The sequence below is a fragment of the Ramlibacter pallidus genome, from assembly GCF_015070875.1.
In the GTDB taxonomy this organism is placed as follows: domain Bacteria; phylum Pseudomonadota; class Gammaproteobacteria; order Burkholderiales; family Burkholderiaceae_C; genus Ramlibacter; species Ramlibacter pallidus.
In genome coordinates, this window is the sequence record NZ_JADDIV010000002.1 from 614,482 (window position 1) to 723,499 (window position 109,018).

The following is a 109,018-nucleotide window of genomic DNA, read 5'->3' on the forward strand; positions in this document are numbered from 1 at the left end:
TCCTGGACGTCTCGCCGCTCGCACTGCGCATGAGCAGCCCGTTCAACGCGGGGTACTGGTTGGCAGCAGCCTGAGGCAAGCCCCGTCCTTCCCGCGCAGGCGGGAATCCAGAGCTTTCGAAGAAATGCCCGCAGCCGCGGGCATTCTTCTTTTGGGGCGCCCTGGATCCCCGCCTGTGCGGGGATGACGGCTAAGGCCGAAGGGACTGGGCGATCGCCAGGTACTCGGCCACCGGCACCTCCTCGGCGCGGCGCTGCACGTCGAAGTCGCCGGCGAAACCCTTCTGCTCCAGCCATGGGCCCAGCGTGTGCCGCAGGATCTTGCGGCGCTGGCTGAAGGCCACCTGCACCAGCTGCGACAGCAGGGCCTCGTCCACCTGCGGCGGGTCGGCGAACGGCACCATGCGCACCACCGCGCTGTCGACCCGGGGCGGCGGATCGAAGGCGTCGGGCGGGACGAACAGCACGTTCTCCATCGCATACCGCCACTGCAGCATCACGGACAAGCGACCGTAGTCGGACGTCGCCGGCCGCGCGACCATCCGGTCGATCACTTCCTTCTGCAGCATGAAGTGCTGGTCGGCCACGCGCCCCACGTGCTGCAGCAGGTGGAACAGGATCGGGCTGGAGATGTTGTAGGGCAGGTTGCCGACGACGCGCAGCTTCGCGGCGCCGAGCCGTTCGGCCAGGGCGCTGAAGTCCACCTTCAGCACATCGGCTTCGACCACCTCCAGCTGCGGATGCTGCCGCAGGCGGGCGGCGAGGTCGCGGTCCAGTTCGACCACGGTCAGCCGGCCGAGGCGCTCCACCAGGGGCTGCGTCAGCGCCGCGAGCCCGGGGCCGATCTCCACCATCGGGTCGCCGGCGCGCGGGGCGATCTCGCGCACGATGGCGTCGATCACGCCGGCGTCGGCCAGGAAGTGCTGGCCGAAGCGCTTGCGCGCGACGTGCTTCATCGCGTCACTGCGGCGGCTCGCGCAGCTCCACGTACGCGCGGCCGCGCACTTCCTGCGCCCACTGCACGTAGGCTTCGTCGAGCTTGCGCTCGCGCACCAGGTTGCGCACCACCTCGCGCTGCTCGCGCGGGCTCATGGTGGACTGGCGGCGCTCCATCAGCTGGATCAGGTGCACGCCGAAACGGCTGACGATGGGGTCGGCGATCTGCCCGGGGGCCAGGCTGTTGAGCGCCTCCTCGAACTCGGGCACGAACATGCCGGGGCTGGCCCAGCCCAGGTCGCCGCCGTTGCGGGCGCTGGCGTCCTGCGAGTTGTCCTTGGCCAGCTGCGCGAAGTCGGCCTGGCCGCCCTGCACGCGCTTCTTGAAGTCGGCCAGGCGCTGCAGCGCCTGGGCTTCGCTCAGCTGCGCGGTCGGCCGCAGCAGGATGTGACGGGCACGGTTCTGCGTCACGGTGACGCCGGCGGCTCCGAGCTGGCGCTTCTCCAGCACCTTGACCACGTGGAAGCCGGCCGCCGAACGCACGATGTTGGCGACGCCGCCCTGCGGCACGTCGCGCACGGCGTCGACGAACAGCGGCGGCAGCCGGTCCGCCGTGCGCGTGCCCACCACGCCGCCGGTCTGGGCGGCGCCGGCCGCGTCGGAGTTCTCACGCGCCAGCTTGGCGAAGTCTTCGCCGGCGCGGGCGCGCTGCAGCAGTTGCTGCGCCTTCGCCTGCAGCGGGGCGACCTGCGCTTCCGTGGCGGTTTCCGGCACGGCCACCAGGATGTGCGCCAGGTTCAGTTCGGTGAGGGCCGGGTCGCCGCCGTTCTGCTGCTGCTCGCGCAGGAAATTGTCGACGTCCAGCTCCGTCACCTTGGCGCGCTGTTCCAGCTCGCGGTCGCGCAGGCGCTGCAGCAGGATCTGGTTGCGCAGGTCGTTGCGGAAGTTGGTCACGTCCACCCCGTCGGCCGTGAGGCGGCGGCGCAGTTCGGGGACCTCGATGCCGTTCTGGCGGGCGATGGTCAGTTCGGCCTGGTCCACCAGCGCGTCGTCGGCGCGGATCCCCGCGTCGCGTGCCAGTTGCAGCTGCGCCTTTTCGGTGATCAGGCGGTCCAGCACTTCACGCGCGAGCTGCGGCCGCGGCGGCATCGGCGATCCCTGCTGCGCCAGCTGCTGCTCGTAGCGCACCATGCGGCTGCGCACCTCGTTGTTGGTGATCGGCTCGGAGTTGACCACCGCGACGATGAAGTCGGCCGGGCGGGGCCCGCTGGGGGCCTGCGCGGGCCGGCTGGCGCCGAACTGCGGCGTCGCGCGCAACTGCGCCGCGGCCGGCAGGGCCAGCGTGGCGCAGGAGAGGCCCAGGACGGCCAGGAGTCGGATGTTCATCGTGCTTGCACTCTAGTCGTAATTGCTGAAGCGGCTGGGCGTGCTGACTTGCTCGCGCAGGTACTGGTAGCGGGGGATATTCTGCTTGAGCGACTGCAGCGCATTGGCGCCCAGGCGGCTGAAGCCGTTGAACTCCAGCTGGAACAGGATCCGCTTGTTGGACGTCGACGAGCCCGTCTGGAAACGCTCGACGACGACCCGGCCGATCCAGCAGCCGGCATCGTATTCCAGTCCCAGCAGCCCTTCCACCAGGCGGCGCTCGCGCAGGCTGACGTTCAGGCGGCCCACGCTGTACCAGCGGCCCTGGCAGCTGCCCCCGGCACCGCTGGAAGGACCGCGCCGGTCTTCCCAGAGGTCGTTGAGGGGCCACTGCCAGCCGATGTCGACCTGCTCGCTGTAGCCGCGCTGCAGCCGGTAGGCCGCGCTCACGACGCGGAACGGCCCGGGGCTGTAGCGCACGCCCACCGTCGAACGCACCGAGCGGCGGGTCTTGGGGTTGAACTGGACCACGCCCTCGCCGCCCCACTCCGGCGTGAAGTTCACGGAAGCCCCGAACAGCAGGTCCGACAGGCGTTCGCTCACGGCCGGCGTGCCGGGCAGCGTGACGAGCTGGTCCTTGAAGCGCAGCCGCTGGGCGACGGCGAACTTCGCCGCTTCGGCGCCGGTGGTCGGATCCAGCAGCCGCGTGGTCGCCCCCAGCGTCAGCAGGTTGTTGTCCGCGATGCGGTCGTGCCCGATGAACGGGTTCTCGATGTAGATCGTCGCGAAGTTGAAGTCCGTCAGCCCCGAGTCGTAGTTCGGCAGCCGGTTCTGGTCGCGGAACGGCGTGTAGACGTAGAACGCGCGCGGCTCGAGCGTCTGCAGGAAGGCGGTTCCGAACAGGTTGGTCTGGCGCTCCAGCACCAGCCCGCTGTCCAGGCTGAACGTCGGGACGACCACGCTGGCGCGGGTCTGGCCCGCCGCGGTCGGGGCGTCGAAGTCGTAGTTGCGCGCGTGCAGCTGCGCCTTCGGGATCACGAACCAGCCGGGCGCCTGCCAGGGCCGGCTGACCTGCCCGTACACGTAGTTGCGGCGCGCGTTCGGCTGCGACGTGAGGGACGGGTCGGACGAGAACCGCGTGGTGTCCGCCTCCCAGTACGTCTCGAGGCCGCCCCACAGGTTGGCCCGCGTCTGCCGCGCCGTCAGCTGCGGCGAGCGGTCGTACGGCGGCACGATGATGCTGGCCGGATCCTGCAAGGTCTGCCATTTCAGCGTGCGGAAGCTGAAGGAGACGTCGGAGATGCCCCACGACAGCCCGGCGTCGTTCGACAGCAGCCGCTGGGTGAGCGAAGCCGAGTTGCGCGAGAAGTCCCGCCAGTAGTCGTCGTCGCTGACGCGGTTCAGGTTGGCATAGAGGCTGGTCGACGACAGCAGCGGCAGCTGCAGCGACGTCTGGTAATGCTGGATCGAGTAGCCCCAGCGGTCGCGGTCGCGCAACTTGTCGTTGGGCAGGAAGTTCGCCCGCCACTCGCCGTTGTAGCTCGGCTCCAGGTAACGGAACTCCGCGCCCATGTCGATGCCTCGCCGCGACATCAGCGTCGGGTACAGCGTGGCGTCGCGGTTGGGCGCGATGTTCCAGTAGTACGGCAGCGTCACTTCGAGGCCGCTGCGGTTGTCCAGCCCGATCGTGGGCGGCAGCACGCCCGACTTGCGCTTGTCGCCCAGCGGGAAGCTGAGGGACGGCACCGGCAGGATCGGCAGCCCCATGAAGCTCAGCACCGCGCCCTTGGCCACGCCGGTCTCGCTGGCCTGGTCGATGGCGATCGAGTCGGCGCGCAGGATCCAGTCCGGCATCCAGCTGGGCCCCGGCTGGCGCTGGCAGGTGGTGTAGGTTGCGTTGCGGATGACCGCGCGGTCCTCGTCGATGAAGTCGACGCGCGACGCCTCCCCATAGGCATCGTTGCGCAGGAAGCGGTAGCGCGGCTCGTTGAAGAAGCCCTGGAAGGCCTCCACCTCCAGCTCCAGCAACGGGCCTTCGAAGATGTTGCCGGCCTTGTTGATGCGCACGTCGCCGGTGGCGCGCGCCAGGTCGTCGGCCTGGTGGTACTCGAGCCGGCGGGCGCGGATGATCGTGTCGCCGCGGCGCAGCTCCGCGTCGCCCTCGACGATGGTTTCCAGCTCCGTGCGGCCCTGGATCCGCTGGCCCTCGACGAAGGTGGGCAGCTGCGGGCGCACGTCGGACGGGATGTCCTCGCGCAGTTGCGGCGTGGCCCGCAGGCGCGGCGAGGGTTCGGCCGACGGTTCCTGGGCCGCCACCGGCTGCAGCAGCGACGCCACGACCAGGGCCACCGGGGTCAGGGCGAAGCGGGCGGAGGACGCCTTGTTTCTTGGGTGATGCATGGAGGCTTGGGGAACCCCGGCAGCCGGCTCGTCCGGCGAGGCCATGTTGGATTTGTAGAATCGATTATCCATGAGCGATCCCAAGCAGCACTCCCCCGGCCCCGCCCCCCAGCAGGCGGAGGTCGCCTGGAGCGACCCGCAGCGCGAGGCCGCCTTCCGGGCCTGGCTCGCGGGCGTGGCGCCCGCGCACGGGCTGCGCGCCGAAACCGTGCGCCCCGCCTCGGCGGATGCCAGCTTCCGGCGCTACCTGCGCGTCGACGGCGCGGACGCCGCCACCTACATCATCATGGACGCCCCGCCGGACCGGGAAGACTGCGCGCCCTTCGTCAAGGTCGCCGGGCTGATGGCCGAGGCCGGGCTTTACGTCCCGCGCGTGCTGGCCTGGGACGCCCCGCAGGGTTTCATGCTGCTCGACGACGTCGGCTCGCAGACCATGATCGAAGTGGTGGATGCCGCCCGGCCCGCGGCCAACCAGGCGCTTTACCAGCGCGCGGTCGATGCGCTCGTCGCCTGGCAGCTGGCGTCCAGGCCCGGCGTGCTGCCACCTTATGACCAGCCCCTGCTGGCGCGCGAGCTGGCGCTGTTCCCCGACTGGTACCTGGCGAAGCATCGCGGCGTGCAGCTGGAAGGCAGTGCCCGCGAGACGCTGGAGTCGCAGTTCCGCCTGATCGTGGAACGCAACCTGGCCGCGCCCAGCGTCTACGTGCACCGCGACTTCATGCCGCGCAACCTGATGATCCCGCGCGATCCCGCGGAGCCGCGCCTGGCCGTGCTGGACTTCCAGGACGCGGTGCACGGCCCCATCACGTACGACATCGCCTGCCTGATGCGCGACGCCTTCCTGAGCTGGGACGAGGAGTTCGTGCTGGACATCACCGTGCGCTACTGGCAGAAGGCCCAGAAGGCCGGGCTGCCGGTGGATGCCGACTTCGGCGAGTTCTACCGCGGCGTCGAGTGGATGGGCCTGCAGCGCCACCTGAAGGTCGCCGGCATCTTCGCGCGGCTGACGCTGCGCGACGGCAAGCCCAAGTACCTGGCCGATGCGCCGCGCTTCATCGCCTACATCCGCGCGACCACCAGCCGCTACCGCGAGCTGGCGCCGCTGGCCCGCCTGATCGACCAGGTGGAGGGCAGCGACGCCGTCACCGGCTTCGCCTTCGGGCGCGTCTAGTGCCGCGCATCCACTGCGCGCTGCCGCTCGCCGCCGGTGCCCGACTGGCGCTGCCGCCGGGCGCGGCCCGCCACGTGCAGGTGCTGCGCCTGCAGCCCGGCGACGGCATCACGCTGTTCGACGGGCGCGGCGGCGAGTACCAGGCCGTGGTCGAGCACATGGGCCGCAGCGAGGTGCGGGTCGAGGTCGGCGCGCACCGGCCGGTCGAATGCGAAGCGGCCGTGGCCGTCCACCTGGCCGTGGGCATGCCCGCCAACGAACGCATGGACTGGCTGGTGGAGAAGGCGACGGAGCTCGGCGTGGCCTCCATCCAGCCGCTGGTGACCGAGCGCAGCGTGCTGCGCCTTTCCGGCGAGCGCGCGCAGAAGAAGCAGGCGCACTGGCAGGGCGTGGCCATCGCCGCGTGCGAGCAGAGCGGACGCAACCGCGTGCCGGCGGTGCACCCGGTGCAAGCCTTCCCCGTCTGGCTGGCCGGCAGCGCCCCGGCCGGGCTCGTGCTGTCGCTGCGCGACGGCAGCCAGCCCGTCGTCCCGGCGGCTGGCGACCGCACCGAGATCACGCTCCTCAGCGGCCCGGAAGGCGGACTGGCGCCGCCGGAAGAAGAGGCCGCCTTCGCGCGCGGCTGGACGCCGGTGCGGCTGGGTCCGCGCGTGCTGCGCGCCGAAACCGCGCCGCTCGCCGCCCTGGCGGTGCTCACCCTGGCCGCCGCATGAACCGCAACCTCTGGCTGCTCGCCCTGCTGCAGGGCCTCTTCCTCACCAACAACGTCACCTTCATCGCCATCAACGGCCTGGTGGGGCTGGCGCTGGCGCCGTACGGCTGGATGGCCACGGTGCCCGTCATGGGCTACGTGGTCGGCAGCGCCCTGTTCACCGGCCTGGTCGCGCGCTCGCAGGCCCGCTTCGGCCGCCAGCGCGCCTTCCAGCTCGGGCTGCTGGTGGCGGCAGGTTCCGCGCTGCTGTGCGCCTATGCGATCACCACCGCCAACTTCTGGCTCGTCTGCGCCGGCACGGTCCTGGCCGGCTACTACAGCGCCAATGGCGGGCTGTACCGCTTCGCCTCGGCCGAACTCGCCGAACCCGCCATGCGCGAGAAGGCGGTGTCGCTGGTGATGGCGGGCGGACTGCTCGGCGCGGTCATCGGACCCAACCTCGCCTCCAGCACGCGCGACTGGGCGACGGTGCCCTTCGCCGGCGCCTACCTGGCACTCGCCGGCGTGGCCGTGCTGGCGATGGTCGTGCTGGCGTTCATGCGATTCCCGCCGGCGCCGCCCCGCGGCACGGCGCGCAGCGGCCGTTCGGTCGCGCAGCTGATGCGGCAGCCAGCCTTCCTCGTCGCGGCCCTGGCGGGCGCGCTCGGCTACGGCGTGATGAACCTGCTGATGGCCGCGACGCCGCTGGCCATGCAGCAGTGCGGGCTGCCCTTCGGCGACGCGGCCTTCGTGCTGCAGTGGCACGTGATCGGGATGTTCGCGCCCGGCTTCTTCACCGGCCACCTGATCAAGCGCTTCGGCACGCTGCCGGTGATGACCGTCGGCGCGGCGCTCAACCTCGGCTGCATCGCGATCGCGCTGGCCGGCGTGGAGCTGCACAACTTCACCATCGCGCTGTTCCTGCTGGGCGTGGGCTGGAACTTCCTCTTCACCGGCAGCACCACGCTGGCGCTGACCACCTATGCACCGGAGGAGAAGGACAGGGCGCAGGCGGCGCTGAACTTCTTCATCTTCGCCACGCTGGCGTTCACCTCGTTCGCCTCCGGCGTGCTGGTCACCACGCAGGGCTGGACGCTGCTGAACGTCGGTTCGCTCGTGCCGCTGGCGCTGGTGATGGGCGGGCTGGGCTGGCTGGCGTTCAGAAACGCGCGTCCAGCCACTGCCTGAGCGCCTCGAACACCGGGTCGGCGTCGCGCTCGTTGAAGATCTCGTGCCACAGCGTGGGGAAGCAGCGCGTGGTGACGACCTCGCGCGGCGCGTGCTCCGCGAACATCACGCTGCCGTCCGGGTCGACGATGCGGTCGTCGCCGGCATAGAGCAGCAGCGTCGGCAGCTCCCACCGGGGGGCGCTGGCGCGGACGCGCTCGCCCTCGTCCTGGATGAACCGTGCCAGCCGGCCGGTCACGCGGTCGTGCACCCGCGGGTCCTTGCGGTAGGCCTCGACCACGGCGGGATCGTGCGACAGGCACTGCGGATCGAGCCCGTTGGACACGGCCAGGTTCGGCGCGATCCGCGGCACGATCGCCATCAGCAGCTTCTGGACCGCGTTCAGGCGCGTGGCCAGCGCCGGCGACGACAGCACCAGCGCATCCACCGGCGCCACGGCGCGCGCGACGAAGCCCGCCGCGACCACGCCGCCCATGCTGTGCCCGAGCAGCACCAGCGGCACGCCCGGCATGCGGGCGCGCGTGCTTTCGACCAGGTCGCCCAGATCGTCGATCAGCCGGCCGGACTGCGGCAGGCCGCCGCGCGGGCCGCCGGATTCGCCGTGGCCGTGCTGGTCGTAGCCGCGCACCGCGAAGCCCCAGGCGTTGAGGCGGCGCGCGAAGGCGTCGTAGCGGCCCGCGTGTTCGCCCAGGCCGTGCACCACCAGCACCAGCGCGCGCGGCTGCGCCTCCTCGGGCAGGGGCCAGTCCTGCACGGCGAGGTTGTCACCGTCGCTGGCGGTGTACGTGGTCAGGGTGGAATCGGAACCGGGCGTTCTCATCGGTGCGGAATGATGGCCGCACCGATGCCCGTGTCAATGGCCCGTTTGGGTGGTCCCGCTCAGGGCATCTGCGCCATCACCTCCGCCACCGCCGCCGTCAGGCGCTTGGCGTAGGGAACGTGCAGGAACTCGTTCGGGCCGTGGGCGTTGCTGCGCGGGCCGAGCACGCCGCAGACCATCATCTGCGCCGTCGGGAAGCCCTGGCTGAGCATGTTCATCAGCGGGATCGTGCCGCCTTGCCCGATGTAGCCGACCGGCGCACCAAAATGGGCCAGGGAAGCGGCGTTCAGGGCCCGTTCGAACCACGGCGTGGTGGCCGGCGCGTTCCAGCCGGAGGCCGCGCCGTTGGTCTCGAAGGTGACTTTGGCCTGGTAGGGCGCGTTGTCTTCCAGCAGCGTCTTGAGCTCCTGCACGGCCGCGGCCGCGTCGATCAGCGGCGGCAGGCGCAGCGACAGCTTGAAGGCGGTGTAGGGCCGAAGCACGTTGCCGGCGTCCTGCATCGCCGGGAAGCCTTCCGCCCCGGTGACCGACAGCGTCGGCGTCCAGGTGCGGTTGATCAGCGCCTGCACCGGGTCGGTGGTGGTCGGGAGCGCCGTCTGCACCGCGCCGCCGCAATCGGCATGCGCCCAGGGGAAACGCTTGTACACCTCCTCGCCCAGGATCGCGGCCGTGGCCTTCGCCTGCGCCAGCCGGTCGGCGGGCACCTCGCAATGGAAGCTGGCCGGCAACAGGCGGCCCGTCTTGCTGTCCTCCAGCCGGTCCAGCACCTGCCGCATGATGCGGAAGCTGGAGGGCACCAGGCCCGAGGCGTCGCCCGAGTGCACGCCTTCGGTCAGGATCTGCACCTTCAGCGTCCCGCCGGCCAGGCCGCGCAGCGAGGTCGTGAGCCACAGCTGGTCGTAGTTGCCGGCGCCCGAGTCGAGGCAGATCACCAGCCCGACGTCGCCCAGCCGCGGCCGCAGCGCGTCGACGTAGGGCAGCAGGTCGTGCGAGCCGGATTCCTCGCAGGTCTCCACGAGGCCGACGATGCGCGGATGCGGCTTGCCCTGCGCCTTCAGCGCCTGCACCGCGGCGATGCTGGCGTAGACCGCATAGCCGTCGTCGGCGCCACCGCGCCCGAACAGCTTGCCGTCCTCGTACTTCGGCGTCCACGGCCCGAGGTCGGCGCGCCAGCCGGTGAACTCGGGCTGCTTGTCCAGGTGGCCATACATCAGCACGGTCTGCCGGGCGTCGGCCTTGGTCCCCTCGACCTCGAAGAACAGCACCGGCGTGCGGCCCGGCAGGCGCACGATCTCCAGCTTCAATCCGTCGACCTTCTGCGCCTCCACCCAGGCCGCGGCGTTGCGCAGCACCGTCTCGATGTAGCCGTGCTGCGCCCAGTCCGGATCGAAGTTCGGCGACTTGGCCGGGATGGCGATGTAGTCGGTCAGCTGGCGGACGATGTCGCCGTCCCACTGGCGCGTGACCTGGTCCAGGACGGCGGCGCTGTCGAGCAGGGTGGAGGGAATGTCGCGGGGAGCATTCATGGCAGGGCTTTTCGGTGAAGAATGCGGATGCCCCACTGTACGCGCCCCCATGAAACCCCGCATCCACGTCGGCGTCGGCGGCTGGACCTTCGAGCCCTGGCGGAACAATTTCTATCCCGCGGGGCTGCCGCACAGCCGCGAGCTGCACTACGCGAGCCGGCAGCTCACCGCCATCGAGGTCAACGGCACCTTCTACAGCACCTTCAAGCCCGCCACGTTCGCCAAGTGGCGCGACGAGACGCCGGACGGGTTCGTGTTCTCGCTCAAGGCGCACCGCTTCACCACGCACCGGCGCGAGCTCGCCGGCGCGCAGGAAGGCGTCGAGCGCTTCATCGGCAGCGGCATCGCGGAGCTGGGCGACAAGCTCGGACCGATCCTGTGGCAGCTGATGCCCACGACGCCGTTCCGCCCCGACGACCTCGAGGACTTCCTGCGCCTGTTGCCGCGCGAGGTGGCAGGCCGGCCGCTGCGCCACGTGCTGGACGTGCGCCACCCGAGCTTCGCGACCGAAGCCTTCCTGGACCTGCTGGCACGCCACGACTGCACCACGGTCTACACGGATTCGGACAAGTTCCCCTCCATCCCGCACGCGCGCAGCCCGCTGGCCTACCTGCGCCTGATGCGCAGCGAAGCGGACCGGCCCACCGGCTACGCGCCGGAGGAGATCACGACCTGGGTGAAAGGCGCGCGCGAGTGGACGCGGCTCGCCGAGGCGAACGAAGCCTTCGTCTTCTTCATCAACGGGGCGAAGGAGCGCGCGCCGGCCGCCGCGCAGGAATTCCTGAAGCAGCTCGCCGCCTGACTCAGGCCGCGTCCAGCCAGCGCAGGCTGCCCTGGCTGGCGTCTTCCAGGCGGGCTCGCAGCGCGGCCGCCGCATCCTCGTCGACGCTGAAGCTCACTTCGACCGCATCGCCGTGCAGCACCGGCCCGAGCACCGCGCCGGCGGCCTGCACCTCGCGCCGCACCATGCCTTCCAGGGCGTAGGCCACCGCGCAGCGGAAGGTGAGCGTGCGCCGCAGCGGCTTCTTCTCGGCATGCAGCAAGGCCTGGGCGACGGCGTCGGTGTACGCGCGCACCAGGCCGCCGGCCCCGAGCTTGATGCCGCCGAAGTAGCGCACCACGGTCGCCAGCACGCCCTCGAGCTGCTGGTGGCGCAGGACCTCCAGCATCGGCCGCCCGGCCGTGCCGCCGGGTTCGCCGTCGTCGTTCGCGGCCGACTGGCCCCCTGCCAGCAAGGCCCAGCAGACATGCGCGGCCCCGGGATGCTGCACGCGCAGGGCGTCCACCACGACGAGCGCCTCGGCACGCCCGGCCACCGGCTGCACGCAGCCGATGAAGCGGCTCTTCTTCACGACGAGTTCGCTGTGCACGGCGGTGGCGAGCGTCAGGGCCATGGCGCGAGGATGCCAGAGCGCCGACAAGCCCACGCGCGGCACTCCCACACGTTCATGGCGCGTCTGCTGGTCCACTCACTGCAGAGTCATCCACCCAGAACAAAGGAAGAGCCATGTTCGACATGCAAGCCCCCTGGTGGGAATTCGTCGTGCGCGCCAGCGTCGTCTACCTGGTCCTGCTGGTGATGGTGCGCATCACGGGCAAGCGGACCGTGGGCCAGTTCACCCCCTTCGACCTGATCGTGGTGATGCTGCTGGCCGAGGGCGTCACCGGGTCGCTGGGCGGCGGCGACGAATCGCTGCCCGGCGGATTGATCGTCGCGGCGACGCTCGTTCTGCTCGACGTCGTGATCGCCTTCCTCACCGCGCGCAGCCAGAAGGCCGACGCGGTGCTGCAGGGCAAACCGGTGCTGATCGGCCGCGACGGCGTGATCTACGACGACGTGCTGCTGCACCAGCGCGTGCCGCGCTCGGACGTCGAGAAGGCGCTGCGCGGGGCCGACTGCCAGATCGAGGACATGCGCATGGCGATCCTCGAGGCCGACGGCAACATCAACATCATGAAGAAGCAGTGAGGCCGCGCATCCAGCCCAGCCCCGCGCTGGTGCCGCCGGGTTCGGCGCCGCGCGCCGGCCGGTACTCGCAACCCACCCAGCCGTCCCAGCCGCAGGCCGCCGAGACCTCGTCGATCACCGAGAACAGGTACGGGTAGTTCAGCTCGCCAACGTCGGGCTCGTGCCGCTGCGGCACGCCGGCGATCTGGAAGTGGCCGACCTTCCCCGTGGGGAGGTACTGGCGGATCTTCATCGCCACGTCGCCTTCGACGATCTGGCAGTGGTACAGGTCCATCTGCACCTGCACGTTCAGGGCGCCGATCTCCGCGACCAGCTCGTGCGCGTGGTCCTGCCGGTTGAGGAAGAAGCGCGGGATGTCGCGCGTGTTGATCGGCTCCAGCAGCAGGTTCACGCCCTGCCGGGCCGCCTCGCGCGCCGCGTGGCGGATGTTGCCGACATAGGTGGCGCGCACTTCGCTGCGCTCCATGCCCTCCGGCACCAGGCCGCCCATGACGTGGATGCGCGGGCAGGACAAGGCTTCGGCATAGCGCAGCGCCTGCACGATGCTCTCCTGGAACTCCTGCTCCCGCCCGGGCAGGCACGCCATGCCGCGCTCGCCGCTGGCCCACTGGCCCGGCGCGCCATTGAACAACACCTGATGCAGCCCGTGGTCCTTCAGCCGCGCCGCCAGTTCGCGCGCCTCGTACTCGTACGGGAACAGGTACTCGACCGCGCGGAAGCCGTCGCGCGCGGCGGCCTCGAAGCGCTCCAGGAAGGGCAGCTCCGGGTAGAGCATGGACAGGTTGGCGGCGAACTTGGGCACGGCGTCCTCAACCCACCGAAAGGCGCACGGCGGAGCGGTTCTCCGCCACGTAGTCGCGCACGATGGACGCGAAGTCGGGATCGGCCTGCAGCCCGAGGCCGCGCGCACGGTCCCACGCCACGCTGCCGGGCCAGCTGCGCACCAGCTTCTCGATGGCGGGGTCGTTCTCCCAGTCCAGCAGCGATGTGGCTTCCTTGCCGGCGACGCGTTCCAGCGCTGCGGCCATGTCGCCGACGGTGGTCGAGAGCGAAGGCAGGTTGATCGCGGTGCGCGGGCCCCATTCCGCGTCGGATGCGGTCGCCGCGCGCACGAAGCCTTCGATGGTGCGCGAGGGCGAGGCCAGCGCCACCGGTGTTTCCGGCGGCACCGGCACGCGCGCGCGTTCGCCGGCCAGGGGCTCGCGGATCATGCCGCTGAAAAAGCCGGAAGCCGCGCCGTTCGGGCGCCCGGGTCGCACCACCACCGTCATCGGCCGCACGCTGCGGCCGGCGACGAAACCCTTGCGCGTGTAGTCGGCCACCAGTTGTTCGCAGATGAACTTCTGGATGCCGTAGCTGCCCTGCGGCGTCGGCAGCGTGTCGTCGTGCATCGTGCCCAGCGGCGGCTGGCCCGGCGCCTGGCCGAACACGGCCAGGGAGCTGGCGAACACGAACACCGGCGAGGTGCCTAGCGCGCGGCAGGCTTCCAGCAACGCGCGCGTGGTGTCGAGGTTGCTGCGCATGCCCAGCTCGAAATCGGCTTCGCATTCGCCGCTGACGGCGGCCGCCAGGTGGAAGACGGCGTCGGTGCCGGCAGCCGGCAGCGCGCGCTGCTGCACCAGCTCGATCAGGTCGCCTTGCACGCTGCGCACGCGCGGGTCGGCCAGCAGGTCGGCCGGCGCGGGCCCGCGGTCGGCCAGCACGACCTGTTCGATGCGGCGCGGGGCGGCGCCGCGCAGGGTGAAGCTGCCCGCGGCGAGCAGCGCGCGCGCCAGCCGGGCGCCGAGGAAGCCGGCACCGCCGGTGATCAGGATGTTCATGGCCGCAGGATAGCGGAGGCGGCCGGCCCTGCGAATGCGGGAATGACCGCTATTCCGGCGGCGCTCAGGCCAGGCCCGCCAGCCGCAGCGCCATGCCCACCAGCGCGCACCCGGCGATCACCGGGATCACCCCGAGCTTGAAGCGGAACAGTGCGACCGCCGCCGCCGCGGTGAGCGCCAGCGACACCAGGTCGACCGGCCAGCCCGGCGTCGGCGCCGCGCGCGCGATGTGGTCCAGGAAGAAGAGCGCCAGCGTCGCGATCACGCCGACCACGGCGGCGGTGATCGCCGTCAGCGGCGCCGTGAAGCGCAGCTGCCCGTGCGTGGATTCCACCAGCGGCCCGCCGGCCAGGATGAACAGGAACGAGGGGAGGAAGGTGAACCAGGTCACCACGGTGGCCGCGAGCGCGCCGGCCAGGAACAGCGCGTCCGGCCCGAGCACCTGCCGTGTCCAGCCGCCGACGAAACCGACGAAAGCGACGACCATGATGAGGGGCCCGGGCGTCGTTTCGCCGAGCGCCAGGCCGTCGATCATCTGCGGCCCGGTCAGCCACTGGTGGTGCTCCACCGCACCCTGGTACACGTACGGCAGCACGGCATAGGCGCCGCCGAACGTGAGCAGGGCCGCCTTGGTGAAGAACCAACCCATCTGCGCCAGCGTGCCCTGCCAGCCGTGCACCGCGACCAGCATGCCCATCGGCAACAGCCACAGCAACGCACCGACGGCGGCGATGGCCAGCAGGTGCGACCGGCTGAAGCGTGCGTGCGCAGGCGTCGGCGTGTCGTCGTCGATCAGCGCCGGGCCCCAGCTGCGGCCGCCGCCGGCATGCCCGCCGCCGCCGGCGAACTGCCCCGGCGCGAAGCGCGATCCGAAGAACCCGATCAAGCCGGCGGCCAGCACGATCCAGGGGAACGGCACCTTGAGCCAGGCGATCGCCACGAAGCTGCCGAGCGCGATCGCCCACAGCAGCGGCACCTGCCGCGGACTGCGCAGCGTGCGGCTGCCGATGCGCCACACCGCATGCAGCACGATCGCGGCGACGGCGGGCTTGATGCCGTAGAACAGGCCCGCGACCCAGTTCACGTCGCCAAAGGCGAGGTACACCCAGCCGAGCCCGACCAGGATGAACAGCGAGGGCAGCACGAACAGCCCGCCGGCGACGATGCCGCCCCAGGTGCGGTGCATCAGCCAGCCGATGTAGGTGGCGAGCTGCTGGGCCTCGGGACCGGGCAGCAGCATGCAGTAGTTCAGCGCGTGCAGGAAGCGCCGCTCGCTGATCCAGCGCCTCTGCTCCACCAGTTCGCGGTGCATGATCGCGATCTGCCCGGCCGGACCGCCGAAGCTGATGAACCCCAGCTTCAGCCAGAAGCGGAAAGCCTCCGCGAAACTCACCGCGGCCGGCGCAAGCGCCGCCCCGGGCGTTTCCACGATCACCGCGCTCATGCCGCGGCCGCCGCGTGCGCCGTCCAGCTGTGCGTCTCGCCCCGGCCTTCACGGCACCAGGCGTACAAGGCGTCGTACAGCGGCAGCGCCGCCTGCAGCATGGCGTGGTCGTCGGCGTGCAGGCGCGACAGGCCCAGCGACAGCGCGAGCAGCCCGCCGCTTTGCGCGGTGAGGTCCAGCCGGCTGGTGTCGGCGCCGCGCACGATCGCCGCCAGCGCATCGAGCGCCGGCAGCCGCAGATCGAAGGCCTGCAGCAGCGCATCGAAGCTGCAGCGCTCCCAGACGTGCGAGATCGGCGCGTTCTCGATGTCGAACGGGATCGCGTCCAGCTTCTTCGCCTGCGCGAACACTTCGTCCGCCGGCGCATAGAAGAACTGCGCACGCGGGTCGATGAAACGCAGGATCAGCCAGGGGCAGGCGATGCGGTCGATCTTGGGCCGCGCGCGCGTGATCCAGCGCGAAGGGCGCTCGCCCGTGACGCCGAGGTCCGGCCGCTTGGCCATGCGCGGCAGCGGCGTGCCGCGCCAGCGGCCGATGTCCTCCAGCCGGTCGACGCCGGCCTCTCCGCCCTCGATGCCGCCCTGCAGGTAACGGGCGTTCCAGCCGGCGTCGCGCAGGAGCTGCGTCGCCCCGTGGCTCACCTCGTGGCCGTACACGCAGTACACGACGACCTCGCGCGGTGCCTCGCGGCGGGCGAAGGCGGCGACGTCTTCCGGCGCGCAGTAGCGGGCGCCGGGGAGGAGGGAGGTGGCGGGGTCGAAACGGGCGCGCCGGCGCACGTCGAGCAGCAAGGGCGCGTCGGCGCGGCCGAGTCGCGGGATGAGTTCTGCGGGGGAAATGGAAGGCAATGCGGTGTCCATGGTCAGTCCAACGGAGGGTTGCCAGCGCTTGGACGGGACACCGTCTGGGAAACCGGGAGGCTGTGTTCCCGATGCACGCATCCTAAATCATCCGCGCTCGAATTTGAAGACCGCGGTGCCGGCGGTGAGATTCGGCAGGAAGCGCCGCTCCTCGCCGTCCTGCAGGCCGAAGGAATCCAGCACCACCAGGCGGTTCTTGGTGGCGAGCACCTCGAAGTCCTTGAAGGTGCCGACGCGGATGTTGGGCGTGTCGTACCACTGGTAGGGCAGGCGCTTGGTGACGGGCATGCGGCCGCGCACGATCGAGAGCCGGTTCGGCCAGTGCGCGAAGTTGGGGAAGGCCACGATGCCCAGCTTGCCGACCCGCGCGGTCTCGCGCAGCATGGTCTCGGCGTTGCGCAGGTGCTGCAGCGTGTCGATCTGCAGCACCACGTCGAAGGTGTCGTCGTCGAACAGCGACAGGCCCTGGTCCAGGTTCAGCTGGATCACGTTGACGCCCCGCTTCACGCAGGCCAGCACGTTCTCGTCGGCGAGTTCGATGCCGTAGCCGCTGCAGCCGCGCTCTCGCTGCAGGTGGTCCAGCAGCGCGCCGTCGCCGCAGCCGAGGTCGAGAACGCGCGAACCGACGGGAACGAGCCGCGCGATCGAATGCAAGGTGGCCTTGTCCGTCACAGCACGGCTCCCGCGGGCAGCTCGCGCACGTTCGCCGGCGATTCGGCCGCGATGCGCTCGAAGTAGGACCGCACGACCGCCAGGTAGCGCGCGTCCTCCAGCAGGAAGGCGTCGTGCCCGTGCGGCGCATCGATCTCGGCGTAGCTGACGTCGCGCCGGTTGTCCAGCAGCGCCTTGACGATCTCGCGGCTGCGCGCCGGCGAGAAGCGCCAGTCGGTGCTGAAGCTCACCAGCAGGAACTTGGCGGTGGCCACCGCCAGCGCCTTGGCCAGGTGGCCGTTGGTGCGCTTGGCCGGGTCGAAGTAGTCGAGCGCCCGCGTGATCAGCAGGTAGGTGTTGGCGTCGAAGTACTCGCTGAACTTGTCGCCCTGGTGGCGCAGGTAGCTCTCGATCTGGAACTCGATGTCCTGCGTGGTGTAGCGCAGGTCGAGGCCTTCCCGGAGCTGGCGCCCGAACTTCTCGTTCATGACGTCGTCGGACAGGTAGGTGATGTGGCCGATCATCCGCGCGATGCGCAGCCCGCGCTTGGGGATCACGTTGTGCCGGTAGAAGTGGCCGCCGTGGAAGTCCGGGTCGGTGACGATCGCACGGCGGGCGACTTCGTTGAACGCGATGTTCTCGGCGTTGAGGTTGGGCGCGCTCGCCACCACCACCGCATGCCGCACGCGCTGCGGATACTGCAGCGTCCACGACAAGGCCTGCATGCCGCCGAGGCTGCCTCCCATGACGGCCGCCAGCGACTGGATGCCCAGCGCATCGAGCAGCCGCGCCTGCGCATTCACCCAGTCCTCGACCGTCACCACCGGGAAGTCGGCGCCGTAGACGCGGCCGGTGTCCGGATTGACGTGCATCGGCCCGGTGGAGCCGAAGCAGGAGCCCAGGTTGTTCACGCCGATGACGAAGAAGCGGTCGGTGTCCACCGGCTTGCCGGGGCCGATCATGGTGTCCCACCAGCCCTCGGATTTCTCCTGTCCCTCGTAGACGCCGGCCACGTGGTGCGAGGCGTTGAGGGCATGGCAGATCAGGACGGCATTGCTGCGCTCGGCGTTGAGGGTGCCATAGGTCTCGTAGGCGAGCGAGTAGCCGCGGATCGAGGCGCCGCTCTGCAGCGCGAGCGGCGCGTCGAACGACATGGACCGGGGCGTGGCGACGAAGGTCATGGTGGAAACGAAAAACCCGGCCGCGAAAGCGGGCCGGGTTCGGCTCCATCTTTAGCGGTATTTATTGAGCGCCCGCAAGCGAGGCAAATCGGCGCTGGGCCCGAGTATAGCCAGCCTCAGGACACGAGGGCCAGCACCCCGAGGACCGCGAAGACGAGGGCGCCGACGACGTGCACCGCCCGGATCGGCACGCGGCGCGTGATGCGCTCGCCGAACCACACCACGGGGGCGTTCGCCAGCATCATTCCCAGCGTCGTGCCCGCCACGACCGCCGCCCAGGCGTCGAAGCGCGCGGCCAGCACCACGGTGGCCACCTGCGTCTTGTCGCCCATCTCCGCGAGGAAGAAGGCGACCAGCGTGGTGCCGAACACGCCGAAGCGCGGCACCTTCGCCGTGTCGTCCTCGTCCAGCTTGTCGGGGATGAGCATCCAGCCGGCCATGGCGATGAAGGACACGCCCAGCACCCAGCGCAGCGCCTGCGGGCCGAGCCACTGCGTGACCCAGGCGCCGACCGCGCCAGCGAGGGCGTGGTTCACCAGGGTGGCGACGAGGATGCCCAGGACGATCGGCCAGGGCTTGCGGAACCGGGCGGCCAGGACCAGCGAGAGCAGCTGCGTCTTGTCGCCCATCTCCGCCAGGGCGACGATGCCCGTCGAGACGAGAAATGCTTCCAAGAGACCCGGGATTCTAGGGCGCGCCGGTGCACGCACGATCCCGGCGCACTTTTTGCTTAGTTTTGGTGCGGCCCCGCGAATGGCCGCCAGAACGCACCACAACCAAGCATTTCATCCAAAGGGGTCACCATGGAAGCACTAAAACAGGGCTCGGACGTCCTGTTCATCCTGCTGGGCGCCATCATGGTCCTGGCCATGCATTCGGGATTCGCCTTCCTGGAGCTGGGCACGGTCCGCAAGAAGAACCAGGTCAACGCGCTCGTCAAGATCCTGGTCGACTTCTCGGTGTCCACGGTCGCCTATTTCCTGGTCGGCTACGCCGTCGCCTACGGCACGTCCTTCCTGGTCGGCGCCGAGCAGCTGGTGGCCCGCAACGGCTACGACCTGGTGAAGTTCTTCTTCCTGCTCACGTTCGCCGCGGCCATCCCGGCCATCATCTCCGGCGGCATCGCCGAACGCGCCCGCTTCGGCCCGCAGCTGATCGCGACCGCCGTCATCGTGGGCCTGGTCTACCCGCTGTTCGAAGGCGTCGCCTGGAACCAGCGCTTCGGCATCCAGGCCTGGATCAAGGGGCTGACCGGCGACGAGTTCCACGATTTCGCCGGCTCGATCGTCGTCCATGCGGTGGGCGGCTGGCTGGGGCTCACCGCCGTGGTCCTGCTCGGTGCGCGCAGCAACCGTTACCGCAAGGACGGCGCGATCTCCGCGCACCCGCCCTCCAACATCCCCTTCCTGGCGCTCGGCGCGTGGATCCTCACCGTCGGCTGGTTCGGCTTCAACGTGATGAGCGCCCAGACGATCGACAAGGTGTCCGGCCTGGTGGCCGTGAACTCGCTGATGGCGATGGTGGGCGGCACGCTGGCGGCCACCCTGATCGGCCGCAACGACCCCGGCTTCGTGCACAACGGGCCGCTGGCGGGCCTGGTCGCGGTCTGCGCGGGCAGCGACCTGATGCACCCGGGCGGCGCCTTCGTGGTGGGCGGCGTGGCCGGCGCGATCTTCGTCGTGCTGTTCACCCTGACGCAGAACCGCTGGAAGATCGACGACGTCCTGGGCGTGTGGCCGCTGCACGGCCTGTGCGGCCTGTGGGGCGGCATCGCCGCCGGCATCTTCGGCACGGGGGCCTTCGGCGGGCTGGGCGGCGTCAACTTCATGGCCCAGCTGATCGGCAGCCTGATCGGCGTCGGCTGGGCGCTCCTCGCCGGCTTCGCGCTGTACGGCGTGCTGCGGAAAGTGATGGGCCTGCGCCTGTCCGCCGAGGAAGAGCAGACCGGCGCCGACCTCGCGATCCACAAGATCGGCTCGACGCCGGAACGCGAGGCCAACTGGTAGCGGGTGTCGCGCGCATGCCGAAAATGGCGCGGCGGCACGGGTTCCGCGGCCTTCCCATGTTGCTTTTCCAAATCCATGCGCATAATGCGCCCGTGGGCCACGGGGTCCACAGGTTTGCGGTGTTTGTCGGTCTCGCGTGGTTTTGATTGCGTTTGCGGACTCTCCATCGCGTTTTTGCGTTTTTTCTCAGGAGTCCGTAATGGGCAACAAGCTTTACGTGGGGAACCTTCCCTACTCTTTCCGCGACAGCGACATGGAACAGGCGTTCGCGCAGTTCGGCACTGTCACCAGCGCCAAGGTCATGATGGAACGTGACACCGGCCGCTCCAAGGGTTTCGGCTTCGTCGAAATGGGCAGCCCGGCCGAGGCGCAAGCCGCGATCGAAGGCATGAACGGCCAGCAGATCGGCGGCCGTGGTCTGGTGGTCAACGAAGCCCGTCCGATGGAACCGCGTAGCGGTGGCGGCGGCGGCTTTGGCGGCGGCGGCGGTGGTGGCCGCGGCTTCGGCGGCGGCGGTGGTGGTGGCGGCGGCTTCGGCGGCGGCCGTCGCGAAGGCGGCGGTGGCGGCGGCTACGGCGGCGGCGGCGGTGGCCGCGACCGTTACTGAGCAGCAGCTGCGCGGCCAGTCCGCAATGCAACGAAAGGGCCTCCGGGCCCTTTTTTCATGCCTGCTTAGGGCAGCCACCCCCTTGCCATGCCCCCGATGATCTGCTCCATAATGGAATCGCGTGGTCAAGCAGTTTCACGCGGGTTGCGGTGAACAGGTGCCTTTCGCGTCGCTTTTGCGTTGAATGCGTTTTCGGGACTCCATCGCTTCGTTCGTCATGTTTTTTCCAGGAGTCCCTTCGATGGGCAACAAACTGTACGTGGGCAACCTTCCCTACCAGGTGCGCGACAGCGACCTCGAGCAGGCGTTCAGCCAGTTCGGCCAGGTCACCAGCGCCAAGGTCATGATGGAGCGCGAGACCGGACGCTCCAAGGGCTTCGGTTTCGTCGAAATGGGCAGCGATGCCGAGGCGCAGGCCGCCATCGAAGGCATGAACGGCCAGTCCATGGGCGGCCGCAGCGTGGTCGTCAACGAAGCCCGCCCGATGGAGAACCGCCCGCGCAGCGGCGGCTTCGGCGGCGGCGGGGGTGGCGGCGGCTACGGTGGTGGTGGCGGCCGCTCGGGCGGCGGCGGCTATGGTGGCGGCCGGCGCGAAGGCGGCGGTGGTGGCTACGGCGGTGGTGGCGGCCAGGACGGCGGCTTCCGCAGCCCCTATGGCGCGGGTCCCCGGGGCGGCGGCCGCTCCGGCGGCGGTGGTGGCGGCTACGGTGGCGGCGGCAACAGCTACTGACCGGCGCGTTTCCGGATGAAAGAAGGGCTCCCGCGGGAGCCTTTTTCGTTTCGGATCAGAGGCCGTCGCCGCGGTGCTTGCGCGCGCGGCCGACCAGCACGGCGTCGAACAGCGGATTCGGCAACAGGCGCAGCACCTTGGCCACGACGCCCATCTGCCACGGGATCACGCGGTAGCTGCGGCCGGCGGCGATGGTGCGGAAGGCGGCGTCGGCAAAAGCGTCCGGCGTCATCAGGAAAGGCATGGCGTAGCGGTTCCCGCGCGTGAGCGGCGTGTCCACGTAGCCCGGCGAGATCGTCACCACCTTCACGCCGCTGCCCCGCAGCTCCCCGCGCAGGCTCTCGCAATAGCTGATGACCGCTGCCTTGCTGGAGCAGTAGCCGGCGTGTCCCGGCAGCCCCCGGATGCCGGCGACGCTGGCGATGCCCACCAGCGTGCCGCTGCCGCGCGCCCGCATGGCTTCGATGAAGGGGTGGAAGGTCGCCGCGAGCCCGATGTTGTTGATCGCGTAGATGCGGGCCATCACGTCGATGTCCTCGCGGTGCGCGGTGTCCATGCCGACGCTGATGCCCGCGTTGGCGATGACGATGTCGGGCACCCCCTGCTGCGCCAGGCACTCGCGGCCCGCGGCGACGATGCTGTCCGTCACCGCGACGTCCGCGCCGTACACGCGCCAGTCGGCGGGCGGCAGGCCGCGCGACGCCGCCCAGCGCACGATCTCGTCGGTGCGGCGCGCCACCAGGGCCAGCCGGTAGCCCGCCTGGTGGTAGCGCCAGGCCAGTGCCTGGCCGATGCCGCTCGAGGCCCCGGTGATGAACGCCAGCGGTGCCATCACGGGGCGGTGCCGCGGTTCGGCTGCAGGGTGCCGCGCACCCGGCCCTTGAGTTCCAGCACCCGCTCCAGGTTGTCGAACGCGAGGCTGTCGCCTTCGAAGACGTCGTTGCCGCGCTTGAGCACCACCGGCTGGTGCGATCGCACCCGTTCTTCCTCGACGAACACGTGGAGGAAGTCGCCCCGGATCTCCAGCCGCGGCGCCGGGTTGTCGGCCGGCGCCTCGCGCGTGACCACCGCATTGCCGATCAGCTGCACCTGCGAGGCGTCCCCGTTGCTGATCGCCTTCTTCGCGGTGGCGACGATCAGCGCGCCGCGCGCGTTGACCGAGCGGATGCGCGGCTCGTCCACCTCCATCGTGTCGGTGTCGGGGTAGTGGCGCGCCTCGACGCCGCGGATCTCGCTCTTCATGCGGCCGGCCGGGTCGAAGGCCTTCACCGAGAAGCCGCGCAGGAAGTAGTCCGGCTCGTGCACCGGCGCGCGCTGCGCCGCGGCGGGCGCGAACGTGGGCGTGTTGCGCGCCAGCCAGTAGGTGCCCAGCGCCAGCAGGCCCATCAGGATGACGGGCAGGTAGAGGCTGACGCGGTCCCACGCGCGGCCGAAGCCGCGCACGGTCCTCACCGGTAAGCCTCCAGCAACTCCGCGTACCGGCCCGACGCCACCAGGAGCAGGTCGCAGAGTTCGCGCGCCGCGCCGTGGCCGCCGGCCGCCTGCGTGACGTAATCGGCCTGCGCCCGCACCTCGGCATGGGCGTTCGCCGGCGCCGCCGCGAAGGCGCTGCGCCGCAGCACGGGGAGGTCCGGCCAGTCGTCGCCGATGGCGGCCGCCTGCGCCCAGGTGAACCCGAGCTGGTCGAGCGAGGCCTGCGCCGCCGGCAGCTTGTCCTCGGTGCCGTAGTGCACGTGCGTCACGCCCAGCGCCTCGAGCCGCCGGCGCAGCGGCCTGGAATCGCGGCCGGTGATCACGACCGGCACGATGCCGCCGCGCTGCAGCAGCTTCAGGCCCAGCCCGTCGAGGATGTGGAAGCGCTTGAGCGTCTCGCCCTCCTCGGAGAACAGCAGCCCGCCATCGGTCATGACGCCGTCGATGTCGAAGAAGCAGGCGCGGATGCCCTGCGCGGCGAGCAGGGTCTCGGGCGGGAAGGTGAGGGTCGCCTGCACGCTCAGATGACTTTCGCGCGCATCAGGTCGTTGGTGTTCACGGCGCCGACGAGGCGGTTCTCCGCATCGACCACCAGCACGTTCGTGATGCGGTGCTGCTCCATCAGCTGGGCGGCCTCGGCGGCCAGCGCGTCCTGCCGGATCGTCCTGGGGTTCGCGTGCATCAGGTCGCGCGCGTTCATGCTGCGCAGGTCGGCGCCCCTCTCGATCAGTCGCCGCAGGTCGCCGTCGGTGAAGATGCCGAGCACTGTCCCCTGCGCGTCGACCACGGCGGACGAGCCGAGCCCCTTGGCGCTCATCTCGCGCATCAGCTCGGAGAAGCTGGCCTCGGGCAACACCTTCGGCACGCTGTCGCCCTTGCGCATGATGTCCGCCAGGTGCGTCAGCAGCTTGCGGCCCAGCGCGCCGCCCGGGTGGGACCGGGCGAAGTCCTCGGCCAGGAAGCCGCGGGCGTCCAGCAGCGCCACGGCAAGGGCATCGCCCAGCGCGAGCTGCGCGGTGGTGCTGGCCGTGGGTGCGAGCTGCAGCGGACAGGCCTCGCGCTCCACGCCGCTGTCCAGCACGATGTCGGCGTGCTGCGCGAGGGTGGAACGCGGGTTGCCGGTCATGGCGACCAGCGTGGCGCCGAGGCGCTTGATCACCGGCAGCAGCGAGGTCAGCTCGTCGACTTCGCCGCTGTTGGAGACCGCCAGCACGAGGTCGATCGCCTTGATCATGCCGAGGTCGCCGTGGCTCGCCTCGGCCGGATGCACGAACATCGCCGGCGTGCCGGTGGATGCCAGCGTCGCGGCGATCTTGCGGCTGACGTGCCCGCTCTTGCCGATGCCCATCACCACGATGCGGCCGCGCACCTCGAGCATCTTCTCCACCGCCAGCGTGAAGGACTCGCCGGTCCGCGCCTTCAGGCCGGACACCGCCGCGGCCTCGATCTCGAAAGTCTCCTGCGCCAGGCGTAGCGCGCGCGTGCGGTCGAAGCTCATGGCGCGATTCTAAGAGGGGCCGGCTTCTCGGCAGTAGCATAGGGCCATGTCTTCGCTGGAGCTCACGCTGCTTTACCTGCTGGCCGCCGTGCTGGGGGTGGTGGCCTGCCGCTCCCTGCGGCTGCCGCCGATGCTGGGCTACCTGGCCGTGGGGGTGGTGATCGGCCCCAACGCCCTGGCCCTGGCACAGGACTCCGACAGCGTGCGCCACCTCGGCGAGTTCGGCGTGGTGTTCCTGATGTTCGTGATCGGGCTGGAGTTCAACCTGGCCAAGCTGCGCGCCATGCGCAAGCACGTGTTCGGCCTGGGCATGTCGCAGGTGCTGCTGACGATCGTGCCGGCCAGCATCGGCGCCGTGGTGCTGACCGCACTGGCGCCGACCATCGCGCCGCTGTCGTGGCAAAGCGCCCTGGCCCTGGCGGGCGCGCTGGCCATGAGCAGCACCGCGATCGTGGTGAAGATGATGGCCGACCGGCTGGAGCTGGAGTCGGAGCACGGCCAGCGCGTGATGGGCGTGCTGCTGTTCCAGGACCTGGCCGTGGTGCCGCTGCTGGTGATGATCCCGGCGCTGGGCAGCCCGCCGGAGGTGCTGCTGCGCGAACTGGCCCTGGCCGCCGTCAAGGCCGCCGCGCTGATCGCCCTGCTGCTGTCCGGCGGCCAGCGCCTCATGCGCTGGTGGCTCACCCTGGTGGCGCGGCGCAAGAGCGAGGAACTGTTCGTCCTCAACATGCTGCTGGTCACGCTGGGGCTCGCGTGGCTGACCGAGCTGGCGGGGCTGTCGCTGGCGCTGGGCGCCTTCATCGCCGGCATCCTGATCTCCGAGACCGAGTTCAAGCACCAGGTGGAGGCCGACATCCGGCCGTTCCACGACGTGCTGCTGGGGCTGTTCTTCATCACCATCGGCATGCTGCTGGACTGGCGGCCGGTCGCCGCCCACTGGGGGCTGGTGCTCGTGCTGGTGACGCTGCCGGTGCTTTTCAAGCTGCTGCTGGTGACCGCGCTGGCGCGGTTCTTCGGCGCCACCACGGGGGTCGCGCTGCGCACCGGCCTCTACCTCGCGCAGGCCGGCGAGTTCGGCTTCGTGCTGCTGACGCTGGCACGCGCCCACGACCTCGTCCCGCCGGCATTGCTGAACCCCATCCTGGCGAGCATGGTGCTGTCGATGCTGGCGACGCCCTTCATCATCCAGTGGAGCAACCGCATCGTGATGAAGCTGGTGGCCAGCGAGTGGATGATGCAGTCGCTGCAGATGACCACCATCGCGCGCAAGTCCATCAACGCGCACCAGCACGTGATCATCTGCGGCTACGGGCGCTGCGGCCAGAACCTCGCCCGCATGCTGGAGCAGGAGAACATCCCCTACATGGCGCTGGACCTCGATCCGGACCGCGTGCGCCAAGCCGCGGCCGCCGGCGACTCGGTGGTGTTCGGCGACGCCGCGCGGCTGCAGGCGCTGATCGCCGCCGGCCTGGGCCGGGCCAGCGCCGTCGTGATCACCTATCTCGACGTGCCGAACGCGACCAAGGTGCTGGGCAGCGTGCGCTCGCACGCGCCGCAGGTGCCGGTGATCGTGCGCACGCACGACGACCACGACCTCGAGCGACTGCAGGCCGCCGGTGCCACCGAGGTGGTGCCGGAGACGCTGGAGAGCTCGCTGATGCTGGCCAGCCACGCGCTGGCCCTGGTCGGCGTGCCGATGCGGCGCGTGATCCGGATCGTGCAGGAGCAGCGCGACGCGCGCTACAACCTCCTGCGCGGGTACTTCCACGGCGCCGACGACAGCAGCATGGCGGAGATGGAGCAGGAGCGCCTGTCCACCATCACGCTCCCGCTGGGCGCGCGGGCGCTGGGCCACGCGCTGAGCACCCTGCGCCTGGCCGGCCAGGGCGTGCGGGTGGTCAGCCTGCGGCGCGGCAACGGGCGCATCATCGACCCTGCGACCGACCCTGCACTGGAGGACGGCGACACGCTGGTGCTCTCGGGCCGGCCCGAACCGCTGGCGATGGCCGAGGAGATCCTGCTCAAGGGATGAAGATGGAAGAACTGAACGTCAGCGACTACCTGCGCAGCCACATCCGCACCGTGCCCGACTGGCCGGCTCCGGGCGTGCAGTTCCGCGACATCACGCCGCTGCTGCAGAACCCGCGCGTGTTCCGCGTGCTGATCGACGCCTTCGTGCACCGCTACATGGACCGGCGCCCGGACGTCGTCGCGGGCCTCGACGCCCGCGGCTTCATTCTGGGGTCCGTCGTCGCCTACGAGCTGGGCCTGGGCTTCGTGCCGATCCGCAAGAAGGGCAAGCTGCCCTTCACCACGGTGGAAGAAACCTACGAGCTGGAATACGGCAGCGCCACGGTCGAACTGCACACCGACGCGGTCAAGCCGGGCCAGCGCGTGTTGCTGGTCGACGACCTGATCGCCACCGGCGGCACCATGATGGCCGGCAAGAGGCTGCTGGAAAAGCTGGGCGGCACCGTCATCGAGGGGGCCGCGATCGTCGACCTGCCGGAGCTCGGCGGCTCGGAGCGCCTGCGCGAAGGCGGACTGGACGTCTTCACCTTCGTGCGCTTCGAGGGGCACTGACTAGCGCAGCGACCCGTACTGCGTCGTGCTCAGGTGGTCGCCCGGCGCGTCGCCGTCGGTCATCTCGGTGTCCTCGAAGCCGGTCAGCAGCGTGTAGCTGCCCGGATGGGCGTGGGCATGCTGCGCCTGCGGCTGCGCCTTGCCGGCGTTGGCCGCGGCGAGCGCCTGCTCGCCACGCACGCCGGCCGCGACGCCGGCGGCCAGCGCCTTCTTGAACGCTTCCACTTCGTCCTGCTGCAGCGGGTCGACGCGCGCGGCGGGCGGCTGCGGCGGCTGCTTCGGTTCGGCGGGCTTGGGAATGTCCATGAGCGGCGCCGGACGGGAGATCGGCGGCCGGTGCACCATCTCGCCGACGGCCACGTGCTCGTTGGCGCGCCAGTACACGGCGGAAACGAGGATGTCGTGCCGCGACTTGGCCGACTGCGCCACCATCGCCTCGATCTCGGCGAGGCGGTTGGTGTCGGCGCCGCCGCCGTACGCCAGGTCCACCATCACCATGAACTGGCGGCCGCGCGGGTCGAGCGACAGCACCTTGAACTTGTAGCTGGAGGACAGCACGCCGGAGCGCACCATGCATTCGCGCACCACGGCATAAAGCAGCTCGCGGCGCTCCATGCGCTCCTGCTTGCGGTTGGCGGGCTGCGCCGTGCCGTGCAGGCCGCGGGCGGCCGCGTGGTACGGCTTGGTGGAGTCGATGCGCGACAGCCCGGAGCTGGGCATCAGGCTGGCGGAGGCGTCGTGCTTCTTCTTCGCGGAGAACCAGCTGAGCAAGGACATGACGGACTACTTTCTCGGCGTGTTGTTGTCTGTCCGTCCAGTGTGTCCGCTAGTTGTTACCACGCTGTAAGCCATCCGGTCGCCCGGACAGGCGTCGCGGGCGGGAGGATGGGCGGCAAGCCCGCGCGTCAGGTCACCGCCACGCGCTTCGGGCGGTTGGAGAGGCGGCGCGACACCAGCGAACCGAGCGCCATCGCGACCTCCACGGCCAGCGCGGGCTGGCGGTTGGTGAGTTCGGTGAAGCGGATCGGGCTGAGCGACCACAGCTTGCACGCCGCGGCGGCCTGCACGGTCGCCGCGCGCGGCTGGCGCGTGAAGAACGCGCCTTCGCCGACGGCCGAGCCGGGCTCGACGGTGGCCAGGCGCAGGCGGCCCTTGTCGTCCTCGTAGTGCACCGTGAGCTGCCCCGTCTCGACGAAGTACACGGTGCGGTCGCTCGCGTTCTGCTCGATCAGCACCTGACCCTGGCGCACCGCGAACGGCTGCAGGTAGGTGCCGAGCAGCTCCCACTGTTTCGCATTGAGCTGCGGGTGGAAGGCATCGCGCGACTGGTTGTGGGCGACGGCGTGGATGAGCCCCTGCACGTCGAAGTGGATGGAGGTGGGGAGGGGGGCGTTCATGGTGGCGCGACGGTAGCCGCGCCACGGGGGCGTTTACAAGGTTTGTTAAAGATCGATTACAGGAGATACGCCGTTTCCCTAAGCTGTAACGCAACCGCAGGTTCTGGCCGGACGAGCGGCCGGCGCGGCCGGTCGGGCGGCGTTGCTTCAGTCCGTCTCGGACGGGTCGAAATCGAGTTCCACTTTCGCGCCGTTCGGGTCGGTGCAGAACAGCTGCCAGGTGCCTGCACCTTTCTGCCGCCGCAGGTCGTACTTCACGCCCTGCGCATCGAAGCGCGCCTTCACCGTCTTGAGGTCCCGCGCGGAGAAGGCCATGTGGTCGATGACCCCTGCGCGCTGCGGCGGGACGGGCCGGTCCGAGTACACGTGCAGGATCGCGCAACCTTCCGCATACAGCCAGGCGCCGGGAAACCCCAGGTCCGGCCGCGGCCCTTGCTCCAGCCCGAGCAGGCCGGTGTAGAAGGCCAGCGTGCGGTCCAGGTCCTCCGCGATCACCGTGAAGTGGTTCATGCCGTGGATCATGCGAGTCTCCGTCGGGGTCGTTCAGGTCACCAGCACCAGCGAGCCGGTGCTCGCCCGCGATTCGAGCCGCCGGTGCGCCTGACCGGCGGCGGACAGCGCAAAACGCTCGATCTCCGGTGGCGGCAGAACGCCTGCGGCGAGCGCCCGCCACACGCGGTCGGCACGCTCCTGCAGTTCGCGCGGCGTGGCGACGTAGTCGAACACCACCGGGCGCGAGAAGGTCAGCGACTTCGCCACCAGGCGGTCGGCGTCCAGCGGCGGCAGCGGCCCGCTGGCCTGGCCGAGGCTGATCCAGTGGCAGCGCCGGTCGGCGGCAGCCAAGTTCTCTTCGACGCCCGCCGCGCCGAGCCCGTCGACGATCACGTCGGCCCCGCCGCAATGCGCCTGCACCGCCTGCGCGAAGCGGTAGTCCGGTGCGACGATCACATGCGCGCAGCCGTGCGACCGAGCGATGCGCGCCTTGGCTTCGCTGGACACGGTGCCCACCACGGTCGCCTGCAACCGGCTGGCCCACGCGCACAGCAGAGAACCCACGCCGCCCGCGGCCGCGTGCACCAGCAGGCGCGTGCCCGGGCGCACGCGCCCGAGGTCGCGCAACAGGTAGTCGGCCGTCACGCCCTTGAGCAGCAACGCGGCCGCGGCCTCTTCGTCCACGTCCTGGGGCAGGCGCACGACGTGCTGCGCCGGCACGTTGCGCAGCGTGCGATAGGCGCCGGGCTGCGGGCACAGGTAGGCGACGCGATCGCCGGGGAAGAAGTTGCCCACGCCGGCACCGACGTCCACGACGGTGCCGGCGGCCTCCATCCCCAGCACGCCGGGCAGGGGCAGCAGGCCGGGCATCCAGCCGCGCCGCAGGTAGATGTCGAAGAAGTTGACGCCGACGGCACGCTGCGCGATGCGCACCTCGCCGGGACCGGGCGGCGGCACCTGCATGTCCACCGCTTCCAGTTCCTCCGGGCCGCCGTAGCGCGCCAGCCGGACTTCACGCCCCGTCGCCGTCGCGTGCGCACCCGCGCGCGCCACCGGCGTAGCGTGCGTCGCGGGCGCGGCGAGGTATTTCCTGAGGTTCGCGAACCCGGCCTCGTAGACCCCTTGCGCCACCATGTCGTGCAGCTCGCGCTCGCGCCCCGGCGGCGCCTCGAAGGTGGACTCCCAGTGCCAGAAGGTGCGGTCGCCATCGGTGACCGGCTTCAAGGTGACGGTTGCCACGTAGCGCTTCAGCGGCACCGTGGCTTCGAGGATGCAATAGGTCGACTTGTACTCCGTGTCGGACAGTCCCAGCAGCTGCTCGCGGATCCGGTTGCCATCCTTCAGCGTGAAGCTGCGCACGCAGCCCACGCGCGACGAAGGCTCGCCGTGCTCGATGCGGCTGGCCTCCACCACGTCGTGCCACTGGTCGTGGCTGTTGAAATCGCGCAGGACCTGCCAGACGCGCGCGATCGGCGCGTCGATGACGGCGGAGCGGACGACCTTCTGCAGCATGGGACGCTCAGCGCGCGCCGCGGAAGTGCTTCTTCAGCGCGTCGAACCCGCCCTGGAACACCTGGCCGCCGATCAGGTCCGACAGCTCCTGTTCGCGGCGCGGTTCGCAGTCGAATTCCGCGCTCCACTCCGCGAAGGTGCGCCCGCCGTCGGTGACCGGCGTCAGCTTGAGCGTGGCGGTGTAGTTCTCCACGCCCATCGGGCTTTCGAGGATGGCGTAGGTGCAGCTGTAGTCGAAGTCGGAGAGCGCCAGCAGCCGCTCGCGGATGCGGCCGCCGTCGCGCGTGTGGAAATTCCGCACGCAGCCGACCTTGTCGGGCGGCTCGCCGTTCTCGATGCGGCTGTCGGCGATGCCGGGGTGCCACTGCGGCAGCCCGTTGAAGTCGCGCACGCGCTGCCACACCGCGTCGGCGCCGGCCTCGATCACGCTGGAGACGTAGATGCGCAGCATGGGCTCAGGCCTTCTTGCCCGGGTCGGCCACGGGGATGCCCGGCACGGCGGCGGCCGGCGGGATCGCCCCGGCCGCGGCCATCGTGCCGGCGACGAGGCCGTTGATGTCCGCGCCCTGGATGCCGATCTCCTTGAGCAGCTGGTCGACCACCGGCGCCTGCGCGCGGAAGCGCAGCGCGGAGTTCACCACGCCGTCGGCGAAGTTGTTCGGCTGGGTCCCGATCGGCCCGACACCGCCGCCCCCGCCGATCAGGCCGTCGACCTGCAGGATCTTGATGCCCTCGATGCGCTCCATCGGCTTGACCGACTCGCGGATGATGCCCTCGGCCTTGTCCACGACGCGCAGGCGCAGCGCGGAGGCGCGGGCTTCCGGCGAAAGAACGTTCTGCGCTTCGTTCATCAGGCGCAGGCCTTCGGCTTCCACCTCCGAACGCACCTTGATGCCCATCGCGCGGATCTTCTCGGCGTCCGCATCCGCCTCGGCCTGCAGGCGCACGGCGGCGCCGCGGTCGGCACTGGCCTGCTTCTCGGCGCCCGCCGCGCTGGTGAGCCGCAGCGCATCGCGCTCGGCGGCCTCCGCGGCCTTGATCAGCTCGATGACCTTGCGCCGCTCGGCGACTTCCTTCTCGCGCACGGTGAACACCTTTTCCTCGGCCGCGACGGCCGCAGCGCGCGCCAGTTCGGCGGCGGCCTGCGCCTCGCTCTGGTTCTTGCTCTCCCGCGCGACCGCGATGGCGCGCTGCTGCTCGGCGAGGTCCAGCGACTGGCGCCGCAGGATCTCGGCGGCCTGCAGCGCCTTCTCCTTGGCGATGCGGTCTTCCTCCAGCTGCTGCTCGGAGCGGATGCGCGCCGCCTCGATCGCCTGGCGTGCGGCGATCTGCACCGTCTCGGCGTCCTGCTCGCGGCCGGCGCGCTCGGTGGCCAGCTCGGCGCGCTGGCGGGCGCGGGCGATCTCCACCTCGCGCTGCTGCGACAGGCGCGCGTACTCGCTCTCGCGGTCGATCTCCAGCGACAGCTTCTCCGCCTCGAGGTTCTTGTTGCGGATGGCGACCAGCGTGTCCTGCTCGACGTCGTTGCGCTGCTTCTTGCGGTGCTCGATCTGCTCGGTCAGGCGGGTCAGGCCCTCGGCGTCGAAGGCGTTGCTGGGATTGAAGAACTCCATGCTGGTCTGGTCCAGCTGGGTCAGCGAGGCCGACTCCAGCTCCAGGCCGTTCTTGGTCAGGTCTTCCGCCACCGATTCGCGCACCCGCCGCACGTAGGTGCCGCGCTTCTCGTGCAGTTCCTCCATGGTCATCTCCGCCGCGGCGGTGCGCAGCGCGTCGACGAACTTGCCTTCCACCAGTTCCTTCAGCTGCTCGGGTGCCAGCGTGCGCAGGCCCAGCGTCTGGGCGGCGGCGGCCACGGCCTGCGGTTCGGCGGCGACGCGCACGTAGAACTCCGCCATCACGTCGACCCGCATGCGGTCCTTGGTGATGAGGGCCTTGTCGCGGCCGCGCGCCACCTCCAGCCGCAGCGTGTTCATGTTGACGGGGATCACCTCGTGCAGGATCGGCAGCACGAAGGCGCCGCCATCGAGCACGACGCGCTGGCCCCCGAGGCCGGTGCGCACGAACGCGCGCTCCTTGCTGCTGCGCAGGTACAGCCAGTGCAGCAGCCAGACCGCGATGGCGACGACGATCCCCGCCACGATCAGGCCGAGGAGGAAGGTGCCGAATTGGGCGCCGGTCATAGGTGTCTCCTTTGTCTCTGTCTTGAACTGCTCAGCGGGTGATCTGCACGAAGCGGCGCGCCGTTTCGGTGAGCGCCACCTCCGTCGGCAGGCGCTCCATGGAACTGGCGCCGTAGAAGCCGTCGCAGCCGGGGCACCGGGACAGGATCCATTGCGCGTCTTCCGGTTCGGCGATGGGGCCGCCGTGGCACAGCACCATCACGTCGCGCTTCACCGACCGCGCGGCGGCCGCCCAGGCGTTGATCGGTTCCACGCAGTCCTTCAGCTGGAGCGCCGTGCCGGCCCCGATCGCGCCGCCGGTGGTCAGGCCCAGGTGGCACACGACGATGTCGGCGCCGGCGCGGGCCATGTCGCGCGCTTCCTGTTCGTTGAAGACGTAGGGCGTGGTGAGCAGGTCCAGCGCGTGCGCGCGGGCGATCATCTCGACCTCCAGGCCGTAGCCCATGCCGGTTTCTTCCAGGTTGGCGCGGAAGGTGCCGTCGATCAGGCCGACGGTGGGGAAGTTCTGCACCCCCGAGAACCCCAGCGTAATCAGGCGCTGCAGGAACTCGTCGGTGATCATGAAGGGGTCGGTGCCGTTCACGCCCGCGAGCACCGGCGTGCGCTGCACGACCGGCAGCACCTCGCGCGCCATCTCGCACACGATCTCGTTGGCGTTGCCGTAGGCCAGCACGCCGGCCAGCGAACCGCGCCCGGCCATCCGGTAGCGGCCGGAGTTGTAGATGACGATCAGGTCGACGCCGCCGGCCTCCTCGCACTTGGCCGACAGGCCGGTGCCGGCGCCGCCGCCGACGATGGGGCGGCCGGCGGCCACCTTGGTCCGCAGGCTGTCGAGGATGGCTTCCCGGGGGATGCGTGCCATGGGGTTCTCCGGTTCAGGCGAGCGCGGCCGCGCGCGTGCCGGTGCGCGGCGCGGCGACGTCGTCCCAGGCGGCAATCAGCGCCTGCGCAAACGCCTCGTCGTTGATGTGGTGCGGCAGCCGCTGCAGCTTGCGGTCGGCGCCGGGGCGGAAGTTCGATTCGATCGCGGCGAACAGCGCGCGGTCGGCCTCGGGGTCGTGGAAGGGCTGGCCCGGCTTGTCGATGGCCGAGACGCCGCCTTCCGGGATCAGGAAGCGCACCGGCCCTTGCATCGCATTGAGCTTGCGGGCGATGAACTCGCCGATCGCCTTGCACTCTTCCGCCGTCGTGCGCATCAGCGTCACGCTGGGGTTGTGGCGGTACAGGCGCCGGCCCCGGAAGCGCTCGGGCACGGTGTCCCAGGCGCCGAAGTTGGCCATGTCGAGCGCACCGCAGGAGCCGACGTAGGGCAGCGCGTGGCGCGCGAAGACGTCCAGCCGTGCGGGACCCGCGGACAGCACGCCGCCCACGATCTCGTCGGCGACCTCGGTGGTGGAGACGTCGATCACGCCTTCGAGCAGCCCCGAGTCCGCCAGCTTCTCCATCGACTGGCCGCCGACGCCGGTGGCGTGGAACACCAGGCAGTCGTAGCGGTCCGACAGCTGCCGGGTCACGGCCTGCACGCAGGGTGTGGTCACGCCGAACATCGACAGGCCGATCGCGGGCTTGCTGTTGCTGGCCTGCGCGCTGGCGGCGTGCGACAGCATGCCCGCCAGGGCGTTGGCGGCGTTGGCGAGCACGCGTTCGCTGATGCGGTTGAGGCCCGACACGTCGGTGACCGAGTACATCATGCAGATGTCGCTGGGGCCGACGTAGGGCCGCGTGTCGCCCGAGGCCATCGTGGACACCATGACCTTGGGCAGGCCGACGGGCAGGGCGCGCATGCCCTGCGTGACCAGCGCCGTGCCGCCGGAGCCGCCGGCCCCGAGCACCCCGCCCAGATCGCGGCGCGACAGCAGGAAGCGTTCGAAGGCCAGCGCCATACCGGTGACCGCGCTGCCGCGGTCGTCGGTGAACACCGCTTTCTCTCCCTGTGGATGGTGGCGAGCCACTTCGCGGGGATGGACGTTGGCGGCCGACGGCTTGCCGGAGGTGGCGAGGTCCACCGTGACCACGCGCAGGCCACGCTTCTCCAGGCACTGCTTGAGATACTGCAGCTCGCGGCCCTTGGTGTCGAAGGTGCCCGCGACGTACGCGGCGCGGCCGGTGGTGGCGGCGACGGGGAAGGTGAAGACTTCGGCGCCGGAACCGCCCTCGTTGGAAACACCGTCGTCCCCGCGCAGGCGGGGACCCAGGGCTTCCTTTTCCGCGCCGCTGCGCGGCGCTGCGTCGTCCCATGCCCTGGATTCCCGCCTGCGCGGGAATGACGGGGTGGTGGTGCCAGCGTTCCACTGGTTGATCCCCGCGATGGTCCGCTCCACCAGCAGCTGCGTCGCATCCGCCCCGGCATGCTCGCGCCGCACCGTGAACACCCGTGCCACGCCCGTGTCCGGCGGGAGAATCTCGGGCTCCGCCTCTTCCTCCTCCCCGTTCGAGCGCACCCCCAGCAGCTTCTCCTGCAGCGCGCTGTCGGCGGCGAGTGCGTGCGCCGCCATCTCGTGGGCGATGCGGCCGTTGACCATCACGCCGATGCGGTCGGCCACCTCCAGTGCGACGCCGAGGTTCTGTTCGATCAGCAGGATGCCGATGCCGCTGTCGGAGGCCAGGTGGCGCAGCGCCTGCGCGACCTGCTCCACGATCACCGGCGCCAGGCCTTCGGTGGGCTCGTCCATCACCAGCAGCTTCGGCTCCAGCAGCAGCGCCCGGCCGATCGCCAGCATCTGCTGCTCGCCGCCCGAGAGTTGCGCGCCGCCGTTGGACTTGCGCTCCGCCAGTCGCGGGAACATCGCATAGACCCGCTCGATCTCGCGCTTGTGCTTCGCCACCAGGCGCAGGGTCTCGTCGACGGTCAGCGACGGCCACATGCGCCGGCCCTGCGGCACGTAGGCGATGCCGCGCCTGGTGATCTCGTTGGGCGTGAGGCCCAGAATCTCCTCGCCGGCGAGCCTGACGCTGCCGGTCGCCGGCACCAGCCCGGTGATCGCGTTGCACAGCGTGGTCTTGCCCATGCCGTTGCGGCCGACCAGCCCCAGCACCCCCTGGGGGAGCGTGAACGAGACAGCCTGCAGCGCGTGCGCGCGGCCGTAGTAGACGTCGAGGTCGCGCACCTCGAGCAGCGGGCCCGTGGGGGCCGCCGGCTTGTCGCGTCCGAACAGCGCCATCAGTGCTTGCCCCCCATGTAGATCGCCTGCACCTGCGCGTCGTTCTCGATCTGGTGGGGCGTGCCTTCGCGCAGCACGCGTCCGTTGTGCATGACGGTGACACGCTCCACCACCTTCAGCGCGATGTCGAGGTCGTGCTCGATCAGCACGAAGGCCATGTGCGAAGGCAGCGAAGTGAGCAGCGCCACCAGTTCGCGGCGCTCCGCCGGCGACAGCCCGGCGGCGGGCTCGTCGAACAGGATCAGGCGCGGCGCGCCCGCCAGCGCCATGCCGATCTCCAGCTGGCGCTGCTCGCCGTGCGCCAGGTTGGCCACGCGCTCGTCGGCGATGTGCGCCAGGCGCGCGCGCTCCAGAAGTTCCTCCGTGGCGGCGCGCGAGGCATGGCCGGCGCCGGCGCGCACGAAGCTGTAGCGGCCGCGGCCCATGCCGCGCACCGCGAGGAAGAGGTTGTCCCGCACCGTGAGCTCGCGGAACAGCAGCGAGGACTGGTAGGTGCGCCGCAGCCCCTTGCGGATCCGCTCGTAGGGCGGCAGCGCCGTGATGTCCTCGCCGAAGAAGCGGATGCTGCCCGCCGTGGGCGGGAAGTCGCCGGTGATCGCGTTGAACAGCGTGGTCTTGCCCGCGCCGTTCGCGCCCAGGATCGCGCGCTTCTCGCCCGCGGCCACCGTCAGCGTCACGTCGTCCACGGCGCGCAGCGCGCCGAAGCTGCGCGTCACGCCGTCGAGCACCAAGGCGTCGTTGGACGCCAGCGGCTTGGCGGCGGGCGGCAGGACGGCGCGCGAAGCACCGGCGGGACGCAGTGTCGTGATGGAAGCCACGGGCGCCCTTCCGTTTACGGGCAGGCCGGCACGTCGCGCGAGCCGATCTTGAACTGCGCCGGCGGCACGCCCAGCGTCTGGTTCACGTTGTCGACTTTCGCCAGCACCTTGTTGTACAGGTTGCCCTGCGCGTCCTTCACCACCTCGGTGATGAAGGTGGTGCCGATCGCCTGCCGGTTGGAGTCCAGCCGCACGTCGCCGGTCGGCGTCTTCAGCACCATCTTCTGCAGCGCATCGCGGTACTTGGCATGGTTGCCGGACAGGTCGCCGTTGACGGCGGCCAGGCCGTCCAGCGCCGCCTTGGTGTTCACGTAGTAGACGTACGCGAACAGGGACGGGCTGGGATAGCCGCCGGCGGAAGCCGGGTAGTTGGTCTTGTACGCCTCGACGAACTTGCGCCATTCGGCACCGTCGTAGGCGTCGGCCAGCGGGCCGGCGGACAGCGTGCCGACCAGCGAGTCGCGCTTCTTGCCGCGGTAGTTCAGCACGTCCTGCGACACCGTGATGGAGCCGCCCAGCAGCGGCTTGTCGCCGCCCGCCGCTTCGTACTGGTTCAGGAAGTTCACCGCGTCGGCGCCGCCCAGCACCAGCAGCAGCGCGTCGACGTCCTTCGGGATGCGCGCGATGACCGACGAATAGTCCTTGCCGCCCAGCGGCACCCAGGCTTTGACCGGCACCTTACCGCCCGCGCCGCAGAACTCCGTCATGAAGCCCTGCACCTGCGAGTAGGGGAAGGAGTAGTCCTCGGCGATCACCATCACGCGCTTGTAGCCCTTGGCCATCGCCGCCTTGCCCAGGCCCACCATCCACTGGCCGCCTTCGGTGTTGAAGCGGAAGAAGTTGGGGCTGGGGTTCTCCAGCGTGGTCGCCTGCGCGCCCGAGCCGCCGTTGATGAAGGTCACCTGGGGCTGGGTCTTGGAATAGTCCTTGACCGCGATGCCCTCGCCGCCCGACAGCGGGCCGACCAGGATGTCGACCTTGTCCTGCTCCACCAGCTTGCGCGCGGAGTTGACGGCGACGTCCGGCTTGGCGTCCGACGAGGCCTTGATCATCTCGATCTTGCGGCCGGCGACGACGCCGCCGCGCTCCTTGATCGCCAGTTCGGCACCGCGCATGCCGTCGGCACCGCCGGCCGCGAACGGGCCTTCGAGGGTGGCGAGCACCCCGAGCTTGACCGGCGCACCCTGTGCCCAGGCGCCCGTGAATGTGGCGGCGAACGCGGCCGCCGCTATGCCGCTGAGAAGGAATCTCTTGTTGACCACGCTTGTCTCCTGGAAGGTTGTGCGCACTAGCGCATCGGTGAAGTGACGGACGCCCGGCGCCGCAGGCGGGCCCGCAGGCTCGCCCACAGGCCCAGCAGCCCGTCGGGGGAAAACAGCACGATGGCGAGGAACACGCCGCCGATGAGGAGGTTGAAGCGCTCGCGGTCGACCACGTCGACGGCGAAGGTCTGGAGCAGCACGAAGACGAGTGCGCCGAGGAACGGGCCGATGGGGTGGCGCATGCCGCCCAGCACCGCGATCACCAGGATGTTGATCAGCCACGAGGTGCCGACCGAGCCGGGGGTGATCAATCCGTTGTACCAGACCAGCAGGATGCCGGCGACCGCCGCGATGAAGCCGGCCACGGCGTAGGCGGCGACGCGATGGGCGGTGACGTTGTAGCCCAGCGCGTTCATGCGGCGCGCGTTGTCGCGGATGCCCTGCAGCGCGATGCCGAAGGGCGCGCGCGCGATGTACTTCACGGCGAAGTATCCGGCCAGCGCGAAGGCGAGGCAGAGGAAATAGAAGGGCAGCGGCGAGCGCCAGTCCACGCCGAACAGCATGGGCGGGTGCACCTTCTGGAAACCCTGGAAGCCGTTGAAGATGGTGTAGTTCTGCAGCGCCAGGTAGTAGAAGGCGACGCCCATCGCCAGCGTGATCATGATCGTGTAGATGCCTTCGGTGCGCACCGAGAGCCAGCCGATCAGCACGGAGACGGCGGTCGCGATCGCCAGCGCGAACACGATGGCCACCGGCCAGGGCCAGCCCAGGCTGATCGCGGTGCTGCTGGTGCCGAGGATGGCGACGGTGTAGCCGGCCACGCCCGCCACCGTCATCTGCGCCAGCGAGGTGATGCCGCCGTAGCCGGAGAGGAACATCAGCGACAGCGCGATCAGTCCCAGCACCAGGCTCTGCGCGCCCACCTGGAAGGTGAGGAAGGGCGAGGTGGCGAAGGGGAAGACGAGCAGCGCGATCGCCACCAACCAGTGGCGCGGCGCCACGTTGCGCCAGAGGAACTTGAGCCAGCGCGGCGCGTCCTGGTCGGCGTAGGGATCGGGCTCGGTGGGCACGACGCGCAAGGTCGGCGGCGGTTCGGACACCGTGCGCGGCAGCCGCGCGACGCCCGCCTGCGCCGTGTTCATGGCTTTCCGCCACTTCGCGGCGCTCATGCCGCTTTCCCCAGGATGCCGCGCGGCCGGAAGGCCAGCACCAGCACCAGGATCAGGAAGGTGAAGACCACGCTGTAGGTCGGCGCGTAGGCCAGGCCGTAGGTTTCGGCCAGGCCCAGGATCACCGCACCGACGGCCGCGCCCACCACGCTGCCCATGCCGCCGACGATCACGACGATCAGCGACGCGAGCAGCAGCCGCGTGTCCTCGCCCGGCACCATCGACAGTTCCACCGCGCCGATCACGCCGCCCAGGCCGGCCAGGCCGGCGCCGAGCGCGAAGGTGATGGCGAACACCAGGTTCACGTTGACGCCGGCCGCCGCCAGCATGGCGCGGTCGTCGACACCGGCGCGGATCATCATGCCCACGCGCGTGCGATTGAGCAGCAGCCAGAGGCCGACGCCGATGACGATGCCCATGCCGAGCAGGCTCAGGCGGTAGGCCGAGTAGGCGTTGATGACCGGGATGCCGCGGATCGGCCCCTGCAGCCATACGGGCGCTTCCATCTGGTGGACCTGCGCCGTGAAGACCCAGATCAGCAGGTCGGCCATCACCACCGACAGGCCGATGGTCACCATGGTCTGCCGCAGGTCCTGCCCTTGCATGTGACGCAGCACCAGCACCTGCAGCAGCACGCCGGCCAGGGCCGCGGCGGCGAAACCGGCGGCGATGGCCAGGACCCACATGCCGGTGCGTTCGGCGACGAAAAAGCCGATGTAGCCGCCCAGCAGGTAGAGCGAGCCGTGCGCCAGGTTGACGTTGCGCATCAGCCCGAACACCAGTGTGAAGCCGCTGGCGACGATGAAGTAAAGCGAGGCGAGCGTGAGGCCGTTGAGGAAGGTGACCAGAAACAGGCGGGCATTGTCGAAGAGGGCCCAGAGGGCGAAGACGAGGATGGGGCCGCCGATGAGGACCCAGGGCAGGGCCTTGCGCACCGACCAGCGGCTACGCGGCAGCGCGCCGGAAGCGGGAAGCACCGCGCTCATGCCGCCCACCGCATCTCGCGCTCGGCCTCGATGGCCGGGCTCTTGACGAACTTGCCGTCCTTCATCACGGCCAGGATCCGCTTGGGGTCGCGCAGGATGGCGATGTTGGCGAGCGGGTCGCCGTCCACCAGCAGCAGGTCCGCCAGGTAGCCTTCCTTCACCTGGCCCAGCTCGTGGCCGCGCATCATGATCTCGCCGCCGTAGACCGTGGCGCAACGCACCGCTTCGGCCGGCGTGAAGCCCAGGTACTTGACGAAGAACTCCAGGTCGCGCGCGTTCTGGCAATGCGGCGTCATCGCGAAGCCGTAGTCACCGCCGAACAGGATGCGGATGCCCCGCTTGTGCATGGCGCGCAGGGATTCGACGGCCGCATCCCACTCGACCTGGTACCCCATCTGCACGGCCTTCTGGTGCGTGATGCCGTAGGGCTCCGCCTCGTGCAGCATCGCGTAGAGGATCGCGATGCCGGGGGCGACGAAGACACGCGACTTCGCGGCCTCCAGCATGTCGAGCGTCTCCTCGTCGCTGAAGCTGGCGTGGTAGATCACGTCGATGCCGTGGCGCAGCGCCTGCTTCACGGACGCGGCGGAACGCGCATGCGCCGATCCGCGCTTGCCGCGCACCCGCACTTCGTCCATCGCGGCGGCCACCTCGGCGTCGCTCATCCAGGTGGTGTCGGCGGGCGAGTCGGGCGTGAAGTTGTCGCCGGAGAGGTTCAGCTTGATCGAGTCGACGCCGTACTTGAGGAACATGCGCACCGCCTTGCGCATCTCGTCGGCCGAGTTCACGTTCACGCCGAAGCTGAACTCGGGGAAGGGCAGGTGCGGCAGCGTCTCGTCGCCCAGGCCCCCGGGCACCGTGATCTCCTGGCTGGCCGCGAGGTAGCGCGGCCCCGGGATCTGCCCGCTGGCGATCGCATTGCGGATGACGACATCGAGCCGCGGCTTGGCGCAGGCCGCGCCGACGCAGGAGGTGAAGCCGGCTTCCAGGTAACGCTTGGCCACCTTGGCGCACCACAGCACGTGCTCTTCCAGCGGCATCGTCTGGATGCCGGCGAGCGTCGCCGCGTCGTTCCAGGAGAAGTGCGTGTGGGCCTCGCACAGGCCGGGCATGAGCGTGGCGCCGGCGGCATCGATCACCGTCGCGGCGCCGCCGCTGCTGACGGAGCCGCCGGAGCGCGTGACGCGCTTGATGCGGTTGCCCTCCACCAGCACGCTGCCCAGGTAGGGCGGTGCGTGGACGGGACCTTCGAGGACGCGGACGTTGGTGAACAGCGTGCTTTCCACGTGCATTCCTCCTCAGGCGGCCCAGCGGGTCATTTCGCTGCGCGCATCGCTGCGCAGCGGCGGGGCGCGGTGGAAGGCGCCGTCCTTCATCACCGCCAGGATGCGGCGCTTGTCCTGCAGCACGGCGATGTCCTCCAGCGGGTCGCCGTCGACCAGCAGGATGTCCGCCAGGCAGCCCTCGCGGATCTCGCCGACCTGGCCCTTCAGCTTCATCATCGGCGCGCCCCAGGCCGTGGCCGAGAGCAGCGCTTCGGTGGTCGACATGCCGACGTGCCGCACGAAGTACTCGAGGTCCTTGGCGTTGGTGCCGTGCGGCGTCCAGGCGAAGCCGTAGTCGCCGCCGGGGAGAATGCGCACGTCGCGCCGCCGCAGCGCCTTCATGGTCTCGATCGCCGCTTCCAGCTCGCGGAAGTAGCCCATGCCGCGCGCCACCTGCGGCGTGATGCCGTACTCGCTCGCGTTGTGGCAGGTGTTGACCAGCCAGGCCAGGCCGGGCGCGATGAAGTGCTGCTTCTTGTTCTCTTCCAGCAGGTCCAGCGCCTCCTCGTCGGCGAAGCTGGCGTGGTAGATCACCTCGATGCCGTGCTTCACGCAGCGCTTGATCGACTTGGTGGACCGGGCGTGCGCCGCCACGCGCTTGCCCCAGTTCTTCGCCTCGTCCACGCAGGTGGCGATCTCTTCCTCGGTGAACTGCGAGCCTTCGCTGGGGAAGCCGGTGATCGATTCGCCGGAGAGGTTGATCTTGAGGGAGTCGACGCCGTACTTGGCGAACATGCGCACGCAGCGCCGCATCTCGTCGCAGCCGCTGACGATGGCGCCGAAGGCGAACTCGTGCTGCGGCAGGTGCGGCGCGGTGGTGTCGCCCAGGCCGCCGGGCACGGTGATCTCCTGGCTGGCCGCCAGGTAGCGCGGCCCGACGATGGTGCCGTCGTTGATGGCGTTGCGGATCACCACGTCCAGCCGCGGCTTGGCGGTGGCCGCCCCGACGCAAGAGGTCCATCCCATGTCGAGATAGGTCTTCGCGACCTCGGCGCACCAGAGGATGTGCTCCTCCGGCGGCATGCGCTGGATCGAATCGAGGCTCGGCTGGTTGTTCCAGGCGAAGTGCGTGTGCGCCTCCACCATGCCCGGCATGAGGAAGGCGCCCGCGGCATCGACCATGGTGACCCCGCCGACCGGCGCGGAGCGGACGCCGGTCCCGCTGCGCGTGACACGGCTGATGCGGTTGCCCTGCACCAGGACCTCGCCGCGGTAAGGCGCCTCGCCGGAGCCGTCGAAGATGCGCGCGTTGGTGAACAGCACGTCGGCCATCGTGATTCCTTGGTGATCAGCGTTGCGCGGGGAGGAACTGGCGCAGCTCGCGCACGCAGTCCTCGGCGCGTTCGACCGGCGTCCAGTGGCCGCAGCGCTGGAGGACGATGGTGCGCACGCCCTTGGCGGCCGCCAGGCGTTCGGCCATGGCGCGCACCGCCTGCGGCGGCGCCACCCCGTCTTCGTCGCCGGTGACGAGCAGCGTCGGCGCCTCGATCCGTTCGACCTGCGCGGCAACGGTGGCGGCGAGGGCGGCGCAGCTGCGCGCATACCCCTGCGGGTCCTGCCGCATCAGGCTTTCGCGCACGAAGGCGGTCGCCACCGGCTGCCGCTCGCGCGTGTCGGCCGAGAGGGAGGCGTTGACGAGGGCCAACGCGATGTCGTGCATGCCGCGCGTGCCTTCGGCCTGCGCCTTCTCGCCGCGCGCACGGATGTTGGCGCGCGCGGTGTCCGGCGGCGCGACGAGCGGGCCGAACAGCGCGAGGCTGCGCACCAGGCGGGGCTGCGCCACGGCGAGGTGCTGCGCGACGATCGTCCCCATGGAGTGGCCGAGCACGTGGGCGCGCGAGACGCCCAGGCGCTGGCAGATCGTGGTGACACACTCGGTGAGCTTCTCGATCGTGAGCTCGCCACCGGCGGCGCCGCTGCGGCCGCTGCCCGGCAGGTCGGGCCGGATCACGCGGTAGCCGCCCAGCGCCGGCATCAGCGGCGTCCAGGTGTTGGAAGTGCCGCCCAGACCGTGCAGGCAGACGACGGCGTCGCCTTCGCCCTCGTCCTCGACGGCGACATTCGCAATGGTGTGCAGCGGCAAAGGAGAGGTCCTCAGGCGTGGTCGAACAGGTTGTCGATGGCACCGATGCCCTCGACCTCGATGCGGAAGCGGTCGCCCGCCTGCAGCCACTTCGGCGGCTGGAAGCCCATGCCCACGCCGGCCGGCGTGCCGGTGGCGATGATGTCGCCGGGCAGCAGCGTGATGCCGCGCGAGCAGGTCTCGATGAGCGCGGGGATGTCGAAGATCAGGTCGCGCGTGCGGCCGTCCTGGCGCAGTTCGGCGCTGCCGCCGCGCGGCGTGCACCAGCCGCGCACGCGCACGTCGCGCCCATCCACTTCGTCGGCGGTGACGATGCTCGGCCCCATGGGGCAGAAGGTGTCGAAGCTCTTGCCCAGCACCCACTGCTGGTGCCGCACCTGCACGTCGCGCGCGCTCACGTCGTTGAGGATCGTGTAGCCGAAGACGTGGTCCATGGCGCGCGAGCGGCCGATGTTGCGGCCGCGCCGGCCGATGACGATGGCAAGCTCGGATTCGTAGTCCACGTGGCGCGTGATCGCCGGGTCGGGCAGGCGCACGGTGTCGTGCGGGCCGATCACCGTCTCGGGGAACTTGGTGAAGAGGATCGGCCAGGCGTCCTTCTCCGGCAGGCTGCCGGCGAACACCGAAGTGGAGAGTTCGGCGGCGTGCGAGTGGTAGTTGCGGCCGGCGCAGAACAGGTTGCGCCGCGGCTGCGGGATGGGCGCGGCCAGGCGCACGGCCTGCACCGGCAGGCGCGGCCCGGCCTCGCGCGGCAAACCTTCGCCGCGGGCGAGGCGCTCGATGATCTCGAGCGCGCCGGTGCCGCCGTCGGCCACGGCCAGGGGCGTCAGCTCCTGGCCGTCCGCCGACAGGGTGCCTGCCTGGAGGCGGCCACCCCAATGCCACGATGCGATGCGCATGGACTTGTCTCCTCCATCGCTCCCACTTCCTCGGCTTGCGCTTGCGGCGATGGTGAGACACCATGACCAGAATGAGACTCGCGTCTCAAAAGCACCGGCGCATGATACGCACGACCGCGCCGCAACAGCAACAAGGAAAATGCGGACGCGATCTCCGGAGTTACCCTTGCCCCGCTTCAAGTACAAGCCCACCGAACCCCCGCCACCGCCGAGCAGCGGCGTCCGTGCATCCACTTTCAAGTTGTTGCTGGACACCGCGATGGAATTGATCCAGAAGGACGGCCACATCCCGTCGATCGCCGAAGTCGCCGTGCGCTCCAACGTTTCGCGCGCGACGGCCTACCGCTACTTCCCGAGCCGCAGCGCGCTGATCACCAGCGTCGTTGATGCGTCGCTCGGGCCGGTGCGGCACGTGGAGGAGGACGACCGCAGCGGGCGCGAGCGCGTGCACACGGTGTTCAAGACGACCTTCCCGCGCTTCACGCAGTTCGAGCCGCAGCTGCGCGCGGCGGCGCAGCTGGCGCTGGAGCAGTGGGCGCTGCAGCGCGCCGGCCTGCTGGAGGAGGAGCCTTACCGGCGCGGCCACCGCGTGCGCATCCTGGACCACGCGCTGGCGCCGCTGAAGAAGGACCTGCCGGCCGCATCGCGCGACCGGCTGCACAAGGCGCTGTCGGTGCTCTATGGCATCGAGGCCTACGCCATCCTCAAGGACATGTGGGGCATGGGCGACCGCGAGATCGAGAAGACGGTGCTGTGGATGGCCGATGCGCTGATCGATGCGAGCGTGCAGGAAGCGAAGAAGACCCGATAACCGTCATTCCCGCGAAGGCGGGAATGACGTCACTTCCCGATGCAGAACCGGCTGAAGATCACGCCCAGCAGGTCGTCCGCGCTGAACTCGCCCGTGATCTCCGACAGCGCGTTCTGCGCCAGGCGCAGTTCTTCGGCGAGGAGGTCGAGCGACTGCGCCTGCAGCGAGAGCAGGCCTGCGGCTTCCATCAGGTGCGCGTCGACGCGCCGCAAGGCATGCAAGTGGCGCTCGCGTGCGATGAAGACGCCTTCCGGGGCGGCTTGCCAGCCGGCGATCTCGAGGAGCTTCTGGCGCAGGGCGTCGAGGCCCTGGCCGGTCTTGGCGGAGAGGGTGAGGCCGGGGTGCCCCCACCCCAGCCCTCCCCCAAGCGGGGAGGGAGTCTCCCCATCTTCCTCCCTCCCCCTCTGGGGGAGGGCCGGGGTGGGGGCGCCCCCCGCATCGACCTTGTTCCACACCTCGACGACCGGCACATCCCCCGGCAACTTCGCCGCGATCGCCGCATCCGCCTCGCGATAGCCTGCATCCCCCGCCCGCGTCAGGTCGTGCAGGAACACCACCGCATCCGCTTTCGCGATCTGCCCCCAGGCACGCTCGATGCCAATCTGCTCGACTTCCTCCGCGCCTTCGCGCAGCCCTGCCGTGTCGACCACGTGCAGCGGCACGCCCTCGATCTGGATCGTCTGGCGCACGATGTCGCGCGTCGTCCCAGCGATCGGCGTCACGATCGCGAGCTCCGCGCCCGCCAGCGCGTTCAGCAGGGAGCTCTTGCCTGCGTTCGGCTGGCCCGCGATCACCACGTGGATGCCTTCGCGCAGCAGCGCGCCCTGGTGCGCGCGCTGCATCACGCGCGCCAGGTTCGCCTGCAGGCGCTCCAGCTGGCCGTGCGCGTCGGCCTTCTGCAGGAAATCGATCTCTTCCTCGGGGAAGTCGAGCGTGGCTTCGACCAGCATGCGCAGGTGCACCAGCGCATCGCGCAGCGCATGCACCTCGCGCGAGAACTCGCCGGCCATGGACCGCGTGGCGCTGCGGGCCGCGGCTTCGGTGCTGGCATCGATCAGGTCGGCGACGGCCTCGGCCTGCGCCAGGTCCAGCTTGCCGTTGAGGAACGCGCGTTGGGTGAACTCGCCGGGCTCGGCGACGCGCAAAGCCATCGAAGCACCCGCCTCCAGGCAACGCGCCAGCAGCAGCTGCAGCACCACCGGCCCGCCGTGCGCCTGCAGCTCCAGCACGTCTTCACCGGTATAGGAATGCGGCGCGGGAAAGTGGATCGCCAGCCCCTGGTCCAGCGTGCTGCCGTCGGCGGCGCGGAAGGGAAGGTAGGTCGCTTCGCGCGGCTTCAGCGTGCGGCCGCAGACGGCCTGGACGATCGCATCGATGTTCTTCGCCGAGACCCGCACGATGCCCACGGCGCCGCGGCCCGGGGCGGTGGCGATGGCGGCGATGGGCTGGTCGAGGCGGGCGAGCATGCCTCGATTGTCGCGCGCCGCGAAGCGAGCGCCGCGTGCCCTCACCCCTGCCCTCTCCCGGAGGGAGAGGGAGAAAGACAAGGCCGGACTAGCCGATCTCCTTCACCTGCACCAGGTACACCCAGCCCTTGATCACGCGGTACAGGAACCACACCCAGATCAGGCCGAGCACGCCCCAGAAGGCGATGCCCGTCACCAACGCGGCGACGACGCCGCCGACCGACTGCATGCCGGTGACCGCGAAGCCGCCCATGGCGGCGATCCCGGCGCCGACCATCACCACGGTGAGGGCCAGCGACAGCCAGAAGGTGCGGATCTGCCAGCGGAAGTGCGTCTGCAGGAAGCTGCCCTGCGCCTTGCCCTTGAGGACGTGCGCCAGGATCAGCCCGATGATGGCCGTCAGGCCGACCGGCAGCACGTACATGCCGTAGACGACGTGCGCCATGATGTTCAGGTTTTCCTGCTGCATGCGGTCGCGGATGGCGCTGCCGTCCGGTTGCCGGCCCACCGGCAGCTCGGGCCGTTGGCGTTGGTTCACCGCGTGCGTGTCCGCCCAGGCGCGCTCGAGCGCGTCCTTCCGGGCCTGTTCCCCAGCTTCCATGGTTCCCTCGGATCGTTGTAGTACGACCCATTCTCCGGGGGACCCCCCAAAAGAAAAAGCGGCCTAGTGCCGCTTTTCCCGTTTTCCAACGCGCGAGGCGTCAGGTTTTCCCGAACTTCGGCAGGTTGAACTCCGGCGGCACGCCCATGCGGGTATTGATCAACCACTGCTGCGCGATCGACAGCACGTTGTTGGTGATCCAGTACAGCACCAGGCCGGCCGGGAAGAAGAAGAACATCACGCTGAAGATCAGCGGCATGAACCACATCATCTTGGCCTGCATCGGGTCCGGCGGCACCGGGTTCAGCGCCGTCTGCAGCAGCGTCGTCAGCGTCATGATCGCCGGCAGGATGAAGTACGGGTCGGGCGTCGACAGGTCGCGGATCCAGAGGATCCAGGGCGCGTTGCGCATTTCCACCGACGACAGCAGCACCCAGTACAGCGCGATGAACACGGGGATCTGCACCATGATCGGCAGGCAGCCGCCCAGCGGATTGACCTTCTCCTCGCGGTAGATGCGCATCATCTCCTGCTGCATCTGCTGCGGGTTGTCCTTGTAGCGCTCGCGCAGGGCCACGACCTTGGGGTTGATGGCCTTCATCTTGGCCATGCTCTCGTAGCCCTTGGCCTGCAGCCAGTAGAACGCGATCTTGATCAGCAGCACCAGCGCCATGATCGAGAAGCCCCAGTTGCCGATGAAGCCGTGCAGCTTGTCCAGCAGCCAGTACAGCGGCTTGGCCAGGATGGTGAAGATGCCGTAGTCCTTGACCAGGTCGAGGCCCGGCGCCACGCGCTCGAGCATCTTCTCTTCCTGCGGGCCTGCGAAGAAGGTCGCGGGCACGGCCTGCGTCGCGCCGGGCGCCACCGGCTGCAGCGGCGCGATCATGCCCACGGCGTACAGGTTGTTGTCGACCTTGCGCACGAAGTTGTCGCGCTTGAGGCCCTCGGGCAGCACCCAAGCGGTGGCGAAGTAGTGCTGCACCATCGCGATCCAGCCGCTCGTGGACGACTTCTCGTATTCGGCCTTGTTCTTGTCGATGTCGGTGAATTCGACCTTCTGGTACTTCTGCGCTTCGGTGTAGACCGCCGGGCCGGTGAAGGTGCCGGTGGGGTTGGTCAGCCAGGAGCCGCCGGAGGTGCCGGCGCCGCGCACCAGCTGCATGTACAGCTGCGGTGCCACCGGCGCGCTGCCGCTGTTGATCACCTCATGCCGCACGGCGACGTCGTAGGCGCCGCGCTTGAGCGTGTACGTCTTCACCAGCTTCACGCCGCCCACCACCGGCGATTCGAACTTCACCGTCAGTTCGTTGGCGCCGTCGCGCAGCGCGCGGTCGCCGCTGAAGGTCATCGGCGTCTTGTGGTTGGGGAACTCGCCGCCGATCAGGCCGCTCTGCGCCACGTAGACGCGTTCGGCGTTCTGGTCCATCAGCACCAGCGTGCTGGACTTGTTGTCGGCCGTGGAGTCGGAGGCGTGCTTCAGCAGCTCGGTGCGGACCACGTTGCCGCCTTCGGTGTCGAAGGTGACGCGGAACACGTCGGTGGTGACGGTGATGGCCTCGCGCGGCACGGCGGGTGCGCTCGGCGGCACGGCGCCGGCGGCCGGCGCCGCGGCACCCGGCGCGCCCGGCGTGGCGGACGGGGTCGGCAGGGTGCTGGCGGTGGTCCCCGTTCCGTTCGCCGCGGGTGCGGTGGCCGTCGCCGGCGGCTTGCCGGACGGGAAGAAGGTCGCCTGCCGGCCGTTGAAGACCTGCCACTGGTCCCACAGCATCACCAGGGAAAAGCCGAAGATCACCCAGAGGATGGTGCGGCGGATGTCGGTCATGGATGTTTCTTCTGTTGTTGGAGCCCGCCCCACCGGAACAGGCGGGGCTTGTCGGCGGGCACGGGGTCGTGGCCCCCGTCGCACCAGGGATGGCAGCGTGCGATGCGCGCGAGCGTGAGGTAGCTGCCCGCCGCCGCGCCGTGCTCTTGCAGCGCCTGCAGCGAATATTGGGAGCAGGTGGGCGTGAAGCGGCAGGCCGAGCCGATCCAGGGCGACAGCAGCAGCCGGTAGCCCTTGACCAGGCCGATGAGGAGCGCCTGCAACGGGTTCATCGGCGGGCCGTTTCGAACAGCTGCTGCAGTTCCGCGCGCACGGCGGCCTTCAGCGCGTCGGACCAGGCGCTGGTGAACTGCTTGCGCGCGAACTCCGACCGCAGCCGCACCACGTGGGCGGCCGCCGGCAGGCGCGGGGCGAAGGACTGGCTCACGTTGTAGACCTGGCGCTTGATGCCGTTGCGGGTGACCGCGCGTTTCGCCCAGCGCTTGGGCAGCACCGCGCCGATCCAGGGCTCGTCCCGAACAGCAAACAGGGCCTGGCGTCCATCGGACTCAGGCCCTGCGGGGGACGTTGCATCGAACGGGGCTCGATGCAGCACGAAATGCGGCGTCCGGGAGACGGTGCCGCCTGCCATGACTGCCTCGAACTGTGCCCGGGTCTTGATCCGCTGCACGTGGGCAGGCGCAGGCTGCGGCTGGCGCAGGCGGCGCTTAGGCGGCCAGGCGCTTGCGGCCCTTGGCGCGGCGAGCGTTGATGACGGCGCGCCCGCCTCGGGTCTTCATGCGGACCAGGAAGCCGTGGGTGCGTGCGCGGCGCACTTTGGAGGGTTGGTAGGTGCGTTTCATGATGCTTCTCGGGAAAACCCGGCATTATCGTCAAAAGCGGTACACCGGGCAACCTTGGGGCTTGTCAAGGCGCTTCGTATTACCCGCGTTGCGAACCTCAGCCGCGTTGTGGACAAGGTGTTGAGCGCCTAGAATCCGCCGTTTCGCGCAAGAACACAAATCCACAGGAGCGGCGGGGCACATGGGCGAGGGGCAACACAACAGGCTGGCGGCAACGGCCAGCCTCGGCGGAGCGGGCGACAGCCTCTGGCAGGCGTGCGTCGACCAGCTTGCGCAAGAGCTCCCGGAGCAGCAGTTCAACACCTGGATCAAGCCGATGACGGCCCAGGTCTCCGACGATTTTTCCCGGGTGACGTTGTTCGTCGCCAACCGCTTCAAGCTCGACTGGGTGCGGGCCCAGTTCGCCGGCCGCATCTCGGCCATGCTGGAGAAGATCTACGGCCAGCCGGTGCAGCTTGAGTTGGCCATCACTCCGCGTGAAAGCGGCGCCAAGCCTTACTCCGCACCCGCCGTGGCCGCCAACGCCCCCGTGGTGGAACCCGAGGCGGAAGATGCCGCACCGGACGGCTTCAAGACCCGCCTGAACACCGCGCTGACCTTCGACACCCTGGTGGAAGGCACCGCCAACCGCATGGCGCGGGCGGCGGCGATGCACGTCTCCGGCACCCCCGGCCAGCTTTACAACCCGCTCTTCATCTATGGCGGCGTCGGCCTGGGCAAGACCCACCTGGTGCACGCCGTGGGCAACAAGTTGCTGGCCGACCGGCCCAACGCCAAGGTGCTTTACATCCACGCCGAGCAGTTCGTTTCGGACGTGGTCAAGGCCTACCAGCGCAAGACCTTCGACGAATTCAAGGACAAGTACCACTCGCTGGACCTCCTGTTGATAGATGACGTGCAGTTCTTCGCCAACAAGGACCGCACCCAGGAGGAGTTCTTCAACGCCTTCGAGGCGCTGCTAGCCAAGAAGAGCCACATCGTGATGACGTCGGACACGTACCCGAAAGGCCTCACCGACATCCACGAGCGCCTGGTCTCGCGCTTCGACTCCGGCCTGACGGTGGCCATCGAGCCACCCGAGCTGGAAATGCGCGTGGCCATCCTGATCAACAAGGCCCGGGCCGAAGGCACCGAGATGCCCGAGGAAGTCGCCTTCTTCGTGGCCAAGAACGTGCGCTCCAACGTGCGTGAACTCGAAGGGGCCCTGCGCAAGATCCTGGCGTACTCCCGCTTCAACCAGAAGGAGATTTCCATCCAGCTGGCCCGGGAGGCGCTGCGCGACCTGCTGTCCATCCAGAACCGGCAGATCAGCGTGGAGAACATCCAGAAGACGGTGGCCGACTACTACAAGATCAAGGTCGCCGACATGTACAGCAAGAAGCGGCCGGCCTCCATCGCCCGCCCGCGCCAGATCGCCATGTATTTGGCCAAGGAACTCACCCAGAAAAGCCTGCCGGAGATCGGCGAGCTGTTCGGCGGCCGCGACCACACCACGGTGCTCCACGCCGTGCGCAAGATCGGCGCCGAACGCCAGCAGCTGACCGAGTTGAACCAGCAGCTGCACGTGCTGGAACAGACCCTGAAGGGGTGACCCCGCGGGCCCCGGCGCACCCCTGCCCGGCCGGGGGAAATGCCCGTGAAATAAGCGAAAATGCTGGTTTCCGTCCGTAGCGACCGACCAGCCGAAAAGAGAGAAGAGGAAGACATGATTGTCCTGAAGGCCACGCAAGAAAAACTGCTCTCGGTCCTCCAGTCGGTAGCGGGCATCGTTGAAAAGCGCCACACCCTGCCCATCCTGGCCAACGTGCTGCTGCGCAAGACGGGCAACAACGTCCAGTTCACCACCAGCGACCTGGAAATCCAGATCCGCACCACGTCGGACATGGACGGCGACACCGGCAACTTCACGACGACGGTCGGCGCCCGCAAGATGATCGACATCCTGCGCACCATGCCCGGCGACCAGACGGTGAGCCTGGAGTCCAGCCAGAACAAGTTGATCCTGAAAGGCGGCAAGTCGCGCTTTACGCTGCAGACGCTGCCGGCCGAAGACTTCCCGCTGGTGCAGGAAGCCCCGAGCTTCGGCCCCAAGTTCAACGTGCCGCAGAAGGCGCTGAAGGACCTGCTGAACCAGGTGTCCTTCGCCATGGCGGTGCACGACATCCGCTACTACTTGAACGGCATCCTGTTCGTGGCTGAGGGCAAGCAGCTGTCGCTGGTGGCCACCGACGGCCACCGCCTGGCCTATGCCAGCGCGATGCTCGACGTCGAAGTGCCGCGCCAGGAGGTGATCCTGCCGCGCAAGACGGTGCTGGAGCTGCAGCGCCTGCTGTCCGATGCCGAAGGCGCCATCGAGATGCAGTTCGCCAACAACCAGGCCAAGTTCGCGTTCGGCGGCATGGAGTTCGTGACCAAGCTGGTCGAGGGCAAGTTCCCCGACTACAACCGCGTCATCCCCAAGAACCACAAGAACACCGTCACGCTGGGCCGCGCGCCGCTGCTGGCCAGCCTGCAGCGCACCGCCATCCTGACTTCCGAGAAGTTCAAGGGCGTGCGCCTGAACCTCGATGGCGGCACGCTGCGCGTGGCCAGCAACAACGCCGAACAGGAAGAAGCCGTCGACGAGCTCGACATCGACTACGGCGGTGACGCCATCGAGATCGGCTTCAACGTCACGTACCTGATCGACGCGCTGGCCAACATGGACCAGGACATGGTGAAGATCGAACTGGCCGATGCCAACAGCAGCGCGCTGCTGACGATCCCCGAGAACGCGAGCTTCAAGTACGTCGTGATGCCGATGCGCATCTGAGTGCCGGCACAGGCACGAGAACAACAGCCAACCCGCCCCGCAGGCGGGTTTGGTCATTCAAAGAGTCAGTGAAAAGCAGGTTATGGCCCAAGATCACAGCAATCCCGTCCCGCCCGAAGAGACCAACGGCCAGCCGGCCATTCCTCCCGCGGGGCTGAACGACTACGGGGCCAGCTCCATCCAGATCCTGGAAGGCCTGGAGGCCGTGCGCAAGCGCCCGGGCATGTACATCGGCGACACGTCCGACGGCACCGGCCTGCACCACCTGGTCTTCGAGGTCGTCGACAACTCCATCGACGAAGCGCTGGCGGGGCACTGCGACGACATCGTCGTCACCATCCACACCGACAACTCGATCTCCGTCACCGACAACGGCCGCGGCATCCCCACCGGTATCAAGTGGGACGACAAGCACGAGCCCAAGCGCTCGGCCACCGAGATCGCGCTGACCGAGCTGCACGCCGGCGGCAAGTTCAACCAGAACAGCTACAAGGTCTCCGGCGGCCTGCACGGCGTGGGCGTCAGCTGCGTGAACGCGCTGTCCTCCATGCTGCGCGTGGTGGTGCGGCGCGACGGCAAGGTGCACGAGCTGGAGTTCAGCAAGGGCTTCGTCAAGAAAAGCGGCGAAGTCACCGAGCAGGTGGGCCCCAACGGCGAGAAGGCGTTGGTGCGCCCGATGCACATCCTCGACGACACCGACAAGCGCGGCACCGAGGTGCACTTCCTGCCGGACACCGAGATCTTCCGCGAGAACAACGACTTCCACTACGAGATCCTGGCCAAGCGCCTGCGCGAGCTGAGCTTCCTGAACAACGGCGTGCGCATCCGGCTGCTGGACGAGCGCACCGGCAAGGAAGACGACTTCGCCGGCGCCGGCGGCGTGAAGGGCTTCGTCGAGTTCGTCAACAAGGGCAAGCAGGTGCTGCACCCCAACGCCTTCACGGCGATCGGCGAAAGCAAGAGCGACCAGAACACCATGATCGGTGTCGAGGTCGCGATGCAGTGGAACAGCGGCTACAACGAGCAGGTCCTCTGCTTCACCAACAACATCCCGCAGCGCGATGGCGGCACCCACCTGACCGGCCTGCGCGCCGCGATGACGCGCGTCATCAACAAGTACATCGAAGACAACGAGCTGGCCAAGAAGGCCAAGGTGGAGATCTCCGGCGAAGACATGCGCGAGGGCCTGACCTGCGTGCTGAGCGTGAAGGTGCCCGAGCCCAAGTTCTCCAGCCAGACCAAGGACAAGCTGGTCTCCAGCGAAGTGCGCGGCCCGGTCGAGGATGTGGTGGCCAACAAGCTCAACGACTTCCTGCAGGAGCGGCCCAACGACGCCAAGATCATCGTCGGCAAGATCATCGAAGCCGCGCGTGCGCGCGAGGCGGCCCGCAAGGCCCGCGAGATGACGCGCCGCAAGGGGGTGCTGGACGGCATGGGCCTGCCCGGAAAACTCGCAGACTGCCAAGAGAAGGATCCCGCCCTGTGCGAGATCTACATCGTGGAGGGCGACTCCGCCGGCGGCTCGGCCAAGCAGGGCCGCGACCGGAAGTTCCAGGCCATCCTGCCGCTGCGCGGCAAGATCCTGAACGTGGAGAAGGCGCGCTACGAGAAGCTGTTGACGTCGAACGAGATCGTCACGCTGATCACCGCGCTGGGCACCGGCATCGGCAAGGCGGCCGTGGAAAGCGGCAAGAGCGGCGTCGACGACTTCGACGTGGCCAAGCTGCGCTACCACCGCATCATCATCATGACCGACGCCGACGTGGACGGCGCGCACATCCGCACGCTGCTGCTGACGTTCTTCTACCGCCAGATGCCCGAGCTGGTGGAGCGCGGCCACATCTACATCGCGCAGCCGCCGCTGTACAAAGTGAAGGCCGGCAAGGAGGAGCTGTACCTGAAGGACGGCCACGAGCTCGACGGCTTCCTGCTGCGCATCGCCATGAACGGCGCGCGCGTGGAAACCGGGGGCACCGACAACCGCACCATCGACGGCGAGACGCTGAATGAACTGGCGCGCAAGCACCAGGTGGCGGAGCAGGTGATCAACCGCCTGAGCGGCTTCATGGATGCGGAGGCGCTGCGCGCGATCGCGGATGGCGTGCGGTTGAACCTGGACACGGTGCAGGATGCGGAGGCGAGCGCGGTGGCGCTGCAGTCGAAGCTGCATGAACTCGATCGCCTGACGAATGCCGCGCCGGCGGAAGTGGCGGGCGAGTTCGATGCGCGGACGGACAAGCCGATCCTGCGGATCTCACGGAGGCATCACGGGAACATCAAGTCGTCGGTCATCACCCAGGACTTCGTCCATGGCGCCGACTACAAGGCGCTGGCCGAGGCGGCGGATACGTTCCGCGGATTGCTGGGTGAGGGCGCGAAGGTGATTCGCGGCGAGGGCGAGAAGGCGCGCGAGGAGAAGGTGGGCGACTTCCGGACGGCGATGAGCTGGCTGATTTCGGAGGCGGAGCGGACGACGTCACGCCAGCGCTACAAGGGGCTCGGGGAGATGAATCCGGAGCAGCTTTGGGAGACGACGATGGATCCGAACGTGCGGCGCCTGCTGCGGGTGCAGATCGATGATGCGATCGAGGCGGATCGGGTGTTCACGATGCTGATGGGGGATGAGGTGGAGCCGCGCAGGGACTTTATTGAGTCGAATGCGTTGAGGGCGGCGAATATTGACGTGTGAGTCGCGAAAACACGGCACGGAAAGGTTTGTGCAGAGCAAGCCGGCCCCTCTTCGGCGACCGGCATGTTCAGAGTTGGCCCGACTCGTCCGCGTGGGATGAGCTGACGACCTATCCAAGCGCCTTAAAGAGCCCGAATCGTTGCTCCAACCGATCGCGATCTGGCCGATCCGCTGCTCTCGGAGGCAGCCGGAGCAATGCTCCGTCTAGGTCCTTTAAAGCTTCCAGAATAGGGCCATCCTTTTGAAGCAACAGCCTCTTCGCCACATGAATCCGAAAGTCCGGATCGATTCCTAGGAGGTGTGCGTCAAATGCCGCGTGATGAATCTTCGACAACGGAATGCCGTTCTGCACCACTGGTTGCCCGAGCTTCTCATTCTTGTCTTCGATAATGTGAGCAGCATCCAGCAGAATTGGTTCCGGCACGCCCGACAAGGCGCAGCGAGACTTGTATGCGTCAATAACGGCTTCTCTGAAAGTGGACTGGTGCAGGCGCTGCTTGACAAGGCGCAACGCGTAGCGCCGCTCCAGTGACTCTGTCGGCGCAGAGGCGCTTGTCGGGGGGCCATCACTAAAGGCAACCTTTGCGCGGGCGTGCTGAGCGTCCCAATCAACGATGAACGCTGGCTGGAGCGCCTCGTACCTTCCAGGAGCTGTCCCCAGAAAGTAGATGATGGGTGTACGTTGCTCCATTGCCGCTTTGAGCCACCGGTTTTCAGCAGCTCTTGGGTCAGTCCCCATGAAGGCATAGTCGACTGTCTCTTCGCCGTTATAGATCTGCCGATGCACTTGCCGCTGATCGTCGTACCAGACCCGATTGCCGGCACGCGGAAAAACGGTGCGAATGGAAAGAAGCGCCTCCATCTGCTGGGGCTTGAAGATTCCTCGTTGCGGGTTGATCAGGGGGTACCGCGTTCCGTTGTGGAAGAAGCCGACCTTCAGATCGTCCGCCGTTATTTGGTCGCGCGTAACTTGGAGGCGACGAACCTGCTCGAAGGCTGCCGCTCTAAGTTCAGAATCGCTCGGGACACTAGGCATGTGCAAGGATCCTGCTAGAACGCTGCCTGATGCTCGCGGCAGTACTGGTATCCGCCGAACCGCTGCTCCTGATTCCAGCAGAACTTTCCTTCGGCGAAGGAGATCTTCGTTCCGCACGTCGCGCAGAGAAGCTTCCGCTTTTCTGCAGCGGGGGCAAGAACGTTTAGCCCTGGTGACACGGACACTGTGGTCTCCAAATTCTTCGGTGCGGCAGGCTTGCTCGCGCGTGGCTGCATGAAATCAGGCAGATCCAACTGCGATGCCGGCCGGTGCTGGCGGGCCAACGTCTCGCCCCACTCCTTGAGTGTGTCCAGTGAGCGCAGGTTTGCCGCTGCGTGAAGGAGTTTGGTCATGCCGAACTCCTTCTCCACGAATTGCTGGTGCCACGAAGGAAACTGGTCCGCCTTGATGACGTTCGAGGTGTCAAGGTCTGTTTTCCTGGGCCGAGTGATGACCGCTTTTGGATGGACATCACCACGTGATAGCACTCGAGCGGCCCCCCCGTGCGATTCTTGATCTCGAGTCGCTCAAGCAGGCGCTTCAGGATGCGGGCATGCCGCTGACTCTGCTCAATCGGGGACGGCACGCCAAAGCGTTCGTCCCCATAGTCGACCGTGAACTCGCCGTGCTCATTGATGATCACGTTGCCCGAATAGTTCTTCGTCTCGATCAGATACGCACCGATGCCGCGGTTGAAGATCAGATGATCGATTTGCGCCACGTCGCCTTCGAACGAGATGCGAAGGTCGTGTAGCAGAACGTGGTTCTCACCGCCCTTGAAGTACTGGTCGAGGAAGTAGGCAGATTCCTTCTCGCCTTTGACGCCCTCCCGCAGGCGCACGAGCTCTTCTCGAAGCCATCGCTTCTGCCTCTGATCAAGAACGGGTGAGTTCTGCAGCTCGTGCAGTAGCGCAAGTCGTTTCGACTTGTCGTCGGCTTGTTTGAGAATTAAGAAATCTCCCGTTCCTGTTCTCAAAACTGTAAGGCAGGAGCACAGATGTAGTCACCAAGATTGCCATCTTCGTCGCTTCACCTGTGACGCCGAAGCCTCGCGTGGGTGGCATTCACCCCAATCCGTGCAATGCGGGACGGCTACGCCTATGCACCAGGAAGCCGATGCGAGCCGACCGCCCACCATTGCGGCAGCAGCCCTTGGACTGCCATCCGTCCGAAGCGATCGTCTATAAGGTGCACCACGCCTCGATCCTCCGTCGTGCGAATCACGCGCCCTGCCGCCTGCACCACCTTCTGCATCCCAGGGAACAGATACGCATAGTCGTACCCCGACCCGAACGCCTCTTCGAGTCGCTCCCTCAGCAACTCGTTGCGCGCATTCACTTGCGGCAGCCCCAGCGTCGCGACGAACGCACCCACCAGCCGGTCGCCCTTGAGGTCGATGCCCTCTCCGAAGGCTCCTCCCAGCACGGCGAAGCCTACGCCTGCACTCCCCGGCACGAACCGCGCAAGGAAGTTGTTGCGCTCGGCCTCCGCCATCCCGCGCGCCTGCACCCACGCGGGCACTTGCGGATATTCACGCTGGAACTCGCCGGCGACGAGATCCAGGTACTCGAAGCTGCTGAAGAACGCCAGGTAGTTCCCGCGCTGCGCCGCGAACTGCTCGGCGATCAGCCGTCCGATCGGCGCTGCGGAGCGCTGGCGATCCCCGTACCGCGTCGAGATGCGGTCGACGATCCGCACATGCAGCTGCTCCGCACTGAAGGGCGACTCCACATCGATCCAGGCCGTCTCGGCCGGGAGCCCAAGCATGTCGATCTGGTACTGCGGCGGGGTCAGCGTCGCAGAGAAGAGCGTGACCGTGCGCGCCGCGGCGAAGCGGGGCTTGAGGAACGGCGCCGGAATGAGGTTCTGGATGCGCAAGGCGATCGCGGGCGCGCTCGCCCCGGCCTGCTCCGTCAACTCCAGCACCGAATGGCTGCCGAATTCTTCGGCCAGGCGCACGAACCCGAGCACGTCGAAATAGAACTGCTGCAACGCCGCGTCGGCGGCGCCCGGCGCCGATTCGGCGAAGTGCGTTTCCATCACTACGCACGCCTGCTTCAGCGTGTTGATGAAGTTTGGCGACAACTCCTCAGGCGCGTCTTCTCCCGGGTGCTCCTCGCCCACAGCGCTCAAGGCCCGATCCACCTTGTCCAGCGCGCGTCGCACTATTCCGGGCGCCTTTGACCTCGCAGCGCGCAACGCGCCTTGCTGCAGTGTCCCCGAATACATGACTCGGCCCCGCTCCACGAGGTTGTGCGCCTCGTCCGCCAGCACCCCCACCTTCCACTCGTTCGCAAGCGTCGCCCCATACAGCATCGCGCTACCGTCGAACCAGTAGTTGTAGTCGCCCACGATCACGTCGGCCCAGCGTGCGAGTTCCTGGGCCAGGTAGTACGGGCAGACCTGGTGCTGCCGAGCAATCGAGCGCAGCGCACCGGCATGCCCACATCCCGCCTGCACCGCCTCGCTCCGCGCCGACGGCAATCGGTCATAGAAGCCGCGCGCCAGCGGACAGGAGTCCCCGTGGCAAGCCTTGTCCGGATGCTCGCAGGCCTTGTCCCGCGCCGTGAGCTCCAGCACCCGCAGACGCAAGTCCGGCGCGCTCTCCGTGATCTGCCGCGCCGCATCCAGCGCCAGCTGACGTCCCGTGGTCTTGGCCGTGAGATAGAAGACCTTGTCCAGCTTGTGCGGGGCAGCCGCCTTCAGCATGGAGAACAGCGTGCCGATCGTTTTGCCGATCCCCGTCGGCGCCTGCGCCAGCACGCAGCGCCCGCTCGCCGCCCCCTTGTACACGGCCTCGGCCAGCTGTCGCTGCCCCTTCCGGAACTCCGCATGCGGAAACGTCAGCGCCGTGAGCTGTTCATCGCGGCTGCGGCGGTGCTCCATTTCCTGTTCCGCCCAAGCCAGGAACTCACCGCATCTCTCCTCGAAGAACACCCGAAGCGATTCCGCCGAGTGCCTCTCCATGAACTCGGTTTCCTCTTGGCTGGCAATGTCGAAGTAGACAAGCGCCACCTCGATCTCTTCCAGCCCACGCTCCCGGCAAAGCAGGTGCCCGTAGACCTTCGCCTGCGTCCAATGCAGGTGTCGGTGGTTCCCCGGCTGTTTCGCCAGGTCCCCGCGATGCGTCTTGATCTCCTCCAGCCGATTCGCCACCGGGTCGTACCCATCGGCGCGCCCGCGGACCACCAGCGGCCCGAACTCCCCACGCAGCGTGATCTCAGTCTCGTACTCCGGCCCGCGCCGCGAAGTGACCAGCTGGTGCCCCGCGATCCCTTCCTGCGCGCTCGGCGTCGGCGTGAACCGCAGGTCCAGGTCGCCACGCCGCGCAGTAAAGTCGCAGAGGGCGCGGACGGAGACGGTGTACTGCATGTCGAGCTGAAGAAGCCTCTGCATTGTCGCCGCCCTCTCGCGAACCCCCTGCGGCAAAATCCCTGAGGCATGACCGCCCCCCTCGACCTCCTCACCCTGCGCGTCATCCTCTCCGTCGCCGAATCCGGCTCGATCAGCGCCGGCAGCGAGAAGCTGCAGCTCGCCGTCGCCGCCGCCAGCGCCCGCATCTCCGCGCTCGAAACCGCCCTCGGCATCCGCATCTTCGAACGCTCCCCCCGCGGCGTGGAGCTCACCACCGCCGGCCGCATGCTGGTGCAGCGCGGGGGCGAACTCCTCGGCGCGGCCGACCAGCTGGTGGCCGACCTGCAGGACTGGGGCGCGGGCCTGGCCGGCCACGTGCGCATGCTGGCCAATGCCTCGGCTCTCCTGCAGGTCCTGCCCGAACGCCTCGAAGCCTTCATGCGCACGCACCCGCGCATCCGCGTCGAGGTCGAGGAGCGCATCAGTCCCGAGATCCCGGTGGCACTGCTGGAAGGCCGCGCCGACGTCGGCGTGGTCGACGTCGCCACACCGTCCGCCGGCCTCAGCTTCCTGCCCTTCTTCCAGGATGCCGTCTCCCTCGTCATCCCGGCGAACCACGCACTGGCCAACCAGACGGAAATCCGCCTCTCCCAGCTCGTCGCCGAGAACTTCATCGTCCTCACCGGCGCCAACGCCCTGCGCACGCGCCTCTTCAACGCCGCCTCCGCGCTGGGCCAGCCACTGAAGGTCCGCATGCAGATGCGCAGCTTCGACGCCGCCTGCCGCATGGTGGCCGCCGGCCTGGGCGTGGCGGTGCTGCCGGCCACGGCCATCCTGCCGCAGCTGGCGCACCTGCCGCTGAAGGCCCTGCCCATCGCCGAGGACTGGGCCCGGCGCACCCACTACCTGGTGCTGCGCACCGGCGACGAGGCCACTGCCGCGGCACGCACGCTGGTGCAGGCGCTGCGGCAGCCGTCCGCGCCGCCCGTCTCAGGGTAAGCCCGGACTTCGCCGATCGCGAAAGCCGCCGTCGCCGCGGCCGGATTGCCCCAGCGAAAGGCCACCCGCAGACTCCCCGCGATGAAGATCGCCTCCGTCCGCGCCACGCCGCTCAACCTGCCCGTCACCATGGGGCAGGGCGCCCGCGCCAAGTCCACGTCCCTCTCCCTGTGCATCGTCGACGTCACGCTGGACGACGGCCGCGTGGGGACCGGCATGACCGCCATCACCGAGGAAGAGGTGGTGGCCTCCATCGTCAACGACATCGCCAGCCACGCGCTGGTCGGGCTCGACCCGCTGCGGCACGAGCAGGTCTGGGACAAGCTGTACTGGCTGCTCACGCCGCGCGGCCAGTCGGGCTACGCCAGCCACGCCATCGCCGCCATCGACCTGGCGCTGTGGGATCTCAAGGGCCAGATCCTCGGCCAGCCCGTGTGGCGCCTCCTGGGCGGCGCGCGGCCGCAGGTGCCGGTGTATGCCACCTTCGGCTTCGCCTTCTACGACCGCGACGAGCTCGCCGCCGCCGCCAAGTCCTGGGTGGAGCGCGGCTTCCAGCGCCTGAAGATGACGGTGGGCCACCACGGCCTGCAGCGGCGCGACGAGCCGCGGCCGCTGGCCGAGGTGATCCGCGAGGACGTCAAGCGCATCGAGGCTGTGCGCGCCGCCGTCGGGCCCGACGTGCAGATCTACATCGACGCCAACTGCAGCCTGGACTATTTCCACGCCCGGGCGCTGGCGCAGCGCATCGAGGAGTTCGACATCGCGTTCTTCGAGGAGCCCGTTTCCCAGAACGACATTCCCAACATGGTGAAGCTGCGCGCGCAGACCCGCATCCCGCTGGCCGCCGGCCAGAACGAAGGCCTCGCTTCCCGCTTCCGCGACATGCTGGTGGCGCAGGCCGTCGACGTGGTGCAGCCCAACGCCTGCATCAGCGGCGGCTATACGCAATGCCTGCGCATCGCCGGCATGGCGGCCGCCTTCAACACGCAGTACGCCAACGGCGGCGCCTGGCCGCACCACAACATGCACCTGCATGCGGGCCTGGCCAACGGCTCGCTGGTGGAATACCACTCGGTGGCGGTCGAGGTCTGCAAGCAGGTCTTCGACGGGCTGCCGGAACCCACCCAGGGCATGCTGGCGCTGCCCGAGGAACCCGGCCTGGGCTTCAAGCCCAACCGCGACCGCGTCGCCGAACTGGCCAAGCGGCCCGGCTCGCGCGGCGTCGGCAAGGCCTGATGCAGTACTTAAAAATCATCCAAGGAGACATGCTTTGAAGACGAACACCACCCGCCGCCTCGTCCTGGCCGCCGCCCTCGCCGCCGCCTTGCCCCTGGCCCACGCGCAGGGCGACTACCCGAGCCGGCCGATCCGCCTGTTCGTCGGCTACAGCGCCGGCGGCGGCGTCGACGCGCTCGCCCGCATGCTGTCCGCACGCCTGCCCGCCGTGCTCGGCCAGCAGGTGGTGGTGGAGAATCGCCCCGGCGCCACCGGCATGATCGCCGCCGACGCCGTGGCCAAGTCACCGGCCGACGGCTACACGCTGCTGCTGGGCGAGACCGGCCTGATGATCGCGCCGCACCTGCAGGCCAAGAGCGTGGTCGACCCGCTGAAAGACCTGATGCCGGTGGCCAGCACCTTCGTGCTGCCGCTGATGGTGGTGGCCAACAACAACGTACCGGCCGCCAACCCCAGGCAGATGGTGGAGCTGCTGAAGAAGAGCCCGGGCAAGTACTCGTACGCCACCTCCGGCGTGGGCACGGTGCACCACCTGGGCATGGAGATGCTCAAGGCCGGCACCGGCAGTTTCATCGTGCACGTGCCGTACCGCGGCGCCTCGCAGATCGTGCCGGACGTGATCAGCGGGCAGGTGCCCTTCGGCGTGGTGAGCGCGGCCGCCGGCATGGCGCAGGCCAAGGCGGGCAAGCTGCGCGCCGTCGGCCTGATGTCGCTGAACAAGCTGCCCGGCGCCGAGGACGTACCGGCCATCGCCGATGCGGTGCCCGGCTTCAACGTGGCGCCGCGCATCATGGTGCTGGCGCCCAACGGCACGCCGGCGCCCGTCGTCGACAAGCTCAATGCCGCCCTGCGCACCGTGCTGGAGAGCGCGGACCTGAAGCAGGCCGCCACGCTGCAGGGCGCCATCCCTTCCTATATGGCGCCAGCGCAGCTGGCCACGACCATGCAGCGCGAGTACACCGCCTGGGGCAAGGTGATCAAGTCGCAGGACATCAAGGCGGAGTGAGCACCGCGCGTGCCGCAAAGCTTCCTCTGCCTGCACGACTTCGAGGCGGCCGCGCGGGCGCGGCTGCCCGGCGGCCTGTACGGCTTCGCGGCCGGCGGTTCGGCCGACGGCTGGTCGGCGCGCAACAACCGGGCGGCGTTCGATCGCTGGGCCTTCGTGCCGCGCACGCTGGCGACGCTGCCGCAGCGTCGGCAGGACGTCACGCTGTTCGGCCAGCCTTTCCGTTCGCCCTGCGGCATCGCGCCGCTGGGTGTCAGCGCCATGTTCCAGTTCGATGCGGACGTGGCAATGGCCCGCGCGGCCGCCGACGCCGGCGTGCCCTTCGTCCTGAGCGGCGCGTCGCTCACGCCGCTGGAGCGCGTGTTCGCCGCCAACCCGCAAGCCTGGTTCCAGGCCTACGTGGACGGTGACCGCGAGCGCACCGCGCGGCTGCTGGCGCGCCTGCAGCGCACCACCTGCCAGGTGCTGGTGGTGACGGTGGACACGCCGGTGGCGCCCAGCCGCGAGCTGAGCCTGCGGCATGGCTTCTCCATCCCCGTGCGGCCCAGCTTGCGCCTGGCACTCAACGCCGCACTGCATCCGCGCTGGCTGTTCGGCACCGCGGCGCGCACGCTGCTGGCCGGCGGCATCCCGCGCATGGAGAACCAGGACGCCGGGCCGCTGCACCGCGTGACCGAGGCGCCCACCGGCGTCGTGCATCCGCCGATCACGTGGGACGACCTGGCGTTCATCCGCAGCCGATGGGACCGCACGCTGGTGGTCAAGGGCGTGGTGCATCCGGAGGACGCCGTGCGCTATCGCGCGCTCGGTGCCGACGGTCTGGTCGTGTCGAACCACGGCGGCCGCCAGCTCGATGGCACGATCGCGCCGCTGGATGCGCTGCCCGCGATCCGCGCGGCGTTGCCGGACGTGCCGGTGCTGCTGGATGGCGGCATCCGGCGCGGCACCGACGTGGCCAAGGCGCTGGCACTGGGCGCGGCCTGCGTGTTCACCGGGCGGCCGATGCTGTTCGCGGTGGCCGCCGCCGGTGAGGCCGGTGTGGCCAGCGCGCTCGCACTCCTGCGCGCCGAGGTGGACCGCACCCAGGCCCTGCTCGGCGCCGGAACGATCGGCGAGCTTGGTCCGAGCCACGTCGTGCGCGCCGATGGCGCGGTGCCGAAATAGCGATGGCGTCGGGCCACGGCATGCCGCCGCGCATGTCGTGCCAAAGTGCACGGTGGCGCACGCGGGGCGCTCCTATCATTCGCGCCTTTCCACTGCACCCACCGGCACCCCGCGCATGAAGACTCCTTTCGCCCTGCTCGCGATCTCCCTCTCGGCCACGCTCGTCGCCTGTGGCAAGGCCGACGCGCCCGACACCGCGGAGGCGGACGCGAAGGAGCAGGCCGCGCCCGCCGCGCAACAAGCCGCGGCGCCGGCCGCACCCACGCCGCCGGCCGCGCCCGTGCGCAAGGAACCCACCGTGGAAGACATCGAACGCTGGCAGCGCGGCATGGCCGCCGAGAAGAAGGCGGTGCAGGAGGCGGCCGCGAAGCTGGCCGCCACCGCCAAGGACGACCAGGCAGCCAGGCTCGAGGCCCTCTCCGCCTCGCTCGAGATGAACACCCTCGATGCCGGCGCCGCCGCTGCCGGCGTGGACCGCGACGCCTACCGCCGCATCCGCTCCACCTTCTCCGAGGCGGTGTCCACTCTGAGCCCCCTCGAGATGGAGATGGACGTCTCGAAGATGCCCGCCAACATGGTGGAGCAGATGAAGCAGGGCCGCGAACAGTCCGCGGCGCAGCTGGCCGGACGCCTGTCGCCGGACCTGTTCGCCGCGCTCAAGACGCGCGCCGCGGAACTGCGGCAGCAGGACAAGGAGCTGGTGGGCGAGCGGCTGAAGGTGGCGAGCGCGGCGCGCTGAGCCCGCGGCGCGGCGCTCAGCCGCCCGACCCCGGCACCTCCTCGATCAGCGCCATGATGTTGCCCTCGCTGTCCTTGAACCAGGCGGCCTTGGCGCCGCCGGCCGTGATGGCGACTTCCGGGCTTTTCTCGCCCGGCATGTCGTAGTCCTCGAACACGACGCCTTTCGCCTTCAGCTTGCGGATCAAGCCGTCGACGTCCGTCACCGACCAGAAGGCCTGGCTGGCCTGCGAGGTGCCGGCGTTCGGCGTCGGGTAGAGGAAGGCGGCGGTGCCCTTGGCGAACTCGTACACGACCCCGCCGTTGGTTTCCATCTTCGGCGTCAGGCCGACCTTCTCCTCGTAGAACCGCCGGGCCCGGGGGAGGTCCCGGGCCGGGATGTACGCGTACATCGCGAATGCATGGAGCATTTCGTTCTCCTTTGGCTGGATGAAGCCCCAGTGTGCGCGGATGGACCGGCACGCGGGACGGGAAACACCTTGTCACCAGACCTGGGGACAGACACGCCGCCAGCCCGTTCCTAGCATCCGCGCCGTCACGCTGAAAAGGAACGCGACCATGAACTTCGCAGTGCGTATCGCCCTCGTGGGCACCCTGGCCTTGCTGGCTGCCTGTGGCGGCGGTGGAGGTGGTGAAGCGCCGCCCGGTGGCGGTGTCGCGCCGCCGCCGGCACCGGGGCCGGGGCCGGGGCCATCGGATCCGCCGCCGGTGGCGGGCGTGCTCGTGACGGGCGTGGTCGCCGTGGGCGCACCCTGGGCCGGCGCCGCCGTCGACACCCTCTGCGCCAACGGCGAGGCGGGGGCGACCGCCACCACCGACGCCGAGGGCGCCTACCAGATGCGCATGCCCGAATCGTGCACGACGCCCTGGCTGGTGCGGGCCCAGAAGGATGGGAGCGAGCTCTTCTCCATGGGCTGGTGGCCGGACCGCGATCCGGACGACAAGTTCCAGATGGCACCGATCATGGTCACGCCGCTCACCGACCTGCTGGTCGACCGCATCACGTTCGAGCGGGTGATGCTGCGCGGCAGAGGCAGCCTGGGCGCCCTTCGCGACGCGTGGAGCAACATGGACCCCGAGCGCATGCGCGCGGGGCTGCTGCAGATGCTGGAGCTGCTGAACAAGTGGCGCCCCGCGCAGCTGCCGCGCCTCTCGCTCGACGAAATCCTGAACAGCACCTTCGTGCCGAAGCCGGGCGACCCCATGGACGACTTCCTCGAACAGCTGAAGATCCAGCGCGGGACGGTACAGGCCGCCGCCCTGGTGGAACAGGCGGCCAAACACGGCGGCAGCCTCGCGGAGGGCAACCCGTGGAAGACCCTCTTCGGCACGCGCACCAGCCTGGCGCTCGCCGGCACGGGCTGCCAGCGCTTCGGGAATCCGCGGGCGGACGTCGCCGTCACGCTGCGCATGGACGGCAAGAACCTGAGTGTCGACCTCGCCTGGGCCGACTACGACGGCCCCCGGACATTCACGATGGGCCCCGGCACGCGGTCCGACTTCATGCTGCGCCTGAAGGGCAGCTCCGAGTTCGTGGACGCCTCCGTCGGGCTCTCGCAAGCGGGCCACCGGGTCGAACTGTTCTCGCAGGCGGGCGTGCCCATGGTTTCCTTCAGCTACGCGAACGTCGGCGCCACGTGCACGCTGGCCAGCGGCGTCAAGCGCGCGGACCTGGCCTCGTTCCACCCGGCGGCCCGCGTGCTGAGCGTGGTGCCGGTGGCGGGGACCAGCGGAAACTGCCCCGCGGCGGGGGCCCGGGCCGCGTACGACTATGCGGTCAGCGGGCTCGGCGACGTGCGGTTCAACGGCACCAGCCTCGCCCCGGACTGGCTGGCCGCGCCGCACGCCGTCTACACCGAGTGGCTGCAGTACGGCATGGGCGACCCGGGGCCGTCCTACCAGCTCCTCATCGGCCCGCTGGCGACGGGGCAGGCGATCCAGCCCTACGTCTTCCGCGGCGCGCCGGCGATGTTCTGCACGGCCGCAACCTGAGCGCATGGCTTCGGCGGCTCAGGCGTTCACCAGCACCTGGAAGCCGCCGAAGATCATGCGCTGGCCGTCGAAGGGCATGGCGCTCATGTCCTTCATCATGCGCGGGTCCTCCATCGCCTTCTTCATGCCGGCGTCGCGCACGGCCTTGGAGGGCCAGGTGATCCACGAGAACACGACCGTCTCGTCGTCCTTGCGCTTCACGGCCATCGGGAAGGACGTGACCTTGCCCTCCGGGACGTCGTCGCCCCAGCATTCCACCACCGTCAAGGCCCCGTGGTCCTTGAAGATGGTGGCGGCCGTCTGGGCGACGCGGCGGTAGTCTTCCTTCCTGGCGGTGGGCACGGCGAGCAGGTAGCCGTCGGCGTAGTTCATGGAGTTCTCCTTGTGAAGGTGCAGGGGCGGGATGCCGGCCTGTTCCTGGACGACGAAGGACGATGACCAGGATCGACAGGGCCGGCCGTAACAATCTGCACCGACGGTGCCGCCTGGGCTGGGGCGCCAGCTCGACGTAGGCGGTGGCTGACACGACGGGAACGGCCCGAAGTCCAGAATGGCCCCCGTGAAACGCCCGTCCCGCCAGCCCCTGCCTCAGCGCCCGATCGACCTGGTCGCGTGCGTGGAAGGCATGCGCGAACCGCTGGAACGCACCCTGGGCGAGGAGACGCGCGTGGTGAGCCACTACGGGGCAGGGCTGTGGCCGGTGCTGGCCGATCCGGCCGGGCTGGAGGCGGTGCTGCTGAACCTGTGCATGAACGCGCGCGAGGCGATGCCGGCGGGCGGCACGGTGTCGATCACCGCCGAGAACGCCATCGATCCGCCCGGCCTGCTGCGCGGGGAATACGTCCGGCTCACGGTGGGCGACACCGGCGCCGGCATGGCGGCGGACGTGCGCGAGCGTGCCTTCGATCCGTCCTTCAGCACCAAGGGCCAGGGCGAAGGCGGCGGCCTGGCGCAGGTCCACGCCTTCGCCGAGGCGTGCGGCGGCAGTGCGGACATTGAGAGCGCCCCGGGCCGCGGCACCACCGTCACGCTGCTGCTGCCCCGTTCGCAGGAACCGGTGGCGGCGCCCCCGGGCCCGTCCGCCGGCGTCGACAGCCCCCGGCGGGTGCTGGTGGTGGAGGACGACCGCGAGGTGGCGGACCTGGTGGCCGAGATGCTGGACTACCTGGGCTACCAGCTGGTGCGCGCCACCACGGCGGCCGAAGCGCTGTTCACGCTGGAGCACGACCGCCGCATCGACCTGGTGTTCTCGGACATCATGATGCCGGGCAAGCTGACCGGCGTGGACCTGGCGCGCCGCGTGCGCCGCGACCATCCGGACGTGCCGGTGGTGCTGACCTCCGGCTACGCGGAGTCGTTCAAGCAGGAGGTGGCCAGCGAAGGCCTGCTGCTGCTGCCCAAGCCGTACGCGATGGACGAACTCGGCGCGATGGTGGAGCGGGCCTTGCAGGCCAAGGTGCACTAGCCTTCAGCGCAGCGCATCGAAGAAGGCGGCGATCGCTTTCGGCAGCGCCTTGCGCTGCGTGCGTTGCAGCTTCACCAGCAGTTCGTGCGGCGTCGCTTCCACGCGGTACTCGCGGCGGATGTCCTGCTGGATGCGCGCCAGCAGCGCCGCGGCGACTTCGGCATCGGCCAGCGCGCGGTGGGCGCGTCCCGCCGGCGCCAGCGCGTGGAACGAGGCCAGCGACTGCAGGCGGTAGCTGCCGGCCTGCGGATACAGCCGCCGCGACAGCAGCATCGTGCACGCGAAGGGATGATCGACATCGGTGTCCGGGCCGATGCGGCGCAGCTCCGCAGACCAGAAGCGCTGGTCGAACGAGGCGTTGTGCGCCACCAGCGGCACGCCGCGCACGAAGCGCGCTGCCTGCGCCATCACGTCCGCCGCCGGCGGTGCCGAACGGACCATCGCGTTGCTGATGCCGGTGTACTGCTCGATGAAGGCCGGGATCCGCACGCCGGCGTTCATCAGCGACTGGAAGCGGTCGACCACCTGGCCGTCCTCCAGCAGCACGATCGCCACCTCGGTCGCACGGTCGCCCATCGCGGGCGAAAGCCCCGTGGTCTCGAAGTCGATGACGCCGACGCGGCTCATGTCGCGCCGTCTTCGGGCGGCCGCACCTGCACCTGCACGCCGTACGACGCGAGCAGTCCCAGCACGTGCCCGATCGCCACGCCGGGTTCGCCGGCCTCGATGCGGCCGATGGTCTGCACGTGCACGCCCAGCCGCGCGGCCGCCGCCGCCTGGCCTTCGCCGGTGCGGGTGCGTGCGAGACGCGCGGCCGCGCCCAGGTCCTGGATCGACTGCAGGACGGCGGCGGGGATGTCGGTGGAGATGCGCTTGCCCTGGGCCATGGCGCTATGCGTCCTTCCCGTGCTTGCCGGGCGACCACGTACCGTCCGGCGCCGCCTTGCGCGCCACCGCCAGCGGCACCGCTTCCAGCGGTGTGCCCATGCTGTCGTTCCAGCGGTTCAGGAAGCCGAACATCGCGACCACGCCGAGGATCTCGACGATCTCGCCGTCGCTCCAGTGCGCCCGCATGCGTTCGAAGACGTCGTCTGTGACCGCGTTCGGCTGCGACGCGGCAGCCAGGGCGAAGTCGAGCGCGGCGCGTTCGCGCTCCGTGTAGAGCGGACTCGTCGCGTAGCTCCACACCGCCGCCAGCTTCTCGTCGCTGACCCCGAAGTTGTGCGCGCCCAGCAGCGTGTGCGCCTGGCAATAGAGGCAGCCGCCCGCCTTGCTGGCCACGTGGCCGACCAGGCGGCGGAAGCCCAGGTCCACCTCGCCGGCGGGGTCCATCACCGCCGCGTTCAGGTCGGCGAAGGCCTTCACCAGCTTCGGCTTGCGTTGCATGGTCAGCACGCTGTTGGGCGTGAAGCCGAGCGTGGAAAGGAAGAAGTCGAAGTGCCCCTTCAGTTCGGGCGTGGTCTCGGGCGGCAGGGGTGGCAGGCGCGGCATGCGGGCTCCGTTCGGGAGCCCGAGTATGCATGCCGCGCGCCGCGGGTCAGGCCATGAAACCGAGGTTGCGCGTCGAGAAGTTCGACAGGTTCGGCATCAGCGCCAGTTGGTCGGTCGCCGAGACCCCGAGCCAGGTCGCCAGCGTTCCGGCCAGCTGCTCCACCGCCATGGTCGGCAGCAGGCGGCCCTGGCCGACGTCGTCGGGCCCGCCGCTCGCCACCACGGGCGGCGTTCCGACGAAACGGCGGCCCTGCACCGCGCCGCCCAGCACGAAATGCATGCTGCCCCAGCCGTGGTCCGAGCCGTCGTTGTTGGACACCAGCGTGCGGCCGAAGTCCGACGCGGTGAAGGTCGTGACCTGGTCGGCCACGCCCAGGTCCACGGTCGCCTGGTAGAACGCGCCGAGCGCATTGCCCACGGCCGCCATCAGGTTCGGGTGGTTGACCGCCAGCGCGTCGTGCGTGTCGAAGCCGCCGAGCGAGACGAAGAACACCTGGCGCCGCGAGCCCAGCGTGTTGCGCTCGGCGATCAGGCGCGCCACCGTCTGCAGCTGCGACGCCAGCCCGTTGCCGGTGGGGAAGGTCGTGGGCAGCGTGACGCCGGCGAGCGCGCTGGACAGCTGCTCGTGCGATTCCACCGAACGCCGCGTGACGGTCGCGTACTCGTTCTCCAGCAGGTGCGTGCGCGGCTGCGTGATCAGCGTGCGCATGGCCGTCGAACAGGCCGCCGACCCGAACAGCGGGCTGCGCACGCCGTTCACGGGAACGGCGCCGCCGCTGCCCACCTGGTACTGCACCGCCGACTGGCCGGTGAGGTAGACCGCGTTGCCGCTGACGCTGATGCAGGTGAAGGTGGCGTTGCCGTTGCCCGACGCGAACAGGTCGCCCAGGCGGCCGCCCCAGCCGGTGCGCGCGCCTTCCGGCAGCGAGGACTGCCAGTACGACTGCTGGTCGTTGTGCGAGAACAGCTTGGGCGGCAGGGGCACCGAGCGCGCGCTGTACTGCGCCTTCGTCGTGGGTTGCACCAGCGGGCCGACGTTCAGAAGCACCGCCATGCGGCTGGCGTCGAACACCGGCACCAGCGGCGCGAGCCCCGGCGCCAGCGCGTACTGCAGCCCGCCGGCCAGCGGCGTGGCGGGATTCAGCGCGGTGGCGGCCAGCGCGGCGCGGTCCAGCGCGAGGTTGGGCCGCAGCAGGCGATAGGCCTCGTGGCTGGCGGCGTCGTAGGGCACCAGCGTGTTGGCCTGGTCGTTGCCGCCATAGAGGAACACGCACACCAGCGCCTTGTAGTCTCCGGCGGCCTGGGCCGCCGCTTCGCCCATGGCCGCCAGGCTCATGGCCCATGGCGCGGCACCGGCGGCGATCGAGAGGGCGGCACTGCGGCGCAGGAAGGCGCGGCGCGATGCGTTGTCGGGAGGAATGTCGTCAAAGTGCATCGTGGTCCTCACTTCTGCGCGATGAATTCGGGAGCCGCCAGGACCAGCACCAGTGCCGCCTGCACGCGGTTGCGGCGTCCGGTCTCGGTGCCGGCATTGATGGTGTCCAGCGCGGCCTGCAGCGTCGCGATCGTCGCTGGCGCGAGCTGTCCCGCCGCGAGCACCAGGTTGATCTCGTCCAGCAGCGCGCGCGAGTTGGTCGCCAGCGCCATCAGCGGCGCGTGGTCGCCGCGCACGTCGCCGATGCCGCTGCCCGCCACCGCGCGCTGCATGTAGTTCAGGTAGCCCGCCACCGAGGTCTCGTTGGCGATCTGCAGCTCCGGCGCCGTCAGGCCGGCGGCGGCCAGCGCGCCGCCCGGCGGCACGTAGCCCGGGCGGTAGAAGTTGAACACCGAAGGCGCGCGCATCGGGCTCTGGCCCAGGCGGCTGCCCGCGTCGGACAGGTCACCGATCGCCCACAGGCCGGAGGGCGAGCTCGCCCGGAAGCCGCGCGCCCAGTTCAGGAAGCGGACCACCGGCTCGCGGACCTTGCCGAAGGCCGGGTTGCGGGCCGCGGCAGCGGTATCGCGCGCTTCGGGGTCGAGCAGGATCGCGCGCAGCACCGCCTTCAGGTCGCCCCGCACGCCCTGGCCGTTGTCGACGAAGGCCGCGGCCACGCGGCCCACGTACGCCGCGCTCGGGTTGCTGCTCACCAGCCGCTGGATCAGCTGGCGGCAGACGAAGGGCGGCACGTTGGGATGCCGGAACAGCACGTCGAGCGCCGTGCGCAAGGCGGCGATCGCGCTGGTGCCGGAGGGGATGGTGGTGCCCAGGAAGCTCTTGGCCCCGGTTTCGTAGCGGTTGGCCACCTGCGCCAGCGGGCGCTGGTGGATGCCGGGAGGGTAGGGCGACGTCAGGCCGGCGGTGTCGCGGTCCCAGCCGGTGAACACGCGGGCCAGGCCGCTGACGTCCTCCGGCTCGTAGGTCTCCCCGCGGGCGCCGTCGACCGTGCCGTCCGGCCGCAGGTGCAGCAGGCCGATGGTGAACAGCTGCATCAGCTCGCGCGCGTAGTTCTCGTCCGGCTGGCTGCCGCGCCCGTTGGCCTTGGCGTTGCCGCGGTAGGTGAGGTAGTAGCCCATCGCGGTGGAGAGGCTCACGTCTTCCAGCAGCTGGCGATAGTTGCCGAAAGCGTTGCGCTCCAGGATGTCGAGGTAGTGGCCGACGCAGAACTGGCGCCAGTCGGTGTCGATGCCGGAGACGGACACGGTGAGGATCTGCGACAGCGCGAACACCATCCGCTGGCGCAGGGCGTCGGGACTGGCGATGAACTTGCGCCAGATGCTGTTGTCCAGGCCCGCGGTGTTGTTGCGGTTCGCCTCCACGCCGAACCCGTTGGCCATCATCCAGTCGAAGTGGCCCTGCGTGGGCTCGATCTGGAACTGCTCCTCGATCCAGCGGCGGGCGCCGCCGCCGGCCGCCTGCGTGATGTCGGCGCGGCTGGCCCCCAGCGTGCCCTGCGCCAGCAGGCGCGCGGCATCGTTGGTGCCCATGGGCTCCTCGGGCGGCAGCGGCGCATCGCCGAACCCCGGCAGGCCGCCGGTACCGCCGCCGTCGTCACCCCCACCTCCGCCGCAGGCCGCCAGCGCCGCGGACGCGATCAACGCGGCGGCGAACGGTGCCGTGCCGTGCGGCGGCGGTGTTTCCTCCCGCACTTCCAGGATGTTGGCTTCTCCCACTCCGTCCTCCACTGATGAGTTCGGGGGGATTCCATCGCGCGGCGTGCAAAGCGTCCGCGCGTTTCGGTAAGGAGCGGTAAGAAGCTCATCCGTTGCGCAAGCGTCCGCGTCGAAATGCGCGTCTGCGTCACCGAAAGCGAGCAGGCCGTGGGCGGCGCGCGACGGTCGTCCTTGTAGGTGTGCGCCTGCTTGCGAGTCCGCCCCAGGCTGTGCCGCCGGCAGGACGCGAGGGTCTACCGTGGGCGCTCTGCCAACCAAGGAGCAACAAGCATGAACGATCACAAGCGCGATTCCCTCGACAAGAAGGACCACCCGGCCGCCAAGGGCGTGGGTGCGGTGGTGGGCGGCGTCGGTGGCGGCGTCGCGGGCGGTGCAGCCGCGGGCGCGGCGGCCGGCGGCATGACCGGCCCGGTGGGTGCGGTGGTGGGTGCCGCGGTCGGCGCCGTGGTGGGCGCGGTCGCCGGCAAGGGCATCGCCAAGGCCGCCGACCCCGCCGTGGAAGACGCGTACTGGCGCGAGAACTACTCGACCCGCCCGTACGTCGACCAGAGCGCCAAGTACGACGACTACTCGCCGGCCTACCGCTATGGCGTGGAGTCGTACTCCAAGTACCCGAACCGCTCGTTCGACGACGTCGAGCCGGAACTGAGCCGCGACTGGGGCACCGCCCGCGGCAAATCCTCGCTGGAATGGGAGCGCGCCAAGCACGCTTCGCGCGACGCCTGGCACCGCGTGAGCAACACGGTGGAACGTGCGGTTCCGGGGGATTCGGACCGCGACGGGCGTTGAGCGTTCCGCTGGAATGAAAAAGAGGCGCCCTCGGCGCCTCTTTTTTTTTCGCTGGCCCGCCTTCAGGGCGACTGCAGCACGAGGACGCGGTTATTGAAGCGGTCATTCACCAGCAGCTTGTCACCGACGAACTTCACGCCGTGCGGAAGGTTCACGCGGTCGGCCGCGGTGCCGGCAGCGTTGGTGGTGAAGTTCGCCTGCCCCAGCACGGCATCGGCGGGCTGGAAGCTGGTGGTGGGGAAGGTGTTCCACACCAGCACCCGATGGTTGCTGGTGTCGGCGATCGCCAGCTGCATCCCGTTGGAGTCGACACCGTTGTACGGCGCGTTCAGGGTCCGCGCGGTCGGTGCATCCGTCACGCCGTCCTGGTTGTCGTCGTTCGGCGCCACACGGGTGAAGCTGCCTTGCCCGAGCACGAGGTCGGCCCGCTGGAAGTTCGCAGTGGGGAAGGTGTTCCACACCAGCGCCCGGTGGTTGGAGGAATCCAGCACCACCAGCCGCTGGCCATCGCTCCACAGGCCGGACGGGCGCCACATCGTGCGATCCGAGGGCGTCGCGTCGGCCGTGCCGTCCTGGTTGTCGTCGTTGCGGCGGCAGTGGGTGAAGTCGCCCTGGCCCAGCACGAGGTCCGGCGGGGTGGTGTTCGCGGTGGGCACGGTGTTCCACAGCAGCACGCGCTGGTTGTTGGTGTCGGCCACCACCAGCTTGCCGTCGGGCGTGATCACCACGGATTCGGGGAAGCCGATGCGCGTCGCCGTGCAGCCGAAGGTCACCGCGGCATTGAAGTCGACCTGCCCCAGCACCACGTCGGGCAGCGCGCCGCTGGCCGAGGGCACCGTGGACCAGACCAGGACGCGGCTGTTGTTCAAGTCGGCGACGGCCATCTTGCCGGCGGCGATCGAAACCTGCATCGGGCCGTTGAGCGAATCACGTGCCGTCGCACGCGGCGCGCCAGTCACGAAGTCCGGCTGCCCGAGCACGATGTCGGCGGCCGCGTTGCTGGTGGCCGGCACCGCCGGGAAGCCGAGGATGCGGTGGTTGTTCCAGTCGCTCACGAACAGGCGCCCGTCGGCGACGGCGACGTTGCCCTGCGGGCTGCGCACCGTGCTGGCGGAGACGGGCTGCGCGGTGCCCGTCGCGAGGTCGGCCTGTCCGATCGCCGCGAACGCGGCCTGACCGCTGGCGAATTGCGTGGGAACGAAGAAGCTGGCGGTGGCGGCCGCGGCCATTGCACCGCCGGCCGCTCCCGTCGCCAGCACGCTCAGGGTGCCACCCTGGCCCCGGGGCCAGCCACCCGCCGGCGGCGCCAGCGTCAGCGTGGTGTTGTCGGCCGACCAGCTCGTCACCGGATTCAGCGCGGTGAAACTTCCCGCGAGTTGCAGGCTGGCTGTGGCGACCGGCGCGCTGAACTGCACCACGATCGACGTGTTCGCCGCCAGCGTCGGCTGGCCGGGGGGCGTGATGCTCGCGGTCAGCGCTTCGGGCGTTCCCGCCGGCGGAGGGTTGGTGGCCGGCGGCGGCGTGGTGCCGCCGGGCGTCACCAGGTCGGAGCCCCCGCCGCACGCGGCGAGGAACAGGGCGGCGAAACACACCAGGGGAAGCAGGCGACGCATTCGGGGATCCTCGTTTTTCGAAGCGCCCGAATGTAGGGGAATCGCGCAGCGGACGCTACCTTCCGATGGACCCTCCGCACCGGAATGAACGCTTTCGTATTTAGGAGGATGGCGTATCAGGCGATCCGCACCGGCGTTCCCGCGGGGACGCGATCGAACAGCGCCACGAGGTCGTCGCCGCGCATGCGGATGCAGCCGTGCGACGCGGGCTGCCCGATCAGGTGTTCGTCCGCGGTGCCGTGGATGTAGACGTAGCGGCGCAAGCTGTCGACGCTGCCGCCACGGTTGTGGCCCGGCTCCAGCCCCTCGAGCCAGAGGATGCGCGTGAGGATCCAGTCACGCGCGGGGAAGCGCTGCGCGAGCTCCGGCCCGAACACTTCGCCGGTCGCGCGCCGGCCGTGGAACACCGTGCCCGGCACGCAGCCTTCGCCGATCTTCAGGCGCACGCGGTGCCGTCCGGTGGGCGTGCAGTAGCTGCCCTGTCTGCAGCCGGTGCCGTTGGCGGCGGTGGAGACCGGATAGCGGAGCACCGTTCCATCGGGCAGCGCCAGCCGCAGTTGCTGCGCACGCACGTCCACGTCGATGCGCGGCAGCGTCGCGGGCAGGGGCAGGGTCTGCAGTCGCATGGCGGGCAAGGGCTTGCCGCGCAGTCTAGTGCGTCCGTCCCGCGGCGCGGTACCCTCGGCACGAAACCCGCTTCCCGACCCCGCATGACCGCTTCTTCGTCCGCCGGCCCCGCCGTTTCCGATTCGCTCTGGTCCGCTTTCCTCCCGCTGCTGCCCTTCATGGTGATCGTGTTCGCCGGCCTCACGGCCACGGGCATGGCGCTGCCGGTGGTGCCGCGCCATGTGCACGACACCCTAGGCCAGGGCACCGTGATGGTCGGTTTCGTGATGGGCGTGCAGTACCTGTCCTCGGTGTTCGCGCGCATGTGGGCCGGCGGGACCGCCGACACGCGCGGGCCGCGGCTGGCGGTGCTGTGCGGCTTCGGTGCGAGCTGCGGGGTCGGCCTCTTGTACCTGGCCTCCGTGCACGCCACCGACTCGCAGCGCGGCGCGCTCGGGCTCGTGCTGGCGGCACGCATGCTGACCGGCGTGGCGGAGAGCTTCATCGTGACCGGCTCCATGGCCTGGGCGTCGGCGCGGCTGGGCCCGGCGCACACCGGCAAGGTGATCGGCTGGATTGGCATGGCGGTGTTCGCCGGGCTCGGCGCCTCGGCGCCACTGGGCACGGCGATCTACGCCGCGCTCGGATTCGGCGGCGTCGCGGTGGCCGTCCTGGCGACGGCGCTGGCCGGGCTCGCGTTCGCGTCCTTCGTCGCCGGCGTCACGCCGAGCCCGCTGCCGAAACTGTCGCCACTGCGCGTGCTGGGCGTGGTGAAGCTGCCTGGCTTCGGCCTCACCTTGTGTTCCCTGGGCTTCGCGATGATCACCGCCTTCGCCGTGCTGCTGTTCGCGCAGCGCGGATGGGGCGGTGGCGCACTGGCCGTGACCAGCATGGGCGTGGGCTTCATCATCGGCCGGCTGCTGTTCGGGCACCTGCCGGACCGCGTGGGTGGCGCGCGCGTGTCGTTCGCGTGCGTGCTGGTCGAAGCGGTGGGGCTCGCGATGATCTGGCTGGCGCCGCATCCCGCCCTTGCGTGGGCGGGTGCCGCCCTGGTCGGGGGCGGATACGGCCTTGCTTTCCAGGGGCTCGGCGTGGAGGCGGTACGGCGCGCGCCGCCGCAAAGCCGCGGGTCCGCGATGGGCGCTTACATCGTGTTCCAGGACGTCGCGATGGGCCTGGCCCCGCCGCTGGGTGGCCTGCTGGCCGCCGGCGCCGGGCTCGAGGCCGTCTATCTCGCCGCCGCGCTCGGCGCCGTGGGATCGGCGGCGGTCGCGTGGACGCTGATGCGCCGCAGCTGAAGCCGCGGCCCGCGATGCTGCCTCACGCGCGGCTCATTGCACAAGGACTTCCTGGTTTTTTCGGCAGGCGTCGCGCGCGGGCGACGCGATGTCGCGCCGACGGATTTTTTTTCGGCCTGACAAGGCTGTGGATGGATCCGGCACAACCCTTCGCTTATCCACACCGCAGGGCCTGTAGGAGAAGTTGTCCCTGTTCGTAGGACACCACCGACACCCACCTGCACACAGTCGCCCGGCACACGCAAGTGCTTGAGCGCAAAGACGGAAAAGCGGGTTGTCCACAGAACCGGGCGATCCTTAGCTACTACGACTACCCTTGAATAAGGAATCCTAAGAAGACATCCGCGGACAAGCCGAAGGCGGCGGCAGGGGGCTGTCCAGGCCCTGGCGCAATGGCGCAGAATCCGCCGCTCGGGTCGATGGAGGGTTTTCGGACATGGCTGCACTCGTGCTGGGGCTGGTGCTTTTCCTGGGCATGCATTCGACGCGGATCGTCGCGGACGGCTGGCGCACGTCCACGATGGAGCGCTTCGGCGAGCGCGAGTACAAGCTGCTGTACTCGCTGCTGTCCATCGCCGGCTTCGCGCTGATCGTGTGGGGCTACGGCCTGGCGCGGCAGAACCCGGTGGTGCTGTGGAATCCGCCGCCCGTGGGCGTGCGGCATGCGGTCTCGCTGCTGACGCTGGTGGCCTTCGTGCTGGTCGTCGCGGCCTACGTGCCGGGCAACCACCTCAAGGCGAAGCTGCGCCACCCGATGATCCTCGGCGTGAAGCTGTGGGCCTTCTCGCATCTGGTGGTCAACAACACGCTCGCCGACCTGCTGCTGTTCGGCAGCTTCCTGGTGTGGGCCGTGCTGGACTTCCGGTCCTCGCGCAAGCGCGATCGCACGCTGGCCACGGTGCTCGATGCTTCGACGTCGCGCACGGTGCTCACCGTGGTGATCGGCGCGGCGGCCTGGGCGGTGTTCGCGTTCTGGCTGCACCGCCTGTGGATCGGCGTCAGCCCGATGGGCGTGTGATCAGCAGCCGAGCCGCTGCTGTTCCCTGCGGGCGTCGTGGTGGCGATCGAGCAGCCACAAGCGCTCGGCTTCCGAAGGCGCGCTGCCGGCCTTGAGGGCGATGCGAAGGACTTCGCGCCCGACCTCCGCGCACAACTGGGCGACGGCGGCGGTCGGTGCGGAGGGTGCCGGGTCCGGGGTGACGATCAGCGGCGTGCTCGTGGCGCCGCCGGCGCAATCGCCATCGGTGTAGCGGGTGGCCCCGTCTTCCTCGCATCGTGTCACCCATTGCAGGCGAGACGCCGGCAGCGGTGCCGCGGACACCGTGCCGGTCACCGAACGCAGGGCGATGCCCGGTGCAACGCGCGCCGCGTGCTGCAGCAGGCCGGGGAGGCCGTCGAAGGCGGTATAGACGCTGTAGGCCGCCAGCAGGCCGGCCAGCAGGGCCCAGGGACGGACGATGCGGGTGAGGTCGCGGGACGCGGGCGGCGGGACCGGCGCGAACGCCGGCGGTGGCAAGGCAAGCTGCATGAGTCCTCTCTCTTGTCGAGCAGACTCTACGGAGAGGCCTTGCTACTGTCCCGTAAGAAGTGTGTGGAGACCGCGCGCGCTTCAGTGGTCCACGCCGCGTCCCGTCTTCTCCTGCAGCGCGTCGATCTTCTTCGACGCCTCGGCCTTGGTCATGCCGTCGTCGATCTCCTCCCCGGCCTCTTCCGCGAGGGTGTGCAGGTAGGAGCGCTGGGCGCCCGTCATCGGCTCGTCACCGGTGACCCAGCGGTCGGGGTCCTTCTGCATGTTGGACTGCTCGGCCGTGGCTTGCGTTTGCTTGTCGGTCATGTGCTCTCCTTGGCTGTGGATATGCACAGTGTGGGGAGCCGGCGGCAACGCGGCTGTCGGACAGCGGCGCGTTCCCTTGCGCGACGACCCTCAGCGCGGCCAGGCGAGCGTCACGACGTCGAAGGGCAGCAGAGGCGGCGGATCCTTCATCTTGTCCAGTTGCGCGTTCACGACCATCAGCCCGCGCTCGGTGGCCGCCGCTGTCGTCGGGTACTTCAGCCGGGGATCGTTGATGCGTTCCGTCACACGTGCGCTGGCCCAGTCGCCGGCGAGCTGCAGGCGCACGACTTCGTCGGCCTCGTTGCGCACCACATAGAGGTCGTTCCCCCGCAGCAGCAGGCCGTCGCCATGGCGCAGGTCGCCGCCCTCCACGCGCACCGGCGTCACCGCCTTGCTGGCCGTGTCGATGCGCCAGAGTTCCCCGGTGACCATCTGGATGGCGAGCAGCATGCGGCCGTCGGGGCTCGCCACGATGCCGTTCAGGTTGATCTGGTTCGGCACGTAGCGGATCGGCGTCGACGCCAGGTCCAGCCAGGGTTCGAGTGCCAGCGGCGCCCCCGGTGCGTAGCGCGCGCGGTACAGCACGGGGCGGAAGGAGTCCGTCACGTAGACGTGGCCGTCGGCGGCGGGCACCAGGTCGTTGAGGAAGGTGTGCGTGTCGCGCGGCCCCTTCAGAATGGCCAGCGTGGCGCCGCTGGCGAGGTCGATGACGGACACCGTCCCCTGGGCGCCGCCCGCCACCCACAGGCGGTTCTGCGCATCGACCTTCATCCCCAGCGCCGCGGCGCGCCCGAACGCCCCGCCTTCCTGGAACATCTCCGCCTTCTGGGCGCCGGGCGCGATGCGCCAGATGTGTCCTTCGCTGGCCGAGCCGACATAGGCGGTCCCGCGGGCGTCGACGGCGATGCCCTCGGGGAAAGCATTCGGATGGTCGACGGTCGCGCGTCCGGCCACGGGCCCCGGCTGTGCCGGCTCGATCAGGCCGCACAGGACGCGGCCACCCGAGTTGCCGGAAGGATCGGTCTGGTAGTCGTCGGTTTCGGCGTGCACGACCAGCGTGCGGCCCATGATCGACGTGTCGCCCGGCGCCAGCGTGACATGGGCATTCACGTAGCGCAGCGTGCCGCGGCCGTCCGGGCCGATCGGGATGTTGGGCAGTTCGCCCGCATGCACCTCGGTCATCGGCCGCCCGGGCTGCCCGTGGTTGTGCGTGACGCCCGGGTCGAAGTGGCCGCCCGCCGCACCGAAGGGAACGATCCGGTTGGTGGCGGCGTCCGGTCCCGGTGCGCAGGCGCCGTTCTTGTGGACGTGGAAGCCCTTGGGGCCGGGACGTTGTCCCTGAACCTCGATCGTGATCTGCACGCCTTGGGGCGTGTCGACCAGTTCGGCCTGGCCGGCGGGCTGTCCGTCGGCGGTGAGCATCCGCGCGATCGCCGGGCTGCGGGGCGTCGCCGCCGCCATCGTCGCGGAGGGCGCGGGGCGCGGCGTCGACAGCGCGGCGCCGGGTGTCACCTGGACCTGCGGGGCGGCAGCCGCGGCGCTGCTGCGCTCCTGCGGTGCGGAGCAGGCGGCCACCAGGCCGGCGGAAAGAACGGTCAGGGCGAGGAGTCTGGCGTGCATGGGGATCTCCTCAGCGGCCGGAATAGGTGATGCGGTAGATCACGCCGTTCTGGTCTTCGGCGACCAGCAGCGAGCCGTCGGCATGCACGGCCAGGCCGGCGAGCCGGCCGAACTGCGCGGGACGGGTGGCCTTGGCCTGCTCGGGCCCGGGCGGCGCGCTGCCGGGTTGCTGCAGGTTCGCGGGTGGCGACATCAGCCACCCGGTGACGAAGTCCTCCACCGTGGTGGGCCGGCCGTTCGCGTCGAAGCGCACGCGGGCCACGCGGTAGCCACTGGGCTGCGCGCGGTTCCACGAGCCGCGGAAGGCGACGAAGGCGTCGTTGCGGTATTCGGCGGGGAACTGGTTGCCGGTGTAGAAGGCCATGCCGATCGGCGCCGCGTGTGCCGTGTACGTCAGGGCCGGCGGCTCGGTGGTGGGGCAGAAGTCGCCCTTGGTGCTGTTCGGCGGGTCGTTGAAGACCTGTCGGTCGACCTGGCGGTCGGCGTAGCAGAACGGCCAGCCGTAGTGCTTGTTCGGCAGGATGGCGTTGAGTTCCTCCGGGGGCGTGTCGTCGCCGTGGTAATCGGAGCCATGGTCGAAGCCATAGAGCTGGCGGCTGCCCGGGTGCCAGCCGAAGCCGATGGTGTTGCGCAGGCCGCGCGCATACACATGGCGGCCGCTGCCATCGGGCTGCGCACGCACGATGGTCGCGTTCTCCGGGTTGGCGTCGCGGCAGTCGTTGCAGGTGGAGCCGACGGTGACGTACATCAGGCCGTCCGGCCCGAAGCCGATGGTGCGGTTGGGGTGCTGGCCGGCGTCCGGCAGGTCGTCGATCAGCACCCGCGGCAACGCGAGGTTGCCATCGGGCAGGATCTGCGCGGCCAGCACCTTCTTGTCGGCGGCGACGTACAGCTGGTCGCCGCGCAGTGCCAGGCCGTGCGCGTACTTGAGGTTCTGCGCCACGACGCGCTGCTCGTCCACCGTGCCATCCCGGTTGGTATCCCGCAGCAGCAGGATGTCGCCCTGGTCGCGGCGGCTCACGTAGACGTCGCCATTGGCCATCGGCTGCAGCCAGCGCACGTTGGCCATGTCCTTCGCATACACGCTGATGCGAAAGCCCGGTGGCACGCGCAGCTGCGACAGCAGCCGGTCCTCGAATTTCACGGGGGACGGTTCGACGACGTTGACGGTGACGCTGAAGGGCCCGTCGCCGGGCGGCAGCTGGGCTTGCGCCGCAGTGGCGAGGAGGGCCAGCGGCAGCAGCCAGCCTGCGTTGTTCTTGTGCATGACGGGTCTCTCGGGGATGGGAGAGCCACTGTCGGCGATGCGCGCGGTCCCGCGCGGGAACAAAGGCGTGTGCCCGCGTAGGACGTTGCTGTCGGTTGGCCCTGTGCCGCGCAGCTTTGTCCGGCAGCACATTTCCCCCTGTCCGACAGGCAGCCGCGTGCGACCTTCGCAGAATGGTCCGAACGCATGGAGGTCACGCATGGATGAACTGAAAGCACCGCGGCCGCTGGCCGTGGTGACTGGTGCCTCGTCGGGCATCGGCTACCACCTGGCGCGCAGCGCCGCCGAACACGGCTTCGACCTGATCGTCGCCGCCGACACCCCGCTGGCCGATGCCGTGCGGGACTTCACCGCGCTGGGCGCCCAGGTGCAGGCGGTGCAGTGCGACCTGGCCAGCACCGAGGGCGTGCAGCACCTGCTGCAGGCCATCGGCGACCGCGAGGTCGATGCGCTGATGGCCAATGCCGGCCATGGGCTGGCCGGCTCCTTCCTGTCGCAGGATTTCAGCGCCGTGCTGCACGTGATCAACACCAACATCACCGGCACCATTCACCTGATCCAGCAGGTGGGACGCGGGATGGTGGCGCGGGCGCGCGGCCGCATCCTGATCACGGGCTCGATCGCCGGCTTCCAGCCCGGCAGCTTCCACGCCGTCTACAACGGCACCAAGGCCTTCATCGATTCGTTCTCCGCCGCGCTGCGCAACGAGCTGAAGGGCACCGAGGTGACGGTGAGCTGCCTGATGCCGGGGCCGACCGACACCGAATTCTTCGAGCGCGCAGGCATGGAGACCACCAAGGTCGCCAACGACCCCAAGATGATGATGCAGCCGGACGACGTCGCCAGGATGGGCTTCCAGGCCATGCTCAAGGGCGAGGCGGACGTGGTCGCCGGCTGGAGGAACAAGCTGCAGGTCGCCATGAGCAAGGTCATGCCTTCCCAGGCCACCGCGCAGATGCACCGCAAGCTGGCCGAGCCCGGAAAGGCCGAGCCGACGCTGCAGGACGAGCACCACCACAAGGATTGACCGGAGAACCCCATGACCCATCGCTACAAGAACCATCCGCAGGACGAACAGGCCGGCCAGAGCGGCAAGAACGCCAACGACACCAACAAGCTGGGGAACCAGGCGCCGACGCAGAAGAACGAGGGCCGCCGCACGCCGGAGAGCCGGCACGACCGCGAGGATCACATCGGCGGCAAGGCCAACCAGAAGCTGGTGCGCACCGGCATGGCCGGCCAGGGCGACAAGGGCGGCCCGAACAGCCGCACGGGGCGCAAGCCCTAACGCTGGACCGGTTCCAGCAGGTCGCTGAACTGGAAGCAGCAGGACAGGCCCAGCTGGCAGCCCTGGGGGCGCCAGCGGCCGTCCGACAGCTTCACGAAGAACTGCTGGCCCTTCAGCAGGCGGCGCAGCACGGGGTCGAAACCGTCCACGGCCTGCGGCGCCAGCGAGGCGGCCACCACGCTGCCGGTGACGTATTGATCGAGGGCCAGGGTCATGTTGGGCGCGATTGTGCGCCCGCGGCCCCCGTCACGCCAGTGTCACGGGCGACATTGGTGCAAGGGAGCAACGTCTAGAACTGCAGGCGCTAGAGCTGCACGCCCACCCGGCGGGGGAACAGCTCGCGCTCCAGCAGCGCCAGCATGTTGACCCAGCCGCGCTTGCTGGGCTCCTCCATGCTGCGCGCCATCTCGGTGTGCCCCAGTTCATGGGTCAGCACCAGCTCGCAGGCCATCGGGCCGAGCGGGACGAGGTCCACGGTGACGCGGGTCGGGTCGTCGGAGCCGAAGGTCAGCACGCTGAAGTCGAACACCAGGCGGCGTGGCCGGTCGATCTCGAGATACTTGCCCATGTGCACGACGTCGAACACGCTTTCCTCGCCGTCGGCCGCGGGGCGGCGGTCCGTCACCGTGAAACCGCCCCCGACTTCCGGCGTGATCTCGCAGCGCATGACGTTGCCGGTGCGGGTGCGGAACAGGAAACGCGAAGCCTGACCCGGGGTGAGCCACGCGTCGAAGACGCGCTCCGCCGGCGCGCTGTACCGGTGCGTGACGCGAATGACGACGGAACTGCTCATCCGTGATTTATCTCTTGACAGGCCTTTCCCTGTCAAGCCTGTCATTGTTGACAGGTGTTAGCGTGCCACCTCGGGAAGCTCGATCTTGACTTCGATCACTTCCATGTTGTCCTGGCGCTCCACGTTGACCTTCAGGTGGGACGGATCGATCTTCACGTACTTGCTGATCACGGCCACCAGGTCGCGCTGCAGGGCCGGCAGGTAGTCGGGCGAGCCGCCCGGGTTGCGGCCGCTGCGCTCGTGGGCCAGGATGATCTGCAGCCGCTCCTTGGCCACCGAGGCCGTCTTCTTCTTTTCCCCGAGGAGGAAGGAAAGCAGGCTCATCCTTTCCTCCCGAACAGGCGCTTGAGCAGGCCGGCCTTCTGCGGGTCGACGAAGCGCAGCGGCCTTTCCTCGCCGAGGAACCGGGCCACCACGTCCTGGTAGGCCTCGCTCACGTCCGTGCCCTTCATGTGCACGGCGGGGGTGCCCTGGTTGCTCGCCTGCAACACCGCCTCGCTTTCCGGGATCACGCCGATCAGCGGGATGCGCAGGATGTCCTGGATGTCCTCCAGCGACAGCATGTGGCCGGCGTCGACCCGGTTCGGGTTGTAGCGGGTGATCAGCAGGTGTTCCTTGACCGGCTCCTTGCCGTCGATGGCCCGCTTCGTCTTGCTGCTGAGCATGCCCAGGATGCGGTCGGAGTCGCGCACCGAGGACACCTCGGGGTTGGTCACGACCAGCGCCTCGTCGGCGAAGTGCATGGCCATGAGCGCGCCGGTCTCGATGCCCGCCGGCGAGTCGCAGACGATGTACTCGAAGCCCATGCCGGCGATGTCGGCGAGCACCTTTTCCACGCCTTCCTTGGTGAGGGCGTCCTTGTCGCGCGTCTGGCTCGCGGCCAGCACGTGCAGGTGCTCGTTGTGCTTGTCCTTGATCAGGGCCTGGTTCAGGGTGGCCTCGCCCTGGATCACGTTGACGAAGTCGTAGACCACGCGGCGCTCGCAACCCATGATCAGGTCCAGGTTGCGCAGGCCCACGTCGAAGTCGATGACGGCGGTCTTGTGCCCGCGCAGGGCGAGGCCGCTGGCGAAGCTGGCGCTGGTGGTGGTCTTGCCGACCCCGCCCTTGCCGGAGGTGACGACGATGATCTTGGCCAAGTGGTGTTCCTTCAGGGGTTCAGGGGCGCCATCACCAGCTTGTTGTCCTGCAGCCGGATCTGCGCCGGCTTGCCGAGGAGCTGGGGAGGCAGCGGGTTCTCGCTGGTGCGGTAGACGCCGGCGATGGAGACCAGTTCGGGCTCCAGGCACAACGTGAGGATGCGGGCCTGCGCGTCGCCCCGCGCGCCGGCGATCGCCTTGCCGCGCAGGGGTGCATAGACGTGGATGTGGCCGTCGGCGATGACTTCCGCGCCGGGGTTGACCATGGAGAGCACCACCAGGTCGCGGCCGCGGGCGTAGACCTGCTGGCCGGAGCGCAGCGGCTTGTCGATGACGAGGGCGGAGGCAGGTGGCGGCGGCACGCCCTCGGCCGGCGCGTTTTCCGCGGCCTTCTTCGGCTGTTTCTCCCTCTCCCTCTGGGAAAGGGCCGGGGTGAGGGCGGCCTCCGGCGTCGCAGCCAGCCCGGCCTGCACCGCCGCCGCCGCCAGCGCCTCGCTGCCGCCGCGCACGGCCACCGGCACCAGCTTGTACGGCCGCAGCATCGCCAGCAGCTCCGGAAAGTCCAGCGCGCCCTCCGGCACGCCAGCGAGGTCGATCACCAGCGGGTCGTTGTCGAAGAAGTCGGGGATGTCGCCGAAGCGGTCGCGCAGTTCCTGGCCGAGCCGCGCGAGGTCGTTCGACTTGAGCAGCAGCGCCACCAGCGGCAGGTTGGCGCTCTTGATCTCGAAGGTGGCAGGGGCGCGTCCTGCGAGGGCAACGGTCATCGGTACTGCGGGTGCAAAGCGGGGCGCAGTTTAGCAGCGGGGGTGTAACGCTGAGGTACGACACGTGTCCCTTCGTTCGCTGGCACGCGCTGCCATCGCCCTCCTACGAAGGAACGGGGCATGGCGACGACCCCGGCCCCGCGCGCGCCGCCCACACTGCTCCGATGCAGGAGTTCTCCATGAAACACCATCACCCGCACCACCTCACCCACTGGATCGGCGTGGCGGCCGTCGCGGCACTGGCGCTGCTGGCGTTCGAAGCCGCCGGCCAGAACGTGCGTCCCAGCACCAATGCGCAGGCCGTGTTCGAGGGCCGGCCCGCCATGGCGGGGGCCCAGGCTGGGCTGGGCGCGATGTCCGGTCCGGCGCAGGGCGGCATCGGCCTGCAGGGCTCGGACGGCGCCGGCCTCAACCTGCGCCGCCCGCACGTGATCGAGCAGCAGATGAATCCGCTGCCGCCCGTGGCTTGCGCCGACATCCCGCGCGTGTCATCGGCGGAACAGCCGCTGTGCCTGCCGCAGGTCCGCGACGAACGCTTCGAACGCCGCCTCGCGAACCTCGGGATCGACGCGCAGCAGCGCGGACGGATGTAAGGTCACCAGCACTTCGAGGCCGTCCGGCCGCGGCAGCCATTGGCCGCGGTTCGCCATGACCGGCACGGCGCGCCCCAGCAGCGAACGCGCGGCGGTCGCGCCCAGCGCCACCAGAGCGGCCGGCTTCACGAGCGCGATCTCGTCCTCCAGCCAGTGATGGCAGGCGGCGATCTCGCGCACCGCCGGGCTCTTGTGGATGCGGCGCTTGCCACGCAGTTCGAACTTGAAATGCTTGACCGCGTTGGAGACGAAGGTCTGCGGGCGCGGGATCTCCGCGGCCTCGAGCGCGCGGGCGAGCAGCTTGCCGGCGGGGCCGACGAAGGGCCGGCCCTGGAGGTCTTCCTGGTCGCCCGGTTGCTCGCCCACCAGCATCAGTTTCGGCTTGAGCTTGCCCTCGCCGATGACCGACTGCGTGGCGATCTCGCCGATCGGGCACTCGCGGCACGCCATGGTGGCGGCCTTGAGCTGGTCGAGTGAAAGGATCCTGGGATCGGGCCGGTCAGGCATGGGGGACGGGCGTGCTGTCGTGCGCGCCGAAGACGCGCTCGTAGCAGGCCAGCCAATCCACATCCGTGCCTTCGGGCCCCGGCAGCTCCGACGGGGCCACGCCCGGGCCGTACAGCAACCGGCCGTCCTCGCAGCGCATGCTGCGCTCCGGCGTGAAGATCGCCCAGCGCGTGGCCGGCAGGCGCTTGGCGAACCAGGGCGCCACCGCCTCCACGACGTGGTGCGCCGGTTCGTAGCAGCCGACGTGCACTTCGCGGCCGAGGGCGTCCTGCACCGCGCGCAGGCGCAGGTTGGCCTTCATCTTGTGGATGTCCCGCCGCACCGCATGCGCCATGTGCTGCGCCTGCTGCATGTCGGCGTCGATCGGGTCGTTGCGCAGCCCCGGCTCGTGCACCAGGCGCCACAGCAGGCGGTACAGCAGCGAGAAGCGGGCGGGGTCGCGGTGCAGCACCACGAACTCGCACAGGCGCGTGAAGGAGGCGGGCACGATCGCGTTGGCGGCGCGTGCGACGTTCTTCGGCCGGCTGGCCTGCGGCGATTGCGGGTCCATGAACGGGTCGCCCGCCGGCTGCAACTGCCACTGCACTTCGTCGGGCGGCACCTGGTGCGCCAGCAACTGGCGGGCTTCGGAACGAAAGCCCGCCAGATCGGTTTGCCCAGCCAGTTTGACTTCCATGTCCGAGCCCCGATCCTGCATGGTCAGTCCCGCCAGCGGTCGGTGCCGGCGCGGTGCGCGGGGCGTTTCGGGCCGCAGCCGGCCAGGCGGGCGAGCGGGTGGTGGGAAGGGGCGATGCGCGTGTCCATTGCTTAGGGATTTTGCGCAACTTCGCACCCACCGTGGGGCGCGAAGTATGGAATTGCTTCACGCAATCGGCGCATGCCTACGCGCCTTTACTTCGACGGCGAGGTACAGCAGCGCAGCGGCGAGCAAAGGACCGATGTAGTACAGCGCACGGTAGCCCAGCAGTGCGCCGAGCAGCTGGCCTTCCGGCACCTTGTGCGACAGCAGCGCGACGAACACCGCTTCGAGCACGCCGAGTCCTGCGGGCACATGGGTGATAACGCCGGCCACGGCGGCGATCAGCAGCACGCTGAGCACCTGCGGGTACGCGATCTTGCCCTGCAGCAGGATGTAGACCGCGGCGGCCATGATCATCCAGTTCGCCGAGGAGATGGCGAGCTGCAGCAGCGCCATGCGGGGCCGCGGCAGGATCAGCTCGTGGCCGCGGATCGTCCAGCTGCGCTTCTTCGACCAGCCGCACAGCAGCAGGTAGGCCAGTGCCGCGGCCAGCAGGGCGATGCCGAGCAGCTGCAGGCCGTGGCTGTCCATCTTCCAGTTCGGCGGCAGTTCCAGCGGCGCCACGGTGAACACGATCCCCGCGAGCAGCAGGTAGCCGAGCCAGTTGGTCAGCATGCTGAGGGTGAGCACGCGCGTGATGGTGGCGTAGTCGAGCCCGAGCCGCGAGTACAGCCGGTAGCGGAAGGCGACGCCCCCCACCAGCGAGCCGAAGTTCAGGTTGAACGCATAGCTGATGAAGTTGACCGACATCACCTGCGGGACGGGCAAGCCGTGGCGGGTGTAGCGCCGGCCCACGAGGTCGAAGCAGCTGTAGAGCAGGTGGCTGGCGGCGCACAGCAGGCCGGCCTGGAACAGCACGCTGCGCGGCAGTTCCTGCACGCTCTGCCGCACCTCCTGCCAGTCCACGGTGCGCGCGTACTTCACGAGCAGCGCGACCACCAGCACCATGAAGGCGATGCCGACGGCCCGTTTCGCCCATGGCCACCATGGGCGCTCGGTCAGCTTCATGCCTTGTCCTTGATGCCTGCGAACGCGGGGGACAGCGGCTTGCCGGCGTTCGGCGCCGGCGGGATGAGGCGCGGCACGTGGCGCGGCAGCCAGCCGGCCCAGCCCGGGTAGCGGCGGGTGAAGTGGTAGGCGAGGAAGCTGCGCACCAGCGGCCAGCCCTTGAGTTCGCCCAGCGCGTCCAGCGTGATCTGGTTGCAGCTGTCGCACATCAGCTTGTCGAGGTTCTGCGACAGCGTGGCGTTGAATTCGCGGTCGCGGATGATCACGTTGGCCTCGAGGTTGAACACCAGGCTCATCGGGTCGAGGTTGCTGGAACCCACCGTGCTCCACTCGTCGTCCATCACGGCGACCTTGCCGTGCAGCGGCCGGTCGCAGTATTCGTAGATGCGCACGCCGGCGCGCAGCAGGTGGTGGTACAGCATCTCCGCCGCCGTCTTGACGAAGGCCATGTCGGGCTGGCCCTGCAGGATCAGCCGCACGTCGACGCCGCGCCGTGCCGCGCGCTTGAGCTCCTTGATGAAGCGGTAGCCGGGGAAGAAGTAGGCATTGGCGATGACGATGCGCTTCTTCGCCGCGCGGATGGCGATGCGGTAGTGGCGCTCGATGTCGTCCATGTGGCGGCGGTTGTCGCGCACCACGAACAGCGCGTCGGCGCCGCCGGCGGCCGGCGTTTCCTCCGGCGTCGTGCGCATGCGCTTGCGCCGGCGCCACCACTGGCGCTTCTCGCGCTGGTGGCGCAGGCCCTCGGCCAGCGCCGTGTGGCAGAAGCGGTGGATCTCGGCCACCAGCGGCCCGTGGATCTCCACCGAGTAGTCCTGCTTGGCCTCGGGCCCGAAGTCGCCCAGGTGGTCGGCCGAATAATTGATGCCGCCGACGAAGGCCACCTCGCGGTCGATCACCGCGATCTTGCGGTGCATGCGGCGCAGCAGGTGCGGCCGCAGGCCGAAGGGGCGGGGGCCGGGGTTGAACGCGTGGATGCGGACGCCGGCTTCCTTGAGCGCGCCCAGGAAATGCTCGGAGAACTCGGGCGAGCCCCAGTCGTCGACGGTGATGTCCACCTGCGCGCCGCGGCGGGCGGCGGCGATCAGCGCCTCCTGCAGCTGCAGGCCGACCTTGTCCTCGAACAGGATGAAGGTCTCGACGATCACCTCGCGCCTGGCATTGGCGATCGCCGCGAACACGCGCGGGAAGAACTCCTCGCCGTTCTCGAGCAGCGTGAAGGCATTGCCGGGGATCCAGCGCCGTTCCATGAGGGGCCTCACAGGTGGATCTCGGCCACCAGGGGGGCGTGGTCCGAGAGGTGCGACCAGGGCCGGCGCGGCAGCACCACCGGCAGGTGCACGGAGCAGTTGCGCACGTAGATGCGGTCCAGCGACAGCACCGGGAAGATCGCGGGGAAGGTCTTGGCCGGCTCGCCGTAGGCCGTCACGAAGATCTCGCGCAGCCCGGCCTCCTTCCACAGCTTGTCGTTGGCGCGGCGGCGCCAGTCGTTGAAGTCGCCGGCGACGATCAGGGGCGCGTCGGCCGGCACCTCGCTGTGCGAGATCTTGCACAGCAGGTCCAGCTGCTGCTGGCGGTGGCTCTCGGCCAGCCCCAGGTGCACGCAGATGGCGTGGACCTGCATGGGGCAGCCGGGGATGTCCAGGACGCAGTGCAACAGTCCGCGCTTTTCCGGCCCGGCGATCGAGACGTCGTGGTTCTGGTGTTCGACGATGGGGAACTTGGACATCACGGCGTTGCCGTGGTGCCCCTTGGGATAGACCATGTTCCGGCCGTAGGCGTACTGCGGCCAGATGCTGTCGGCGAGGAATTCGTACATCGGCGCTTCCGGCCAGCTGTCGATCTTCTTGCCGTGTTCCTCGTGGGTGCCCAGCACCTCTTGCATGAAGACCACGTCGGCCCCCACCTTGCGCACCGCATCCCGCAGCTCCGGCAGGATGAATTTGCGGTTGAAGGTGGTGAAGCCCTTGTGGATGTTGACGGTCATGACCGTCAGCTGCGCGGCCGTCGTGGACTCCCGCACGGGCGTCTGGAGGTTGTGGGCGTCGTTGTACATGGGGCCATCATTTGTAAAGGCCCAGCTGTGCGGCCGGAGTAGGACGGCAGGCCATGTTCCCGTAGCGCGCGACGGCGTCCGTCGTCACCTGAAATCGCGTTTTTTCGGCACACTGCGCGAAAAGACGAGGCAGCCCTCCGCTGCCCACAACGAAGCCAGGGAAGCCCATGAGATCCACCATCGCCCGCCTGTTCGCCGCCGGCCTGCTGGCCGCCACCGCCTGCTCCAGCCAGGCCTTCAACCTGCGCCCCGACGGGGTCACCGTGCGCGCGGGCGCCGGCGGCCACGGTACCGCCATGGCCGGTGTCGGCATCGTCTGGGATTGGGACTTCCAGCGCATGCGCCGCAAGGCCGAGCTGACGGCGCACACGGAATTGATGGTGAACCACTGGCGCTACGACGCGATCGGCGGCGGTTCCGGCCAGCTGACCCAGCTGGTGCTGCTGCCGTCGTTGCGCATGCGCCTCGAGCGGGGACAGTCGCCCTGGTTCATCGAGCTGGGCATTGGCGCGAGCTGGATGGACCAGCTGCTGGAGACGCCGCGCAAGCGCTTCAGCACGCAATGGAACTTCTACGACATGCTGGGCATCGGGTACAGCTTCGGCGAGGAACACGACCACGAGCTGGCGCTGCGCTGGGTGCACGTGTCGAATGGGGGCATCAAGAAGCCCAACCCCGGCCAGGATTTCGTCCAGCTGCGCTACGTGCGGCGGTTCTGAGCCACTGCCCTACGGTGGGCGATCCGATTCCTACGGGCGGCGGCCCCCGCGTCCGATAGGCCCTGGACGGGAGGGCTCCAAACTGTGGGACATGCACCCGGCCACGCCGGGTTTCCACAACAGATCCGTACGGAGTCCCTCATGAACAAGACCTCTCTTTCCCTCGTCCTCGCCGGTGTGTTCGCCGTGGCCGGCGCCGCTCAGGCCCAGGCCACCTTCGACACGCCGACGCGCGCCGGCGAAGCCAGCACCATGTCGATGGGCGCGCCCAACCTCGAGACGAACGTCGAAACGCACGTGCATACGCATGTGATGGGCGCGGGCCCGTCCAGCATCTACACGCCCGACACCGTGGTGTCCGTGCCGGCCAACCCGATGGTGGTGGACCGTGACGCCGCCGCGGCGACCTTCAACGTCCCGTCGCGCGCCGGCGAGGCCAGCACGATGACCGGTGGCGCCCCCAACGTGGCGACCGACAACGGCCGGGTGATCGTGCAGCAGCACCACCTGTACTCGGCGCCGGGCTACATCCGCTACTAAAGGCGCAGCGCATGGAATGAAAAAGCCCGGGGCGACCCGGGCTTTTTCGTTGCGAGGCCTCGCGGCGATCAGCGCTGGCCGTGGTGGCCATGGTGGCCGCCACCGTGCCCGCCGCCGAAGCCGCGCTTGCCCTGGCGGAAGGCCTGCATGCCGACGGCGTCGAACACCGCCTTCTGCTCCGCGTTCAGCGTGCCGTAGAAGGTCTTCGTGGCGTCCAGCCGGCGGTCCATCTCCGCATGGCGGGCGGCACGGCGGGCCTTCATCTGGTCGATGCGTTCCGGGGTGGTCATGCGCGCCATGGCGGCACGGTCGAGCCGCTGCGGGCGGTTCGCGCTGGGCTGCAGGGCCGTGGTCCAGGCCGTCCAGGCGCCTTCCTGCGCGGGGGTGATCTTCAGCTGAGCCTTCAGCACGCCCAGCCGCTGGGCCATGCGTTCCTGCATGCGGGCGCGCATGCGCTCGGCGCGGGCGGGATCCTGCGCGCCCTGGCCGCGCTGGCCCTGCATCATGTGCGGGGCGCCGGAGCCGGGCTGCTGCGGGGTGGGTTGGGCCTGGGCGATGGCGCCGAGGCCGAGGCCGGCGACGAGGCCGGCGGTGATCAGGTGGCGGTGCAGGGATTTCATGCTGGCGGTCCTTTCGGTTGACGGGGCGGGCGCTGCGGCCCGATGCATCGCAGTGTCAGCCTCGTCTGTTTCGGCCCCATCGCCCCCGCGTTGCGGGAACGTAAAGAAAAGGCGGCCGCTGGCGTCTACAGGCTGGGTCGATACGGTCCTACGGCAAGCCAGCGCCGCCAACGACGCCGGCAACGGCAGGGCAGGACCACAGTCTGGTCAACGCTTTTTTCGAAGGAGGTCACCATGAGGTACCCGGCTTTCGTGCGAGCGGCAGCCACGGTGCTGTCGACCGCCCTGGTGGCAGGCACTGCATTCGCGCAGGCCACGCCACGCACCATGACCGACACGGCGCCCTTGCCGGCGACGGACCGCTCCAGCGTGGGCGCCGTGATCCTGATGGACGAACCCGTCCTGGCCCAGCGCGAGGCCATGCTGCAGGCGCAGGAGCGCAGCAGCGTGGACACGCGTTCCATGGGCGCGGGCCCGGCGCGCCTGCTGCGCGGCACGGCCGCGAAGGAAGACATGAAGCAGAAACGCGCGGAAGACGCGGCGAAGCAGCGCACCGTCACGCCGAAGTAAGGCGCTATCCCGCCAGCGCTTCCAAGATCGGGCACTCGGGCCGGTCGTCGCCGTGGCAGCAGTGGATCAGGTGCTGCAGCGTGCGCTGCATCTCCTGCATGGCCTGGATGCGCTGGGCAAGGTCGTCCGAGTGCTTCTGGGCCACCTTGCGCACGCTGGCGCTGGCGCGCCGGCGGTTCTGCCACAGGCCCACCAGTTCGCCGATCTCTTCCATCGAGAAGCCGAGGTCGCGTCCCCGCTTGATGAAACGCAGCGTGTGCACGTCGGCTTCGCTGTACTGCCGGTAGCCGCTGTCGGTGCGTGCCACGCGCGGCAGCAGGCCCAGGCTCTCGTAGTGCCGCACCATCTTGGCCGACACGCCCGACTGGCGCGCCGCCTCGCCGATGTTGACCGGCCAGGCGGCGCTGGAGGCCGCTGCGCTCACGCGGCCACCTTGTAGCCTTCCTCCTCGATGGCACGGGCGATCGCCGCCGGGTCGCCGGCGCTCTGCACTTCGACCTTGCCGCTGGCGAGGTCCACCTTGACGTCCGCCTGCGGGTCGACGGACTTGACCGCCTGGGTGACGGCGCCCACGCAGTGGCCGCAGCTCATGCCCTGGACCTGGAAAACCTGCTGGCTCATGTTCGTTCCTTTCGTGACCTTGAAGCCGCCATCCTGAACCTTGCCACCATGGTAGGGTCAAACGCACCACCGGATTGACCCCGCGTGCACCGAGGTTGATCCAGCGCAAGCCTTGACCTTGCCATCATGGCAGGGTCGAGGATCACGCCATGGACCACGCAACCTCCCCCATTTCCACCCTCGATCTCGGCGTCGGCGGCATGACTTGCGCCTCTTGCGTCAGCCGTGTCGAACGCGCGCTGCGCAAGGTGCCGGGCGTGACCGAAGCCACCGTGAACCTGGCGACCGAGTCCGCGCGGGTGACCTATGCGGCGACGCCGGAGGCCGAAGGGCAGATCCGGCGCGCGGTGCGCAACGCGGGTTACGAGCCGCGGTCCGTCGAGGCGGCCGCGGCCGAAGACCTGTCGCCCTGGGCCGGCTTCGCGCCGGTGGCGATCGGCCTCGCGCTGTCCCTTCCGCTGGTGCTGCCGATGGTGGGCGACCTGCTGGGCCGGCACTGGATGCTGTCGCCCCTGCTGCAGTTCCTGCTGGCGACGCCGGTGCAGTTCGTCCTGGGTGCGCGCTTCTACCGCGCCGGCTGGCACGCGCTGAAGGCAGGCACCGGCAACATGGACCTGCTGGTGGCACTGGGCACGTCGGCCGGCTGGGGATTGTCGATGTGGCTCTGGCTGGCGCGCGACGAGAGCCACCTGTATTTCGAGGCCTCGGCGGTGGTGGTGACGCTGGTCCTGCTGGGCAAGTGGCTGGAGGCGCGCGCCAAGCGGCAGACCACCACGGCGATCCGCGCGCTGCAGGCCCTGCGGCCGGAGACGGCGCACGTGATCCTGCGCTCGGGCGGCGAGGTGGACCTGCCGCTGGCCGAGGTGATGGCGGGCGACCAGCTCGTGGTGCGGCCGGGCGAGCGCCTGCCGGCCGACGGGGTGGTGGAGCAGGGCGAGACGCACGTCGACGAATCCATGCTCACGGGCGAGCCGCTCCCAGTGGCCAAGGCGGCGGGCGCGCGCGTCACCGGCGGAAGCATCAACGGCGAAGGCCGCATCGTGCTGCGTGCCACCGCGGTCGGCAACGAAAGCGTGCTCTCGCAGATCATCCGCCTCGTCGAGGACGCGCAGGCCGCCAAGGCGCCGATCCAGCGCATCGTCGACCGGGTCTCCGCGATCTTCGTGCCGGTGGTGCTGGTCATCGCGGCGCTCACTCTGTCCGGGTGGATGCTAGCCGGTGCCGGGGTCGAGGAGGCCCTGATCCATGCCGTCGCGGTGCTGGTGATCGCCTGTCCCTGCGCGCTGGGACTCGCCACGCCCGCGGCGATCATGGCGGGCACCGGTGTCGCCGCGCGGCACGGGATCCTGATCAAGGACGCGCAGGCGCTCGAGCTCGCGCACCGCGTCGACACGGTCGCCTTCGACAAGACCGGCACGCTCACGGTGGGGCAGCCGCGCCTGGTGGCCTTCATCGCCGTGCCGGGCGCCGACGAAGCCGCGCAGCTCGCTGCCGCCGCCAGCCTGCAAAGCGGCAGCGAACACCCGCTCGCGCGCGCCGTGGTGGCCGCCGCCCGCGAGCGCGGCATCGCGGTCGCGGCACCCGATGCGGTGCGCGCCGTCGCCGGCCGCGGGAGCGAAGGCGAGGTCGGCGCGCGCAGCTATCTGATCGGCAGCCTGCGCTGGCTCGCGGAACTGGGCGTGGACGGGTCGCCGCTCGACGCCGACGTGCAGCGCCTGCAGGGCGAGGGCGCGACCCTGTCCGCGCTGGTGGAGCGCGTCACCGGAGGCCTGGCGCTGCGCGCGCTGATGGCCTTTGCCGACGAGCCCAAGCCCGGCGCGGACACGGCGCTGTCGCTGCTGCGGGCCCGTGGCCTGCAGCTGGTGATGATCTCCGGCGACAACCGCGCGGCCGCCCACGCGATGGCGCGGCGCCTCGGGCTGCAGCCGGGCGAGGTGCAGGCGGAGGTGCTGCCCGCCGACAAGGCGGCGCGCGTCGCGGCGCTGCGCGAGGGCGGCCGGGTGGTCGCGATGGTGGGCGACGGCGTCAACGATGCGCCGGCCCTGGCCGCCGCCGACGTCGGCATCGCGATGGGCACCGGCACCGACGTGGCGATGCACGCCGCGGGCATCACGCTGATGCGCGGCGACGTCGGCCTGGTCGCGGGCGCGCTCGACATCTCGCGCCGCACGGTCGGCAAGATCCGGCAGAACCTGTTCTGGGCATTCGCGTACAACGTGGCCGGCATCCCGCTGGCCGCGCTGGGTTACCTCAGCCCGGTGGTGGCCGGCGCGGCGATGGCCCTGTCCAGCGTCAGCGTGCTCACCAACGCGCTGCTCCTCAAGCGCTGGCGCCTGCCCGGGCGTTGACGCACGTCAACCGGGGCGGCCGGCGCCCGTGCCAATCTTCGGGCAGGAGACCAACGCCATGCCCCGACCCGCCCTCCAAGTGATCCGCGACGAGCATTCCGCCGTCGCCGCCGTGCTGCGCTCGCTGCTCAAGATGATGGAGCGCGACCCGGACGAACAGCCCGAACGCTTCTTCGACGTGCTGCGCGCCATGCTGTTCTACATCGACGAGTTCCCGGAGCGGCTGCACCACCCGAAGGAATCGGACCTGCTGTTCCCGAAGATCGCGCGGCTCGCGCCGGAGCTGATGCCGGTGATCCAGCGGCTGGAGGACGACCACATGCAGGGCGAGCACCGCGTGCGCGAGCTGCAGCACCTGCTGCTGGCCTGGGAGCTACTGGGCGACGGCCGCCGCGCCGACTTCCAGGAGGCCGCGCGCCGCTACGTCGAGTTCTACCTCGCGCACATGCGCACCGAGGAGACGGAGTTGCTGCCGGTGGCGCAGCAGCGCCTGTCGGAAGCGGACTGGGCGCAGCTGGACGCCGCTTTCCAGTCGCACCGCGATCCGCTGGCGACGGCGGACCGCGACCCGCAGTACGACCGGCTCTTCACGCGCATCGTGATGCGCACGCCGGCGCCGATCGGCGTCGGGCCGGCCTGAAGCCGTCAGAGCGCGGGGTAGTCCGTGTAGCCCTGCGCGCCGCCGCCGTAGAAGGTCTTGCGGTCCGGCACGTTCAGCGGTGCGCCCTGGCGCAGCCGCTCCACCAGGTCCGGGTTCGCGATGTACAGCCGGCCGAAGGCGACCAGGTCGGCCCCTTCCGCCAGCGCCTGGTCGGCCAGCGGCCTGTCGTAGGCGTTGTTGACCATCCAGGCGCCCTTCGCGCCCGCGGCACGCCAGGCCTTGCGCAGCGCCTCGTATTCGAAGGGCCGGCCCTCCACCTCGCGCGGGCCGCCGGTGGAGCCCTCGATCACGTGCAGGTACGCGAGCTGCAGCGGTGCGAGCTGGCGCACCACGTATTCGAACAGCGGCTGCGGATCCGCATCGACGATGTCGTTGGCGGGCGTGACCGGCGAGATGCGCAGCCCCACGCGGTCGGCGCCGATCTCTTCCACGATGGCGCGCATCGTCTCGAGCAGCAGCCGCGCCCGGTTCGGGATGGATCCGCCGTAGTCGTCCCTGCGCTGGTTGGTCCCGGTCTTGAGGAACTGGTCGAACAGGTAGCCGTTGGCGCCGTGGACTTCCACGCCGTCGAAGCCGGCACTGGTGACCGCATGCCGCGCCGCATGGCGGAAGTCCTGCACGATGCCGGGCAGCTCGGAGGCATCGAGCGCGCGAGGTTCGGACGTGGGGACGAAGCCGCCGGCCCCGTCCTTCACCAGCCAGGTCTTGGTCTTCGCGGTGATGGGGGAGGGCGCCACCGGCTGCTGGTGCTCCGGCTGCAGCTCCACGTGCGAGACGCGGCCCACGTGCCACAGCTGGCAGTAGATGCGGCCGCCGCGCGCATGCACGGCGTCGGTCACGCGCTTCCAGCCATCGAGCTGTTCGGTGCCGTAGAGGCCGGGCACGTCCGCGTAGCCCTGGCCCTGGTGGCTGACGGCGGTGCCTTCGCTGACCAGCAGGCCGGCCGAGGCGCGCTGCGCGTAGTACTCCGCCATCAGCGGCGTGGGAATGGCGTCGGGCGCGCGGTTGCGCGTGAGCGGCGCCATGACGATGCGGTTGGGCAGGCGCAGCGCGCCGACCTGAAGGGGGTCGAAGAGGGAAGCCATGGAGTGGACTGCGGGGCGGCCGTGGCTTACGCCAGCTTCTCGTGCTTCATCGCTTCCTGCACGGCCGGCCGGGCGCCGACGCGCGCGTGGTGCGCCGCCAGGTTCGGGAAGCCGGAAAGGTCGATGGCCATGGGCTTGGTCCAGCGCGTCACGGTGAAGAGGTAGGCATCGGCGACGCTGAAGGTGTCGCCCATCAGGTAGTCCTTTCCGGCGAGTTCCCTGTCGACGTAGGCCAGCCGGTTGGCGATGCGCTCGCGGTAGATCTTCTTGCCTTCCTCGGGCATCGCCGGGTTGAACAGCGGCGAGAAGCTCTTGTGCAGCTCCGTGCCGATGAAGGTGAGCCATTCCTGCAGGCGGTAGCGGGCCAGCGTGCCGTTGGCCGGCGCGAGGTTCTTCGTCGGCACCTGGTCGGCGAGGTACTGCACGATCGCCGGGCCTTCGCGCAGGCGCGTGCCGTCGTCGAGTTCCAGCATCGGAACGTAGCCGAGCGGATTGATCGTGTAGTAGTCGGTGCCGTCCTCGAGCTTGTGCGTCTTGGTGGGCGCCAGGACCGGTTCGAACGCGAGCCCGGCTTCGCGCAGCACGATGTGCGGCGACAGGGAGCACACGCCGGGTGAGTAGTAAAGCTTCATGTTGTTTCCTTTTTCCTGTGCGTTCGGGCGTGAAGAAATCGATGCTAGCCAGAACCCGTTGTCCTTGCACGACGCGGCCTGCGGAAGAGCTTCAGCACAATGGGTGCATGGCGAAGTTCCTCAAATGGGCCGCGATCGCGGCCGGCGTGTTCCTCCTGGTGCTGGTGGCGGTGGCCGTGGCGCTGCAGTCCTGGCTGCGCACGGATGATTTCCGCACGCGGGTGGAGCGCGAGGCGGGCAACGCGCTGGGCGTGCCGATGAAGCTGGGCAAGCTGTCGATCGACCTGTGGCCGCTGCCGGCGGTGGCCGCCGACGACGTGCAACTGCAGACGCGGCCGGCGCTGACCCTCGGGCGGATCGAGGCGCGCCCCGTGTGGGCCGGCCTGCTGGCGGGGCGGCTGGAGATCTCCACGCTGATCGTGCGCAAGGCGGTGCTGCCGCAGGCGGCCATCGCCGCCCTGACCGCGGGCATGCAGAAGCGCTCCGCCGGCAAGAAGCCGACGCCGAAGAGTGACGCGCCCCTGCTGCTGCCGAAGCGGGCGCTGTTCGACGACATCACCTGGATCGACGAGAAGGGCCAGCGGCTGACGGCGGACGCCGAGGCGAAGCTGGGCGGCGATGGACTGCTGGACGAGGCCTCCTTCAAGATCGTGGCGGGACGCTTCGCGGGCACGCAGGGCAAGGTGCACCGCGAGAGCGACCATTGGCCGGTGCGGGTGGACATCGGCGGCGGCCGCATCGCCGGCAAGGTGCAGCTGCAACCCGGCAAGGCGGGCGCGCAGGTGCTGTCTGGCCAGCTCACGACCGAGAACGTGGAGGTGTCCGCGCTCACCGCGCCGAGCAAGCCGCTCACCGGCAAGCTGCAGGCGAGCACCACGCTGCGCTCCGAATTCCGCGAGGCCGGCGACGTGGTCGACCAGCTGGCGACGCAGACCCGGTTCTCCGTGCGCGATGCGCTCGTGCAGGGAATCGACCTGAAGAAGGCCGTCGAGACCGTGGGCCTCAACCGCGGCGGCAGCACGCGCCTGGACACGCTGGCCGGCAACGTCAACACGCAGGGCAAGACGGTGCACGTGACCAACCTCGTCGCCACTTCGGGCACGCTGGCCGCGACGGGCAACGTGACCATCCTGCCCAGCAAGGCCCTCAACGGCCGCGTGAACGTCGACGTCTCCACCAACCGCGGCGCGCTCGGCGTGCCGCTGGTGGTCGGCGGCACCCTGGACGACCCGAGCGTGACGCTCACGCGGGGAGCGATGGTGGGCGCCGCGGTGGGTACGCTGCTGGCACCGGGCGCGGGGACCGCCGCCGGCGCGTCGACGGGTGACCGCATCGGCAACAGCCTCAAGGGCCTGTTCGGCCGCTGAGCCGGGCCCGCGCGGGGCGTCCTACAAACGGCTGGGCTGCGGGATGATTCCGGGCCGGCGGTGTGGTCCTTAGCATCAAGGTTCCAACGCTTTGCCGGAGAACCGGATGCACCTGTCCACGGTCGAAACGGTCCTCGAGTACCAGGTCCTTTCGCCCACCCACTTCTGCTTCAACATCGAGGCGGCGCACTGGCCGACGCAGGAGATCCATGGGGAGCAGCTCTCCATCTCCTCCGGCGTCACGCCCCACAGCTGGGCCGATCCGCGCAGCGGCAACCGCTTCATCCGTTTCGACGCCCAGCCCGGTCCGCTGCGCGTGGCCTACAAGGCCGAAGTGGAAGTGCACACCCCGCCGCCCGACACCTCGCTGCGCGAGCAGCCGGTGGGGGAGGTGCCGGACGAGATCTTCCCGTACCTGCTGGCCACGCGTTACTGCGAGTCCGACGTGCTGTGCGGCGACGTGCTGCGCCTGTTCGGCAACCTGCCGCCGGGGTTCGCGCGCGTGCGGGCCATCGAGGAATGGATCCGCGGCGAGATCCGCTACCAGCCGGGCAGCACCAATTCCAACAGCACGGCGCAGGAGGTGTTCGAGCAGCGCGCCGGCGTCTGCCGCGACTTCGCGCACCTGGGCATCACCTTCTGCCGTGCGCTCAACATCCCGGCGCGCATCGTGGTGGGCTATGTCTGGTTCGACGAGCCGCCGCAGGACTTCCATGCGGTGTTCGAGGCCTGGCTCGATGGCCAGTGGGTCCTGTTCGACCCGACCGGCATGGCGCCGGTGGACCGGCTGGTGCGCATCGGCACCGGCCGCGATGCCAAGGACGTGGCGTTCGCGACCATGTTCGGCCAGCTGCAGATGACGCGCAAGGAAGTGACGGTGCTGGAGCACGACGCCCGGCCGACCGGCGCGCCCCGGCCGGTGGCGGCACCGGCGCTGGCACGCGTGGCCGCGCCCGCCTAGTCCTTGTACGAAGGGTCGAGCTTGTCCAGCTTGCGCAGCAGCGCGGGCCAGGCGATGTTCGCGCCCTGTCCGGCGGTGACGGTCTTCATCACCTGCGCCATGCCTTCCAGGATCTTCGGGTTGACGTAGACCAGTTCGCCGCCGGCCTGCGCATCGATCTGGATGCGGCAGGTGTTCTCGAAGGTGTACATCGAGAGGAAGGCATCGGGCACCGTGCGCCCGATCGTGAGCAGGCCGTGGTTGCGCAGCATCAGGAAGTTCTTGCGGCCCAGGGCGGCCTGTAGCCGCGGCTTCTCGTCGTCGCGCAGCGCCACGCCCTCGTACTCGTGGTACGCCAGCGAGGCCAGCACGAAGGTGCTCTGCTGCGAGATGGGCAGGATGCCGGCCTTCTGCGCGCTGACCGCCACACCGGCGCGGCTGTGCGTGTGCAGCACGCAGCCGGCGTCGTCGCGCACCTGGTGGATGCAGCTGTGGATGGTGAAGCCGGCCGGGTTCACCGGGAAGGGCGAGGCTATCAGCTTGTTGCAGGCCTGGTCGACCTTCACCAACGAGGACGCGGTGATCTCGTCGAACATCAGGCCGTAGGGGTTGATCAGGAAGTGGTGCTCGGGCCCGGGAATGCGCGCGCTGATGTGCGTGAACACCAGGTCGCTCCAGCCGTACAACGCCACCAGCCGGTAGCAGGCGGCGAGGTCCACGCGCAGCTGCCATTCCTCGGCGCTGACGACTTCGCGCACAGACGCGATGTTCATTTCGCTTCCTCCTTCAGGTAGATCGATTGCTTCGGCTGCGCCATCACGCGTTGCAACAGGGGCAGGAATTCCTCGATCGGCAGCGTCTCCGCCTGCGGATCGAAGGCCGGGTTGTCGTAGAGCGCGCAGAACTCCTCGGTGCGGGCGTAGTGCGGATGGTCGCGGAAGCGGTCGCGCATGTTGCGGTCGAGCCCGAGGTGGTGGAAGAAGTAGTGGCCCTGGAAGATGCCGTGGTTCTGCACCATCCAGTGGTTGGCCTCGCTCACGAAGGGCTTGACGATCGCCGCGGCGATGTCGGGGTGGTTGAAGGAGCCGAGCGTGTCGCCGATGTCGTGCAGCAGCGCGCAGACGACGTACTCTTCGTCACGGCCGTCGCGCAGGGCGCGCGTGGCGGTCTGCAGCGAGTGGGTGTAGCGGTCGACCGGGAAGCCGCCGTAGTCGCCCTGCAGGATCTGCAGGTGCTTGACGATGCGTTCGGGCAGCGCCTGCGCGAACGGCATGAATTCGCCGGCGATGAGCTGCCAGTCGGCGGCGGTGCTGTCCTGCATGCGGACGAACTGGGCGCGCGCGTTCATGGGTCGTGTCTCCTCGGGTGGATGCGCCACTGTGCGGGAACCCGCCTTCGTGCGTTGTCGCCGCCGTGTCAGCTGCCGCGGAATTCGCTCGGGCTCTTGCCCGTGTGGTCGCGGAACACGCGGCTGAAGTGCGACGGGTTGCCGAAGCCCCAGGACAGGGCGATGTCGGTGATCGGCCGGGCGTGCGGGCCGCCCTGCTGCAGGTCGCGGATGCAGGCCTGCAGGCGCAGCCGCTGGATGTAGCCGGCGATGGATTCGCCCTCGCCCCCGAACGCGTTGTAGAGGTGGCGCCGGCTGCAGTTCAGCGCCCGCGCGATGGCGTCGACGGACAGGCTCGGATCGCGCAGGTGCTGCTGCACATAGGCGCGGATGCGGTCGCGCAGGGCTTCGCGCTGCGACACGCCGGTGTCCTGGCCGGCCAGCTCCATCAGCGAGAGCTTTACCAGCTGCTTGATCAGCTCGCCGGCGCCCTGCGCCGCCGCGGCGCTCATGTTCGGCAGCTCGAGATAGGTGTTGCGCATGGTCTCCAGCGCCACGCGCGAGATGCCGCTGGCGCCCAGGCGCGTGGCCATGGCGCCGTCGAAGCGCAGGCCGCGTTCGGCGACGCCTTCCTTGGGCACCATCACGATCAGGTGGTCGACGCGCTCCGGGTTGCCGACCTGGTAGGTGCCCGTGGTGTCGTAGATGACCCAGGCGCCGTCGCGCGCGCAGGCTTCGCGGCCCTGCTGCTGCACCAGCGCGCTGCCCTGCCAGGGCGCGACGATCTTCAGGTACGCGACGTCGCTGGTGCGCACCATGGAAGCGGTGCGCACGACGCGGTGCCGGTTGGCTTCCAGCCGCGTGAGGATCACGTCGCCGGCCTGCGACGAGGCCATGTGGCCGTCGAACTCGGTGTCGCCGTACAAGTCGGACTGCAGGCCGCCGAAATGGCTGGACACCCACTCGCACCACTGCGGCGCGCGGTCGCGCGGCGTCACGATGTCGGTGCTGAGGAGGGTGGACGCGGCCATGGCCGGGCCATTATGGGCCGCCGTTCGGCGCGCGCCCTTGGGCCCAGCCCTTGCGGGAAAACCCTAGGCCGCTTGCACGCGCGGAGTAGTGCTTTCTGCCCGCACAGCAAAGCGGCGGCGCGCGGCCGTTCCTACCATCCCCAGCGTCTGCAACCCGCTGAGGAGACATCCATGGTCCACCGCCTTTCCGGCACCAACCGCCGGCAGTTCATCCAGGGCGCCGCCGCCGTCGGCGCCGCCGCGATCGCACCGCAGCTGGCGGCGCAGAACGCCCCCGTGCGCGTGGGCTATGCCATCGCCCGCACGGGCCCGTGGACCGGCGGCGCCCAGGTGAGCCAGGAGCCGAACTTCCTGCTGTGGGCCGACCAGCAGAACGCGCAGGGCGGGCTGGACGTCAAGGGCGTCAAGCGCCGCGTGGAGCTGATCAGCTCCGATGACCGCAGCGACGTCGAGACGGTGGTGCGCACCTACGAGAAGCTGATGGGCAGCGACAAGGTGGACCTGGTGCTGCCGCCGTGGGGCAGCAACGCCAACTTCGCGGTGGCGCCGCTCGCCAACCGCTTCGGCTATCCCTTCCTTGCGCCCACCGCGCTGTCGCGCCGGCTGGTCGAGATGAAGCTGCCGTACTTCTTCCTGCTGCTGCAGCAGCCCAAGCCGATGTGCGACGCGCTGGTCGACATGCTCAAGGCCAACGGCGTGAAGACGGTGGCGGTGGTCTACGTGGACGACCTGTTCGGCCTGGAGAACTATGCGGCGCTGAAGGTGGCCCTGGCGGGCAGCGGCATCACCATGGTGCAGGACACCAGCTATCCGGGTGGCGTGAAGGACCTGTCGCCGACGCTGCGCTCCATCAAGGACAAGAACCCCGATGCCTTCGTCGGCTTCACCTACCCGCCCGACACCATCCTGGCCAGCAAGCAGGCCAAGGAGATCGGCTTCAACCCGAAGTTCTTCTACGCGTCGGTCGGCACCGCCTTCCAGCTCTATCGCAACGTGATGACGCCGGCCGGCGCGGAGGGCGTGCTGGGCATGGGCTCGTGGAACGCCAAGACCAGCCCGGGCGCCAAGGCCTACTTCGACGCGCACACGAAGAAGTTCGGCGGCAAGGAGCCGGACCGCTGGGCGAGCGGCCATGCCTGGGCGGGGATGGAGATCCTGACCGCCGGCGTGAACAAGGTGGGCCTGGACCGCAAGGCCCTGCGCGACTACATCGCCAACACCACGCACAAGACCATCATCGGCGACGTGAAGTTCACCGGCAGCGAGAACACGGCCACCCCGGGCACCGTGGGCCAGTGGCAGAACGGCGAGTTCGAGGTCGTCTGGCCGCCGAAGGTGGCGACGGCGAAGCTGGTGACGAACAAGCCGGCGTGGAAGTAACCCGCACCGACCCCCAACCCACCGACACGTCATTCCCGCCTCCGCGGAATGACGGAACACAGCATGTCCCTCGGCGCCTGGACCGAACTCATCGCCTCCGGACTCATCACCGGAGGCATCTACGCGCTCGTCGCGCTCGGCCTGAACCTGCAGTACGGGCTGATGCGCATCCTGAACATCGCGCACGGCGAGTTCCTGATGGTGGGTGCGTACCTCACGTGGATGGTGCAGACCTCCTTCGGCATCTCGCCGCTGGCGATGGTGCCGCTGTCCTTCCTCATCCTGATGGCGGCCGGCCTCGCCATCCACTGGCTCTGCTTCCGGCGGCTGACCGCCACCTCGCCCAACCTCGACATCTTCGAGGCGCGCGGCCTGATGGTGGCCTTCGGCCTGATGTTCCTGGTGCAGAACCTGGTTTCGTGGGCCTGGGGCGGTGACCTGCGCGGCTACGACTACCTGACCGAGCCGGTGAAGTTCGGCGGTGCGCAGTTCGCGGCCAACAAGCTGCTGGTGTTCGCGCTCGCGCTGCTGTTCGCCGGCGCGATGATCGTGCTGCTGCGCCAGACCCTGCTGGGCAAGGGCGTGCGCGCGCTGATGCAGTCGCCCACCGGCGCGCAGCTGGTGGGGATCAACACCCGCGTGCTGCACCCGCTGATGTTTGGCATCGGCCTCGGACTCTCGGGCGTGGCCGGCGCGCTGCTGTCCATGGCCTACACGATCTCGCCTTCCATGGGCGAGCCCTACACCGTCACGGCGCTCATCGTCATCACGCTGGGGGGCTTCGGCAGCATGAGCGGCGCGCTGGCCGGCGGGCTGCTGCTGGGCGTGGTGGAAGCGATCGGCATGCACTTCACCAATCCCTCGCTCAAGGCGCTGCTGTCGTACAGCGTGTTCATCGCCGTGCTGCTGCTGCGGCCGGAAGGGCTGTTCGCACGCAAGGGGCGCAAGGCATGACGTCACGTCAACTGCTCGTTCGCGACCTGCTGGTCCTGTTCGGCTTCACGGGCTGGGCGCTCGCGCTGCCGTACTGGGGCAGCGAGTTCATCGTCTCGCTGGCGCTCACCTGCCTGATGTACGTCGCGCTGTCCTCCAGCTGGGCGCTGTTCTGCGGCACCACGCGCTACCTGTCGCTGGCCACGTCCGCCTTCTTCGGCATCGGCGCGTACACCTGCGCGCTGGGACTGGAGAAGTTCGGCTGGATCCAGTCCGTTGCCCTGGGGGCCGGCATCGCCGTCGCCGTCGCGGTCGTGATGGGCGCCGCGGTGCTGCACCTGCGCGGCACCTATTTCGCCGTGCTCACCTTCGGCATGACGGAACTGATCCGGCATGCGATCACCTACTGGGAGAAGAGCGTGACCGGCACCGTCGGCCGCGTGCTCGCCGTGGTGCCGGAGCGCGACACGATCTACGGCACGGTGCTGGGGCTCGCCGTACTGGCGGTCGCCGTGTCGATCGTCGTGCGCCGCACGCGCTTCGGCCTGGCGCTGGCCGGCATCGGTGCCGACGAACAGCGGGCGCAGACGCTGGGCGTGAACACGAAGTGGGTCAAGCTGGCGGGTTTCGCGATGACCGCGGCGTTCGCCGGCGCCATGGGCGCGGCGATGTCGGTGCGCTGGACCTACATCGATCCGCACACCGTCTTCAATCCCTTCATCGGCTTCCAGACCGTGCTGATCGCCCTGATCGGCGGCGCGCTCACCCTGTGGGGTCCTCTGATCGCGGCGATCGTCTTCAGCCTGCTGGCCGAGACGCTGCGGCTGCAGGCGCCGCAGGTCTACATGATGTCGCTGGGCCTGCTGCTGATCCTGTCGGTGCTGTACCTTCCGGGCGGGCTGGCTTCGCTGCGCTGGGAGACCTTCCGCGGCTGGCGCGACGACGTGAAGGGCTGGTGGAAGGAACGCCGCCACGAGTGGAGCGGCGACAAGGAACGCGCCAAGCGCCGTGCACGGGAGGCCCGCCTTGCCTGACACCCTGCTCCTCGAAGCGCGCGACGTGACGGTGCGCTTCGGCGGCCTGGTCGCCGTCGACAACGTCAGCGCCAGCCTGCGCGCCGGCGAGCTGGTGGGCATCATCGGCCCGAACGGCGCCGGCAAGACCACCTTCTTCAACGCCGTGTCCGGCGTGCTGCAGCCGACCTCGGGCCAGCTGCTGCTGGAAGGCGACGACCTCACCGGCAGGGGCCCGCACCAGTTCGCGAAGCACGGCCTGGCGCGCACCTTCCAGACCCCGCGCGTGTTCGCCGACATGACGGTGCTGGCCAACATCGAGTTCGGCCTGAAGTTCGCCGGCCGGCGGCCGCGCAAGTACTGGCTGTGGGGCGAGGAGGCGTCGGTGCCGTGGGCGCTGCGCGACGCGCAGCGCATCCTGGAGCTGATCGGGCTGCAGGCGCAGGCGGCGCTGCCGGCCGGGTCCATCACGCCCTCGCAGCAGCGCCTGCTGGAGATCGGGATGGCGCTCGCCACGCGGCCACGGCTGCTGCTGCTCGACGAAGTGGCCGCCGGCCTGACCGAGGCGGAGATCGAGAACATGGCGGCGCTGGTGAAGCGCCTGCGCGACGAGCTGAACCTGACCGTGGTGTGGATCGAGCACGCGGTGCGCACGCTGCTCAAGCACGTGGAGCGCGTGATCGTGCTGCACCAGGGCCGCAAGATCGCCGACGGCACGCCGGCCGAGGTCACGCGCAACCCGGAGGTGATCGAGGCCTACCTGGGCGACGAGATGGTGGAAGAGGGCGAGGTGATCGCATGATGCACTGGAGCGACCGTCCCTACGTGCACGGCACCGGCCCGCGCAGCGCGCACCTGAAGGTCCGCAACCTGGCCGCCGGCTATGGGCCTTTCCTGGTGCTGCGCGGCGTCACCTTCGAGGTGAAGCCGGGGCTCACCGTGATCCTCGGGCCCAACGGCGCCGGCAAGACCACGCTGCTGCGTGCGCTCAACGGCCTCATCCCGCGGCAGGGCGAAGTGCTGCTCGATGGCGAAGACCTGCCCGAGAAGACCCACGAGATCGTCCGCGGCGGCATCGCGCTGGTGGCCGAGGGCCGGCAGCTCTTTCCGCAGATGACCGTGCTGGAGAACCTGGAACTCGGCGGCTGGCTCGTCGCCAAGGCCGAACGGGCCGCACGCATCGAGCGGGTGATGAACGACTTCCCCAAGCTGCGCGAACGCGCGCGGCAGCTGGCCGGCACCATGAGCGGCGGCGAACAGCAGATGGTGGCGGTGGCGCGCGCGATGATGAGCGCGCCGCGCCTGCTGATGCTCGACGAACCTTCGCTCGGCCTGGCGCCCCGCATGGTCGACGAGCTGCTGGCCATCGCGCGGCGCATCGCCGACGCCGGCACCACCGTGCTGATGGTGGAGCAGAACGTGAAGAAGGCGCTGCACGTCGCCGACCGCGGCTACGTGCTGGAGCGCGGCGCGCTGGTGGCCAGCGGGCCGGCCAAGCTGCTGGCGCGCTCCACCATCGTGCGCGAGGCCTACCTCGGTGCCGGTGAAAGCGCCACGAACCCGACCACGGCGGCGCAGGCCGCCCGGACCACGACCAGCGTGCGGGCCCAACCCGAACGTGTCTAACCAGGAGTACCCATGTCCGATCTTTCCATGCTGATCAACGGCCTCAAGGTCACCGCGGAGAAGGGCGCCTTCTTCGAGCGCCGCAACCCGCTGGACGGCACCGTCGCCACGCGCGCGCCGGCGGCCTCCGCGGCCGATGCCGTGATGGCGGTCGAGGCCGCCGCCGAAGCCTTCAAGACCTGGAGCGAGACCGGCCCGAGCGAGCGCCGCATGCTGCTGCTGAAGGCGGCGGAGAAGCTCGAGGCCAAGTTGCCGCAGTTCGTCGAGGCGGTCGCCGCCGAGACCGGCGCCACCGGCATGTGGGCCGGCTTCAACGTGATGCTGGCGGCGGGCATGATCCGCGAAGCCGCGTCGCTGACCACGCAGGTGGCGGGCGAAGTGATCCCCTCCGACATCCCTGGTTCGCTGTCGATGGGCGTGCGGCAGCCCGCCGGTGTCGTGCTCGGCATCGCGCCATGGAACGCGCCGATCATCCTCGGCGTGCGGGCCATCGCCACGCCGCTCGCCTGCGGCAACACCGTGATCCTCAAGGGCAGCGAGAACTGCCCGCGCACCCACCAGCTGATCGCCGAGTCCTTCGCGGAAGCGGGCTTCCCGGCGGGGGTCGTCAACTACATCACCAATGCGCCGCACGAGGCGGGCATGGTGGTGGAGGCCGTGGTGTCGCATCCCGCCGTGCGCCGCGTCAACTTCACGGGTTCCACGCGGGTGGGCAAGCTGATCGCGCAGACCTGTGCCAAGTACCTCAAGCCGGC

Annotated in this window: 112 protein-coding genes and 3 pseudogenes (1 of these 115 cut by a window edge); 40 read left to right on the forward strand and 75 right to left on the reverse strand. The window is 69.5% G+C overall.

Annotated elements, in window-relative coordinates; translation table 11 throughout:
* Positions 1 to 190: 190 nt before the first annotated feature.
* From rsmA to IM787_RS07830, 3 genes are read right to left on the reverse strand one after another with little or no spacing between them, the layout of a single operon-like run.
* On the reverse strand, positions 191 to 955 hold the full coding sequence (rsmA, locus tag IM787_RS07820) for a 16S rRNA (adenine(1518)-N(6)/adenine(1519)-N(6))-dimethyltransferase RsmA (RefSeq protein ID WP_193676070.1): 765 nt from the start codon (positions 953 to 955) through the stop codon (positions 191 to 193).
* A 4-nt stretch (positions 956 to 959) separates the two neighbouring features.
* Entirely contained in the window at positions 960 to 2,321 is a 1,362-nt protein-coding gene (locus IM787_RS07825) for a peptidylprolyl isomerase (RefSeq protein ID WP_193676071.1), read from the reverse strand.
* Between the two features lie 12 nt (positions 2,322 to 2,333).
* The gene (locus tag IM787_RS07830) at positions 2,334 to 4,700 is read right to left on the reverse strand and encodes an LPS-assembly protein LptD (RefSeq protein ID WP_193676072.1); all 2,367 of its coding nucleotides are present in this window, start codon (positions 4,698 to 4,700) and stop codon (positions 2,334 to 2,336) included.
* A gap of 70 nt (positions 4,701 to 4,770) precedes the next feature.
* Here IM787_RS07830 and IM787_RS07835 point away from each other — a divergent pair, with 70 nt between their 5' ends.
* The 3 genes from IM787_RS07835 to IM787_RS07845 are packed head-to-tail and all read left to right on the forward strand — an operon-like array spanning position 4,771 to position 7,750.
* Positions 4,771 to 5,871: an aminoglycoside phosphotransferase family protein gene (locus tag IM787_RS07835; protein WP_193676073.1), complete on the forward strand. Its 1,101-nt coding sequence runs from the start codon at positions 4,771 to 4,773 to the stop codon at positions 5,869 to 5,871.
* Entirely contained in the window at positions 5,871 to 6,584 is a 714-nt protein-coding gene (locus tag IM787_RS07840; RefSeq protein ID WP_193676074.1) for a 16S rRNA (uracil(1498)-N(3))-methyltransferase, read from the forward strand. The genes IM787_RS07835 and IM787_RS07840 overlap by 1 nt, the downstream gene beginning before the upstream one ends.
* Positions 6,581 to 7,750, forward strand: coding sequence for an MFS transporter (locus IM787_RS07845; RefSeq protein ID WP_193676075.1), 1,170 nt, complete (start codon positions 6,581 to 6,583; stop codon positions 7,748 to 7,750). Before IM787_RS07840 ends, IM787_RS07845 begins: the two co-directional genes overlap by 4 nt.
* On the opposite strand, the gene IM787_RS07850 is transcribed toward IM787_RS07845, so the two are convergent.
* Positions 7,722 to 8,570: an alpha/beta hydrolase gene (locus IM787_RS07850; protein WP_193676076.1), complete on the reverse strand. Its 849-nt coding sequence runs from the start codon at positions 8,568 to 8,570 to the stop codon at positions 7,722 to 7,724. The two genes, IM787_RS07845 and IM787_RS07850, sit on opposite strands and share 29 nt — an antisense overlap.
* A gap of 59 nt (positions 8,571 to 8,629) precedes the next feature.
* Positions 8,630 to 10,096 (reverse strand): M20 family metallopeptidase, encoded by a 1,467-nt coding sequence (locus IM787_RS07855; RefSeq protein WP_193676077.1) that lies wholly within the window; start codon positions 10,094 to 10,096, stop codon positions 8,630 to 8,632.
* A gap of 49 nt (positions 10,097 to 10,145) precedes the next feature.
* On the opposite strand from IM787_RS07855, the gene IM787_RS07860 reads away from it, so the two are divergent.
* Complete coding sequence (locus IM787_RS07860) at positions 10,146 to 10,898, forward strand: DUF72 domain-containing protein (protein ID WP_193676078.1); 753 nt, start codon at positions 10,146 to 10,148, stop codon at positions 10,896 to 10,898.
* 1 nt (position 10,899) lies between these two features.
* Here IM787_RS07860 and IM787_RS07865 read toward each other — a convergent pair whose 3' ends face one another.
* Positions 10,900 to 11,490, reverse strand: a complete 591-nt coding sequence (locus IM787_RS07865) for an IMPACT family protein (RefSeq protein ID WP_193676079.1) — start codon at positions 11,488 to 11,490, stop codon at positions 10,900 to 10,902.
* A gap of 113 nt (positions 11,491 to 11,603) precedes the next feature.
* Between IM787_RS07865 and IM787_RS07870 the strand changes: the two genes are divergently transcribed.
* Positions 11,604 to 12,065, forward strand: coding sequence for a DUF421 domain-containing protein (locus IM787_RS07870; RefSeq protein WP_193676080.1), 462 nt, complete (start codon positions 11,604 to 11,606; stop codon positions 12,063 to 12,065).
* Here IM787_RS07870 and otnI read toward each other — a convergent pair.
* The 7 genes from otnI to IM787_RS07905 all read right to left on the reverse strand — a co-directional run bounded on the left by otnI (position 12,049) and on the right by IM787_RS07905 (position 18,695).
* Positions 12,049 to 12,867, reverse strand: a complete 819-nt coding sequence (gene otnI, locus IM787_RS07875; RefSeq protein WP_193676081.1) for a 2-oxo-tetronate isomerase — start codon at positions 12,865 to 12,867, stop codon at positions 12,049 to 12,051. The genes IM787_RS07870 and otnI overlap by 17 nt on opposite strands.
* Before the next feature lie 7 nt (positions 12,868 to 12,874).
* Positions 12,875 to 13,885: a D-erythronate dehydrogenase gene (gene denD / locus IM787_RS07880; RefSeq protein WP_193676082.1), complete on the reverse strand. Its 1,011-nt coding sequence runs from the start codon at positions 13,883 to 13,885 to the stop codon at positions 12,875 to 12,877.
* A gap of 64 nt (positions 13,886 to 13,949) precedes the next feature.
* Positions 13,950 to 15,329, reverse strand: coding sequence for a chromate efflux transporter (gene chrA, locus IM787_RS07885; protein WP_193676083.1), 1,380 nt, complete (start codon positions 15,327 to 15,329; stop codon positions 13,950 to 13,952).
* Positions 15,326 to 16,189, reverse strand: coding sequence for a chromate resistance protein ChrB domain-containing protein (locus IM787_RS07890; protein WP_193676084.1), 864 nt, complete (start codon positions 16,187 to 16,189; stop codon positions 15,326 to 15,328). The genes chrA and IM787_RS07890 overlap by 4 nt, the downstream gene beginning before the upstream one ends.
* Before the next feature lie 87 nt (positions 16,190 to 16,276).
* Positions 16,277 to 16,861 (reverse strand): methionine biosynthesis protein MetW, encoded by a 585-nt coding sequence (metW, locus tag IM787_RS07895; RefSeq protein ID WP_193676085.1) that lies wholly within the window; start codon positions 16,859 to 16,861, stop codon positions 16,277 to 16,279.
* The gene (metX, locus tag IM787_RS07900; protein ID WP_193676086.1) at positions 16,858 to 18,021 is read right to left on the reverse strand and encodes a homoserine O-succinyltransferase MetX; all 1,164 of its coding nucleotides are present in this window, start codon (positions 18,019 to 18,021) and stop codon (positions 16,858 to 16,860) included. Before metX ends, metW begins: the two co-directional genes overlap by 4 nt.
* 116 nt (positions 18,022 to 18,137) lie before the next feature.
* Entirely contained in the window at positions 18,138 to 18,695 is a 558-nt protein-coding gene (locus IM787_RS07905; RefSeq protein ID WP_193676087.1) for a TMEM165/GDT1 family protein, read from the reverse strand.
* Positions 18,696 to 18,824: 129 nt separating this feature from the next.
* On the opposite strand from IM787_RS07905, the gene IM787_RS07910 reads away from it, so the two are divergent.
* From IM787_RS07910 to rbp (IM787_RS07920), 3 genes and pseudogenes are all read left to right on the forward strand, one after another.
* Complete coding sequence (locus tag IM787_RS07910) at positions 18,825 to 20,027, forward strand: ammonium transporter (RefSeq protein ID WP_193676088.1); 1,203 nt, start codon at positions 18,825 to 18,827, stop codon at positions 20,025 to 20,027.
* Between the two features lie 199 nt (positions 20,028 to 20,226).
* Positions 20,227 to 20,619 (forward strand): annotated as a pseudogene (rbp, locus tag IM787_RS07915) (RNA-binding regulator); the annotation flags it as partial.
* Between the two features lie 256 nt (positions 20,620 to 20,875).
* Positions 20,876 to 21,364: an RNA-binding regulator gene (gene rbp / locus IM787_RS07920; protein ID WP_193676090.1), complete on the forward strand. Its 489-nt coding sequence runs from the start codon at positions 20,876 to 20,878 to the stop codon at positions 21,362 to 21,364.
* Positions 21,365 to 21,419: 55 nt separating this feature from the next.
* Here the strand turns inward: rbp (IM787_RS07920) and IM787_RS07925 are convergent, their stop codons facing one another.
* Genes IM787_RS07925 through IM787_RS07940 form a run of 4 tightly spaced genes read right to left on the reverse strand, consistent with a single transcriptional unit; the run spans position 21,420 to position 24,335 of the window.
* Entirely contained in the window at positions 21,420 to 22,196 is a 777-nt protein-coding gene (locus IM787_RS07925; protein WP_193676091.1) for an SDR family oxidoreductase, read from the reverse strand.
* Positions 22,196 to 22,816, reverse strand: a complete 621-nt coding sequence (lptC, locus tag IM787_RS07930) for an LPS export ABC transporter periplasmic protein LptC (protein ID WP_354004372.1) — start codon at positions 22,814 to 22,816, stop codon at positions 22,196 to 22,198. Before lptC ends, IM787_RS07925 begins: the two co-directional genes overlap by 1 nt.
* The gene (locus tag IM787_RS07935) at positions 22,813 to 23,355 is read right to left on the reverse strand and encodes a KdsC family phosphatase (RefSeq protein ID WP_193676092.1); all 543 of its coding nucleotides are present in this window, start codon (positions 23,353 to 23,355) and stop codon (positions 22,813 to 22,815) included. Before IM787_RS07935 ends, lptC begins: the two co-directional genes overlap by 4 nt.
* 2 nt (positions 23,356 to 23,357) lie before the next feature.
* Complete coding sequence (locus tag IM787_RS07940) at positions 23,358 to 24,335, reverse strand: KpsF/GutQ family sugar-phosphate isomerase (RefSeq protein ID WP_193676093.1); 978 nt, start codon at positions 24,333 to 24,335, stop codon at positions 23,358 to 23,360.
* A 46-nt stretch (positions 24,336 to 24,381) separates the two neighbouring features.
* On the opposite strand from IM787_RS07940, the gene IM787_RS07945 reads away from it, so the two are divergent.
* A complete protein-coding gene (locus IM787_RS07945; protein ID WP_193676094.1) occupies positions 24,382 to 26,367 on the forward strand; it encodes a monovalent cation:proton antiporter family protein in 1,986 nt (661 codons plus the stop codon).
* A gap of 2 nt (positions 26,368 to 26,369) precedes the next feature.
* Complete coding sequence (locus tag IM787_RS07950; protein ID WP_193676368.1) at positions 26,370 to 26,918, forward strand: adenine phosphoribosyltransferase; 549 nt, start codon at positions 26,370 to 26,372, stop codon at positions 26,916 to 26,918.
* Here IM787_RS07950 and IM787_RS07955 read toward each other — a convergent pair whose 3' ends face one another.
* The 17 genes and pseudogenes from IM787_RS07955 to IM787_RS08030 form a co-directional block, all read right to left on the reverse strand.
* Positions 26,919 to 27,695, reverse strand: coding sequence for a hypothetical protein (locus IM787_RS07955; protein ID WP_193676095.1), 777 nt, complete (start codon positions 27,693 to 27,695; stop codon positions 26,919 to 26,921).
* A gap of 128 nt (positions 27,696 to 27,823) precedes the next feature.
* Entirely contained in the window at positions 27,824 to 28,315 is a 492-nt protein-coding gene (locus tag IM787_RS07960) for a Crp/Fnr family transcriptional regulator (protein WP_193676096.1), read from the reverse strand.
* A gap of 147 nt (positions 28,316 to 28,462) precedes the next feature.
* Positions 28,463 to 28,837: a VOC family protein gene (locus tag IM787_RS07965; RefSeq protein WP_193676097.1), complete on the reverse strand. Its 375-nt coding sequence runs from the start codon at positions 28,835 to 28,837 to the stop codon at positions 28,463 to 28,465.
* 21 nt (positions 28,838 to 28,858) lie between these two features.
* The gene (locus IM787_RS07970) at positions 28,859 to 30,319 is read right to left on the reverse strand and encodes an SRPBCC family protein (protein ID WP_193676098.1); all 1,461 of its coding nucleotides are present in this window, start codon (positions 30,317 to 30,319) and stop codon (positions 28,859 to 28,861) included.
* 7 nt (positions 30,320 to 30,326) lie between these two features.
* Positions 30,327 to 30,770: an SRPBCC family protein gene (locus tag IM787_RS07975; protein WP_193676099.1), complete on the reverse strand. Its 444-nt coding sequence runs from the start codon at positions 30,768 to 30,770 to the stop codon at positions 30,327 to 30,329.
* A gap of 4 nt (positions 30,771 to 30,774) precedes the next feature.
* Positions 30,775 to 32,499 (reverse strand): flotillin family protein, encoded by a 1,725-nt coding sequence (locus IM787_RS07980; protein WP_193676100.1) that lies wholly within the window; start codon positions 32,497 to 32,499, stop codon positions 30,775 to 30,777.
* 31 nt (positions 32,500 to 32,530) lie between these two features.
* Complete coding sequence (locus IM787_RS07985) at positions 32,531 to 33,361, reverse strand: phosphoenolpyruvate hydrolase family protein (RefSeq protein ID WP_193676101.1); 831 nt, start codon at positions 33,359 to 33,361, stop codon at positions 32,531 to 32,533.
* A 13-nt stretch (positions 33,362 to 33,374) separates the two neighbouring features.
* Positions 33,375 to 34,592: pseudogene (locus IM787_RS21450) on the reverse strand (Tm-1-like ATP-binding domain-containing protein); the annotation flags it as partial.
* Between the two features lie 576 nt (positions 34,593 to 35,168).
* A pseudogene (locus IM787_RS21455) lies at positions 35,169 to 35,660 on the reverse strand (ABC transporter ATP-binding protein); the annotation flags it as partial.
* Positions 35,660 to 36,478 (reverse strand): ABC transporter ATP-binding protein, encoded by an 819-nt coding sequence (locus tag IM787_RS07995; protein WP_354004373.1) that lies wholly within the window; start codon positions 36,476 to 36,478, stop codon positions 35,660 to 35,662. The gene IM787_RS07995 and the pseudogene IM787_RS21455, both read right to left, overlap by 1 nt.
* 14 nt (positions 36,479 to 36,492) lie before the next feature.
* The gene (locus IM787_RS08000; RefSeq protein WP_354004374.1) at positions 36,493 to 37,740 is read right to left on the reverse strand and encodes an ABC transporter substrate-binding protein; all 1,248 of its coding nucleotides are present in this window, start codon (positions 37,738 to 37,740) and stop codon (positions 36,493 to 36,495) included.
* A 26-nt stretch (positions 37,741 to 37,766) separates the two neighbouring features.
* On the reverse strand, positions 37,767 to 38,909 hold the full coding sequence (locus tag IM787_RS08005; RefSeq protein ID WP_227494164.1) for a branched-chain amino acid ABC transporter permease: 1,143 nt from the start codon (positions 38,907 to 38,909) through the stop codon (positions 37,767 to 37,769).
* A complete protein-coding gene (locus IM787_RS08010; RefSeq protein ID WP_193676103.1) occupies positions 38,906 to 39,895 on the reverse strand; it encodes a branched-chain amino acid ABC transporter permease in 990 nt (329 codons plus the stop codon). The genes IM787_RS08005 and IM787_RS08010 overlap by 4 nt, the downstream gene beginning before the upstream one ends.
* Positions 39,892 to 41,181 carry a metal-dependent hydrolase family protein gene (locus tag IM787_RS08015; protein ID WP_193676104.1) on the reverse strand — a complete coding sequence of 430 codons (1,290 nt, stop codon included), beginning with the start codon at positions 41,179 to 41,181 and terminating at the stop codon, positions 39,892 to 39,894. Before IM787_RS08015 ends, IM787_RS08010 begins: the two co-directional genes overlap by 4 nt.
* 12 nt (positions 41,182 to 41,193) lie before the next feature.
* Positions 41,194 to 42,492 (reverse strand): metal-dependent hydrolase family protein, encoded by a 1,299-nt coding sequence (locus IM787_RS08020; RefSeq protein WP_193676105.1) that lies wholly within the window; start codon positions 42,490 to 42,492, stop codon positions 41,194 to 41,196.
* Between the two features lie 16 nt (positions 42,493 to 42,508).
* Positions 42,509 to 43,303, reverse strand: a complete 795-nt coding sequence (locus IM787_RS08025; protein WP_193676106.1) for an alpha/beta fold hydrolase — start codon at positions 43,301 to 43,303, stop codon at positions 42,509 to 42,511.
* Positions 43,304 to 43,314: 11 nt separating this feature from the next.
* Entirely contained in the window at positions 43,315 to 44,202 is an 888-nt protein-coding gene (locus IM787_RS08030) for a fumarylacetoacetate hydrolase family protein (RefSeq protein ID WP_193676107.1), read from the reverse strand.
* Between the two features lie 166 nt (positions 44,203 to 44,368).
* Between IM787_RS08030 and IM787_RS08035 the strand changes: the two genes are divergently transcribed.
* Complete coding sequence (locus IM787_RS08035) at positions 44,369 to 45,013, forward strand: TetR/AcrR family transcriptional regulator (RefSeq protein ID WP_193676108.1); 645 nt, start codon at positions 44,369 to 44,371, stop codon at positions 45,011 to 45,013.
* A 29-nt stretch (positions 45,014 to 45,042) separates the two neighbouring features.
* Here the strand turns inward: IM787_RS08035 and mnmE are convergent, their stop codons facing one another.
* From mnmE to rpmH, 6 genes are all read right to left on the reverse strand, one after another.
* Entirely contained in the window at positions 45,043 to 46,479 is a 1,437-nt protein-coding gene (mnmE, locus tag IM787_RS08040; protein ID WP_193676109.1) for a tRNA uridine-5-carboxymethylaminomethyl(34) synthesis GTPase MnmE, read from the reverse strand.
* 88 nt (positions 46,480 to 46,567) lie between these two features.
* On the reverse strand, positions 46,568 to 47,080 hold the full coding sequence (locus IM787_RS08045; RefSeq protein ID WP_193676110.1) for a DUF4870 family protein: 513 nt from the start codon (positions 47,078 to 47,080) through the stop codon (positions 46,568 to 46,570).
* A gap of 100 nt (positions 47,081 to 47,180) precedes the next feature.
* The gene (gene yidC / locus IM787_RS08050; protein WP_193676111.1) at positions 47,181 to 48,902 is read right to left on the reverse strand and encodes a membrane protein insertase YidC; all 1,722 of its coding nucleotides are present in this window, start codon (positions 48,900 to 48,902) and stop codon (positions 47,181 to 47,183) included.
* Positions 48,899 to 49,174: a membrane protein insertion efficiency factor YidD gene (gene yidD / locus IM787_RS08055; RefSeq protein ID WP_193676112.1), complete on the reverse strand. Its 276-nt coding sequence runs from the start codon at positions 49,172 to 49,174 to the stop codon at positions 48,899 to 48,901. The genes yidC and yidD overlap by 4 nt, the downstream gene beginning before the upstream one ends.
* Positions 49,171 to 49,572, reverse strand: a complete 402-nt coding sequence (locus IM787_RS08060; protein WP_193676113.1) for a ribonuclease P protein component — start codon at positions 49,570 to 49,572, stop codon at positions 49,171 to 49,173. Before IM787_RS08060 ends, yidD begins: the two co-directional genes overlap by 4 nt.
* Positions 49,573 to 49,609: 37 nt before the next feature.
* The gene (gene rpmH, locus IM787_RS08065) at positions 49,610 to 49,744 is read right to left on the reverse strand and encodes a 50S ribosomal protein L34 (protein ID WP_145893359.1); all 135 of its coding nucleotides are present in this window, start codon (positions 49,742 to 49,744) and stop codon (positions 49,610 to 49,612) included.
* A 181-nt stretch (positions 49,745 to 49,925) separates the two neighbouring features.
* On the opposite strand from rpmH, the gene dnaA reads away from it, so the two are divergent.
* From dnaA to gyrB, 3 genes are all read left to right on the forward strand, one after another.
* Positions 49,926 to 51,335: a chromosomal replication initiator protein DnaA gene (dnaA, locus tag IM787_RS08070; protein ID WP_193676114.1), complete on the forward strand. Its 1,410-nt coding sequence runs from the start codon at positions 49,926 to 49,928 to the stop codon at positions 51,333 to 51,335.
* A gap of 114 nt (positions 51,336 to 51,449) precedes the next feature.
* Entirely contained in the window at positions 51,450 to 52,556 is a 1,107-nt protein-coding gene (dnaN, locus tag IM787_RS08075) for a DNA polymerase III subunit beta (RefSeq protein ID WP_193676115.1), read from the forward strand.
* 82 nt (positions 52,557 to 52,638) lie between these two features.
* Complete coding sequence (gene gyrB, locus IM787_RS08080) at positions 52,639 to 55,245, forward strand: DNA topoisomerase (ATP-hydrolyzing) subunit B (protein WP_193676116.1); 2,607 nt, start codon at positions 52,639 to 52,641, stop codon at positions 55,243 to 55,245.
* A 109-nt stretch (positions 55,246 to 55,354) separates the two neighbouring features.
* Here the strand turns inward: gyrB and IM787_RS08085 are convergent, their stop codons facing one another.
* The 4 genes from IM787_RS08085 to IM787_RS08095 form a co-directional block, all read right to left on the reverse strand.
* Positions 55,355 to 56,281, reverse strand: coding sequence for an HNH endonuclease (locus IM787_RS08085; protein ID WP_193676117.1), 927 nt, complete (start codon positions 56,279 to 56,281; stop codon positions 55,355 to 55,357).
* 14 nt (positions 56,282 to 56,295) lie between these two features.
* A complete protein-coding gene (locus IM787_RS21460) occupies positions 56,296 to 56,634 on the reverse strand; it encodes a hypothetical protein (RefSeq protein WP_227494165.1) in 339 nt (112 codons plus the stop codon).
* Positions 56,631 to 57,122, reverse strand: coding sequence for a nuclease-related domain-containing protein (locus tag IM787_RS21465; protein ID WP_354004375.1), 492 nt, complete (start codon positions 57,120 to 57,122; stop codon positions 56,631 to 56,633). The genes IM787_RS21460 and IM787_RS21465 overlap by 4 nt, the downstream gene beginning before the upstream one ends.
* 257 nt (positions 57,123 to 57,379) lie before the next feature.
* On the reverse strand, positions 57,380 to 59,653 hold the full coding sequence (locus IM787_RS08095) for an ATP-dependent DNA helicase (protein ID WP_193676118.1): 2,274 nt from the start codon (positions 59,651 to 59,653) through the stop codon (positions 57,380 to 57,382).
* Between the two features lie 69 nt (positions 59,654 to 59,722).
* Between IM787_RS08095 and IM787_RS08100 the strand changes: the two genes are divergently transcribed.
* From IM787_RS08100 to IM787_RS08120, 5 genes are all read left to right on the forward strand, one after another.
* Complete coding sequence (locus IM787_RS08100) at positions 59,723 to 60,634, forward strand: LysR substrate-binding domain-containing protein (protein WP_193676119.1); 912 nt, start codon at positions 59,723 to 59,725, stop codon at positions 60,632 to 60,634.
* A gap of 81 nt (positions 60,635 to 60,715) precedes the next feature.
* A complete protein-coding gene (locus IM787_RS08105; RefSeq protein WP_193676120.1) occupies positions 60,716 to 61,870 on the forward strand; it encodes a mandelate racemase/muconate lactonizing enzyme family protein in 1,155 nt (384 codons plus the stop codon).
* Between the two features lie 34 nt (positions 61,871 to 61,904).
* Positions 61,905 to 62,876, forward strand: a complete 972-nt coding sequence (locus tag IM787_RS08110; protein ID WP_193676121.1) for a tripartite tricarboxylate transporter substrate-binding protein — start codon at positions 61,905 to 61,907, stop codon at positions 62,874 to 62,876.
* Between the two features lie 9 nt (positions 62,877 to 62,885).
* Positions 62,886 to 64,040, forward strand: coding sequence for an alpha-hydroxy acid oxidase (locus tag IM787_RS08115; protein ID WP_193676122.1), 1,155 nt, complete (start codon positions 62,886 to 62,888; stop codon positions 64,038 to 64,040).
* Positions 64,041 to 64,155: 115 nt separating this feature from the next.
* Complete coding sequence (locus tag IM787_RS08120) at positions 64,156 to 64,779, forward strand: hypothetical protein (protein WP_193676123.1); 624 nt, start codon at positions 64,156 to 64,158, stop codon at positions 64,777 to 64,779.
* 16 nt (positions 64,780 to 64,795) lie between these two features.
* Here the strand turns inward: IM787_RS08120 and IM787_RS08125 are convergent, their stop codons facing one another.
* Positions 64,796 to 65,188, reverse strand: a complete 393-nt coding sequence (locus IM787_RS08125) for a VOC family protein (RefSeq protein ID WP_193676124.1) — start codon at positions 65,186 to 65,188, stop codon at positions 64,796 to 64,798.
* A gap of 148 nt (positions 65,189 to 65,336) precedes the next feature.
* Between IM787_RS08125 and IM787_RS08130 the strand changes: the two genes are divergently transcribed.
* Entirely contained in the window at positions 65,337 to 66,770 is a 1,434-nt protein-coding gene (locus IM787_RS08130; protein ID WP_193676125.1) for a hypothetical protein, read from the forward strand.
* Between the two features lie 18 nt (positions 66,771 to 66,788).
* On the opposite strand, the gene IM787_RS08135 is transcribed toward IM787_RS08130, so the two are convergent.
* Positions 66,789 to 67,142: a DUF1428 domain-containing protein gene (locus tag IM787_RS08135; RefSeq protein WP_193676126.1), complete on the reverse strand. Its 354-nt coding sequence runs from the start codon at positions 67,140 to 67,142 to the stop codon at positions 66,789 to 66,791.
* Between the two features lie 187 nt (positions 67,143 to 67,329).
* On the opposite strand from IM787_RS08135, the gene IM787_RS08140 reads away from it, so the two are divergent.
* Positions 67,330 to 68,235, forward strand: a complete 906-nt coding sequence (locus tag IM787_RS08140; protein WP_193676127.1) for an ATP-binding protein — start codon at positions 67,330 to 67,332, stop codon at positions 68,233 to 68,235.
* A gap of 3 nt (positions 68,236 to 68,238) precedes the next feature.
* Here IM787_RS08140 and IM787_RS08145 read toward each other — a convergent pair whose 3' ends face one another.
* Genes IM787_RS08145 through IM787_RS08165 form a run of 5 tightly spaced genes read right to left on the reverse strand, consistent with a single transcriptional unit; the run spans position 68,239 to position 72,876 of the window.
* A complete protein-coding gene (locus IM787_RS08145; RefSeq protein WP_193676128.1) occupies positions 68,239 to 68,862 on the reverse strand; it encodes a 3'-5' exonuclease in 624 nt (207 codons plus the stop codon).
* Complete coding sequence (locus IM787_RS08150; RefSeq protein ID WP_193676129.1) at positions 68,859 to 69,122, reverse strand: helix-turn-helix domain-containing protein; 264 nt, start codon at positions 69,120 to 69,122, stop codon at positions 68,859 to 68,861. The genes IM787_RS08145 and IM787_RS08150 overlap by 4 nt, the downstream gene beginning before the upstream one ends.
* Positions 69,123 to 69,126: 4 nt before the next feature.
* Positions 69,127 to 69,726, reverse strand: a complete 600-nt coding sequence (locus tag IM787_RS08155; protein ID WP_193676130.1) for a carboxymuconolactone decarboxylase family protein — start codon at positions 69,724 to 69,726, stop codon at positions 69,127 to 69,129.
* Positions 69,727 to 69,772: 46 nt separating this feature from the next.
* The gene (locus tag IM787_RS08160; RefSeq protein ID WP_193676131.1) at positions 69,773 to 71,161 is read right to left on the reverse strand and encodes a DUF1501 domain-containing protein; all 1,389 of its coding nucleotides are present in this window, start codon (positions 71,159 to 71,161) and stop codon (positions 69,773 to 69,775) included.
* Positions 71,162 to 71,169: 8 nt separating this feature from the next.
* Positions 71,170 to 72,876, reverse strand: coding sequence for a DUF1800 domain-containing protein (locus tag IM787_RS08165; RefSeq protein ID WP_354004376.1), 1,707 nt, complete (start codon positions 72,874 to 72,876; stop codon positions 71,170 to 71,172).
* Between the two features lie 270 nt (positions 72,877 to 73,146).
* Here IM787_RS08165 and IM787_RS08170 point away from each other — a divergent pair, with 270 nt between their 5' ends.
* Entirely contained in the window at positions 73,147 to 73,665 is a 519-nt protein-coding gene (locus tag IM787_RS08170; protein WP_193676132.1) for a hypothetical protein, read from the forward strand.
* A 62-nt stretch (positions 73,666 to 73,727) separates the two neighbouring features.
* On the opposite strand, the gene IM787_RS08175 is transcribed toward IM787_RS08170, so the two are convergent.
* Together IM787_RS08175 and IM787_RS08180 are read right to left on the reverse strand one after the other, a co-directional pair.
* A complete protein-coding gene (locus tag IM787_RS08175; protein ID WP_193676133.1) occupies positions 73,728 to 75,278 on the reverse strand; it encodes an NHL repeat-containing protein in 1,551 nt (516 codons plus the stop codon).
* A gap of 116 nt (positions 75,279 to 75,394) precedes the next feature.
* On the reverse strand, positions 75,395 to 75,904 hold the full coding sequence (locus tag IM787_RS08180) for a L,D-transpeptidase (protein ID WP_193676134.1): 510 nt from the start codon (positions 75,902 to 75,904) through the stop codon (positions 75,395 to 75,397).
* Between the two features lie 84 nt (positions 75,905 to 75,988).
* On the opposite strand from IM787_RS08180, the gene IM787_RS08185 reads away from it, so the two are divergent.
* Together IM787_RS08185 and IM787_RS08190 are read left to right on the forward strand one after the other, a co-directional pair.
* Complete coding sequence (locus IM787_RS08185) at positions 75,989 to 77,182, forward strand: MFS transporter (protein ID WP_227494166.1); 1,194 nt, start codon at positions 75,989 to 75,991, stop codon at positions 77,180 to 77,182.
* Positions 77,183 to 77,618: 436 nt separating this feature from the next.
* The gene (locus IM787_RS08190) at positions 77,619 to 78,200 is read left to right on the forward strand and encodes an NnrU family protein (RefSeq protein WP_193676135.1); all 582 of its coding nucleotides are present in this window, start codon (positions 77,619 to 77,621) and stop codon (positions 78,198 to 78,200) included.
* On the opposite strand, the gene IM787_RS08195 is transcribed toward IM787_RS08190, so the two are convergent.
* From IM787_RS08195 to IM787_RS08210, 4 genes are all read right to left on the reverse strand, one after another.
* Positions 78,201 to 78,710 carry a hypothetical protein gene (locus IM787_RS08195; RefSeq protein ID WP_193676136.1) on the reverse strand — a complete coding sequence of 170 codons (510 nt, stop codon included), beginning with the start codon at positions 78,708 to 78,710 and terminating at the stop codon, positions 78,201 to 78,203.
* Positions 78,711 to 78,791: 81 nt separating this feature from the next.
* Positions 78,792 to 79,016, reverse strand: coding sequence for a DUF3072 domain-containing protein (locus IM787_RS08200; RefSeq protein WP_193676137.1), 225 nt, complete (start codon positions 79,014 to 79,016; stop codon positions 78,792 to 78,794).
* 90 nt (positions 79,017 to 79,106) lie between these two features.
* Positions 79,107 to 80,636 carry a superoxide dismutase family protein gene (locus tag IM787_RS08205; protein ID WP_227494167.1) on the reverse strand — a complete coding sequence of 510 codons (1,530 nt, stop codon included), beginning with the start codon at positions 80,634 to 80,636 and terminating at the stop codon, positions 79,107 to 79,109.
* Positions 80,637 to 80,646: 10 nt separating this feature from the next.
* The gene (locus IM787_RS08210) at positions 80,647 to 81,903 is read right to left on the reverse strand and encodes a PQQ-dependent sugar dehydrogenase (RefSeq protein WP_193676138.1); all 1,257 of its coding nucleotides are present in this window, start codon (positions 81,901 to 81,903) and stop codon (positions 80,647 to 80,649) included.
* A gap of 199 nt (positions 81,904 to 82,102) precedes the next feature.
* Here IM787_RS08210 and IM787_RS08215 point away from each other — a divergent pair, with 199 nt between their 5' ends.
* Positions 82,103 to 82,930 carry an SDR family NAD(P)-dependent oxidoreductase gene (locus IM787_RS08215; protein ID WP_193676139.1) on the forward strand — a complete coding sequence of 276 codons (828 nt, stop codon included), beginning with the start codon at positions 82,103 to 82,105 and terminating at the stop codon, positions 82,928 to 82,930.
* Between the two features lie 12 nt (positions 82,931 to 82,942).
* Positions 82,943 to 83,191 carry a hypothetical protein gene (locus tag IM787_RS08220; RefSeq protein ID WP_193676385.1) on the forward strand — a complete coding sequence of 83 codons (249 nt, stop codon included), beginning with the start codon at positions 82,943 to 82,945 and terminating at the stop codon, positions 83,189 to 83,191.
* On the opposite strand, the gene IM787_RS08225 is transcribed toward IM787_RS08220, so the two are convergent.
* From IM787_RS08225 to minC, 5 genes are all read right to left on the reverse strand, one after another.
* Positions 83,188 to 83,406, reverse strand: a complete 219-nt coding sequence (locus tag IM787_RS08225; protein WP_193676140.1) for a hypothetical protein — start codon at positions 83,404 to 83,406, stop codon at positions 83,188 to 83,190. The two genes, IM787_RS08220 and IM787_RS08225, sit on opposite strands and share 4 nt — an antisense overlap.
* A gap of 89 nt (positions 83,407 to 83,495) precedes the next feature.
* Positions 83,496 to 83,984 (reverse strand): SRPBCC family protein, encoded by a 489-nt coding sequence (locus IM787_RS08230; RefSeq protein ID WP_193676141.1) that lies wholly within the window; start codon positions 83,982 to 83,984, stop codon positions 83,496 to 83,498.
* Between the two features lie 57 nt (positions 83,985 to 84,041).
* Positions 84,042 to 84,308 (reverse strand): cell division topological specificity factor MinE, encoded by a 267-nt coding sequence (gene minE, locus IM787_RS08235; protein WP_193676142.1) that lies wholly within the window; start codon positions 84,306 to 84,308, stop codon positions 84,042 to 84,044.
* A complete protein-coding gene (gene minD, locus IM787_RS08240) occupies positions 84,305 to 85,123 on the reverse strand; it encodes a septum site-determining protein MinD (RefSeq protein WP_193676143.1) in 819 nt (272 codons plus the stop codon). The genes minE and minD overlap by 4 nt, the downstream gene beginning before the upstream one ends.
* 11 nt (positions 85,124 to 85,134) lie before the next feature.
* Complete coding sequence (minC, locus tag IM787_RS08245; protein WP_193676144.1) at positions 85,135 to 85,887, reverse strand: septum site-determining protein MinC; 753 nt, start codon at positions 85,885 to 85,887, stop codon at positions 85,135 to 85,137.
* 179 nt (positions 85,888 to 86,066) lie between these two features.
* On the opposite strand from minC, the gene IM787_RS08250 reads away from it, so the two are divergent.
* Complete coding sequence (locus IM787_RS08250) at positions 86,067 to 86,480, forward strand: hypothetical protein (RefSeq protein ID WP_193676145.1); 414 nt, start codon at positions 86,067 to 86,069, stop codon at positions 86,478 to 86,480.
* Here IM787_RS08250 and IM787_RS08255 read toward each other — a convergent pair.
* From IM787_RS08255 to IM787_RS08275, 5 genes are all read right to left on the reverse strand, one after another.
* Positions 86,376 to 86,987, reverse strand: coding sequence for a UdgX family uracil-DNA binding protein (locus IM787_RS08255; protein ID WP_193676146.1), 612 nt, complete (start codon positions 86,985 to 86,987; stop codon positions 86,376 to 86,378). The genes IM787_RS08250 and IM787_RS08255 overlap by 105 nt on opposite strands.
* A complete protein-coding gene (locus IM787_RS08260; RefSeq protein WP_193676147.1) occupies positions 86,980 to 87,663 on the reverse strand; it encodes a TIGR03915 family putative DNA repair protein in 684 nt (227 codons plus the stop codon). The genes IM787_RS08255 and IM787_RS08260 overlap by 8 nt, the downstream gene beginning before the upstream one ends.
* Positions 87,664 to 87,849: 186 nt before the next feature.
* Entirely contained in the window at positions 87,850 to 88,794 is a 945-nt protein-coding gene (locus IM787_RS08265) for a lysylphosphatidylglycerol synthase domain-containing protein (RefSeq protein WP_193676148.1), read from the reverse strand.
* Positions 88,791 to 90,044 carry a cardiolipin synthase ClsB gene (gene clsB / locus IM787_RS08270; protein WP_193676149.1) on the reverse strand — a complete coding sequence of 418 codons (1,254 nt, stop codon included), beginning with the start codon at positions 90,042 to 90,044 and terminating at the stop codon, positions 88,791 to 88,793. The genes IM787_RS08265 and clsB overlap by 4 nt, the downstream gene beginning before the upstream one ends.
* An 8-nt stretch (positions 90,045 to 90,052) precedes the next feature.
* A complete protein-coding gene (locus IM787_RS08275; protein WP_193676150.1) occupies positions 90,053 to 90,850 on the reverse strand; it encodes an endonuclease/exonuclease/phosphatase family protein in 798 nt (265 codons plus the stop codon).
* 167 nt (positions 90,851 to 91,017) lie between these two features.
* Here IM787_RS08275 and IM787_RS08280 point away from each other — a divergent pair, with 167 nt between their 5' ends.
* Both IM787_RS08280 and IM787_RS08285 read left to right on the forward strand, forming a co-directional pair.
* Entirely contained in the window at positions 91,018 to 91,569 is a 552-nt protein-coding gene (locus tag IM787_RS08280; RefSeq protein ID WP_193676151.1) for an acyloxyacyl hydrolase, read from the forward strand.
* A 141-nt stretch (positions 91,570 to 91,710) separates the two neighbouring features.
* Entirely contained in the window at positions 91,711 to 92,109 is a 399-nt protein-coding gene (locus IM787_RS08285) for a hypothetical protein (RefSeq protein WP_193676152.1), read from the forward strand.
* 68 nt (positions 92,110 to 92,177) lie between these two features.
* Here the strand turns inward: IM787_RS08285 and IM787_RS08290 are convergent, their stop codons facing one another.
* Positions 92,178 to 92,729 (reverse strand): Spy/CpxP family protein refolding chaperone, encoded by a 552-nt coding sequence (locus IM787_RS08290; protein WP_227494168.1) that lies wholly within the window; start codon positions 92,727 to 92,729, stop codon positions 92,178 to 92,180.
* A gap of 234 nt (positions 92,730 to 92,963) precedes the next feature.
* On the opposite strand from IM787_RS08290, the gene IM787_RS08295 reads away from it, so the two are divergent.
* Positions 92,964 to 93,299 carry a hypothetical protein gene (locus tag IM787_RS08295; RefSeq protein ID WP_193676153.1) on the forward strand — a complete coding sequence of 112 codons (336 nt, stop codon included), beginning with the start codon at positions 92,964 to 92,966 and terminating at the stop codon, positions 93,297 to 93,299.
* 4 nt (positions 93,300 to 93,303) lie between these two features.
* Here IM787_RS08295 and cueR read toward each other — a convergent pair whose 3' ends face one another.
* Both cueR and IM787_RS08305 read right to left on the reverse strand, forming a co-directional pair.
* Complete coding sequence (gene cueR / locus IM787_RS08300; RefSeq protein ID WP_354004377.1) at positions 93,304 to 93,723, reverse strand: Cu(I)-responsive transcriptional regulator; 420 nt, start codon at positions 93,721 to 93,723, stop codon at positions 93,304 to 93,306.
* The gene (locus IM787_RS08305) at positions 93,720 to 93,920 is read right to left on the reverse strand and encodes a heavy-metal-associated domain-containing protein (RefSeq protein WP_193676154.1); all 201 of its coding nucleotides are present in this window, start codon (positions 93,918 to 93,920) and stop codon (positions 93,720 to 93,722) included. The genes cueR and IM787_RS08305 overlap by 4 nt, the downstream gene beginning before the upstream one ends.
* Positions 93,921 to 94,069: 149 nt before the next feature.
* Here IM787_RS08305 and IM787_RS08310 point away from each other — a divergent pair, with 149 nt between their 5' ends.
* Both IM787_RS08310 and IM787_RS08315 read left to right on the forward strand, forming a co-directional pair.
* Positions 94,070 to 96,268: a heavy metal translocating P-type ATPase gene (locus IM787_RS08310; protein WP_227494169.1), complete on the forward strand. Its 2,199-nt coding sequence runs from the start codon at positions 94,070 to 94,072 to the stop codon at positions 96,266 to 96,268.
* Positions 96,269 to 96,326: 58 nt separating this feature from the next.
* Entirely contained in the window at positions 96,327 to 96,908 is a 582-nt protein-coding gene (locus IM787_RS08315) for a hemerythrin domain-containing protein (RefSeq protein WP_193676155.1), read from the forward strand.
* A gap of 5 nt (positions 96,909 to 96,913) precedes the next feature.
* Here IM787_RS08315 and IM787_RS08320 read toward each other — a convergent pair whose 3' ends face one another.
* Positions 96,914 to 98,014 (reverse strand): alkene reductase, encoded by a 1,101-nt coding sequence (locus IM787_RS08320; protein ID WP_193676156.1) that lies wholly within the window; start codon positions 98,012 to 98,014, stop codon positions 96,914 to 96,916.
* A 26-nt stretch (positions 98,015 to 98,040) separates the two neighbouring features.
* A complete protein-coding gene (gene gstA / locus IM787_RS08325; RefSeq protein ID WP_193676157.1) occupies positions 98,041 to 98,646 on the reverse strand; it encodes a glutathione transferase GstA in 606 nt (201 codons plus the stop codon).
* A gap of 107 nt (positions 98,647 to 98,753) precedes the next feature.
* Here gstA and IM787_RS08330 point away from each other — a divergent pair, with 107 nt between their 5' ends.
* Together IM787_RS08330 and IM787_RS08335 are read left to right on the forward strand one after the other, a co-directional pair.
* Positions 98,754 to 100,013: an AsmA family protein gene (locus tag IM787_RS08330; protein ID WP_193676158.1), complete on the forward strand. Its 1,260-nt coding sequence runs from the start codon at positions 98,754 to 98,756 to the stop codon at positions 100,011 to 100,013.
* 106 nt (positions 100,014 to 100,119) lie between these two features.
* Entirely contained in the window at positions 100,120 to 100,974 is an 855-nt protein-coding gene (locus IM787_RS08335; RefSeq protein ID WP_193676159.1) for a transglutaminase-like domain-containing protein, read from the forward strand.
* Here IM787_RS08335 and IM787_RS08340 read toward each other — a convergent pair.
* From IM787_RS08340 to IM787_RS08350, 3 genes are all read right to left on the reverse strand, one after another.
* On the reverse strand, positions 100,971 to 101,726 hold the full coding sequence (locus IM787_RS08340; protein ID WP_193676160.1) for a class II aldolase/adducin family protein: 756 nt from the start codon (positions 101,724 to 101,726) through the stop codon (positions 100,971 to 100,973). The genes IM787_RS08335 and IM787_RS08340 overlap by 4 nt on opposite strands.
* The gene (locus IM787_RS08345) at positions 101,723 to 102,301 is read right to left on the reverse strand and encodes an HD domain-containing protein (RefSeq protein ID WP_193676161.1); all 579 of its coding nucleotides are present in this window, start codon (positions 102,299 to 102,301) and stop codon (positions 101,723 to 101,725) included. The genes IM787_RS08340 and IM787_RS08345 overlap by 4 nt, the downstream gene beginning before the upstream one ends.
* A gap of 68 nt (positions 102,302 to 102,369) precedes the next feature.
* Positions 102,370 to 103,311: a helix-turn-helix domain-containing protein gene (locus IM787_RS08350; RefSeq protein WP_193676162.1), complete on the reverse strand. Its 942-nt coding sequence runs from the start codon at positions 103,309 to 103,311 to the stop codon at positions 102,370 to 102,372.
* 171 nt (positions 103,312 to 103,482) lie between these two features.
* Here IM787_RS08350 and IM787_RS08355 point away from each other — a divergent pair, with 171 nt between their 5' ends.
* From IM787_RS08355 to IM787_RS08380, 6 genes are all read left to right on the forward strand, one after another.
* Positions 103,483 to 104,691 (forward strand): amino acid ABC transporter substrate-binding protein, encoded by a 1,209-nt coding sequence (locus IM787_RS08355; protein ID WP_193676163.1) that lies wholly within the window; start codon positions 103,483 to 103,485, stop codon positions 104,689 to 104,691.
* 63 nt (positions 104,692 to 104,754) lie between these two features.
* Positions 104,755 to 105,645, forward strand: coding sequence for a branched-chain amino acid ABC transporter permease (locus tag IM787_RS08360; RefSeq protein WP_193676164.1), 891 nt, complete (start codon positions 104,755 to 104,757; stop codon positions 105,643 to 105,645).
* Positions 105,642 to 106,658 (forward strand): branched-chain amino acid ABC transporter permease, encoded by a 1,017-nt coding sequence (locus IM787_RS08365; protein ID WP_193676165.1) that lies wholly within the window; start codon positions 105,642 to 105,644, stop codon positions 106,656 to 106,658. The genes IM787_RS08360 and IM787_RS08365 overlap by 4 nt, the downstream gene beginning before the upstream one ends.
* The gene (locus IM787_RS08370; protein ID WP_227494170.1) at positions 106,651 to 107,439 is read left to right on the forward strand and encodes an ABC transporter ATP-binding protein; all 789 of its coding nucleotides are present in this window, start codon (positions 106,651 to 106,653) and stop codon (positions 107,437 to 107,439) included. Before IM787_RS08365 ends, IM787_RS08370 begins: the two co-directional genes overlap by 8 nt.
* Positions 107,436 to 108,263 carry an ABC transporter ATP-binding protein gene (locus IM787_RS08375; RefSeq protein WP_193676166.1) on the forward strand — a complete coding sequence of 276 codons (828 nt, stop codon included), beginning with the start codon at positions 107,436 to 107,438 and terminating at the stop codon, positions 108,261 to 108,263. The genes IM787_RS08370 and IM787_RS08375 overlap by 4 nt, the downstream gene beginning before the upstream one ends.
* A gap of 12 nt (positions 108,264 to 108,275) precedes the next feature.
* Positions 108,276 to 109,018, forward strand: partial view of an aldehyde dehydrogenase gene (locus IM787_RS08380; RefSeq protein WP_193676167.1) — the 5' portion only. It continues 712 nt past the right edge of the window; the window shows 743 of its 1,455 coding nt (coding positions 1-743); the start codon lies at positions 108,276 to 108,278; its stop codon lies beyond the right edge, outside the window.

What these genes read in the sequence shown, in the direction of transcription:
- rsmA (WP_193676070.1), bottom strand. Translation starts at nt 955, where the DNA reads ATGAAGCACGTCGCGCGCAAGCGCTTCGGCCAGCACTTCCTGGCCGAC.
- IM787_RS07825 (WP_193676071.1), bottom strand. Translation starts at nt 2,321, where the DNA reads ATGAACATCCGACTCCTGGCCGTCCTGGGCCTCTCCTGCGCCACGCTG.
- IM787_RS07830 (WP_193676072.1), bottom strand. Translation starts at nt 4,700, where the DNA reads ATGCATCACCCAAGAAACAAGGCGTCCTCCGCCCGCTTCGCCCTGACC.
- IM787_RS07835 (WP_193676073.1), top strand. Translation starts at nt 4,771, where the DNA reads ATGAGCGATCCCAAGCAGCACTCCCCCGGCCCCGCCCCCCAGCAGGCG.
- IM787_RS07845 (WP_193676075.1), top strand. Translation starts at nt 6,581, where the DNA reads ATGAACCGCAACCTCTGGCTGCTCGCCCTGCTGCAGGGCCTCTTCCTC.
- IM787_RS07850 (WP_193676076.1), bottom strand. Translation starts at nt 8,570, where the DNA reads ATGAGAACGCCCGGTTCCGATTCCACCCTGACCACGTACACCGCCAGC.
- IM787_RS07855 (WP_193676077.1), bottom strand. Translation starts at nt 10,096, where the DNA reads ATGAATGCTCCCCGCGACATTCCCTCCACCCTGCTCGACAGCGCCGCC.
- IM787_RS07860 (WP_193676078.1), top strand. Translation starts at nt 10,146, where the DNA reads ATGAAACCCCGCATCCACGTCGGCGTCGGCGGCTGGACCTTCGAGCCC.
- IM787_RS07865 (WP_193676079.1), bottom strand. Translation starts at nt 11,490, where the DNA reads ATGGCCCTGACGCTCGCCACCGCCGTGCACAGCGAACTCGTCGTGAAG.
- IM787_RS07870 (WP_193676080.1), top strand. Translation starts at nt 11,604, where the DNA reads ATGTTCGACATGCAAGCCCCCTGGTGGGAATTCGTCGTGCGCGCCAGC.
- denD (WP_193676082.1), bottom strand. Translation starts at nt 13,885, where the DNA reads ATGAACATCCTGATCACCGGCGGTGCCGGCTTCCTCGGCGCCCGGCTG.
- chrA (WP_193676083.1), bottom strand. Translation starts at nt 15,329, where the DNA reads ATGAGCGCGGTGATCGTGGAAACGCCCGGGGCGGCGCTTGCGCCGGCC.
- IM787_RS07890 (WP_193676084.1), bottom strand. Translation starts at nt 16,189, where the DNA reads ATGGACACCGCATTGCCTTCCATTTCCCCCGCAGAACTCATCCCGCGA.
- metX (WP_193676086.1), bottom strand. Translation starts at nt 18,021, where the DNA reads ATGACCTTCGTCGCCACGCCCCGGTCCATGTCGTTCGACGCGCCGCTC.
- IM787_RS07910 (WP_193676088.1), top strand. Translation starts at nt 18,825, where the DNA reads ATGGAAGCACTAAAACAGGGCTCGGACGTCCTGTTCATCCTGCTGGGC.
- rbp (WP_193676090.1), top strand. Translation starts at nt 20,876, where the DNA reads ATGGGCAACAAACTGTACGTGGGCAACCTTCCCTACCAGGTGCGCGAC.
- IM787_RS07925 (WP_193676091.1), bottom strand. Translation starts at nt 22,196, where the DNA reads ATGGCACCGCTGGCGTTCATCACCGGGGCCTCGAGCGGCATCGGCCAG.
- IM787_RS07940 (WP_193676093.1), bottom strand. Translation starts at nt 24,335, where the DNA reads ATGAGCTTCGACCGCACGCGCGCGCTACGCCTGGCGCAGGAGACTTTC.
- IM787_RS07945 (WP_193676094.1), top strand. Translation starts at nt 24,382, where the DNA reads ATGTCTTCGCTGGAGCTCACGCTGCTTTACCTGCTGGCCGCCGTGCTG.
- IM787_RS07950 (WP_193676368.1), top strand. Translation starts at nt 26,370, where the DNA reads ATGGAAGAACTGAACGTCAGCGACTACCTGCGCAGCCACATCCGCACC.
- IM787_RS07955 (WP_193676095.1), bottom strand. Translation starts at nt 27,695, where the DNA reads ATGTCCTTGCTCAGCTGGTTCTCCGCGAAGAAGAAGCACGACGCCTCC.
- IM787_RS07960 (WP_193676096.1), bottom strand. Translation starts at nt 28,315, where the DNA reads ATGAACGCCCCCCTCCCCACCTCCATCCACTTCGACGTGCAGGGGCTC.
- IM787_RS07965 (WP_193676097.1), bottom strand. Translation starts at nt 28,837, where the DNA reads ATGATCCACGGCATGAACCACTTCACGGTGATCGCGGAGGACCTGGAC.
- IM787_RS07970 (WP_193676098.1), bottom strand. Translation starts at nt 30,319, where the DNA reads ATGCTGCAGAAGGTCGTCCGCTCCGCCGTCATCGACGCGCCGATCGCG.
- IM787_RS07975 (WP_193676099.1), bottom strand. Translation starts at nt 30,770, where the DNA reads ATGCTGCGCATCTACGTCTCCAGCGTGATCGAGGCCGGCGCCGACGCG.
- IM787_RS07980 (WP_193676100.1), bottom strand. Translation starts at nt 32,499, where the DNA reads ATGACCGGCGCCCAATTCGGCACCTTCCTCCTCGGCCTGATCGTGGCG.
- IM787_RS07985 (WP_193676101.1), bottom strand. Translation starts at nt 33,361, where the DNA reads ATGGCACGCATCCCCCGGGAAGCCATCCTCGACAGCCTGCGGACCAAG.
- IM787_RS08005 (WP_227494164.1), bottom strand. Translation starts at nt 38,909, where the DNA reads ATGAGCGCCGCGAAGTGGCGGAAAGCCATGAACACGGCGCAGGCGGGC.
- IM787_RS08010 (WP_193676103.1), bottom strand. Translation starts at nt 39,895, where the DNA reads ATGAGCGCGGTGCTTCCCGCTTCCGGCGCGCTGCCGCGTAGCCGCTGG.
- IM787_RS08020 (WP_193676105.1), bottom strand. Translation starts at nt 42,492, where the DNA reads ATGGCCGACGTGCTGTTCACCAACGCGCGCATCTTCGACGGCTCCGGC.
- IM787_RS08030 (WP_193676107.1), bottom strand. Translation starts at nt 44,202, where the DNA reads ATGCGCATCGCATCGTGGCATTGGGGTGGCCGCCTCCAGGCAGGCACC.
- mnmE (WP_193676109.1), bottom strand. Translation starts at nt 46,479, where the DNA reads ATGCTCGCCCGCCTCGACCAGCCCATCGCCGCCATCGCCACCGCCCCG.
- IM787_RS08045 (WP_193676110.1), bottom strand. Translation starts at nt 47,080, where the DNA reads ATGGAAGCTGGGGAACAGGCCCGGAAGGACGCGCTCGAGCGCGCCTGG.
- yidC (WP_193676111.1), bottom strand. Translation starts at nt 48,902, where the DNA reads ATGACCGACATCCGCCGCACCATCCTCTGGGTGATCTTCGGCTTTTCC.
- yidD (WP_193676112.1), bottom strand. Translation starts at nt 49,174, where the DNA reads ATGAACCCGTTGCAGGCGCTCCTCATCGGCCTGGTCAAGGGCTACCGG.
- rpmH (WP_145893359.1), bottom strand. Translation starts at nt 49,744, where the DNA reads ATGAAACGCACCTACCAACCCTCCAAAGTGCGCCGCGCACGCACCCAC.
- dnaA (WP_193676114.1), top strand. Translation starts at nt 49,926, where the DNA reads ATGGGCGAGGGGCAACACAACAGGCTGGCGGCAACGGCCAGCCTCGGC.
- dnaN (WP_193676115.1), top strand. Translation starts at nt 51,450, where the DNA reads ATGATTGTCCTGAAGGCCACGCAAGAAAAACTGCTCTCGGTCCTCCAG.
- gyrB (WP_193676116.1), top strand. Translation starts at nt 52,639, where the DNA reads ATGGCCCAAGATCACAGCAATCCCGTCCCGCCCGAAGAGACCAACGGC.
- IM787_RS08085 (WP_193676117.1), bottom strand. Translation starts at nt 56,281, where the DNA reads ATGCCTAGTGTCCCGAGCGATTCTGAACTTAGAGCGGCAGCCTTCGAG.
- IM787_RS21460 (WP_227494165.1), bottom strand. Translation starts at nt 56,634, where the DNA reads ATGACCAAACTCCTTCACGCAGCGGCAAACCTGCGCTCACTGGACACA.
- IM787_RS08095 (WP_193676118.1), bottom strand. Translation starts at nt 59,653, where the DNA reads ATGCAGTACACCGTCTCCGTCCGCGCCCTCTGCGACTTTACTGCGCGG.
- IM787_RS08100 (WP_193676119.1), top strand. Translation starts at nt 59,723, where the DNA reads ATGACCGCCCCCCTCGACCTCCTCACCCTGCGCGTCATCCTCTCCGTC.
- IM787_RS08105 (WP_193676120.1), top strand. Translation starts at nt 60,716, where the DNA reads ATGAAGATCGCCTCCGTCCGCGCCACGCCGCTCAACCTGCCCGTCACC.
- IM787_RS08120 (WP_193676123.1), top strand. Translation starts at nt 64,156, where the DNA reads ATGAAGACTCCTTTCGCCCTGCTCGCGATCTCCCTCTCGGCCACGCTC.
- IM787_RS08125 (WP_193676124.1), bottom strand. Translation starts at nt 65,188, where the DNA reads ATGCTCCATGCATTCGCGATGTACGCGTACATCCCGGCCCGGGACCTC.
- IM787_RS08130 (WP_193676125.1), top strand. Translation starts at nt 65,337, where the DNA reads ATGAACTTCGCAGTGCGTATCGCCCTCGTGGGCACCCTGGCCTTGCTG.
- IM787_RS08135 (WP_193676126.1), bottom strand. Translation starts at nt 67,142, where the DNA reads ATGAACTACGCCGACGGCTACCTGCTCGCCGTGCCCACCGCCAGGAAG.
- IM787_RS08145 (WP_193676128.1), bottom strand. Translation starts at nt 68,862, where the DNA reads ATGAGCCGCGTCGGCGTCATCGACTTCGAGACCACGGGGCTTTCGCCC.
- IM787_RS08150 (WP_193676129.1), bottom strand. Translation starts at nt 69,122, where the DNA reads ATGGCCCAGGGCAAGCGCATCTCCACCGACATCCCCGCCGCCGTCCTG.
- IM787_RS08155 (WP_193676130.1), bottom strand. Translation starts at nt 69,726, where the DNA reads ATGCCGCGCCTGCCACCCCTGCCGCCCGAGACCACGCCCGAACTGAAG.
- IM787_RS08160 (WP_193676131.1), bottom strand. Translation starts at nt 71,161, where the DNA reads ATGCACTTTGACGACATTCCTCCCGACAACGCATCGCGCCGCGCCTTC.
- IM787_RS08170 (WP_193676132.1), top strand. Translation starts at nt 73,147, where the DNA reads ATGAACGATCACAAGCGCGATTCCCTCGACAAGAAGGACCACCCGGCC.
- IM787_RS08175 (WP_193676133.1), bottom strand. Translation starts at nt 75,278, where the DNA reads ATGCGTCGCCTGCTTCCCCTGGTGTGTTTCGCCGCCCTGTTCCTCGCC.
- IM787_RS08180 (WP_193676134.1), bottom strand. Translation starts at nt 75,904, where the DNA reads ATGCGACTGCAGACCCTGCCCCTGCCCGCGACGCTGCCGCGCATCGAC.
- IM787_RS08185 (WP_227494166.1), top strand. Translation starts at nt 75,989, where the DNA reads ATGACCGCTTCTTCGTCCGCCGGCCCCGCCGTTTCCGATTCGCTCTGG.
- IM787_RS08190 (WP_193676135.1), top strand. Translation starts at nt 77,619, where the DNA reads ATGGCTGCACTCGTGCTGGGGCTGGTGCTTTTCCTGGGCATGCATTCG.
- IM787_RS08195 (WP_193676136.1), bottom strand. Translation starts at nt 78,710, where the DNA reads ATGCAGCTTGCCTTGCCACCGCCGGCGTTCGCGCCGGTCCCGCCGCCC.
- IM787_RS08200 (WP_193676137.1), bottom strand. Translation starts at nt 79,016, where the DNA reads ATGACCGACAAGCAAACGCAAGCCACGGCCGAGCAGTCCAACATGCAG.
- IM787_RS08205 (WP_227494167.1), bottom strand. Translation starts at nt 80,636, where the DNA reads ATGCACGCCAGACTCCTCGCCCTGACCGTTCTTTCCGCCGGCCTGGTG.
- IM787_RS08210 (WP_193676138.1), bottom strand. Translation starts at nt 81,903, where the DNA reads ATGCACAAGAACAACGCAGGCTGGCTGCTGCCGCTGGCCCTCCTCGCC.
- IM787_RS08215 (WP_193676139.1), top strand. Translation starts at nt 82,103, where the DNA reads ATGGATGAACTGAAAGCACCGCGGCCGCTGGCCGTGGTGACTGGTGCC.
- IM787_RS08220 (WP_193676385.1), top strand. Translation starts at nt 82,943, where the DNA reads ATGACCCATCGCTACAAGAACCATCCGCAGGACGAACAGGCCGGCCAG.
- IM787_RS08225 (WP_193676140.1), bottom strand. Translation starts at nt 83,406, where the DNA reads ATGACCCTGGCCCTCGATCAATACGTCACCGGCAGCGTGGTGGCCGCC.
- IM787_RS08230 (WP_193676141.1), bottom strand. Translation starts at nt 83,984, where the DNA reads ATGAGCAGTTCCGTCGTCATTCGCGTCACGCACCGGTACAGCGCGCCG.
- minE (WP_193676142.1), bottom strand. Translation starts at nt 84,308, where the DNA reads ATGAGCCTGCTTTCCTTCCTCCTCGGGGAAAAGAAGAAGACGGCCTCG.
- minC (WP_193676144.1), bottom strand. Translation starts at nt 85,887, where the DNA reads ATGACCGTTGCCCTCGCAGGACGCGCCCCTGCCACCTTCGAGATCAAG.
- IM787_RS08250 (WP_193676145.1), top strand. Translation starts at nt 86,067, where the DNA reads ATGAAACACCATCACCCGCACCACCTCACCCACTGGATCGGCGTGGCG.
- IM787_RS08255 (WP_193676146.1), bottom strand. Translation starts at nt 86,987, where the DNA reads ATGCCTGACCGGCCCGATCCCAGGATCCTTTCACTCGACCAGCTCAAG.
- IM787_RS08260 (WP_193676147.1), bottom strand. Translation starts at nt 87,663, where the DNA reads ATGGAAGTCAAACTGGCTGGGCAAACCGATCTGGCGGGCTTTCGTTCC.
- IM787_RS08265 (WP_193676148.1), bottom strand. Translation starts at nt 88,794, where the DNA reads ATGAAGCTGACCGAGCGCCCATGGTGGCCATGGGCGAAACGGGCCGTC.
- clsB (WP_193676149.1), bottom strand. Translation starts at nt 90,044, where the DNA reads ATGGAACGGCGCTGGATCCCCGGCAATGCCTTCACGCTGCTCGAGAAC.
- IM787_RS08275 (WP_193676150.1), bottom strand. Translation starts at nt 90,850, where the DNA reads ATGTACAACGACGCCCACAACCTCCAGACGCCCGTGCGGGAGTCCACG.
- IM787_RS08280 (WP_193676151.1), top strand. Translation starts at nt 91,018, where the DNA reads ATGAGATCCACCATCGCCCGCCTGTTCGCCGCCGGCCTGCTGGCCGCC.
- IM787_RS08285 (WP_193676152.1), top strand. Translation starts at nt 91,711, where the DNA reads ATGAACAAGACCTCTCTTTCCCTCGTCCTCGCCGGTGTGTTCGCCGTG.
- IM787_RS08290 (WP_227494168.1), bottom strand. Translation starts at nt 92,729, where the DNA reads ATGAAATCCCTGCACCGCCACCTGATCACCGCCGGCCTCGTCGCCGGC.
- IM787_RS08295 (WP_193676153.1), top strand. Translation starts at nt 92,964, where the DNA reads ATGAGGTACCCGGCTTTCGTGCGAGCGGCAGCCACGGTGCTGTCGACC.
- IM787_RS08305 (WP_193676154.1), bottom strand. Translation starts at nt 93,920, where the DNA reads ATGAGCCAGCAGGTTTTCCAGGTCCAGGGCATGAGCTGCGGCCACTGC.
- IM787_RS08310 (WP_227494169.1), top strand. Translation starts at nt 94,070, where the DNA reads ATGGACCACGCAACCTCCCCCATTTCCACCCTCGATCTCGGCGTCGGC.
- IM787_RS08315 (WP_193676155.1), top strand. Translation starts at nt 96,327, where the DNA reads ATGCCCCGACCCGCCCTCCAAGTGATCCGCGACGAGCATTCCGCCGTC.
- IM787_RS08320 (WP_193676156.1), bottom strand. Translation starts at nt 98,014, where the DNA reads ATGGCTTCCCTCTTCGACCCCCTTCAGGTCGGCGCGCTGCGCCTGCCC.
- gstA (WP_193676157.1), bottom strand. Translation starts at nt 98,646, where the DNA reads ATGAAGCTTTACTACTCACCCGGCGTGTGCTCCCTGTCGCCGCACATC.
- IM787_RS08330 (WP_193676158.1), top strand. Translation starts at nt 98,754, where the DNA reads ATGGCGAAGTTCCTCAAATGGGCCGCGATCGCGGCCGGCGTGTTCCTC.
- IM787_RS08335 (WP_193676159.1), top strand. Translation starts at nt 100,120, where the DNA reads ATGCACCTGTCCACGGTCGAAACGGTCCTCGAGTACCAGGTCCTTTCG.
- IM787_RS08340 (WP_193676160.1), bottom strand. Translation starts at nt 101,726, where the DNA reads ATGAACATCGCGTCTGTGCGCGAAGTCGTCAGCGCCGAGGAATGGCAG.
- IM787_RS08345 (WP_193676161.1), bottom strand. Translation starts at nt 102,301, where the DNA reads ATGAACGCGCGCGCCCAGTTCGTCCGCATGCAGGACAGCACCGCCGCC.
- IM787_RS08350 (WP_193676162.1), bottom strand. Translation starts at nt 103,311, where the DNA reads ATGGCCGCGTCCACCCTCCTCAGCACCGACATCGTGACGCCGCGCGAC.
- IM787_RS08355 (WP_193676163.1), top strand. Translation starts at nt 103,483, where the DNA reads ATGGTCCACCGCCTTTCCGGCACCAACCGCCGGCAGTTCATCCAGGGC.
- IM787_RS08360 (WP_193676164.1), top strand. Translation starts at nt 104,755, where the DNA reads ATGTCCCTCGGCGCCTGGACCGAACTCATCGCCTCCGGACTCATCACC.
- IM787_RS08365 (WP_193676165.1), top strand. Translation starts at nt 105,642, where the DNA reads ATGACGTCACGTCAACTGCTCGTTCGCGACCTGCTGGTCCTGTTCGGC.
- IM787_RS08375 (WP_193676166.1), top strand. Translation starts at nt 107,436, where the DNA reads ATGATGCACTGGAGCGACCGTCCCTACGTGCACGGCACCGGCCCGCGC.